This window comes from Streptomyces sp. NPDC048420 (assembly GCF_040651535.1).
Lineage (GTDB): Bacteria > Actinomycetota > Actinomycetes > Streptomycetales > Streptomycetaceae > Streptomyces.
In genome coordinates, this window is the sequence record NZ_JBEZKG010000029.1 from 1 (window position 1) to 105,856 (window position 105,856).

Genomic DNA, 105,856 nt, shown 5'->3' on the forward strand with positions numbered 1-105,856 from the left:
GGAGTCGACGCGGAGCGTCGGCGAGTGACGACAACGCGGCAGATGCGCGTGCCAGACCCCGCGCCGCCGGCATGATCCGCCGGACAGGCCCTAGAGCACCCCGGCGATGTCCCGCGCCGCGACATACCCGAACGTCATCGCCGGGCCGATCGTCGAGCCCGCGCCCGCGTAGCTGTGGCCCATGACGGCGGCGCTGGCGTTCCCGGCGGCGTACAGGCCGGGGATGACGGAGCCGTCGGGGCGTAGGACGCGGGCGCGGGCGTCGGTGACCAGGCCGCCCTTCGTTCCCAGGTCGCCGGGGACGATCTTCAGGGCGTAGTACGGGGGCAGCCAGAGGGGGGCGAGGCAGGAGTTGGGGAGGATGGCGGGGTCCGTGTAGTAGTGGTCGTAGGCGCTGTCCCCGCGGCCGAAGTCCGTGTCGTCGCCTTTCAGGGCAAGGGAGTTGAAGCGGTCCACGGTGGCGCGGAGGGCGGCGGCCGGGACGCCGATGGAACCGGCGAGGGCGTCGAGGGTCCAGGCCTTGTGGGCGGCGCCGGAGCTGTACCAGTCGTCGGGGAACACGAAGGTCGGCGCGATGTCCTTGAAGAGGTACCGGTTGCGGTAGTTCTGGTCGACGATCAGCCAGGACGGGATGTCGGGGTCGGTCGGGTTGCGGTCGTACATGGTGTGGACGACGTCGCTGTAGGGGGCGGCCTCGTTGACGAAGCGCCGGCCGGCCGCGTTGACGAGGAGTCCGCCGGGGAGGGTGCGTTCGGCGAGGCAGAAGTAAGGGTCGCCGGGGAGCGGGATGGCCGGTCCCCACCAGGCGTCGTCCATCAACGCGAGGGCACCGCCGGCCTGTTGGCCCGCCCGTATGCCGTCCCCGGTGTTCTCCTTCGCGCCGACGGTCCACTCCGTGCCGATGGGCTGGCGCTGGTACCGGGCGCGCATCGCCGCGTTGTGCTCGAAGCCGCCGGAGCCGACGATCACGCCCCGGCGGGCGCGGTAGAGGCCGCCGGGGGTCACCGCTCCGGCGACGGTGCCGTTCTCGACGTACAGCTCGGTGAGGGGGGTGTTGAGGCGGACGGGCACGTTCGCGTCCAGGAGGCCCTTCCTCAGGCCGGCCGCGAGCGACTGCCCCATGGTGAGCGGCTTCTGACCGAGTACGGCCGCCCTGGTGCCCCGCGCCAGGCATTCGGCGGCGACGGCGGCGCCCTTGGCGTTCACGGCGGACAGAGCGAGCCACTTGTAGTCGGCGCTGAACACGACCAGGCCGGCGGGGACTTCGAGGTACGGCGGGTTCAGGCGGGCGAGTTCGGCGCCGAGGAGGTTGCCGTCGAGCTGGTCGGGTTCGATGGAGCGGCCGTTGGGGAGGCCGCCGGTGAGCTCGGGGTAGTAGTCGCTGTAGCCCTCCATCCAGCGGAAGCGGAGGGGGCTGTTGGCCATGACGAAGGAGATCATGGCGGGGCCGTGGGCGAGGAAGGCCTGGCGGCGGCTCGCGGGAACGTCCGGGCCGACCACGGCGGCGAGGTAGGCGGCCGCCTTGGCCGGGGTGTCGGGCACACCGGCCGCGAGGACGACCGGGTTGTTGGGGATCCAGATCCCGGCGCCGGAGCGGGCGGCGGATCCGCCGAAGGTGGGTGCCTTCTCGAGTACGACGGCCGTGAGCCCCTGCTTCGCGGCGGTGAGTGCGGCGGTCATGCCTGCGGCGCCGGAGCCGATGACGACGACGTCGTACGTGCCGAGTGTGGGCAGGTCGGCGGCGCTCGCGCCCTGTTGCACACCGGCGGCGACGGCCGCCGCCCCGGCACCGGCGGCCAGCAGGTGTCTTCGGGTCACGCTCATGGTCGGGTCCCCCTGCGGTTGGTATGGACGAAGGGTCCGGAACGTCCTGCGGGGGTCTTGAGAAGTCAATAACCATGGCGGCTTGATCACTACTGCGGGAACGCGGCCACCACGCCCACCTCCTGGGCGCTGGTCGTCTTGATGCCGGAAGCCGTGCCGGGGAGCAGCACGGCCGGGTCGTAGTAGTTGCTCGACACCAGCAGGTCCTGGTCGCCGTCGCGGTCGATGTCGCGCAGGCGGACGAGGGAGCCGAAGTTCTCGTACTGCTCGGGGTTCCCGGGGACGCCCGCCGTCGCGCGCGAGAACCACTGGGAGTTCTTTCCGGTCAGGCCGGACCTGCCGCCGCGCAGGACGTGGACGCCGCCCGCGTCCTTCACCGAGTTGATCTCCTCGTAGGGCACGCCGACCGCCAGGTCCGGGTAGCCGTCGCCGTTGGTGTCCCCGGCGGAGAGTGCGGAGCCGAAGTAGTCGCGCGCCGTGGCGGCCGAAACCACGCCCGAAGTGGACTGCGTGAGCCGGTACTTCGTCGTCGGGCCGGTGCTGCCGCCGCGCCAGACGACCACCGAGCCGGCCTTGTTGTTGTACCGGGTGTCGCTGACCGCGAGGTCGCCGTAGCCGTCCTTGTTGAAGTCGGCGACGACACCGGTGGGGCCGTAGTCGGGGGTCGAGCCGTTGACGACGGTGGCCTTGCCGGGCTTGATGGTGGAGCCGCCCCGCAGGAACCACGCGTCCTGGGTCATCTTGTCACTGTGGTAGCCCTGGCCCAGGAGGTAGAGGTCGGTCGCCTTGTCCTTGGTGACCTTGCCGGCGACCAGGCCGGTGGTCTCGAAGGTGGCGTCGCGGGTGTGCTTGGTGACCTTGCCCGTCGTACCGGACTTGGCGAAGCCGCCGCGGTAGACGTAGACCGACTTGAAGGCGTCGGCGACGGCCAGGTCGGCCTTGCCGTCACCGTTGAAGTCACCGGTCTCTATCGCCTTCCCGAAGCCCTGGTCGGTACGGGCGGTGACCTTGAGACGGGTGGCGTCGCTGCCGGTGAGGCCGGTCCTCCTGCCCCACAAGATGGTCACCGCGCCGGAGCCCGCCTTGCCGCTCACCTTCTCGGAGCGGTCGGCGACGGCGAGGTCGGCGTATCCGTCGCGGTTGAGGTCGGCGGTGGCGATGTCCTCGCCGAACGCGTCCGCGTAACCGCCCGCGTCACCGACGGTTCCCGGGATACCCGCGCTGGACTGGGTGAACGTCTTCTTGGTGGTACCGACGCCGGTGGCCGTCCCGTACGTCACCGTGACGTCCCCGCCGAGGCCGGCGACGGCATAGTCGCGGTAGCCGTCCCCGTTGAAGTCGTCGGCGTACTTCGCCGGGGTGGCCGCACTCGCGGCGCCCACCGAGAGGCTGAGCAGCCCGCCGGTCAGGGACACGGCGGTGGCTGTGGCGAGCGCCAGGCGGAGGCTGGTGCGCGTGGACATGTGTCTCCTGCGGTGGTCGTGATCATGGGCTGGCCAGGAGAAGACTCGCCGCGGCGGGTAATGGTTGTACCAAGTCACCGTCCGCCCAGGCCGATCTCGGCCCACACCGTCTTGCCGACGTCCCGCTCGGTGACACCCCAGGTGTCGGCGAGGAGGGTGACGAGGATCAGGCCGCGGCCGTGTTCGCCGTCCGGCTCGCCGGTGACGAAGCGGAGTCGGCGGTCGCCTCTCGGGTCGCTCACCTCGATACGGAGGGTGCTGCCGGGGAGGCGCAGGAGGCGCAGCTCGAAGTCCCTTCCGGGCACGCGTCCATGGGTTACGGCATTGGCGGCGAGCTCCGCGACCAGGTGCTGGGCGGTGTCGTTCGCCTCGCTGTCGTGGGGGTGGCCCCACACCGTGAGCTGGGTGGCGGTGAGCCTGCGGGCCAGGCGGGCGCCTCGTGGGGTGGCGCTCAGACGCTGGGTCAGTTCGTCGGTGGCGGTGGAGATTTCGGCGTTCACGTGACTCAGCGTGCTGGGTTGAATCTACGCTGACCAGGAGCGACTTGGCGACGCTGGGTAGTTGTACGGGTGCGGTGGGTTCGGTGTACGGGGTGTCGGGCGGGAGGGGTGGGGCGAGTGGGTGAGCGGAGGCCGGAGACGCCTGCGGAGGCGGACGGTACGGCGGGGCTCTTTGTCGCGCTGGGCAAGATGGTGAAGTTCCTGCGGGAGCGGAAGGGGCTTACACAGAAGGAGTTCGGGGAGCTGGTGGGGTACGGCCCGGACGCCATCTCCGCCATGGAGCGGGGGGTGCGGACGCTGCGCCCCGAGGTGCTCATCAAGGCGGATGAACTGCTCGATGCCGGGGGCCTGTTGAAAGAGGTCGTCCCGGAGGTCGAGGAGGCGGGGGCGAGGGTTCGGACACGGCATCCGGAGTGGTATCGCAGTTACGCCGGGTTGGAGGCGGAGGCGGTTGAGCTGCACTTCTATGCCAACAGCGGGGTGCCGGGTCTGTTGCAGACGGAGGACCACGCACGGGTCGTGTTCGCGAAAAGGCGACCGTTCCTGAGCGAGGAGACGATTGAGAAGCGGGTCGCCGACCGGCTGTCCCGGCAGCAGGTCTTCGAGCGCTGGCCGGCGCCGATCGTGAGCTACATCCTCGAAGAGGTCCTGCTCGACCGGCCGATCGGCGGGCGAAGCGTGCACACGGACCAGCTTCGGCGCCTACTGCACGTCGGACGCATGCAGAACGTCGAGATCCAGGTGATGCCGACCCAGGTGGAGGAACACCCCAACCTGGACAGCGCGTTCAACCTTCTGGTCCCCAAGGGACACGGGCAGGTTGCGTACACGGAGACCCAGGGGTACCCCCGGCTGATCACCGATTCGGAAGAGGTCCGGAAGATCGCCGACCGCTATGGGATCATGCGGGCGATGGCACTATCTCCGTCGGAATCACGGAAGTTGATCGAGCGGAAGCTGGAGGAGCTATGAACATCGAGCAGCTCGCCTGGTTCAAGTCCAGCTACAGCGACGGGGAAGGCGGCGAATGCCTCGAAGTCGCCTACACCTGGCGCAAGTCCAGCTACAGCAGTGGCGAGGGCGGCGAATGCCTCGAAGTCGCCGTCACCCCCACCACCGTCCACCTCCGCGACTCCAAGCACCCCACCGGCCCGAACGTCACCCTCTCCCCCACCGCCTGGTCCGTCTTCGTCAGGCGGACGGCGCGCCCGTGAGGACCTCCACCCGGCCCGTGTCCAGGGAGTAGTACGCGCTGACCACGGCCAGGTCGCCCTTCTTCACCATCGGCCCGAGGTCGCTGTTGGTCCGCAGGGCGGCGGAGGTCTGCTTGGTGTGGATGCGGATCATGGCGTCGACCGGGTCGGCGTACTCGCCCTTGGCCGTCTGCTCGTACGCCGGCCTCAGGGCCTCGGCGATGGTCTGGAGGGTGCCCGGCAGCGGCTTGTCGTCCTTGAGCGCCTTGTACGCCGCCTTGATGGCGCCGCAGTTCTGATGCCCCAGCACGACGATCAGCGGGGTCCCCGACGTCATCGGCCCGTACTCGACGGAGCCGGTGACGACCGGTGCCACCACCTGTCCGCCGGTGCGCAGCACGAACAGGTCGCCGAGCCCGGTGTCGAAGAGCAGCTCCGGCGGCACCCGGGAGTCGATGCAGGAGAGGATCACGCCGTAGGGGTCCTGCTCGGCGGCGACGTACGCGCGGCGCGCGGGGTCCCGGTCGGGGTGCTGGAGCGTACCGTCCACCCAGCGCTTGTTGCCCTCCATGAGGCGCGCGAAGGCCGACCAGGGAGAGTCAGGACGGACGGTCGGGGTCGCGGAGGCCCCCGTGGCCGCCACCTCTGCCGCCGTAGTCGGCGCCTTGGAGTCGGCCGCCTTCGACGAGCATCCGGTGATCAGCGCGGCGGAGGCCACGAGGCCACCGGTGAGTATGGCCCTGCGCTGCGGATGCCTGGCACCAACCATGATCGATCTCCTTGGGAACTCGCGGAGGTTGCGGATTACTTGAAACCTCTAGCTTTTCGGCCGCAAAGTACCAGACACGTATGGGGCTCCTGTGTGGCGCTCGACACGAGTTCCTCGCATCGCCGGTCCAGGCGCGACCGTGCACTTTTCCCCTCCGGAATTGGTCAAGACCTCTCCAAGTCCCCTTGGCCGCGGTCGTGTTCCGTGTGTTCACTGCGCCCTATGAGACCCAAGAGATCCCCGATACGTCCGGGCAGGACACTGGCCACGCTGACCGGCGCACTCGCCGCTCTCGCCCTGTCGATGGGCACGGCGTCCGCCACCACGGTCCCCGTCGAGTTCGGGACCGACTACCACGACCCCGTCACCGCCGCCCCACCGATCAGCACCCCGCACACCAAAGCGTGCGAAGTCACCGTCGCCGAGGCGCAGTTCAAGGACTTCACGCCCTACACGGGGACGTACACGCCACCGACCGGATGCGGGACGCCGGGGCGGTGGTCGAAGGTCGTGCTGCGAATGGACGGGCACGTGAAGGGGCGGCAGTACGACCGGCTCGGGTATCTGGACATCGGTGGGGTGCAGGTCTTCCGGACGTCGACGCCCGAGCCCTCGCAGGACGGGATCAACTGGTCCGTCGAGAAGGACGTCACCGAGTACGAGAAGACGCTGAGCAGCGCGCAGAACGTCGACATGCTCATCGGCAACGTTGTCAACGACACCTACACCGGCATTCTCGACGTCAAGGTGACGCTCACCTTCTACGCGCCCGAGCGGCACGGCAGCAGCACGGACACTCCCGACCAGGTCATCCCCCTCAGCGACGGCGACAGTGTCACCACCGGCGCCTCCCTCACCACCCCGCGCAACTCCGAGCGCATCCTCGCCGAGGTGTACGCCACCGGATCGGGCGGCGGCTGCGAGGAGTTCTGGTACTCGGCCACGACCCCGAACGCGTCGTACTCCTGCCAGGGCGGGGACGACGGGCCGTACCGTGAGGTGCAGGTGAGTGTCGACGGGAAGGTCGCCGGGATCGCGTCTCCGTATCCGAACGTGTGGACCGGGGGCTGGTCGCCCTATCTGTGGTCGGTGATTCCCTCCCCCACCGCCTTCGACGTACGTCCGCTCACCTTCGACCTGACCCCGTTCGCCGGTCTCCTCAACGACGGCAGGGCGCACACCGTGGACGTGAAGGTGGTCGGAGTGCCGGCCGGGCAGAGCGGGTGGAGTGCGCCGACCAACGTCCTGGTGTGGCAGGACGCCCACAGGTCGGTGGTGACGGGGGCTGTCACGTCGTACGAGAAGACCGACCCGGCCGTCGGCAACACCTTCACCGACGGCTCGCTCCGGCATCTGGTCACCGACGGCAAGGACCGGCTCAAGGTGACCGGATACCTCGACACCTCCCACGGCCGGGTCACCACGACCGTCGAGCGGACGCTGACCACGGCCATCGACCACCAGTGGACGCCCGACGAGAACACCGACGACCTGACCGGCACGTGGACCGACCACCAAGTCGTCGCCCGTAACGGGCACTTGTCCCGGACGGATCGCGACTACGCCCTGGACGGCCGCGCCACCATCGACAGCGCGAACCGTCTACGGGTCGTCATGTCCGTCGCCGACCGCGCCCGCCTCGACGCCACCCGCGTCGACGACACCTACAACGGCGACGCCACCTTCACGCTCGGCGTGGCCCGCGAGGACCGGCACGCGGTAGCCACGACGAGCGAGCGGTACCGGCTGAGCGGGCCCGGCGGCGAGCACTACGACCATCTGCTCGCTACCCAGCAGGGGGTGTTGACGAAGGACGTCCTGCGCTGAGGAGGGCCCCTGCGACCCCTGCGTCTGCCTGGGCTGGTGAAGAAACGCTCAGCGCTCGTACAAGCCCTCGATCTCCTTCGCGAAGTCCCGCATCACGGCCTCGCGCCGGAGCTTCATCGACGGGGTCAGATGGCCGTCCATTTCGGTGAGGTCGGTCGGCAGGATGGTGAAGCGGCGGATCGACTCGGGGCGTGAGACCAGCTTGTTCGCCTCGTCCACGGCTCGCTGCAGGATGTGGCGCAACTCCTCGTCGCCGACCAGGAGTTCGGCCGGGACGGGGTGCTTGCCGTTCATCTGGCGCCAGTGGTTGACGCCGTCCATGTCGAGGGTGATCAGGGCGGAGATGTAGGGGCGGCGGTCGCCGAGCACCATGCACTGGGAGATCAGCGGGTGGGAGCGGAGCCAGTTCTCCAGCGGCGCCGGGGCCACGTTCTTGCCGCCCGCCGTGATCAGGATCTCCTTCTTGCGGCCGGTGATCGTCAGATAGCCCTCGTCGTCCAGCTGTCCGATGTCGCCCGTCGGGAACCAGCCGTCGGCGGAGGCGGGGGCCACTCCCTCGCCGAACGGGTCCCAGTAACCGCGGAAGACCTGGCCGCCGTTGAGCAGGATCTCGCCGTCCGCCGCGATCCGCACGCGGGTGCCGGGCAGCGGCCAGCCGACCGTGCCGAGGCGGGGTTTCAGCGGGGGCGTGACCGTGGCCGCGCCCGTGGACTCCGTCAGGCCGTAGCCCTCGTAGATCTCCATGCCCGCGCCCGCGTAGAAGGCGGCGAGGCGGCGGCCGAGCGGGGAACCGCCGGAGATGATGTGGCGGATCCGGCCGCCCATGGCGTTGCGGATACGGCGGTAGACCAGCGGGTCGTAGAAGGTGCGGGCCGTCTTCAGGGCCGCGTTCGGTCCCGAGCCGGTGCCCGCGTGGCGGGACTCCATGGCCTCGCCGTAGCGGACGGCGACGCTCGCCGCGCGGTCGAACGCGGCGACCCGGCCGCCGCTCTCCGCCTTCGCGCGGGCGTTGTTGAAGACCTTCTCCAGCATGTAGGGGATGACGAGGAGGAAGGTCGGCTTGAAGGTGCCGAGGTCCTCCAGCAGGTCCTCCGCCTGGAGGCTCGGCGCGTGCCCGAGCCGTACCCGGGCGCGGACGCAGGCGATGGCGACCATCCGGCCGAAGACGTGCGAGATGGGCAGGAAGAGGAGCGTGGCCGGGTTCTCGTCCGACTTCCCCTTGAAGACCGGGTAGAGGAGCTCGACCGCGTTGTCGACCTCGGTGAGGAAGTTGCCGTGGCTGAGGACACAGCCCTTGGGGCGGCCGGTGGTGCCGGAGGTGTAGACGACGGTGGCGACCGTGGCCGGGCCGAGCATCCCGCGTCGTACGCCGATCTCCTGCTCGGGAACGGACTGGCCGAGTTCGCCCAGCCGCTCCACATGCCCCTTCTCCATGATCCACATGTGGCGGAGGTCGGGCAGGCGGCTCAGTTCGGGGCCTAGGGCGGAGGCCTGGCCCGCGGTCTCCGTGACCAGGGCGACCGCGCCGGAGTCCTGGAGGATGAAGCGGGTCTGGTAGACCGAGGAGGTGGGGTAGACCGGGACGGTGACCAGGCCGGCGGCCCAGGCGGCGAAGTCGAGGAGCGTCCACTCGTACGTCGTGCGCGCCATGATCGCGATACGGTCGCCCGGCATCAGACCCTCGGAGATCAGGCCCTTGGCCACCGCCAGCACCTGCTGCGCGAACTCGGCCGCCGTCAGGTCGATCCAGCCGCCGGCCTCCGTACGGCGGCTCATCACCCGCTGGTCCGGAGCCGCCTCGGCGTTGTCGAACGGCAGGTCGGCGAGCGAACCGTGGGTCACCGGCGGGGCGAGCGGCGGGACCGACACCTCGCGGACCTCTCCGTCCAGTCGCACGATCTCGGGCGCGACGAGCACCGGTTCGCCGTCGTAATCGGTACCGGACGTGTAGGAGAGGGACATGAGCGACTCCTGGGGCGTGCAGCTGGATTCCGCACTTACTGCAGGTTGTACGTGCGATGTGTGCCTGGGCGTTCACAGGGGGTGTACGGCCCCGGGGGTTACCGCCGGTTAACATGGCGATCCTAGGGTGCCCTCATGGGGGGTCCGTGCGGATTCCGCGGTGTTTCGGGGCCGGGCCTGTGCAGTATCGACCCGGAAGTGAACGTCTGTCAGCTCCTGTGTCGGTCTTTGTGATCTGGGGTCAGCTCCCGGCCCGAGCCGAGTGAACCGGGACCAGAAACCCCGTTCCCCTTGCGGGCCGGCGGGTCAGCTCCCGACCCCAGCCCTTCGGGCCGAGAGGCAGATCCCGGCCCGACCCAGGTGGGCCGGAGGCCACCCCCCCCGGCCCTTGTAAGCCGAGGTCAGCTCCCAGCCCCAGACCAGCGGACCGGAGACAGGAACCAGCCCAACCCTCGGAAACCGCAGGCAGCTCCCGGCCCGAGCCCAGCGAGCCCAGGGGCAGAAAACCCGGCCCCCCTTGTAGGCCGAGGGGCAGCTCCCGACCCCAGCCCTTCGGGCCGAGGCGCAGGTACCGGCCCGACCCATGTGGGCCGGGGACAGCTCCCCCAGGCCTTGTGAGCCGAGGTCGGCTCCCGGTTTCAGCCCGCCGTGTCGGAGTCAGCCGCCCCGCCGTCTCGTCGGGCCGAAGGCCGGTCCCGTGTACAGGTCCTCGATCCACTGCGCGAACTCCTCGGCGACGACGTCCCTCTTGAGCTTCATCGACGGGGTCAGGTGGCCCGCCTCCTCCGTGAGGTCCACGGGCAGCACGGTGAAGCGGCGGATGGACTCGGGGCGGGAGACCAGCTTGTTCGCCTCGTCCACCGCGCGTTGCAGAACCGCCCTCAATTCGTCGTCGTCCAGGAGGAGTTCGGCGGGGACCGGGTGTTTGCCGTTCATCCGGCGCCAATGGCCGACCCCCTCCATGTCGAGGGTGATCAGCGCCGAGATGTAGGGGCGGCCGTCGCCGACGACCATGGCCTGGGAGATCAGGGGGTGGGCCCGGAGCCAGTTCTCCAGCGGGGCCGGGGCGACACTCTTGCCGCCCGCGGTGATCAGCATCTCCTTCTTGCGGCCCGTGATGTACAGGTACCCGTCCGCGTCCAGGTGGCCGAGGTCGCCGGTGGGCAGCCAGCCGTCGCCGGTCGCGGGGGCGAGTCCGTCGCCGTACGGGTCCCAGTAGCCGCGCAGGACATGGTCGCCGGCCAGCAGGATCTCGCCGTCCGCCGCGATCCGGACCCGGGTGCCGGGCAGGGGCCAACCCACGGACCCCATACGGGGTTTGAGCGGCGGTGTCACCGTGGCCGCGCCGGTCGTCTCCGTCAGGCCGTAGCCCTCGTAGATCTCGATCCCCGCGCCCGCATAGAACGAGGACAGCCGTCGGCCCAGCGGGGAGCCGCCGCAGATCATGTAACGGACCCTGCCGCCCATGGCGTTGCGGATCCGGCGGTAGACCAGCGGGTCGTAGAAGGTGCGGGCCGCCTTCAGCGCGGCGCCCGGCCCCGGGCCGGTGCCCGCGTGGCGGGCCTCCAGCGCCTCGCCGTAGCGGTGGGCCACACCCACCGCACGGTCGAAGGCGGTCACCCGGCCGCCCGTCTCGGCCCGGGCGCGGGCCACGTTGAACACCTTCTCCAGCATGTACGGGATGGTGATCAGGCAGGTCGGCCGGAAGCTCGCCAGGTCGGGCAGGAGCTCCTCCGACTTCAGGCTCGGCGCGTGCCCAAGGCGTACCCGGGCGCGGATGCAGGCGACCGCGACCATGCGCCCGAAGATGTGCGACATCGGCAGGAAGTGCAGGATCGCCGCCTCCTCGCTGGTCCGCGACCGGAAGACCGGGTAGAGGAGCTCGATCGCGTTGTCGACCTCGGAGAGGAAGTTGCCGTGGGTGAGCGCGCAGCCCTTGGGACGGCCGGTGGTGCCCGAGGTGTAGACGACGGTGGCCAGCGTGTCGGGGCTCAACATGCCCCGCCGTACGGCGACTTCCTGGTCCGGCACCTCGGTGCCGCGCTCCGCGAGCCGCTCCACATGACCGCGCCCGATGACCCACATGTGCCGCAGGTCGGGCAACTGGCTGAGCTCCGGGCCGAGGGCGGAGGCCTGCTCGGCGGTCTCGGTGACGAGAGCGACCGCGCCGGAGTTCTGGAGGATCCAACGGGCCTGGAAGACCGAGGAGGTGGGGTAGATCGGGACGGTGACCAGGCCCGCGGCCCAGGCGGCGAAGTCGAGGACCGTCCACTCGTAGACGGTCCGCGCCATCACGGCGAGCCGGTCGCCGGGCGCGAGGCCCTCCGCGATCAGGCCCTTGGCGACCGCCTGGACCTCCTCGGCGAACCGGGCCGCGGTCACGTCCGCCCAACGGCCGTTCTCGGTACGGCGGCTGAGGATCCGGTCGTCCGGGGCGACGCGGGCGTTGTCGAAGGGCAGTTCGGCGAGCGAGCCGTGTGTCGTCGACGGGACGAACGGCGGCACGGAGACCTCGCGGACCGCGCCGTCCCAGCTCTGGATCTCCGGCTCCACGAGGACCGGTGCGCCGTCGTACGTCGTGGCGTGGACCGCCGTCGCAGCGGGCTGGTGCGCGGGGGGCACGGGCGGCTCCAGAGCTTCAACACAGGCTCCCTGCGGGGGAGTTGCGCAGGTCGGGGAGGTGAGCGTACGGCTCCGCGGTGACGAGTTCGTGAGGATCCCGAGATGGTCCGGCGTCGGGGATGTGCAGTGTCGTGGCTTTTCCGGCCGCTGGGGCGCTACTGAGCGGTATGGTGAACCTTTTTCACTTTCCGGCCCACCCTCTCCAGGCCTTACCTCGGGTAACCTGACTCCGGAGTAAGCAACTCGCCGCACGGGGAGACGGGGACATGGCCGACCGCTATCTGACCTTCACCGCTACCGCGCCCGGTCGGTTCCTCACCCGTCGGCTGGGGCTTCCACAGCCCGCTTCGCTGCGGCGGTGGTCGGCGGAGGCTCCCGGGTTCGGTGGCGGGGTGCTGCACCTCACCGCTGGCAAGTCGCGGCTCTCCGGGCTGGAGTTCCCAGCTCCCTCGGACGCACCCGCCGCGGTCGTCCTGGACGCCACCGGGGTGCAGGACGTCGAAGGGCTCGCGGAGGTGCACTCGGCTCTGCACCCTGTCGTCCGGTCGGTCGCCGAGAGCGGACGGGTCGTCGTCCTGGGGGCGCCGCTCGATCCCCTCGACCATCACCAGGCCGCCGTCCAGCAGGCGTTGGAGGGGTTCACCCGGTCGCTCGGCAAGGAGATCGGGCGGGGCAGGACGGTCAACCTGGTACGGCTGACCTCCGCGGTCGCCGCCGAGTCGACCCTGCGGTTCCTCCTCTCGCCGAAGTCCGCGTACGTCAGCGGGCAGGTGATCGAGGTCGGCGAAGCCCAGGAGGTCACCGACGCCCAGGAGGTCACCCACGTAGACGGGGAGCTTCCCCTCACCGGGCGGACGGCTCTGGTGACCGGCGGTGCGCGCGGTATCGGTGCGGCCGTCGCCGAGACCCTGGCGAGGGAGGGGGCGCGGGTCGTCGTACTCGATGTGCCGGGGGCGTCGGCGGATGCCGAGCGGCTGGCCGGGCGGCTCGGTGGGCGTGCCCTCGCGCTGGACATCACGGCGGCCGACGCGGGCGTACGGATCGCGCGGGCGCTGCCCGACGGGCTGGACGTACTCGTCCACAACGCGGGGATCACCCGCGACCGGCGGCTGGTCAACATGCCCGCGGAACGCTGGAGTTCGGTGCTCGACGTCAACCTGGCGAGCGTGCTGCGCACGACGGACGCGCTGTTGGGGACGGGTGCGCTGCGGCCCGGTGGGCGGATCGTCGCGACCGCCTCCATCGCGGGGCTCGCCGGGAACGCCGGGCAGACGAACTACGGCGCCAGCAAGGCCGGCGTGGTTGGGCTGGTGCGTTCCCTGGCACCCCGGGCGCTGGCCGAGCACGGGGTCACCGTCAACGCGGTCGCCCCCGGGTTCATCGAGACCAGGATGACGGCGGCGGTCCCGCTGTTCATCCGGGAGGCCGGGCGGCGAATGAACTCCCTTGCGCAGGGCGGCCTTCCGGCCGACGTGGCCGAGACGACGGCGTGGCTGGCGCATCCGGCGTCCGGTGCGGTGAACGGGCAGGTCGTGCGGGTGTGCGGCCAGAGTCTGCTGGGGGCGTAGTGGGCGGGTACTCCGACAGCGACGGGGCCATGGCGAGCGGCGGCGGCTCCGACGGCAGCGCCGCCGAGCACACGTCGGTTGTCACCCGGCCCCCCGCCCTCGGTCCCCTTTTCGCCGCCGGCGCCCTGCGCTCCCCCTTCAAACGGCCCGCTCCGGACGCGGAGTTCCCCCGGACCCGGCTGGTACTGCCCCGCCTGCGCGTCGACCTCGCACGCCTCGCGGCGTACGAGCGGGTGTGCGGGTTCCCCACCGGGGAGGACGCGCTGCCGGTGACGTACCCGCATGTGCTCGGCTTTCCGCTGGCCATGCGGCTGATGAGCGGGCGGGACTTCCCGCTGCCGCTGCTCGGACTCGTGCACACGTCGATCGAGATCACCCGCTACCAGGCGCCGGCGGCCTCCGGAGAGTACGAACTCACCGTGTACGTCGACGGGTTGGCACCGCACCGACGCGGTACGGAGGCGGCGGTCGTCACCGAGCTCAGGGTGGGCGAGGACGTCGTATGGGAGTCGGTGAGCACCTATCTGGCACGGCACCGCACGGCGGGCCCTGCTCGTGGGGAACAGGAGCGGGAGCCGGAGCGGCACGAGCCGTTGCCCGCACTCGCCGAGTGGCGGCTGGCCGGGGACATCGGACGGCGGTACGGCGCCGCGTCCGGCGACCGCAACCCCATCCACCTGCACCCCCTCACCGCCCGCCTCTTCGGCTTCCCGAGGGCGATCGCACACGGCATGTGGACGGTGGCCCGCTGTCTCGCCGCGCACGGCACGCCCCAGGCGGTGCTGGTGCGGGCGGAGTTCAGGGCGCCGGTGCTGCTGCCGGGGACGGTGACGTACGCGGCGGACGGCGAGCGGTTCGAGCTGTGCGGCGGGGAGCGGGTGCATGTGTCCGGCTCGGTGGTACCGCTCGCTTCCTGAGCCCGGCCCCTACTGGACGGCGACCGGCGCCTGCCAGGGCCGGCCCTCCATGAGGTTGCCCAGGCCCGCCCAGGCGAAGTTCATCAGGGTGACCGTCGCCTGGCGGGCGCCGACGTCGGGGGTGGTGTTGGCCCAGGCGGCGAGGGACTCGGCGGCGCCGACGAGGGCCTCGGCGAGACCGGCGACCTCGCGCTCGGGCATCTCGGGGTCGCGGTGCGCCTCGCGGGCCGCGACCAGGATCAGATGCGTCACGAACGCGACGATCTCCTCACGCATCGCGGCGACCTCGGCGGCGAACGCCTCGCCGTGGATACGCGCCTGGAGATGCAGCACGGACCAGCCGTGCGGGTTGCCCGCGGTGTGCGTGAAGAACGCCAGCAGTCCGTCCCAGAGTTGGCGGTCGGCGGGCAGTTCGGTACCGACGCCGCCGCGCACGGCCGCGGTGAGCGCGGCGGCCTCCCGGCGGATGCACGCCGTGAACAGGTCTTCCTTGGAGTTCAGGTACAGATAGACCAACGGCTTGGACACACCGGCGAGTTCGGCGATCTCGTCCATCGAGGCCGCCATGTACCCGCGCCGGCCGAAGATCTCCACGGCGGCGTCCAGCATCTGCTGCTCACGCACGGCACGCGGCATCCGCTTGCTCTTCAGGGCACCCATGCGGAAAGAGTACGGTCACCCGGCCACGGCGGCGCGGGCGTTGCGCTCAGGAAGTCTGCGGGGCCTGGCCCTGGGAGCGGCCCGCCTCGTCGACGGCTTCGTCCTCCTGGCTGCGGTTGGCGTCCAGGTTGGCCTTCATCCGGTCGACCCGCTGCACGACCTGGATCGAGGCGCGGTCGCGCTCCTTGCGCAGGACCACGAAGCTGATGGGGGCCGAGAGCAGCAGGGAGAGCAGGACGATCCACATGCCGTTGGAGTCGCCCAGGCCGCGCGGGGCGAGGCCGGAGTAGACGAGGCCCCAGACGACCACGAGGCAGCCCACGAAGATCCCGAGGCGCATCAGCGTGTAGCGGAGCATGTCAATCCACTCTTCCGGTTCAAAAACGGGGCACCGTCCAGTGAAGCACGCCGGGCACCCGATCTTCGAAGGGGGTCAGCCGAGCGGCAGCAGCATGATGATGTCGTCGCGGTCGTCACCGGGTGCGACCCGGATCGCGCCGGGTATGCGGCCGACCTCCTTGTAGCCGCAGGAGCCGTAGAAACGCTCCAGGCCGAGGCCGCCGCGGCAGGTCAGCCGTATCGCCTCGATGCCGTCGAAGGTGCGGGCCGCGTCCGCGGTGGCGGCGAGCAGCTCACGGCCGTACCCCTTGCCCTGGTGCCGCGGGTGGACCATCACGGTGTACGCCCAGACCCAGTGGGTCATCAGCCGGTGCGTGTTGAAGGTCAGGAAGGCGGTCGCGGCCACCCGGCCGTCCTCGTCGTGCCCCACGAGCAGCCGGGTGCGCCCCTCGGCCATCGCGGCGAAGTGCTTCACCAGCTCGGGCCGGATCGTCTGCGGGTCCACCGGTGCGACGAAACCGACGGCGCCGCCCGCGTTGGACACATCCGCCCACAGATCGAGCAGGCCGTCCCGCAGGTCGGGCGTCACGGCCGGGTCCAGGGTGAAGGTAAGGGGCATGTGGCGAGGCTAGCCATTACCCGAACTGTGCCTCAAGCGCGTTCCGACGTCACCTTCGTCACGCCAGCACCCTCGCCGCCACCTCCAGATCAGCCACCAGTCCCCGGTAGGCGCCCTCCCTGTCCTCGGCCCGCAACACCGCCGACGGATGCACGGTCGGCACCAGCCGCTCCCGCCGCCCGTGGATCTCCTCCTCCAGCACGCTCCCCCGCACCTGCGTCACCCGGAACGACGACCCCAGCAGCGCCTTGCCCGCGGTGGCCCCGAGCACGACGATCAACTCCGGTTCGACGATCTCCAGCTCCTTGGCGAGCCAGGGGCCGCAGGCGGTCATCTCCCGGAGGGTGGGCGCCTTGTGAATCCGCCGCTTCCGGGGCTCGGCCTGCGTGAACTTGAAGTGCTTCACGGCATTGGTGACGTAGGTGTCCGCCGGCTCGATACCGGCTTCCGCGAGGGCCCGGTCGAGCAGCTTCCCGGCGGGGCCCACGAAGGGCTTCCCCTGCCGGTCCTCCTGATCACCGGGTTGCTCCCCTACGAGCATCACGCGCGCGTGGGGGTCTCCGGTGCCGAAGACGGTCTGGGTGGCGTCCCGGTGGAGGGGGCAACCGTGGCAGTCGGCGGCGGCGCGGCGTAGGGCTGGGAGGCCACCGCGGTCCGGGAGGAACGGTTCAGCGGTGTAGGCATCTTCGGGCGCCTTGGCAACCATGCGGCCCGAGTACCCACCCCAGGGGCGCGGGACTGCATCCATTTGCGGCTCCGCCGCGTGGGCGCGACCAGCCCCCCACGACCCGCAGCCAACAAACGACCTCAGACCCGCATAGGCTGAGGAGACTCCCGACGCCCCGCGTCAGGCCCTTCGTACTCGCGAATGATCTCGTACCGAGTATTCCGCTCCACCGGCCGGAACCCCGCGTCCCGAATGAGATCCAGCAGATCCTCACGGGTCAGCTTGTTCGGCGTCCCGTAGTTGTCGGCGTCGTGGGTGATCTTGTACTCGACGACCGACCCGTCCATGTCGTCCGCCCCGTGCTGAAGGGCCAGCTGGGCGGTCTGGACGCCGTGCATGACCCAGAAGACCTTGACGTGCGGGACGTTGTCGAACAGCAGCCGCGACACCGCGAAGGTCTTCAACGCCTCCGCACCGGTCGCCATCTGCGTCCGCGCCTGCAACCTGTTGCGAACCTTGCCGTCCTTCACGTCCACGAAGTCGTGCTGGTAGCGCAGCGGGATGAAGACCTGGAAACCGCCGGTCTCGTCCTGGAGCTCGCGCAGCCGCAGGACGTGGTCCACCCGGTGGCGCGGCTCCTCGATGTGGCCGTACAGCATGGTGCTGGGGGTCTTCAGACCCTTCTCGTGCGCCAGGCGGTGGATCCGGGACCAGTCCTCCCAGTGGGTGCGGTGGTCCACGATGTGCTGCCGGACCTCCCAGTCGAAGATCTCCGCGCCGCCGCCGGTGAGGGACTCAAGACCCGCGTCGATCAGCTCGTCGAGGATCTCGGAGGCCGAAAGGCCGGAGATCGTCTCGAAGTGGTGGATCTCCGTGGCCGTGAAGGCCTTCAGCGAGACGTCCGGCAGGGCGGCCTTCAACTCCCGCAGCGAGCGCGGGTAGTAGCGCCAGGGGAGGCTCGGGTGCAGCCCGTTGACGATGTGGAGCTCGGTGAGGTTCTCGCCCTCCATCGCCTTCGCGAGCTTCACCGCCTCCTCGATGCGCATCGTGTACGCGTCCTTCTCCCCCGGCTTGCGCTGGAAGGAGCAGTAGGCGCAGGACGCCGTGCACACGTTGGTCATGTTGAGGTGGCGGTTGACGTTGAAGTGGACGACGTCGCCGTTCTTGCGCGTCCGCACCTCGTGCGCCAGTCCGCCCAGCCATGCCAGATCGTCCGACTCGTACAGCGCGATGCCGTCCTCGCGGGTCAGCCGCTCACCGGCCGCGACCTTCTGCTCCAGCTCGCGCTTGAGCCCGACGTCCATACCCACACCTTTCTCCGAAGACCTGTCCAACCGTACGTCTACGCCTCTTCGGGCAGTTCTCCGACCCGGTTCTCCCACTTCGTGGAGAGCACGATGGTGGTACGGGTGCGGGAGACACCCTTGGTACCGCTGAGCCGCCGGATGATCTTCTCCAGGCCGTCCACGTTGTCCGCCCGCACCTTGAGCATGTACGAGTCGTCGCCCGCGATGAACCAGCAGTCCTCGATCTCCCCGAGGTCCCGCATCCGGGCCGCCACGTCCTCGTGGTCCGCCGCGTCGGAGAGCGAGATGCCGATCAGCGCGGTGACGCCGAGGCCGAGCGAGGCGGCGTCGACGGTGGCGCGGTAACCGGTGATGACACCGGCCGCCTCCAGCCGGTTGATGCGGTCGGTGACACTGGGTCCCGACAGGCCGACGAGGCGTCCCAGCTCCGCGTAGGAGGCCCGGCCGTTCTCCCTCAAAGCCTGGATGAGCTGCCTGTCCACCGCGTCCATGGGATCGAAGCCTTCCGCTGAAAGTTCCTGAAGTGATGAGAGGTACTGCGACTTGCCTTACTGACCCGACGTGCCGCCGCCCAGTTCGCCCTGCCAGCGCCGGTACAGGTCGTGTCCGACACCCGCCGCGTCCAGCACCCGCCCGGCGACGAAGTCCACCAGGTCCTGGATGTGGGTGGCGCCCGCGTAGAAGGCCGGCGAGGCCGGGACCACGCGCGCGCCGGCGTCGTCGAGGGTGACGAGGTGCCGGAGGGTCTGGCCGTTCAGGGGCGTCTCCCGTACAGCCACGACCAACGGCCGCCGCTCCTTCAGCGTCACGCTCGCGGCCCGCTGCAGCAGGTCCTTGGAGAGACCGAGGGCGACTCCGGCGACACAGGCGGTGGAGGCGGGGACGATCAGCATCCCCTTGCTCGGATACGACCCCGAGGACGGCCCCGCGGCCAGGTCCCCGGCGCTCCAGTACCGCACGGCATCGATGTCGACGTCGAACGTCGCGGGCTTGCCGTCGGCCCCCCGGCCCAGCCATTCCCGCAGGTCCTCCTGCCAGTGGGCGTCCCGGAAGGAGACACCGGTCTCGTCGAGGAGTGTCAGCCTGGAAGCCCGGGACACGACCAGGTCCACGGCCTCACCCGCCCCGAGGAGCGCACGCAGCACCGACGCGGCATACGGGGTGCCGGAGGCGCCGGACACCCCTACGATCCAAGGCGTACGCCGCGTCTCTCCTGGCTTGACTGGGTTCACACCCCCGAGCCTATCCGGCGGTGCGGGGTGGGAACCGGCCAAGGGGGTTCCCGGCGGATCAGGCAGGCCAGGGGGCATGGCGTTTGTTGACCCGGGGTCCGCCTTTCGGAGGACGCGCGCCGGTCCCGCGGCGCCGGACTGATCCGCCGGGAACCGCCCCGGGGGTCCGGGCGTTCCTCTGAAGGGGATGGGGGTTGTCATGGTGGGCAGGGAATTGACGGGCAGGGAACTCGAGTGGTCGCGCGGTGATCGTGCGAAGGCCGCGGCCAAGCTGATGGTGGCCTGGATCGCGCTGCTGTGGCTCCTCGAAGTGGTGGACGTGGCGAGCGGTCACGTGCTGGACGGTCTCGGCATCACGCCACGCACCCCGTCCGAGCTGGTCGACGTCGTCCCGGCCGCCTTCATCCACTTCGGCTTCGCCCACGTCGCCGCGAACAGCGTCCCGCTGCTGGTCATGGGCTTCCTAGCGGCCCTCGGCGGCATCCGCCGCTTCGCGATGATCTGCGCGGCGATCATCGTGGCCGACGGCCTCGGCGTCTGGCTCATCGCCCCGGCCCACACCAACACGGCGGGCGCGTCGGGCCTGATATTCGGCCTGTTCGGCTACCTGCTGGTCACCGGCTTCGTGGAGCGCCGTCCGCTGGGCGTCCTGGTGGGCCTCCTGATAGCGGCGATCTGGGGCACATCGATATTGGTCGGCCTGGCGCCGACACAGACGGGGGTCAGCTGGCAGGGGCACCTGCTGGGCCTGGTGGCCGGGGTGGCGGCTGCGTTCATGTTCAAACGCCGGTCGGTCTGACCCGCCCCGGGGCGCGAGGCTGTATCAATTGCGGCCCCGCCGCGTGAGCACGACCAAGCCGCAACATCCAGGCGCCGACCAGCCTGACCCACCCAGGGGCGCGGGGAACTGCGCGAGCAACCCCCACCACCCGCAGCCCGCAACGAACCCGCGGACCCCCCACAATCCCGCCTCAGACCGTCAACCCCCGCATCAACAAATCCAACAGCGCACACACGAACAGGGCAATCCCGATAAACCCGTTCACACTGAAGAACGCCCGGTTCAGCCGCGACAGATCACGAGGCCGCACGATCGAGTGCTCATACACGAACGCACCCGCGACGATCATCAGCCCCACCCAGAAGAACCCACCCGCCTCCGTGGCGACGGCGTACCAGACGAGGAGGGACATCGTCAGGAAGTGACAGACCCGCGCCCCCCAGATCGCCGCCGGGATGCCGAAGCGGGCCGGGACCGACATGACACCGATCTCGCGGTCCGTCTCCACGTCCTGGCAGGCGTAGATGAGGTCGAAGCCGCCGATCCAGATGCCGACGGCGAGTCCCAGAATGACCGCGTCCCAGGACCAGGAGCCCGTGATCGCGAGCCAGCCGCCCACCGGCCCCATCGCCTGGGCGAGACCGAGGATGGCCTGGGGGAAGTTCGTGAACCGCTTGCCGTACGGGTAGACCACCATCGGGATGACGGCGACCGGGGCCAGCGCCAGGCACAGCGGGTTCAGCAGCGCCGCCGAACCCAGGAAGACGACGACCGCGACCAGGGCGCCCGTCCACGCGTGCTTCACGGACATCGCCCCGGTGACGAGCTCCCGCTGCGCCGTCCGGGGGTTCCGCGCGTCGATCTCCCGGTCGATGATCCGGTTGACCGCCATCGCGAAGGTCCGCAGGCCGACCATGCAGATCGTCACCAGGAGCAGCCGCCCCCAGTGGATGTTCCGGTCCCACTCGAACATCGCGGTCAGCGCGGCGATGTACGCGAAGGGCAGCGCGAAGACCGAGTGCTCGATCATCACCAGCCGCAGGAATGCCTTCGTGCGTCCCGGTTGCGGAAGTGCCGCGGAAGCGCTGCTCACAGGCCGTACTCCTTCCACCGGCGGTCGACCTTCGCCGCCGTCTCCGGGTCGGACAGGACCATCTCGGGCCAGCCGCCGTCCCGTGTGTAGCCCTCCTCGGGCCACTTCTTCGTCGCGTCGATGCCCGCCTTGCCTCCCCAGAACTGCTGGTAGGAGGCGTGGTCGAGGTGGTCGACGGGTCCTTCGACGACCGAGAGGTCACGGGCGTAGTCCGTGTTGCCGAGGGCCCGCCAGGCGACCTCGTGCAGATCGTGGACGTCGCAGTCGGAGTCGACGACCACGATCAGCTTGGTCAGGGACATCATGTGGGCCCCCCAGACCGCGTGCATCACCTTCTGCGCGTGCTTCGGGTACTTCTTGTCGATCGACACGATCGCGCAGTTGTGGAAGCCGCCCGCCTCGGGCAGGTGGTAGTCCACGATGTCCGGCACGATGATCTTCAGCAGGGGGAGGAAGAAGCGTTCCGTGGCGCGACCCAGCGGTCCGTCCTCCGTCGGGGGACGGCCTACGACGATCGACTGCAGCAGGGGCCGACGGCGCATGGTGACGCAGTCGATCTTCAGCGCCGGGAACGGCTCCTGCGGGGTGTAGAACCCGGTGTGGTCGCCGAAGGGCCCCTCCGGCAGCATCTCCCCCGGCTCCAGCCAGCCCTCGATGACGACCTCGGCCTGAGCGGGGACCTGGAGCGGGACCGTCTTGCAGTCCACCATCTCGATCCGCTTGCCCGCGATGAAGCCCGCGAACAGGTACTCGTCGATGTCACCGGGGAGGGGCGCGGTGGAGGCGTACGTCACCGCGGGCGGGCACCCGAAGGCGATCGCGACCGGGAGACGCTCACCCCTCCTCGCCGCGACCTGGTAGTGGTTGCGGCTGTCCTTGTGGATCTGCCAGTGCATGCCGATGGTGCGCTTGTCGTGGCGCTGGAGACGGTAGAGCCCGAGGTTGCGGATCCCGCTCTCCGGGTCCTTGGTGTGGGTGAGCCCCAGGTTGAAGAAGGAACCGCCGTCCTGCGGCCAGGTGAACAGGGCCGGGAGCTGGTCGAGATCGACGTCGTCCCCGGTGAGGACGGTCTCCTGGACCGGGGCGCCCGCGGACTTCACCTTCTTCGGCGGGACGTGCGCCATCGCCCCGAGCTTCCCGAACGCCTCGCGCACACCCACGAAGCCCTGCGGCAGCTCGGGACGCAGCAGCCCGCCGATCTTGTCGGAGATGTCGCCGTACGACTTCAGGCCCAGGGCCTTGAGCAGCCGCCGGTCGGTCCCGAAGACGTTCATGGCGAGCGGCATCGCGGAGCCGCGCACGTTCTCGAAGAGCAGCGCGGGGCCGCCCGCCTTCTGCACCCGGTCGACGATCTCCCCGACCTCCAGATACGGGTCGACCTCGGCCTTGATCCGCTTGAGGTCTCCCTCGCGTTCCAGTGCCCTGAGCAGGGAGCGAAGATCGTCGTAAGCCATGGGGTCAAGTATCCCCGAGCCGCTACCCTGACCCCCTCAGGGGCCTGTCACAGGCTCCACACAACGTTCCCTGGGGGCCAAAAGCACATGTTCCGGCTGCTGATGTACCTGATCCCGCTGGCGCTGACGATCTACGCGTTCATCGACTGCCTCAACACCCCCGAGGACGAGGCCAAGCACCTGCCCAAGATCGCCTGGGTCTTCATCATCCTGCTGTTCTGGATCGTCGGCCCGATCGCCTGGCTCGCCGCGGGCAAACTGCGCACCCCGCCGGCGGGCGGCCGCACCCCCTCCGAGTGGCACCGCAACCACCGCGTGGAGTACGTCGCCCCCGACGACAACCCCGAGTTCCTGAACTCCCTCAAGGCGGAGGCTGCATCTTCTAAAGATGTAAAGGACGAGGCGCTGCTGAAGGACTGGGAGGCCGACCTGCGCCGCCGCGAGGAGGAGCTGAAGCGCCGGGAGCAGGGCGAGGACCCGAGGGCCGACTGACAAGCTGTACGTGGGCGAGCCTCCCGAAGCGGACATCGCGCCCCTGGGCGGGGCCCGGCGGGAGCCGGACACTTACCTCGCATGACGACAGCTCCCGCCGACTCCGCCGGCACTCTCGCCCCCGCCTACGGTGACAAGGTCATCGCCGTCGAGTCGGCCGGCTCGGAACCCATTCCCGAGTCCGAACGCCACGGCGGCCCGCTCCAGCTGCTGTGGACGTGGGCGTCCCCGAACATCGAGTTCGCGACCGTCTTCATCGGTGTGATCGCGGTCCTCTTCTTCGGCCTGAGCTTCTGGCAGGCCACGGCCGCCATCGTGCTCGGCACCGCGCTCGGCGCACTGACCCAGGGCGTGCTGTCCCTGGACGGGCCGCGGTTCGGGGTCCCGCAGATGGTGATCGGCCGGCTCTCCTTCGGCCACCGCGGCAACATCCTGCCCGCCGCGGCCAACGGCCTGGTGGCGGGCGTCGGCTGGTTCGCGGTGAACAGCGTGAGTGCGGCCTTCGCCCTCAACACCCTCACCGGCCTACGGCCGTTGCCCTCGCTGCTCCTCGTGGTGGCCGCCGAGATCCTGATCGGCTTCATCGGCCACAACTTCGTCCACGTCTTCGAGAAGTACGCCTTCCCCGCCCTCGCGGTGATCTTCCTGCTGGCCGGGGTGTGGACCTTCAAGGACGCTGACCTGGGGGCTTCCGGAGCGGGTGGCGGCATCGGCGGCTTCCTGCTGGCGTTCAGCGCGGCCTGGGGCTACGCGGCGGGCTGGAACCCGTACGCCTCGGACTACTCGCGCTATCTCCCCCGTACGGCGAACAAGGCCAGGACGGTCCTGTACCCCGCCCTCGGCCTGTTCCTGTCCGTCTCGGTGGTGGCCGTGATCGGCGCGGCCTCGGCGACGATCGTCTCCCCGAAGGACGCCACCCCGACGGCGGCCTTCACCGGCCATCTCCCGGGCTGGCTCGGCGACCTGGTCCTGATCGCGATCATCCTGGGCGCGGTCTCGGCGAACGCCCTCAACGTGTACTCCGGCGCGATCTCGATCGCCTCCTTCGGCCTGGACCTCCCCGCGTGGCTGAGCCGCAGCGTGCTGGTGGTGGTGTCCGGGGTGGCCGGTACGGCGGCGGCGTGGGCGTCGCTCTCGGACGCGGGGGCGGCGTACGAGGCGTTCCTGTTGGTGATCGCGTACTGGGTGGCGCCCTGGCTGGGAGTCGTCCTGGTGGAACGTCTCCTCCGCTCCCGCACCCCCGACGACGTCCTCGCCGCCCGCCTGACCGACCGCACTTTCACCAACTGGCCCGGACTCGCGGCCCTGTTGATCGGCGTGGCGGTCTCGGTCCCGCTCTTCTCCAACCAGGAGGACTACGTCGGCTACGTACCGGAGCACTGGCCGTCGTTCGGGGACATCACCCCGGTGGTCGGCTTCGTGGTGAGCGCGGTGCTGTACGCGGCGCTGCGGAGGCGGTCGCCGGTGCGGTGACGGCTCACCCCTCCTTCGCCGGGTCGCTCCCGTACAGGTCGGAGGCGGTGACCGCCTGTTGGGCGTCGCAGGTCCTCTGTTCGGCGGCCGGGGCGGTCCACAGGGGGATCAGGTCGGCGTCGGAGGACATGCGCAGGTAGTGGCAGACGCCGTTGAGGCGCAGGGCGGCGGCGTAGACGTCGTCGGCGGCGGCCTTGCCGGAGAGCGCGGTCACGGTGTCCCTGGCGGAGACCAGCCCCTTGCCCTTCAGGAACTCCGTGGCGCCCTTGGGGGTGTGGTCGTAGCCGACGGCTGACACCTTGCGGTAGTCGCTCGCGGTGTCGGGCTGTCGCGCAAGGAGCCCGCCCAACTGGGCGGCGACGCTGCCGGGTTGGCCGTCGGGTCGGGTGGCCGGGCAGGCGATGGTGGTCCGCTGCACGCTGTAGGCGCCGCGGGCGAAGGCGATGCGGTAGCAGCGGACCGGGTAGGCGTCGGCGTCGACGGTGGTCCCGCTGGGCGGTACGAGGCCCAGCATCACCTCGGCCGTATGGGTCGGGCCGGCGGACCGGACGCTCAGCAGCGCCCCGCCGTGCGCCTCGACCTGGGCGACCAGCGTGCCCTCGGTGAACTGCCCGCCGTAGGTGCCGCCGCCCGAGTGGAAACCGACGTTGAGATCCTGGCGCAGGTCCTGGGCGATCGCGGCGGCCTGCGCGTCTACGGCCGAGGTGTCCGGGGCGGTGACCCGCTGGTATCCCAGGGTGCCGCCCGCTCCCACGGCCCCGGCGACCAGGGCGGTCACCGCGTACGACAGGCCCCGTAGGACGGTGCTCTTTCCCATGTGACTCCCCCAGCGCCCACAGCTCTACCGCCGCGGAAACGGCGGTCGAACTGTATCCCCTGTGGCCGGAGGGGCCCACGGGGCCCAGTACCCCCCTCAGTCGACCGTGATCGAGTCGAGCTTCGCCCGCAGGTACACATGGGAGTCGACGGGTTCGTGCGCCACGCGGCCGACCGGTGCCGGGACGGACTCGACGGTCGTGCCCGGGGTGCACTCGCCGAAGTAGACCAGGGACATCAGCTCCTCGGCGGGCGCGTCCGCCGGTGGCGGCAGCACCCGGTGGCGTCCGGACCGCCAGCGGTCTCCCGTCCAACGGGCCATCAGGTCACCGATGTTGATGGTGAAGGCGTCGGGGTCGAAGGGCGCGTCCTCCCAGCCGCCCTCGTCGGTGAAGACCTGGAGCCCGCCCTTGCCGGCCTGCCGGTCGAGGATCGTGACGGTCCCGAAGTCGGTGTGCGGGCCGATGCGGAACTGACCGGGCTGGGGCTCCCCGATGACCTCGGTGCCCGGATACCAGTTGATATTGAAGCCGTACGTCGGATGGTCCATGTGCCGGGAGAAGAAGTCGGGTTCGAGCCCGAGCGCCTCGCCGAGCAGGGAGAGCAACTGCTTCTCCAGCTCGCCCATCCGCTCCAGGTACTCCTCACAGAGCGTCCTCAGCTCCGGCACCTCCTCCGGCCAGACGTTCGGCGCGTACCACTCCGCGTTGACGACCGGGTCCTCGAAGGGCTCGTGGGTGGCGAAGGTCAGCGACTCCTTGAGGTCCGGGGGTGTCTCGGTGCCCTCCGAGTAGCCGTTGGCCTCGGCGCCGGGTCCGAGCCAGCCGCGGCCGCCGACCTTCGCCTCGTACGCCTGCTTCGTCTCCGTCGGCATCCGGAAGAAGGTCCGCGCCGCCTCCCGGATGCCCGAGCGCAGGCCGGGATCGACGCCGTGCCCGGTGACCAGCAGGAATCCGGCGGTCTGGAGCGCCTCGTCGACGGTCTTGGCGATCGCGGCGCGTGCCTCGGCGTCGCCGGCCATCCAGGGGCGCAGATCGATGGTGGGGATGCGGGGCTTACTCACCAATGTCCTCATTCCACAGTGCCGGGTTCTTCTCGATGAAGTCGGTCATCATCCGGACGCACTCGGGATCGTCGAGGAGCACGATCTCCACCCCGTGCTCGGCCAGCCAGTCGTGCCCGCCGTGAAAGGTGGCGGCCTCCCCGATCACCACGCGCGAGATACCGAACTGGCGGACCATGCCTGAGCAGTACCAGCACGGGGAGAGCGTGGTCACCATGGTCGTGCCACGGTACGACCGCTGCCGTCCCGCCGCCCGGAAGGCGTCCGTCTCGCCGTGCACCGAGGGGTCGCCGTCCTGGACGCGCCGGTTGTGGCCGCGCCCGAGAAGGGTGCCGTCGGCGCCGTAGAGCGCGGCCCCGATCGGGATGCCGCCCTCGGCGAGCCCGGCGCGGGCCTCCTCGACGGCGGTGGCGAGCCACGTGCGTGCCGTCACCTGATCCAAGGGGTCCAAGGGTTCCAGAGGGTCCATGTCCTCACTCTCCTGTGGCCGAAACACGAGGGCAACGTGCGGAAAGTACTCTCCCGGCAGCCCACATCCGGACGAACTGTCGGGAGGCGCGCATGCCCGCACTCACCCTTCGCGAGATCCTCGCCCTCGATCCGGTCCGCGCCGCCGAACCCGAACTGCTGGCCGGACACACCTCGCTGGACCGCCCGGTGCGCTGGGTGCACTCCAGCGAGGTGTACGAGGGCGCCAACTTCCTGGACGGCGGCGAGCTGCTGCTCACCAACGGTTTCGGGCTGACCGATCCCGACGAGGAGACCCGCCGCCGGTACGTCCGCGAGCTGGCCGCCCGGGGTGCCGCCGGGCTCGCCGTGGAGGTCGGCCGCTCCCTGCCGGTCATGCCGGCCGAGGTGGTCGACGAGGCCCGCCGCCGTGAGCTGCCCCTGCTGGCGATGCACCGGGTGGTGCCCTTCGTACGGATCACGGAGGCCGCCAACCGGGCGATCGTGGCCCGCGGTCTGTCGGGCCGTGCGGTCGTACGGCCGTGGGGCGACGACCATACGGCGGCCCTGCTCGCCGACCTCGCCGACCGGGCGGCGCTGAACCAGCCGGAGGTGGAGGCGCGGGCCGCGCTCGCCGGCTTCCACCCCGGCCCCGGCGCCCGTCTGCTCGGGGTGTCCCTGCACGGCGCACGGGAGGTCGGCACGGTCGACCGGGCGGTGCGGCTCCTCGGCGGCGCGGGGGTGCTGCGGGCCGCGTTCCCGGGGGACGTCCTGGCCCTGCTGTCCCTGCCGGGAGCGCGCCCCGGGGACCCGGTGAAGGCGGTGCAGGACGCTTTCCGCGCGGCCGCCGCCCCCGGCCTCACGGTGGCGGTGGGCCACGCTGTCTCCGCCACGGACGGCGGCTGGCTGCGCTGGAGCGACACCCTGCGGGCGGCCCGTACGACCCTGGAGCTGGCGCTGACCGTGCCGCCCGCGGAGCCGGGAGTGCCGGACGGCCCGCTGGTGACCTCGTCGAGGGCGCTGGCCCTGGAGCGGGAGCTGACGCGGGGCGGGGTGGACGCCAACCGCGACCGCCTGGCAGCCGTGGTCCAGCACGCGCTGGGCCCCCTCCTCGCCTGGGAGGCGGCCCACCCGAGCGACCTCGTACGCACCCTGGAGGTCCACCTCCGCAACGGCTGCTCCCCGACCCGCACAGCGGCTCTCCTCCACATCGGCCGCCAGTCCCTCTACCAGCGCCTGGAGCGCATCGAGACGTTGCTGGGCCTGGAGATAGACGACCCCGACCTGTTGGGAGAACTCCTCACGGCGACCTGCGCACACCGGGTGGTCCGGGGGACGGGAGCCGTCGTGCGGGGCGGGCTGCGGACGGTGGCCTAGGGTCCGTCCGGCGGATCAGGCCGGCTAGCGAGGAACGGTACTTCGGCAGCCCGCATGAGCGGGGTCATGGGCCCGTCCCGCGCGCGGTTGTTCGCGCGTGGGGGAGTCGGTGACCGACGACTGCGGCTGGGGCCCCCTCTGAGGGAGTGCGTGCCAGACCCCGCGACGCCGGCATGATCCGCCGGACAGGCCCTAGCGCAGGGTGACGAGGCTCGTCCCGTTGAACGGCGCGTAACACGTGACCGTCTCCGGCGTCCGCAACACGTCGTCCTCGGCGAACAGCTTCCGCACGGCCTCGAAGGACACCTCCCCGCTCACCACGGATGCGACCCGGTCGTAGAACTCCCGTGCCCGTTCCGGCAACGGCGTCCCCGGCTCCCCCTCGTCCTCACCCCAGACATCCCACAGCAGCGTCTCCACCTTGTTCAGCGCGGCGAGGTCGAGCCGCATGTTGCCCGACACGAACCGCTCCCCGAAGAACGGGCCCTCCGTCGGCGGATGCAGCCCGAAGGTCTTCTCGTCCGCCCCGCCCTCCCGGATCGCCCGCCACGCTTCGCCTGCGACCAGGAACCGCGACCGGGGTACGTCCATCGGGTCGAAGTCCACCGGCCAGTTGGCGGTGATCTCGGGGTCGGTCAACTGCGCGTCCGCCAGCAGCCACCCCCGCTCCTCGTCCCAGTACTCGGTGACCATGTGGTCGAAGTGGAAGCCGGCCGAACCGAAGTACTCGCCGAACCCCGACCGCACCCGGGCCGGGACACCGACGTGCCGCAGGAGCGAGACGTGCAGCAGCGCGAAGTCGCGGCAGGTTCCGACAAACCGGTCGCCCGGCTCGCGCCGCACGGTCAGCGGGGCGGTGTTCCGCTCGACGATGATCCGCAGGATGTCGTCGATGTAGCGGGACTCCGCGTCGTTGTGGAGGCGGTCGGTCGGATGGGTGTGGCCGAAGATCTCCCCCTCGACCCGATGGATCATCACATCCCGTACGACACGGGCCAGTCGGGCGGGATCGCGGGGCAGGTCACCGTACAGACCTGCGAGTTCGCCGGGGTCGGAGAAGGTGCTCTGGTCGGCGTAGAAGGAGCGGGACACGACGGGGCCTCCCGAAAGGCGTCATCGGCCACGTGTTCGATTACGGGCCGGCGCGCTCCACCGTGTCAAAATTCCCCGCCAAATGTCCAGAAGCTGGTCCAGGGGCCACGTGGTCGAGCGATCCCGTGTCGACAACTTCGTAACCCAACGGACATCACGCGATCTAGTCCGAACCACCTCCCCCTCCCTACCCTGGGATTGACAGACAGCGCGCATGGGGGGAATGCGGGTGCACAGACAGCTGCACGGGCGCGGGGCGCTGTTCGACACGGATCCGGCGGGGCTCGCACCACGGCTCGTGGGACTGCGGCCGCACCAGCACCGGGCGACCGCGTTCGAGCATCCGCAGGAACCGCCCTTCGTCGTGCTCACCGGCAGCCGCGGCCGGGGCAAGAGCGCGGTGCTCGGCGAGTTGCGGGAGGCCTACAAGGGGCACACCCCGGTCGCCCTGATCGACTGCGAGGCCGCCGAGTTCGCGGCGCCGCCCGCGGGCCGGGACGCCGAGGCCTGGTCCCCGGTGTCGCAGGCACTGCTGGTGATCGCCGAGCAGCTCGCGGAGCCGGTGACCGGCGCGGGCCGGATCATCTTCCCGCGGCTGATGTCGGGCCTGGTCGCGGTCGCCGCCGGCGGCTGGCGGGACGCCGACTCGGAGCGCATCCGGCGCGAGGTGGAGCGGATCCTGCTGCTCAACGAGAGCGGGTCGTGGATCGCCGGGTTCGCGGGGCGCTGGGCCGGGCGGGTCGCCGCCAACGTGGCGGCGGCGGCGACCGGGACCGGGCCGCTGCTCTCCTCCGCCATCGAGGCGACCCTGGAGTCCATCTCCGACAGCTTCGTGCACCGGCGCCAGCAGCGGGCGGCCACCTGGTGGCGGGACTACCCCAACGCCAGCCGCAACGCCCGGCGCGGACTCATGCTGCTGTCCGGGCACTTCAGGGCCGGCGGCACCTCCCGCGAGCACGCCGAGCGCCATCTGGTGCGCGCCCTGCTCGCCGACCTCACCGACGCCTACACCGGCATGCTGCCGCGCATGCAGCGCATCGGCCGCCCGCTCGTCCTCGTCGACAACGCGCAGTCCGCGCCAGGGCCCGGCCTCACCGACCCGGTCCTGCGCGACCGCTCCGAGGGCATCGCCGACCAGGTCGTCTTCATCACCGCGCTGCGCGGCGACAGCCGGCCCGCCCTGCGCAACGCCGTACGGCACACCCTCCCCGAGGTCGCCCGGCGCACCCAGTGGACGCCCGACCCCGCCTCCCCGTCCTCCCGGGCCCTGCTGGTCTCCCTGCCGCCGCTGAGCGCCGACGACACCCTGCACATCGTCGACGAGCACCCGGTGCCGCCCCAACTCCCGCACGCAATCCACCGGTTGACCGGCGGCAACCCACTGGGCATCGTGCTGCTCACCGAGTCCGCCGCGCAGCACAGCACCGCGTCCCTCGGGGAGTTGCTCACCGCGGACGTACGGCTGCACGAGGACCGCGACGGCCGGCCCGCCTACGTCGAACTCCTCGACCGGCTGGTGCCCGCCGACCGCCTCGAAGAACTCACCGTGCTGGCCGCCGCCCACGACCACGACTCCGCCACCGCGCTCGCCGAGGCGCTGCTGCCCGACGACTTCGGCCCGGCGGACGTACGGGCCCTGCAGACCCGGCTGGTCCAGGAGGGACTGCCGGAGGTACCGGGCCGGTTCGTCGGCGACCCCTTCGTACGGACCCTGCTGCTGCTCCGGCTGCACCACCGCTCCGCCGACCACGGCCGCTGGCGGGAGGCGCACGAGACGCTGATCGCGCACTACGCGCCCCCGGACGCCTCGGACGATTCGGGCGCCCGCTACCGCCTGCACCACGAACTCGCCCTCGGCACCACCGAGTCGGCCGTCGCCCACCTGCGCGACACCTTCACCACCCTGGACACCCGCAGCTGGCTGCGCACCCTGCGGTTCGTCGCCTCGGCGCCCTATTTCCACGCGCACGACGCCGAGGGCCACGACTTCGACGCCCGCGACGACCGGCGCGCGGCGATCGCGCTCGGCCACACCGACGCCGTACAGCGGGTGCCGGACCAGGTGGACCCCGTACTGCATCTGCGGGTACGACGGCTGCTGCACGCCGTGTGGCAGCTGACCGACCCGCTCGCGCTGCCCGACCCGAAGGTGTGCGACCGGCTGCGCTTCGAGCTGGAGCAGCTGTCCAACCTGCGCCCGGCCGGCAACGCGCTGCTGTGGCGGGCCTCCCGGGACTGGCCCGAGGACGCGCTCGCGGGGCGGCCCCTGCGCATCCCGGACGACGAGGACGACGGCGAGGGGGAGGCGTGATGGCCGGCAGAGGCTTCGGAACGTGGCTGCGGGAGGGCGTGTGGGAGATCCCGCTGCGCCGGTACCTCGCGATCGTGCTCGGCGTGGCGGTGACGGCGGGCCTGGTCCTCGCCGTGCGCACCCTCGCCCACGACGACCGCTCCTGCGCGCCCGGGGTGGTCAAACCCGAGGACAGCGACGAGTGCGTGGGCGTCTCGGCGACCGCCTACGACTGGGGCCGGGCCCCGCTCAAGCAGGTGGCCCGGGCGATCGACCGCGAGAACAGGTCCATCAAGGGCCCCTACGTCACCGTCGCGCTCCTGGAGCCCTTCACCGCGACCGACGCCGACAACCTCGGTGACGTCCTGCACGAGATGCAGGGCGCCTATCTCGCCCAGTACCAGGCCAACCACCGGTCCAACGGGACCGTCCCGGCGATCCGGCTGGTGCTCGCCAACCCCGGTGCCACCGGCGCCCATTGGAAGCACACCGTGGACCAGCTGGCGGGCATGACCGGGGAGAAGGACAGGCTGCGGGCGGTCGCCGGGGTCGGGCTGAGCACCGCCAACAACAAGCGGGCCGTCGCCGAACTCACCGCGCGCGGCATCGCGGTCATCGGCACCTCCATCACCGCCGACAACCTCGCCAACGGGCAGAACGGCAAGGACCCCTTCCCCGGGCTCGCCAGGGTCGCGCCGACCAACACCGACGAGGCCCGCGCGCTCACCTCCTTCGCCCAGGTCGCGGCCGACAAGGCGGTCCTGGTCTACGACCAGAAGGCGGACGACCCCGACGACGGCGACCCCTACTCCCTGACCCTCCAGCGCTCCTTCGCGAAGCTGCTCAAGGGATCGCCGTACGCCCCCTGGTCGTTCAACCCGCCCGACGACCGCAGCCTGGAGGGCTCCACCGCCAACGACTTCGAGCAGATCACCCATCTGGTCTGCGACACGGACGCCGGCACCGACACCATCCTGTTCGCCGGACGCCACACCCAGCTGCGCCAGTTCATCAACGCGCTCGGCGAACGCGGCTGCCAGAAACGCAGGTTCACCCTGCTCACCGGTGACGAGGCGTCCTACCTGACCGGCGACAAGGACCTGAACCGGGACGCCCTGAACCGCAACCTCACCGTCCGCTACACCGCCCTCGCCCACCCGGACGCGTGGATCAAGTCCCCGCCCGCGACCGGGGGTTCGACGGCGGACGCGAAGGTCCTCCAGGAACTGGTACTGGCGGGCCAGGGCGACAAGGTGGGCCCGATCGGCGACGTCGACCTGGAGGACGGCCAGCTGATCGTCGCCTACGACGCGATGCGGCTGACGTACCAGGGCATCCGGTTCGCCAAGGGCAGCAAGGACATCCCGACCCTCGAAGAGGTCCGCAACGAGTGGCGGCTCATCAAGGGCACCCAGCAGCGCGTCAACGGCGCGAGCGGCTGGATCTGCCTCGACAACCACGGCAACCCGTACGACAAGGCCGTACCGATCGTGGAACTGACCCCGCAGGGCACCGCCCGGTTCGTGAAGATCGCCTGGCCGGAGGGGAAGCCACCCGCGAAGGAGTGCCTGCCGCCGTCGTAGCGCGTCGTACCGGCCGGTCACCCACCGTGACTGCCAGGATCCCGCTCATGAACAGCAAGACCTTCACCAGGCTGGCCCTCGGCGCGGTGTGCGCCCTTGCGATGGCGATCGCGGGGGCGCCGGCCGCCTCCGCCGGGGCCAACGGCTGCAACCACCGCACCTGCATCAGCGTCGACGGCAGCGGACTGCGTGTAGACGATCGGCGCGTCGACCACCTGGGGCGGTGACTTCACCGGCCACTTCCACATCTGGGGCGGCGGGATCGACACCAACAGCACGACCCGGTTCTGGGGCTACCACCAGAAGTTCACCGTGCCGGTCCACCGTGACCTGCCCAATGGCGCGGTGCTGTGCGCGGAGGGCTGGGAGCACACGAGCAGTGGTCTTCAGTCACGCGGGCGGGCGTGCGCGGAGGTGCACTTCTAGGACTCCCACTGCTAGGACTCCCACTGCGCGACCAGCCGCTCGAACCGGGCCCGCCACGCGGGCTCGGTCTCCCCTTCCCCCTCGTACTCGTGCGTGAAGCGCAGTACGGCCCCGTCGTCGCCGTCCCGCTCCAGATGGAACCGGACCCGGCCGCCCCGCTCCAGCGTGTACTCGGCGACCCGGTCCACGTCCCACGCGGTGACCTGCCCCTCCCCCAGCCCCGGCAGCACGACCGCGCCGCCGAGCCGGGGTTCGAGCGTCTCCACCCCGGTCCACCAGGCCGCGAGCCCCTCCGCGGTGGCCACCGCAGGCCAGACCGTCTCCATGGGCACCGGCAGCCGCACCAGGAAGTGCAGGATGCGGGTGCTGCCGTGGGTCTGGCTGCTGCCCTGCTCGACGGAACCGCTCATGACTCCAGGGTGGCCCTTCTAGGGCTCAGACGCCTGCGTAGGAGTGCTTGCCTGTGACGAAGATGTTGACGCCGTAGTAGTTGAACAGCCAGCAGCCGAAGGCGAGCATCGCCAGGTAGGCGGCCTTGCGGCCCTTCCAGCCGGCGGTGGCGCGGGCGTGCAGGTAGCAGGCGTAGGCGACCCAGGTGATGAAGGACCAGGTCTCCTTGGGGTCCCAGCCCCAGTAGCGGCCCCAGGCGTCGCCCGCCCAGATCGCGCCCGCGATGATCGTGAACGTCCACAGCGGGAAGACGGCCGCGTTGACGCGGTAGGCGAACTTGTCGAGGCTCGCGGAGGCGGGCAGCCGGTCGAGGACGGAGTTCGCGAACCGGCCGGGGGTGCCGCCGGACGCGATCTTGTTCTCGTAGCTGTCCTTGAAGAGGTACAGGATCGTGGCGACCGCGCCGACGTAGAACACCGCGCCGCAGAAGATCGCGGTGGAGACGTGGATGTACAGCCAGTACGAGTGGAGGGCGGGAACCAACTGGTCGCTGGCGGTGTACAAGACAGTGACGGCGAGGCCGAGATCGAGGAGGACCGTGGTGATCAGGAACAGCCCGAGCCAGCGCACGTTCTTCTTCAGGGCCAGCAGCCCCAGGTACACGGCGACGGCCACTGTGGAGAAGGTGATGTTGAACTCGTACATGTTGCCCCAGGGCGCCCGCTCCACCGAGGCCGCGCGGGCGATGACCCCGGCGAGCTCGACGAGGAAGGCGAGCACCGTCAGGGAGATGGCGATACGCCCGTAGAGGTCGCCCTGCTCGTCCCCGCCGTGCGCCCCCGGCCCGTCGGGCACGTCCCGCGAACCGGCCGCCGACCGCACCACGACCTGCGGCCGCTCCAGTACGGCGGTGCTGCCGCCCTTGTTCACGGTGACGGCCGGTGCGGTCGCCTTCTTGGCGTCGGTGGTGAGCGCGGCGGCTGTGCGGCCGACCTTGCTGCGGCTGCCGAGGAGCCATTCGGCGATGTACGCGAAGAAGGCCAGGGTGTAGACGGCCATCGCGGAGTAGATCAGCGTGTTGCTGATGTTGGCGAGGTGCTCGTTGGTGGCGGTGGCGAGAGTCACTTTTCAGACCCTTCAGAGGGTGCTTCTTGGGGTTCGGGGGTGGATTGCTCGGTCTTCGGCTGCGGGTCTGTGGGGGCTGGTCGCGCAGTTGCCCGCGCCCCTGAGTGGCTTGCAGTACTCGGTGTTTGGTCGTACAGGACGCCCGCCAGCTCGCCCAGCTCCTCCGGCACCTTCGCCGACTCGCTGCGGCCCAGGCCCGCCATCTCCACGACCGTCACCCCGTCGGCGCCGCGCACTGCCCGTACCCACACCCGGCGGCGCTGGATGAACAGGGACGCGGCGAGGCCGAAGATCGCGGTGAGGGCGCCGGCGAGGGCCCAGCCGCTGGCGGGCTGCTGGACGACCTGGAAGTTGGCCCACTGCTTGGTGCCGTCGTAGGTGACGGAACCGGCGCCGTTCGGGAGCTGCATGGTCTCGCCGGGCTTCAGGTTCTCCCTGAGCTGCGCGCCCTTGGAGTCCTTGAACTCCTTCACATGCGACTTGTCGAGCTGGTACACGCTCTGCGGGATGCCGGAGTCGACGCCCAGGTCACCGTGGTACGGCGTGAGGTTGAGCACCGGGTTGTTCAGCGCGGGGAAGGTGGAGGCGGTCTCGCTGCCGGTGGTGTAGGTCGGCAGGAAGAACGCCGAGATGCCCAGCTGCTCGCTGACGCCCTTGGCGTTCTTGTAGCCGTCGAGGACCTTGATGACACCGGTGGAGGTGACGTTGGAGTCGAGGGGCAGCATCGCGACGGCGTCGTGGAAGACGACGTTGCCCTTGCCGTCCCGGACCGTGATCTCGGGCGCGTAGCCGTGGGCGGTGAGGTAGACCTTCGCGTCGCCGATCTCCAGCGGCTCGTTGACCTTGACGAGGGTCTTGTGGTCCTTGCCGTAGGCGCCCTCGCTGTAGGTGATGGCGGCCTGGTAGAGGCGCGGGGTGCCCTTGTTGGGGCCGGTGGTCTCGTAGGTGCCGGTGAACTTGTTCAGGGTGAAGCTGAGCGGCACCAGATCGCCGGTGTCGAAGAGGTTCCCGGACTTGAAGTCGTCGTACTGGGTGAGGGTGTTGGAGAAGCCGTCGCCCTCGACGACCAGCTTGTTGCCCTCGGACTTGAAGAGCTGGCCCCAGGCGAAGGCGGTCAGCATCACGATCAGCGCGATGTGGAAGGCGAGGTTGCCGACCTCGCGGAGGTAGCCCTTCTCGCCGGCGACGTTGTCACCGGTCAGGTGGGCACGGAAGCGCTTCTTCTTCAGCAGGGCGAGGGCGGCCTCGCGGACCTGCTCGGGCTCGGCGTCGGTGCGCCAGGTGGTGTAGGCGGGCAGCCGGGTCAGCCGCTTCGGGGCGCCCGGCGGCCTGCTGCGCAACTGCCCGACGAACTGCCAGGTGCGGGGCACGATGCAGCCGATGAGGGAGACGAACAGCAGGATGTAGATCGCGGAGAACCACACCGAGCTGTAGACGTGGAAGAGGCCGAGCTTGTCGTAGACGTCCCCGAGGGTGGGGTTGTTCTTGACGAAGTCCGCGACCTTCGTGGCGTCGGTGCCGGTCTGCGGGATCAGCGAGCCGGGGATCGCGCCGAGCGCCACCAGCAGGAGGAGGAGCAGCGCGACCCGCATGGAGGTCAGCTGGCGCCAGAACCAGCGGGCCCAGCCGATCACCCCCAGGGTGGGCATGCTCAGGGTCTCCGCGGGCGCCGTGGACAGCTGGGAGCCGGCGGCGCCGAGGTCCTGGTCACCTGCGGGAGCGTCGGGCGCCTCGGGCGCGTCCGAGGTGGCGGGCGTGGTCTTGCTCATGGATCAGATCCCCACAGTGAAGCCGGCGGACCAGGACTGGATGTCCTGCACAAGGCGGTCCCACGCGCCGGTCAGCAGCAGCAGTCCGGTCACGATCATCATGGTGCCGCCGATGCGCATGACCCAGACGTAGTGGCGCTTGACCCAGCCGAAGGCGCCGAGCGCCTTGCGGAAGGCGACCGCGGCGAGCACGAAGGGCACGCCGAGGCCGAGGCAGTAGGCGACGGTCAGTATGGCACCGCGGCCCGCGCTGCCCTGCTGGGAGGACAGGGCGATCACCGAGGCGAGGGTCGGGCCGATGCAGGGGGTCCAGCCGATGCCGAACAGCGCACCGAGCAGCGGGGCGCCGACCAGGCCCATCGTGGGCTTGTTGTGGAAGCGGAACTCCCGCTGGGTCATCCAGGGCATCAGGCCCATGAAGAAGACACCCATGAGGATCATGAGCACGCCCAGCACCTTGGACAGCACGCTCTGGTTCTCCTGGAGCGTCTGGCCGAAGTAGCCGAACAGTGCCCCGCTGGAGACGAACACCGCGGTGAAGCCGAGCACGAACAAGGAGGCGCCCGCGACCATCCGGCCGCGCCGCGCCTCGGCCAGCTCGGTGCCGGTGACGCCGGTGACGTACGACAGATAGCCGGGGACCAGCGGCAGGACGCACGGGGAGAAGAAGGAGACGAGGCCGCCGAGGACCGCGATGGGCAGCGCGAGGAGCATGGCGCCGTTGAGGACGGTGCCGTTGTAGCCGGTGTCGGCGGCGAGCGTGACGACTGCGCTCACGTCACTTCTCCGCGAGGACCGGGTCGATCATCTTGCGCAGCTTGCTCTCGCTGAGCGCGGCCAGCGAGCGCGCGGCGATCTTGCCGTCCCGGTCGATGACCAGCGTGGAGGGCACGGCCTGCGGGTTGAGGGTGCCCTTCTGGAAGCGGAGCATCAGCTTGCCCGTCGGGTCGTACAGGCTGGGGAAGGTGATGCCCATGTCCTTCTCGAAGGCACGCGCGTTCTGGACGCTGGTGTCGCGGGTGTTGACGCCGACGAACTGCACGTCCTTGCCCTTGAGGTCCTTGTAGACCGCTTCCAGGTTGGGGGCCTCGGCCCGGCAGGGGGCGCACCAGGAGCCCCACATGTTCAGGACGACGACCTTGCCCTTGTAGTCGGCGACGTCGAGCTGTCCCCCGTCGACGGTCTTGCCGGACAGGTCGGGGGCGGTGCCCCGGTCGCCCTGCTTGGCCGTGGAGATGCCGTCCGCGCCCATGATGAAGTTGGTGTCGCCGCCCCCGCCCGAGGTGCCGCCCGAGCTGCAGGCGGACAGGGTCAGCGCTGCGGCTGCGGCACCCGCGCTGAGCAGGGTGGTACGGACTCGGGAGCGGCTACGACTGGCGGCACTCATGTGAAAAGTTTCGCATGCCCGTTCTGGGGATCTTGCGCACCCCCCTTGCGGGCGGAAACCCGCATTTCAGGCAGCGTTTGAGGAGGGTGCCGAGGGCGGCGTCGAGGAGGCTGTCGAGGTCCCCTTGAGGAATGTGTTCCAGCCACCGGCCGGCTCCTGGCCGACATCGAGCGTGCGGAGCTCGGCGAGCACCTCCGGCTTCTGCACGTCCATCCAGTCGACGAACTGCCGGAAGGAGACCATGCGCACGTCCGCGCCCTTGTCCCTCTCCCGCGCGATGTACTTGAAGGCCTCTTCGACGGCGTCCATGTAGATGCCGCCGTTCCAGTGCTCGAAGTGGTTGCCGACGAAGAAGGGGGCGCGGTTGGTCTCGTAGGCCCGCTTGAAGCCGGAGATGTAGGCGCCGGCCGCCTGCTCGCGCCAGGCCGGGTAGTTGTGGGCGGGCGCGTTGGTCGAGTTGATCGACTGGTTGGCGAGCATGTTGTAGTCCATGGACAGGACCTCGAAGGAGCGCCCGGGGAAAGGTATCGCCTGGAGCGGCAGATCCCAGATGCCGTTCTTCCTCTCCGGCCAGACCTGGCGGCCGCCGGGCGAGGAGGCGTCGTAGCGCCAGCCGAGCTCGCGGGCGGTGGGCAGCAGGTTGTCCTGGCCGAGGAGGCAAGGGGTGCGGCCGCCGACGAGTTCCTTGTCGTAGTCGAAGGGGAGAGCAGGCAGATCGGTCCACCCCGTGTTGGTCCGCCACTCCTTGACGAAGGCCTTCGCCTGCTGGATCTCCGAGCGCCACTGCGCCGGCGTCCAGTTGCCGACGGTGCCGTAGCCGCCGCAGAAGTGGCCGTTGAAGTGGGTGCCGATCTCGTGCCCTTCGAGCCAGGCGCGGCGGACGTTGGCCAGCGTCGCCTTGACGTGCTCGTCGGTGAGGTAGCCGATGTCGGAGGCGCCGCGTGGGTTGTTCGGGGGGTCGTAGAGCCGCTTCTTCGACTCGGGCAGCAGATACAGACCGGAGAGGAAGAAGGTCATGTGCGCGCCGTGCTGCTCGGCCAGGTCGAGGAAGCGCGGGAAGAGGCCGTTGCCGACCTCGCCGGCCCCGTCCCAGGAGAAGATCACGAACTGCGGCGGGGTCTGCCCGGGCTCCAGCGGCACGGACTTGCCGGGCTGGAACGGCTGCTTGCCGGTGAAGGAGGTCGAGCCGTCGCCGATGGGGCGGACGGTGACCGGCTTCTTGCCGGGCGTGGAAGCCGAGGCGTGGGTCACCCCGTCCGACCCGGTGAGGGTTCCGCACCCGGAGAGCCCCAGGGCCGCCGCGGCGCCCGCGCCGAGACCTATTGCTCCCCTTCGGGTGAGAGAGTGCATGCTTCCCCGATTCGTCACGTTCTCTGGTGGTCACCCAGTCAGAGGAGGCGACGAGAGGGGAGGTTCCGACGCTATTTCCGGATTCAGTAACAGAAGCGCGCCCCTTCAGGGGCGCGGGGCCGTATCAATATGCGGCCCCGCCGCGTGCGCGCGACCAGCCACAACGGCCCCGCAGTCCCCCACGAACCACTACGCCCCGAAAGCCTTGGACTTGCCCTTCACCGGCTTGGCCCCAGCCCGAAGATGAACCGGCACAAGATCGATCGCAGGCTCGGAGTACCCCACGGACACGATCTTGTCGCCCCGATACGTGAAGGACGTCAGCGAGGCGAGCGTGCACTGCCGCTTACGCGGGTCATGCCACAACCGCCGCTTCTCGACCCAGGACCGCACGATCCAGATGGGCAACTGGTGGCTGACAAGAACCGCCTCATGCCCCCGGGCCCGGTCCCGCGCAGCGTCCAGCGCACCCTTCATCCGCACGACCTGGTCGACATACGGCTCGCCCCACGACGGCTTGAACGGGTTGACGAGGTGCTTCCAGTTTTCCGGGTTCTTCAGCGCCCCGTCGCCGACGCCGAAAGTCTTGCCCTGGAAGATGTTCTCGGCCTCGATGAGCCGCTCGTCGGTCGCGATGTCGAGGCCGTGCGCCTTGGCGATCGGCGTGGCGGTCTCCTGCGCCCGCTCCAGCGGGGAGGCGCAGACGTGGGTGATGTCCCGGGCGGCGAGGTGCTCGGCGACCCGGTCGGCCATCTGCCGCCCGAGCTCGGAGAGGTGATAGCCCGCGAGACGGCCGTAGAGGACCCCGTCCGGGTTGGCCACCTCACCGTGCCGCATCAGGTGGACGACGGTGATGTCGCCGTTCTGGGAAGTGCTGGTCATGCTGCCGAGGCCTCCGCCGCCGCTCGGGCCGCCGCCGGAAGGGCGTCGGCGATCCGCTGAACCGCCTGCTCGTCGTGGGCCGTGGACACGAACCACGACTCGAAGGAGGACGGCGGCAGGTAGACGCCGTTCTCCAGAAGGGAGTGGAAGAACGCCGTGAACCGGAACGACTCCTGCGCCTTGGCGTCCTCGTAGGTGCGCACCGGCCGGTCGGTGAAGAACACGGAGAACATGTTTGAGGCGTTCTGCACGGTGTGCGCGACGCCTTCCTTGCTCAGCGCGTCCCCGACGAGGGCCTGGATCTGCTCGGAGACGGCGTTGACCTTGCCGTAGGCCGCGTCGTCGAGCAGCCGCAGCTGGGCGAGCCCGGCGGCGGTGGCGACGGGGTTCCCGGAGAGGGTGCCGGCCTGGTAGACGGGCCCGACGGGCGCGAGGTGCGCCATGACGTCCGCGCGACCACCGAAGGCGGCGGCGGGGAACCCACCACCCATGACCTTCCCGAAGGTCATGAGATCGGGGCGGACCCCGTCGATGCCGAACCAACCACTCCTGCTGGTCCTGAACCCGGTCATGACCTCGTCGGAGATGTAGAGGGCGCCGTTCTGCGCGCAGGCGTCCTTGAGCCCCTGGTTGAACCCGGGAAGAGGCGGCACAACGCCCATGTTCCCCGGCGAGGCCTCGGTGATCACACAGGCGATCTCGCCGGGGTGCCGGTGGAAGGCCTCGTGGACGGCTTCGAGGTCGTTGTACGGCAGCACGATCGTGTCGCCGGCCTGGGCACCGGTGACGCCCGGGGTGTCGGGCAGCGCGAAGGTGGCCACACCACTGCCCGCCGCGGCGAGCAGCGAGTCGACGTGACCGTGGTAGCACCCGGCGAACTTGATGACCTTGGTGCGCCGGGTGAAGCCGCGGGCGAGGCGGATGGCGGACATGGTGGCCTCGGTCCCGCTGGAGACGAGCCGCACCTGGTCGACGGGCTCGACACGCCGGACGATCTCCTCGGCGAGCGCGACCTCGCCCTCGCCGGGGGTGCCGAAGGAGGTGCCCTTGGACACCGCCTCCTGGACGGCGGCGATCACCTCGGGGTGCGAGTGCCCGAGGATCATGGGGCCCCAGGAGCAGACGAGGTCGACGTACTCGCGCCCGTCGGCGTCCGTCAGGTACGGGCCGGTGCCGGACACCATGAAGCGGGGGGTGCCGCCCACGGCACGGAAGGCGCGCACCGGGGAGTTCACGCCGCCGGGCGTGACGGCCGAGGCGCGGTCGAACAGGGCCTGCGAGACAGGCGCGTCGTACGAATAGGGCAATTCACTCATGTCCTGCGACTTCTCCGACCTTCTGCGACGTTCTCGGACTTCGTTGCCTGTGACTACCTCAGGGTAGGCCAGGCCTCGGAACGCCCCGGTGCCCCGACGATCTGCGAAACTGGATGCAGATACACACAGCTCACGGAGACGATGGCACGGAGCCGTTTGTCCAGGGGCTGCGAAGATCCTGCGGACAGGTGTTTCAGCGCACGTTTCGGCGGGCGGCCGTGGGGGAGGTCACTGACACGATGATCGGGTTGCGCGGCGGGGGCCACGCGTCCTAGAAAAGCAGTCGGGTGGAGATATGCATCGCGGTGGCGGACTGGGCGAGGGGACTGATGACCTGGGTCCTCGACGTGCCCGGCGGGGGAAGCACCGGCGCGAGGCGGAGGAAGCCAACGAGACGCGTCAGGGACATGGTGTGTCCGGTGTCTCGGGCGCAACCGGTGAGTCGGAACGGGACGAGCGACGTATCGAACGTCGAATCGATCCGTTGAGGGCGGGAAGCAGGAATGGTGGTCGGGTGGGGGTGACGTACAAGTACTTCGGCGCGCCCGACGGCGCGACCGCGGCCCGCGTCCCGATCTCGATGCGCCCCGAGGAACTCGGCGGCGACGAGCTCGGCATGAACGGCATGTTCACGAAGATCAAGCCGGAGACCATGGCGGCGATGGTCCTCACCGGCATAGAGGGCGTCCCGCTCCACAAGGTCCCCCCGCTCGAACTGGTCGTCCTCCACCCCGACTACGCAGTGGTCAAGCTCCCCATGACGGTCGTCGACCCCCTGCGCGGCATCGGCGAGGAAGCGGTCGGCGCGGCGGCCTTCATCTGGTCGACGGTCCCGGACCGGGGCGGGCCGCGGGACGCGTTCAATGTGTACCAACTGCTGCATGAGTGGCAGGACTTCTCGCATCGGCTGCATGAGGCGGGGCATCAGCCGTACTGCCTGGTGTGGCCGTGAGCTGAGGCCTTGCGTCGTTCAGGTGCTCACGAGGACCACGCCGCGAGGAGGTCTGCCGGGCCGTATGCCGCATCGAGTCCCGCACAGTCGGTTCCGCTGCGCGAGACGGCGATCACCGGTACGGGAGCAGGTGTGAGAGCGGCGCGGTGCCGGTGCAGCGCCGCGAGATCGTGGCGGTCGAACGGGGAGTTCTCCAGCCACTTCACCGAGCCGACGAACAACAGGTCCTTGGCGATCGGTGCGCGGTCCGCCCCTACGATGTCGATCTCCACGTCGTTGGTACGGGTCCAGTAGCCACCGATGGCGGGGGCAGCGGGGAGACCCGCGTCGGGCAGCAACCGCGTCAGCGCCTCGCGTACGAGAGGTTCGACGGCCCTGCCGCGCCAACTGGTCCAGTTCTCGCGGATGCGCCGCAGCGTCAGGTCACCCCGGCCCCGCTCGATCTCCTCCATCGCCGGGCCCAGGAGTTTCAGCCAGAAGCGGAGGTAGGGATCCGTGACCCGGTAGCGGCGATCCTTCGAAGGACGCGTCGACACGGGGAGCTCCGCCGAGACCATCCGTTTCTCGGCGAGGATGCCCAGCGACCGCTGGAGAGGGGTCGCCCCGATCCCGCCGGCCGCGCGGGCGATGTTGGAAAACGTCCGCTCACCGCTGCCGATCGCCGAGAGAACGGTGCGGGCCTGCGCCTGCTGGGGGAACTCGGCGGCCAGTGAGCGCTCCGCCGAGACCAGCAGGGCCGAGACCGGATCGCTGAGTGCTTCCCCGAGGAACTCCCACGTCCCGGCGCCGTGCGGCCACTCGGCACAGATCAAGGGCAGCCCACCGGTGATCAAGGCCGCATCGATGGCGGAGGCGGCGTCGAGGCCGAGCATCTCGCCCACCTCCGCCGGGTTGAGCGGACCCAGCACCATCTCCCGCCCGCGCTGATGAAACGGGCGTCCGTAGCTGTTCAGCGCCTCCATCATCGACAGGTCGGAACCGATGAGGATCAGCAGCACCGGCTTGGTCTCCAGCGCTCGGTCCCAGGCCCGCTGAAGCACGCCCTCGAACGCGCCCTCCTCGTCCATCAGGTAGGGCACCTCGTCCATGATCACGACGCTCGCCCGGTCGTGCGGCAGTGCCGCCGCCAGTACGTCGAAGGCGGCGTCCCAGTTCGCCGGGCGAGCCGCGGACAGGAGACTGGCCAGCGGAATGCTGGAGGACTGAGCATCCCTGCCGAGCCGCTCCAGGTCGGCCGTCGGCGACGCCCCGGTGGCGGCGTAGAAGAGGAACGGCGCACCGGACTTCTCGGCGAAGCGCTCCACCAGGCGCGACTTGCCGACCCGGCGGCGGCCCCTGAGCATCACGCAGCGCCCTGGCCGCTCCCCACCGATACCGACCGTCACCTTGCCCAGCTCGCGATTCAGCGTGGCGAGCTCGTGCCGCCTGCCGACGAAATCCGCCATACCTGCCCTCCCGACCGAGCGCCCCTCCGACACTAACATCAATGTTAGTAACATTGAGGTTACCAGGACAGAGGCAGGCGATGTCACATCGCGCCGTCACCTACCTGACCACCGCGCCGGCCGTGTCGAGTACCGGGTCCACGCCGTCGCCAGCAGCATCGCGCCCCCATGAACGCCGGCAGCACCGGCAGCGCGGACATCGTGTCGTCCTAGATCACGGACACGTACCGGATGTCCGTAAGGAACCACAGGGCGACGATGTCAGGCGCACCGCGCGGGGCGCCCCGTCGGCCACGGCGAGGCACCCGGCGACCACCAGCAGCGCCACACCGGTGCTGCCGAGGACGGAGAAGGTCGTCTGCGGGGCGGCCACCAGCAGACCGGACCTCGCGTTCGGGGCGCCGTAGCGAGGCGAGCGCGGTCAGCGTGGCGACGATCCGGCGCCGGTCGTCCACCCGCCCGGCGATCTCCTCCGCGTGGTCGGCGACCTCCACGACACCCGCCCCGGCCACCGCGCTCACCGCGGCCCGGTAGCGCCGGTTGCCGCGGCCGTGGGAGCGGGAGACGTTGGTGGCGATGCCGAGCAGCCAGGGCCGCAGCGAACCGCCCTCGGCCTCGATCGAGTCCCGGCGCCGCCAGGCCTCCATGAAGGTCGCCGACATGACGTCCTCGGCCACGGACCAGTCGGCGGTCAGCCGGAAGGCGTGGTTGTACACCGAGCGGGCGCACTCGTCGTAGAGCTCCGCGAAGGCGTCCGGATCCCCGGCCCGCATCCGGGTTCGCATATCCGTGGTCACGCACTCAACTGCCCGACGGGATCACCAAGTTCCCATGACCCCTGTCACATCCCTGTCAATCCTGTCAATGTTGTGCACTTTCTTGACGGCAGTCACCAGAGAGCCTAATTTCGCGGTGTCCTTCCCCCGCTCAAGGGAGAGCGCGATGCCCCCGTCCCCCACCGCATCCGACCGCACCCGCCAACTCCGCCGAGTCGCCCTCTCCGGCCTGCTCGGCACCGCCGTCGAGTTCTACGACTTCCTCGTCTACGGCACCGTCGCCGCACTCGTCTTCGGTGAACTGTTCTTCCCCGGCGCCGACCCCGCCGTGGGCACGATCGCCGCGTTCGGCACCTTCGCCGCCGGATACGTGGCCCGCCCGATCGGCGGCATCGTCTTCGGGCACTTCGGCGACCGCCTCGGCCGCAAGAACATGCTGCTGCTCACCATGGGCCTGATGGGCGGCGCCAGTTTCCTCATCGGCCTGCTGCCCACGTACGACACCATCGGCGTCTGGGCGCCGGTCCTGCTGATCACCCTGCGGGTACTGCAGGGCATCGCCATCGGCGGTGAGTGGGGCGGCGCCACGCTCATGGTCGTCGAGCACGCGGGCGAGAAGCGGCGCGGCCTGTGGTCCAGCTTCACCCAGATGGGAGCCCCGCTCGGCTCCCTGATCTCCGCCGCCGTGGTCGCGATGGTCTCCACCCTCCCCAAGGACCAGTTCGCGGCCTGGGGCTGGCGCGTGCCGTTCCTGCTGAGCGTGCTGCTGCTCGGCGTCGGTCTGTTCGTCCGCCTCCAGGTGGTCGAGAGCCCGCTGTTCGCCGAGGTGAAGAAGGACCGCGCAGAGTCGAGGCTCCCCATCCTCGACGTCCTGCGCCGCCCGAAGCCCGTGCTGCTGGCCTGCTGCGTCGGCATCGGCGCCTTCACCACCCAGTCCCTGCTGACCAGTTACCTGATCTCGTACGCCACCGGCATCGGCTATCCCCGCCCGCAGGTGCTCACCGCGCTCACCGTCTCGGCCGCGGTCGCCCTGGTCGTGCTGCCCTGCGCCTCCGCGCTCTCCGACCGGATCGGCCGCCGCCCGGTCGTCCTCACCGGCGCGATCCTGTCCGCCGCCACCGCCTTCCCGGTCCTCGCGCTGGTCGACTCCAAGTCGTCGGGGGCCCTGATCCTGGCCGTCGTCATCGGCCACGGCATCTCGCAGTCGCTGATGTACGGCCCGCTCGGCGCCCTGTTCAGCGAGATGTTCGGCACCAAGGTCCGCTACACCGGCGCCTCCCTCGGCTACCAGGGCGCGACCCTGGTCGGCGCCGGGTTCTCCCCGATGATCGCCGGCAGCCTGGTCGCGAGCAGCGGCAACGGCACCCCCGTCGCCCTCCTCCTCTGCGGAGGCTCACTGATCACCGCGCTGACGGTGTGGTTCGTCCGCGAGACCAGCCGGGCGTCGCTCGGCGAGGACCCCGCTTCCCCACTCCCCACCACCCCCCACACTGAGGAGATCACCGCATGAGGCACAGCACCCGCATCGCCTGCACCGCGGCCTTCCTGCTCACCCTCACCGCCGCACCCGCCGCCACAGCGGCGACCACCACGGACCCGACCCACGTGGACGGCCAACTCCCCTCCGGCGCCACGTACATGATGGACGTCCCCACCACCTGGAACGGCACCGTCCTCCTCTTCAGCCACGGCTACAACGCAGGCCCGGCCAACCCCGCCCAGGACGCCCCGGACGCCACCACCAAGGCGCTTCTCCTCCAACAGGGTTACGCCCTCATCGGCTCCTCGTACGCCAGCACCGGCTGGGCGGTGACGGACGCGGTCCCCGACCAGATGGCCACCCTGACCGCCTTCACCGACCGCTTCGGCCAGGCCTCCCGCACCATCGCCTGGGGACGGTCGTACGGCGGTCTGGTCACCACCGCGATCGCCGAGCGCCACCCGGACGAGATCGACGGCTCGCTCTCCATGTGCGGCCTGGTCCACGGCGGCGTGGCCAACTGGAACAACACCCTCGACCCGGTCTTCGCCCTCAAGACGCTCCTGGGCTCCGACGTCCCCCTGGTCGACCTCCCGACGCAGCAGGCCGCCACCGACGCGGCGAACACCCTGACCGCCAAGGTCGACTCCGCCCAGACGACGGCCGAGGGCCGGGCCCGGATCGCCCTGGCCGCCGCGCTCCACAACATCCCGGTCTGGAACGCGCCCACCCAGACCCGCCCCGCCGCCACCGACTGGGACGCCCAGCAGGCCAACCAGTACGACGCCGTCAAGGGCCTGCTGAAGATCGCCGCCTTCAACCGGCGCCAGGAGGCCGAGGTCCGGGCGGGCGGCAACATGTCCTGGAACACCGGCGTCGACTACACCCGCCTGCTCGCCGAGTCCTCCGTCCGCAAGGAGGTCACCGAGCTCTACAAGAAGGCCGGTCTGTCGCTGAAGAAGGACCTCGCCGCCCTCAACCGGGCCCCGCGCATCAAGGCGGACCAGAAGGCCGTGACGTGGATGAGCAGCACGAGCTCCTTCACCGGCCGCCTCGCCAAGCCCCAGCTCTCCATCCACACCATCGGCGACCCCCTGGTCCCGGTCCAGACGGAGAGCGCGCTGAAGCGGGCGGTCACGGCGGCCGGTTCCGCTCCCCTGCTCCGCCAGGCGTACGTCGACAACGCCGGCCACTGCACCTTCAGCACCGCCGAACAACTGGCCGCCCTCCACACCCTGGAGGACCGCCTGGACACCGGCAGCTGGCAGGGCACCGACCCGGCGTCCCTCAACGCACGCGCCACCGCGGCCGACCCCACCACCCCCACCCGCTATGTCTCGTACCGCCCCACCCCCTACCTGCGCCCGTACGACCTTGCCCACCCCGCCGACCGCCGTTGACCTCGTACGACCGCCTGCCGCACGGTCGGCGGGCGGTCGTACTCTTGCCCCCGTGGAGGACGACGACATCCTGGACACAGCGGACGGGCCGCAGCCACGCCCGCAGTCGCTCATGCTCACCTTCTTCGGCAACCACGTCCTGGAGGAGGGGGACCTGGGCGTCTACTCGGGCAGCATCATCGACGTCCTGGGCCGGGTGGGCGTGGGCGAACAGGCCGTCCGCTCGACCCTCACCCGCATGGTGAACCGGGGTCTGCTCCAGCGGCAGCGCGAGGGCCGCAAGATGTTCTTCGGACTGACCCCGCAGGCGACCCGGGTCCTGGTCGACGGACGTACCCGCATCTGGAAGCAGGGCGCGGTCAACGACGACTGGGACGGCTCCTGGACCCTGCTCGGCTTCTCCCTGCCCGACTCCTGGAAACGCCAGCGCCACGACCTGCGCTCCCGGCTGACCTGGTCGGGGTTCGGGGCCCTGTACAGCGGTCTGTGGATCGCCCCCGGTCAGGTGGACGTCTCCGCGGTGGTCGCCGAACTCGGCCTCACCGCGCACGTCAAGATCTTCCACGCCCGGGCCGCCGAGGTGACCGACATCGAGCAGATGATCCGCGACACCTGGGACCTGGAGTCCATCGCCGCTCGCTACGTCACCTTCGACAAGCGCTGGACCGCCCACCTCGGCAACGGCTCCGACGACGACCCGATCGGCACCCGCCTGCGCCTGGTCAGCGAGTGGCTGTGGACCATCCGCACCGACCCCCGCCTCCCGGCCCGCCACCTGCCCCCGGCCTGGCCGGCCCGCACCGCCCAGGAGACCTTCCACCGGGTCGCGGAACAGACCCACCCGGCGCTGACGGCGGCACGGGAGGCGCTGGAGACGACACCTCTGCGTGGGCAGCCCGCCTGAGACCTGCCCGGCGGATCACGTCGGCGTCGCGGACCCCGGCACGCACTCCCCCAGCGACAGCGCCTGGAGCGGGTGCACGCGCCGGACCCCGCTCGTAGCCGACCTGCCCCGCCGGACCAGCCCTGGAGCGCACCTCGCCGTCCGCGCGATCGCCGGAGATCCCGACCTCGACGGCCGGATCACGCCCGTAGGTGACGAGCGCGCTGCTGTCGGCGCGGGGCCCCCGCACGCGGGAGCGTCCGCCCCCTGTCGCCCTTGACCCTGGCCAGCCCTCCCCGAGGCCGGACCGCCGCCCGGCGGTCATCCGTCGTTCACGTCCTGCGCAAACGATGCGCGCATGAGACGTATCACCCCCGCCCTGGCCACCGCAGGGCTCGCCGCCCTCCTCGCGACCACCGCGTTCCCCGCGCAGGCCGTGTCCGAGCACCGGAGCGACAGCGACAGCTACGGAACGAAGGCTCCCTACGAGCCCCAGCAGAGCCCCCGCACCTACCAGAAGGCGCCGGCCGGTTTCGTGCCCGTCTTCACGGAGAACGTCTCCCGGCACGGCTCCCGCGCCGCGACCGACAGCGAGGACGGCGACCTGGTTCTCGCGCTCGTGGAGAAGGCGGAGGCGGCGAACGGACTCACCGCGAAGGGCCGGGCGTTCGGCCCGAAGATCAAGGCGCTCCAGGCCGCCATGAGCGGTGTCGGCTACGGCGACCTCAGCGGCCGCGGCAAGCAGGAACTCCAGGCCACGGCCACCCGCCTCGCGCAGCGGCTGCCGAGCCTGTTCGCCACGATCGCGAAGAAGAAGGAGAAGATCGACGTCGTCAGCTCGGGCCAGGGCCGGGCCGTGGACAGCGCGAACATCTACGCCGGAACCCTCGCCGAGAAGGACCCCGGGCTCAAGCCGCTCATCGGGCCCACCCGCACGGACGTCGACCTGCTCTACTTCCACAAGGCCGCCGGCGGCAAGGCGTACCGCGACTACATCGCGAACGACCAGCGCCTCGCGGACACCCTGAAGAGCATCACCGACCAGCCGAGGACCCACAGCGCCGCCCGCAGCGTACTGAAGAAGCTCTTCCGGACGTCCTTCGTCGACACGCTCTCCGCCGACGACCAGGTGGCCGCGGCCCAGGCGGTCTACAACCTGTACGCCATGGCCCCCGCCATGCGCGAGGAGAGCCCCGGCGGCAAGGGCTGGGGCCTGGAGAAGTTCATCGCCGAGCGGGACGCCGACTGGTTCGGCTACCTCAGCGACGCCGAGGACTTCTACGAGAAGGGCCCCGGCTTCGCCGACAGCGACATCACGTACAAGATGGCGGACGTCGTGCTCGACGACTTCTTCCAGCAGGTCGAGGCCAAGCGCGCCGGCACCAGCGACCTCGGCGCCGAACTCCGTTTCACGCACGCCGAGGAGATCATCCCGCTGGCCGCGCTGATGGGCCTGCCGGGCAGCACTCAGGGCGTCACCACGGCCACGCCGTACACGTACGCCACCAACGCCTGGCGCGGCGCCGCCGTGGCCCCCCTCGGCTCGAACATCCAGTGGGACGTGTACCGCAAGGGCGGCACCTACCTGGTCCGCATGCTCTACAACGAGAAGGAGACCGCCTTCAAGGCAGGCTGCGTGCCGGTCTCCAAGGGCAGCAAGTTCTACGACCTGAACGAGTTGGAGCGCTGCTTCGGCAGGACGGCGAACTAGCCACTCCAAGCCCTACTTGGTCCCCACGGTCCGCAGCACCGTCACCGCCAGAGCCCGCGCCACATCCACCACTTCCCGCACGGACACGTGCTCCCGAGCGCTGTGCGCCACCTGGATGTCACCCGGCCCGTACTGCAGAGTCGGGATGCCGGCCCCGGCGTACAACCGCAGATCACTGCCGTACGGCGCCCCGCGCTCCCGTACCGCCGGGCCGCCCACCGCATCCGCGTGGGCGGCCCGGATCGTGTCCGGCAGCGGATGCCCCTGCGGCAGCCGTCCGCTCGCGAACTGCCCGCCAGGCCAGCTCACGGCCACGGGATGGTCCCGCAGCCAGGGGTCACCGGCGCACACCTCGGCCACGCACCGCTCGAACTCCGCCCGCGCCGCCGCCGGTTCCTCCCCCAGCCGCACCCCGAGGCGCCCCTCCGCGACCAGCAGGTCGGGCACGCTGCTGGACCAGTCGCCGGAGCGCAGGATGCCGACGGAGAGGGCGTACGGGATCGGGTACTCGGCCATCAGGAGATGCGGGTCCCGGTTACGGTCGCTCTCCAGCCGCGCCAGCGCCCGGTGCAACGGCAGGTAGGCGTCGACGGCACTGACCCCTTCCGCCCGCGAACTGGCGTGCGCCGCCTTGCCGTTGACCGCGATCCTGAAGGTCAGCGCGCCGGCGTTGGCGGTGATGAGGGTCCCGGCCGTCGGCTCCCCTATGACGCACACGTCACCGCCGTGCCCCCGTTGCAGGGTCCCGAAGGCGCCGAGCCCGCCGTCCTCCTCGCCCACCACGAAGTGCGCGGCGACCCGCCCGCGCAGCCGAACCCCGCTGTCCCGGATCGCCGCGAGCACGGCCAGCTGCGCCGCGAGCCCGGCCTTCATGTCACAGGCGCCCCGCCCGTGCACGACGTCCCCCGTCACCCTGGGCACGAACGGATCCCCGTCCCAGGCGGCGAGATCCCCCGGCGGTACGACGTCCACATGCCCCTGCAACACGAACTCCGGCCCGTCGCCGCCGTCCGGGGTCCTTCCGGCCAGTCCCCAGGCCTCGTCCCGCGCGGCCTCCGACCCCGGGAACCCGGGGTGCGCGAGCAGCGCGGGCAGATCCATGGACCACAGATCGACATCGAGCCCGAGCCGCTCCAGCCGCCCGGCGAGATGATGCTGGATCTCGGCCTCGGCGGGACTCCCGCTGACGCTGGGTATAGCCACCAACTCCAGCAGGGTTCGGGCAAGTTCGGCCTCATCGATGGCCGCGAGAACAGCGGCTTCCTGGTCACTGAGCAAGTCGATGCCCCTCTCTCACGGACAGCTCTGCTCATTCTGAGGCCTGCTGCAACCCACCCAGGGGCGCGGGGCTGTATCTATATGCGGCTCCGCCGCGTGGGCGCGACCAGCCCCCACCGGCCCGCAGCCAACAGTCAACCCCCGTACGCGTCCCCACCCACCGTGAACCCGATCACCGTGCCACCCCCGTCCCTCGGGAAAGCGAACGGCGCCCCCCCGTGCGACAGCGCAACCTCCCGCACAATCGACAACCCGAGCCCCGACCCCGGCAGGGACCGCGCATCGGCGGCCCGATAGAAGCGGTCGAACACCCGCACAAGATCCGCGTCAGCGATCCCCGGCCCCCGGTCCAGAACCTCCACCCGCACCGGCCCGGCCAGCGTGAACCCGGACACCGAGATCTCGATCGGAGCAGTACCGTCCCGGTCGAACTTCGCCGCGTTCTCGACGAGGTTGGAGATCGCCCGTTGCAGCATCCCGGGCCGCCCGTCGGTGACGGTGGCGCCGTCCGCGTGCACCACGATCTCCCGTCCGGTCCGCCGCCGGGCCTGCCCCGCCACCTCCTCGGCGACGTCCGCGAGGTCGACCCGCTGCGGCGGCTCGTTGTCCGACTGTCCCGCCGCGAGGTCGACCAGCTCGTTGACCAGGTCGGTCAGCTCGCGGGCCTCCTGGGTGAGGTCGGCGACCAGTTCGTCACGGGTGGCGGGCGGCAGCTCGTCGATCCGCCGCAGCAGTGAGATGTTCGTCCGAAGCGACGTCAGCGGTGTCCGCAGCTCGTGCCCCGCGTCCTGCGCCAGGCGCCGCTGGTCCTCCTCGGACTGCGCGAGCCGCCCCAGCATCCGGTCGAAGGCCCGGCCGAGCCGCCCCACCTCGTCGTAGCCGGTGACCGGCACCTCGATCTCCAGCCGCCTGGTGCGCGCCACGTCCTCCGCGGCGGAGGTGAGGATGACCAGCCGCCGGGTGATCCGCCGGGCCAGCCACCACCCGAACAACCCGGCCCCGATGACCACCGCGGACATGAGGATCAACGTCCGCTGCTGCAGCGCCCGCAACAGGTCCTCGGTGTCACTGAACTCCTGGGCGACCTGCACGGCCCCCCGCCCCCCGCCGAGCGAGACGGTGGCGATCCGGTACACGTCGTTCCCGACCGAGACCTCCTTGTGCAGGACGATCCGCCCGGCGGCACCGGCACCCGCGATCGTCCGGTCCCCGGAGACCACCGGCAGCCCGGGACGCCCGGGGTCGGCGACCGCCCCGGTGGGCCCGAGCACCTGCACATCCGTACGGGCGGGCCGTACGAGGTCGTGGCCCGGCGCCGAGGACGAGAAGTCCTCCGGCGTCATCCGGTGCTGGCTCACCTCGTCCCGCAGATCCTGTACGACCTCGTCGAACACGGTCTCCTGGTCCACCCGCACCAGACGGGCGGCGGCGTTGTAGGACAGCACGCCGACCAGCACGGTCACCGCGGCCGTCACCGCGGCGAAGGACACCGCGAACGTGGTCCGCAGGGACAGCAGCCGGGGCCGCGGCCGGGCCCACATGCGGGCCAGCCGGCCCACTCAGTCCTCCCGGAGCACGTAACCCACGCCGCGCACCGTGTGGATCAGCTGGGGGGCGCCCGGGGCGTCGAGCTTGCGGCGCAGATAGCCGACGTAGACGGCGAGGTTCTTGGAGCCGGGCCCGAAGTCGTAGCCCCAGATCCGGTCGTAGATGGTCGAGTGGTCGAGCACGATGCCCGCGTTGCGCACGAGCAGTTCCAGCAGCTCGAACTCGGTACGGGTCAGCTCCAGCTCGCGCGTCCCGCGCCAGGCCCGGCGTGCCTGGATGTCCATGCGCAGCCCGGCGGCCTCGATCCGGCCCTGGGGGAGGTCGGGCGCGGGAGGTGCCTTGGGTGCCCCAGGGGCCGGAGCCATGCCATCAGGACTCGTCCGCCGCAGCAGCGCACGGAGCCGGGCGAAGACCTCCTCCACGTCGAAGGGCTTCACCACGTAGTCGTCGGCGCCCGCGTCCAGGCCGGCGATCCGGTCCTGGGTCTCCACGAGCGCCGTCAGCATCAGGATCGGCGTCCGGTCGCCCTCGGCGCGCAGCACCCGGCAGACCTGGAGTCCGTCGATCCCGGGCATCATCACATCGAGGACGAGCACGTCCGGCGGCGTCTTGTGGGCCTGCGCCAGCGCCTCGACCCCGTCGGCGACCGCGGTGACCTGGTAGCCCTCCAGGATCAGGGCGCGCTCCAGGGCGTGACGGATGGCGCGGTCGTCTTCGGCGAGCAGCACATTTTGGGGCACACCCTCAGTGTGCCGTCCCGCCGAGTCGTACGACGTGATGAGCTGCTCACCTGGTGCCCTTCTTACTGCCCTCTCACCCCGGGGGACGCAACGCGGCGAGCTGCTGCTCGAACGGCACCACCGCCGAGAACGAGTCGGCCCGGGCCGCACGCGGCCCGCGCCCGGCCGACAGTCCCGCCATCAGCGCGGCCAGTTCCCCGGCCGCCCGCTCGATCCGCCCGTCCAGCCCCTCGCCACCCCAGTCCTCCGACGCGGCGTAGACCCCGGTCGGTACGACTACGGCCTTCAGGTAGGCGAAGAGCGGCCGCAGTGCGTGCTCCAGGACCAGCGAGTGCCGGGCGGAACCCCCGGTCGCCGCGATCAGCACCGGCTTGCCGTCCAGTGCCTCCGGCTCCAGCACGTCGAAGAACGACTTGAACAGCCCGCTGTACGACGCCGAGAACACTGGGGTCACCACGATCAGTCCGTCGGCCCCGGTCACCGCCTCCTGCGCGGCGGCCAGCGCCCTGCCCGGGAACCCGTTGGTGAAGTTGTGTGCGATCTCCACGGCGAGCTCCCGCAGCTCGACCACCTGGACGTCGACCGGGCCCCGCCGGCCGACCGCCGCGGCCAGCCGGTCACCAAGCAGCCGCGTGGACGACGGCACGCTCAGCCCCGCCGAGACGACGACGAGCCTCATGCGACGACCTCCTCGCGCGCGGCGGCGAGCAGCGACGCATGCGTGGGGGCCTCCGGCACGTCCGCCGGCCGCCCCTTCGCGAACTCCTCACGCAGCACCGGTACGACCTCCTCGCCGAGCATGTCGAGCTGCTCGAGGACGGTCTTCAGCGGCAGCCCGGCGTGGTCCACGAGGAACAGCTGGCGCTGGTAGTCCCCGGCGTACTCCCGGAACTTCAGCGTCTTCTCGATGACCTGCTCCGGCGAACCCACGGTCAGCGGCGTCTGGTCGGTGAAGTCCTCCAGGGAGGGCCCGTGCCCGTACACCGGCGCGACGTCGAAGTACGGCCGGAACTCCTTGACCGCGTCCTGCGAGTTGCGCCGCATGAACACGTGCCCGCCCAGCCCCACGATCGCCTGTTCGGCCGTCCCGTGCCCGTAGTGGGCGTACCGGCTCCGGTACAGCTCGACCATCCGCTTGGTGTGGTCGGCCGGCCAGAAGATGTTGTTGTGGAAGAACCCGTCGCCGTAGTACGCGGCCTGCTCGGCGATCTCGGGCGAGCGGATGGACCCGTGCCAGACGAACGGCGCGACCCCGTCCAGCGGCCGCGGCGTGGAGGTGAACCCCTGCAGCGGCGTCCGGAACTTCCCCTCCCAGTTCACGACGTCCTCACGCCACAGCCGGCGCAGCAGCGCGTAGTTCTCGATGGCGAGGTTGATGCCCTCCCGGATGTCCTGCCCGAACCAGGGGTAGACAGGGCCGGTGTTGCCGCGCCCCATCATCAGGTCCACCCGCCCGTCGGCCAGGTGCTGGAGCATCGCGAAGTCCTCGGCGATCTTCACCGGGTCGTTCGTGGTGATCAGCGTGGTGGAGGTGGAGAGGATGAGCTTCTCGGTCTGCGCCGCGATGTACCCGAGCATGGTGGTCGGCGACGACGGCACGAACGGCGGGTTGTGGTGCTCACCGGTGGCGAAGACGTCGAGCCCGACCTCCTCGGCCTTCAGCGCGATGGCGACCATGGCCTTGATCCGCTCACGCTCGGTCGGCGTACGTCCGGTGGTCGGGTCCGGCGTGACATCACCGACGCTGAAGATCCCGAACTGCATGGTCGCTCACCCTCCAGTTGGTTGACGGTTCAACTATAACCGCGCGCCTGGGAGAACGAGGACTTACTTGCGCCTATTCCCGCCGGCCCAGATGACCCCGTCAGGGGCGCGGGGCTGTGTCGATTTGCGGCTCCGCCGCGTGGGCGCGACCAGCCCCCACGCACCCGCAGCCGAACACCAACCGAACCCACCCTCACCCCCACCCCGGATCCCTCCCAGTCCGCCCCAACAACCGCTCGAACGCCGACGCCCCCTCCCCCACCCCCACCGGCTCCCCGAACACCCCCATCTTCCGAGCCGTGGGCTCCAACTCAGCCACCGCACCCGCAAGCTCCGCCACCACCGCCCCCTCGACCTCCCCGTACTCCTGACCAGTCGCCCGCGCCAGATCCCACACATGCACGGTCAGATCAAGCAGCGCCATCCCCCCGACCAACCGCGCCGGCATCCCCATCGCCCCGGTCACCCCCTCCTCCGCCCCGGGCACGGACCACGCCGCCACCAGCCGCCCCGTCTCGGCCACCAGCCGCTCCCGCCAGTCCGCCCCCTCGGCCACCCGGTCGGGAGCCGCCGCCCCGAACTCCGACGGCTCCTTCGCCGCCAGCCGCTGGAACTGCACGACCACCTGGAAGACATGGTTGACCAACGCCTTCACGTCGTACTCCGCACAGGGCGTGGCAGCCCCGAGAGCGGAGTCCGGAATCCCCCGGACCACCGGAACCGCCCGTTCCCGGGCCATCCCCAGCAGCTCGCCGATGCCGTACGTCTTCTTCGTCTCGTTCGTGTCCATGCTCCGACCGTACGAAGACCTCGGCCGCCCTTCTTGAAGAAACGCGACGTGCCCGAACGCGACGCCCGCCCCGGACGTACGATCCCCTCATGGCCGAGGCCGAGCCCCGCCGCGACACCCGGGGGATCGTCGACCCCGCCGGACTGCTGGCAAGGGTGCGGTTCCGCCGCCACGAGCCCGCCGAGCCGCTGCGCCGGTACGTCGAGCACTACTGGTTCATCGACTGGGACCTGCCCGAGCCCTACGCCTCCCACGTCGTCCCGCACCCGTCCGTGCACCTCACCTTCCAGCAGGACAAGGGCCCGCCCTACGCCGAGCTGACCGGCATCCCGGGCGGCCTCTACACCAGGAAGCTCACCGGCCGGGGACGGGTGTGCGGGGTGAAGTTCCGCCCCGGCGGCTTCCGGCCGTACGCCCCCGAGCACCCGGTGTCGTACTGGACCGGCCGGACGCACCCCGCCGAGGCCGTCTTCCCGCAGGCGACCCGGGCCGCCGCCCGGACGATCGTGACCCCCACCTCCGACGAGTCCCGCATCGCCGCCCTCGACGCTTTCCTGCTCCCCCTCACCCCCACCCGCGACCCCCAGGCCGACCTGGCCATGTCCCTCGTCGACCGAGCCCGCACCGACCGCACCCTGCGCCGCGTCGACGACTTCGCCGAGGCGGCCGGAGTCTCGGTACGGGCGCTGCAACGGCTCTTCTCGGCATATGTCGGTGTCAGTCCGAAGTGGGTCATCCTCCGCTACCGCATCCACGAGGCCCTGGAACTCGCCGGCACCCGCGACGAAGTCGACTGGGCCGCCCTCGCCACCGACCTCGGCTACGCCGACCAGGCCCACCTCGTCAGGGACTTCACGGCGACGGTCGGGGCGCCGCCGACGGCGTACGCCCAGGCGGCACGGACCTGACGGTCACGGCACCAGCACGAGCCGCCCCCGCACCCCGCCCTCCTCCAGCCGGGCGTGCGCCTTGGCCACCGCGTCCAGGGTGTACGTCTCGGCCACCCTGAGCGTCAGCACCCCCTCGTCCACCAGCCCGGCCAGCTCGGCGAGCCGCGCCCCGTCCGCCTCCACCGACACGGACGCCGTCCGCACCCCGCGCACCGACCCGGGGTGCGCCCCCGGCCGTACCCCTACATAGGCCCCGCCGTCCCGCACCCACTCCAGCGCCGTCTCACCGAGCACCGCCGTGTCCAGTACGGCGTCGAAGCCCCGCGCGACGCCCGCGGTCGTGAACTCCGCGGCCCCCAGGGACCGTACGAACTCCTCGTCCCGCGCCCGGGCCAGCCCTGTCACCAACACTCCCCGGCTCGCGGCGAGTTGCACGGCGAAACCACCCACCGCACCCGCCGCCCCGGCGACGAGAAGCGACTGCCCCTCGGTCAACTCCAGCAGATCCAGAGCCTGCACGGCGGTCAGCGCGTTCAGCGGCAGGGTCGCCGCGTGGATCGCGTCGACCGTGGCCGGCGCCTTGGCGACCGCGTCCGTGTCGACGACGACGTACTCGGCGTGCGTGCCCAGGTCCTTCGTCAGCCCGTGGTACAGCGCCACCACCTGATCCCCCACGTTCCAGAGGCTTCCCGCCCCCACCGCGTCCACGGTCCCCGCGACATCCCAGCCGAGCCCTATGTCCTTGCCCGCCCCGCCGAAGAACCCGCCCCGGACGCCGAGGTCCACCGGATTCAGCGCGGCCGCGGCGACCTTGATCCGCACCCGCCGGGCTCCCGGCTCGGGCAGCTCGTGCTCCACCACTTCCACGGCCTCGGGCCCACCGAAGGTCCTCACCACAGCAACACGCATGACTGGGTACTCCCCATTGATCACTGTTCGCGCCGGTATCTCCGCCGCTGTCAGCAACCCTAGGAAGAGCTACTATCTATTGGTAAGTAGTTACCTGGAAGTGCGTAGATCCCCCGGAGGTGAGCCATGCCGACCACGACGGCGGCGCAGCGGCGCGAACAGGCACGTGTGGAGTACGACGCGTTCATCAAGGGCTGCCCCACCAACCAGCTCCTGGACCGCCTCAGCGACAAGTGGGTCAGCCTCGTCGTCGCCGCCCTCTCCACCGGCCCCATGCGCTACAGCGACCTCGGCCGCAAAATCGCCGGCGTCAGCCCCAAGATGCTCACCCAGACCCTGCGCACCCTGGAACGCGACGGCATCCTCACCCGCACGATCACACCGTCGGTACCGGTCAGGGTCGACTACGAACTCAGCGCACTGGGAAGCAGCCTGGCGGGCCTGCTGACAGCGGTGAAGGCCTGGGCGGAGACCCACATCGAAGAGGTCCACGAGGCACGAGAGCGCTACGACGCGACCACTGATTGATTTCGCCCAGGTGCCCCACCCAGGGGCGCGGGGAACTGCGCGACCAGCCACAACGGACCCGCACCCGAACGACAACCGCCCCCGGCCCCGTCAGAAGTAGTACTCGTCCCCACTGTCCAACACCAACACCCGCTGCCGATCGTTCTCCCCATTCCGATCCACCGTCCCCCCGTTCCACACCGTGTCGATCTCCAGCAGAACCTCCGACGGCACCCCCCGCACCCGCACCCGCATCTCCACCCGCTCCCCCACCCCGTCCGCCGCCAACGCCCCCACCCGGCACAACACCACCCGCTCCGAGAACCGCGCACACCCGCCCGGCAACACCTGCCGGTCCACCAGCGGCTCGGACCACCGCAACCGCACGGTCGCGTCCGGAACCTCGGCCGGCCCGTGATTGCGCGGCGTGAACCGCAAGTCCACCCACCCCCCGGCCATGGACGCGGCCCCGTGATAGGCCAGATCCGCCTCGGGCCCGCCGTCGGCGACCGCCGTACCCCCGCCCACCAGGACCGCAACCACCGCACCCCACACCGCAAGCACCCGCATGCCACCCACTCCTCGCTCCAGCCGCCCGAACCGCCGTGGTCGCAGGGATGTATCCCACGTACGGCGAACGACAGGCGCCCTCCATCAGGTGACGCAAGCCCCGACATCACGGCATGCGAAGCTGACCGACATGCTCGTTGCCCGCTCCGCTGCCCTCTTCGTCGTAGCCGCCCTCTTCGAGATCGGCGGCGCCTGGCTGGTCTGGCAGGGCGTACGAGAACACCGCGGCTGGATGTGGACCGTGGGCGGCGTCCTCGCCCTCGGCGCCTACGGCTTCGTCGCCACCTTCCAGCCCGACGCCCACTTCGGCCGCATCCTCGCCGCGTACGGCGGCATCTTCGTGGCCGGCTCGATCGTGTGGGGCATGGCGGCGGACGGCTACCGCCCCGACCGCTGGGACATCGCGGGCGCACTGGTCTGCCTCGCGGGCATGGCAGTGATCATGTACGCCCCGCGAGGCGACTAGGCAGCCGCCGCTACGGCGTCTCGTCGGGCAGCAGGCCCAACTGCCCCAGAAACTCCATCTCGTCGAAGTACAGCCGGTAGTCGGTGATCCGGCCGTCCTTCACCGTCGCGATGTCCACCCCGCGAATCCGGATCTCCTTCTGCGTCGCGGGAAGGGTCTCCCCGGTCGGCAGCTGGATCGGCCCGGTGTTGCGCCCGTGGTAGACACCCTCGTCGATGGCCGTGTCCCCGGCCTCGTAGGAGTGCAGCGACTCGAACGTGGCCTCCGGCACCGCCTCCGTCATCTGCCGCCAGTACTCGACGATGTTGTCGCGCCCGCGGATCTCCCCCTCGTCGGGGGTGACGGCGACCGCGTCCTCCGCGTACAGCTCGGCGATGACCTTCAGGTCCGGGTGCGTGGTGAGCGCATCGGTGAGCCGGTCCATGACCTCACGCGCTTCTCCCATGATCCACCTCCACGTGTCAGGGGATCACCCATCTCATCGTCTCACCGGACCGCGATCCGGACCGCCCGGAGCGGCGGACCGCACCGCGCCTATCCTGGCGGGGAGCCCGACATCCGTACGTCCGAGGAGCAGCCCATGGCCACCGCCGCCCCGTCCGCCGCGTCCCGCATCGCCGTCGTCACCGGTGCGAGCAGCGGAATCGGCGCAGCGACCGCACGGCAGCTCGCCGCGGCCGGCTACCGCGTCGTCCTGACCGCCCGCCGCAAGGACCGTATCGAGGCGCTCGCGGAGGAGATCAACGCGGCGGGCCACCAGGCGACGGCGTACCAGCTGGACGTGACGGACCGCGAGGCGGTCGACGAGTTCGCGACGGCCTTCAAGACGATCGGCGTCCTCGTGAACAACGCAGGCGGAGCCCTCGGTGCCGACCCGGTCGCCACCGGAGACCCCGCCGACTGGCGCACGATGTACGAGACGAACGTCATCGGCACCCTCAACCTCACCCAGGCCCTGCTCCCCAAGCTCGACGCGAGCGGCGACGGCACGATCGTCGTCGTCTCGTCCACGGCAGGCCACGGCACCTACGAGGGCGGCGCGGGCTATGTCGCCGCCAAGCACGGCGCCCACGTCCTGGCGGAGACCCTCCGCCTGGAGATCGTCGGGAGGCCGGTCCGCGTCATCGAGATCGCACCCGGCATGGTCAAGACCGACGAGTTCGCCCTGACCCGCTTCGCCGGCGACCAGGAGAAGGCCGAGAAGGTCTACGAGGGCGTCGCCGACCCCCTCACGGCCGACGACGTGGCGGACACCATCACCTGGGCGGTCACCCGCCCCAGCCACGTCAACGTCGACCTCCTGGTCCTGCGCCCCCGCGCCCAGGCCTCCAACACAAAGGTCCACAGGGACCTGTGAGCCGGGACGAGAAGGACAACAAAGACCCCCACGACGAACGCCAGATGTGGTGGTGGCTCGCCTACTTCCTCTTCGGCATCCACATCGTGGCGTTCGTCATGATCTACGCGGTGATGCACGCTCCGAAGTGAGCGCGGCAGATCACCCACAGGGATGAACCTCTTCGATCACCTGAACACCCCCTGAACTGGCGACCTAGGCTCACGCCACAACATCAACACGACGGCCCTCGACCGGGATGCCGCCCAGTCGAGGGCCTGTCCAGCAAGGAAGAGATGAGGCTTCCCTGTGGCTGAATGCGAGCCTAACGCCCACCAGTTCATGGACCTGACGGTCCCCGAGTACGCGTACATGTTCGGCTTCTTGCAGGCGGACGGACACCTACAGCAAGGGGTCGGCCAGAAAGGCAAGTTGGCCGTCGAGCTCAATGCCCGGGACATCGACCTCCTGCGCAAGTTCCAGAAGCTGACGCCGTACTACAGCAGCATCACCGAGCGCACTCGCTCAACCAACTTCGCCGAGACCCACAACTCGGCCACCTGGACACTGTGCTCCCTCGAAGCCAGAACCCTGCTGAACGGCCTCGGCCTGCCCTACGGCTGCAAGTCCAGAGAAATCGCCCCGCCTCGGAACCCGTTCTCAGCGTGCGACTACATCCGAGGTCTCATCGACGCCGACGGCTCGGTCGGCTACACGGGGCAAGGGTTCCCATTCGTCTCTCTCACCACACAGAGCACGGCCACTGGCGCTTACCTGTGTTCCTACGCCGAGAGCATCACGGGTGCCGAGCGCACTCTCAAGCGGAACGCCCGAGACGGCATTTACAACATCCTCTATGTGAAGGAGAACGCCCAGCAGTTGGCCGCTCACCTCTACTACCCGGGCTGCATTTCACTGGGCAGGAAGCAGAGCGCGGCCGATTCACTCGGGTCCTGGGTCCGACCTACGGACATGGAACGCCGGCCTCCCCGCATCCAGTGGACTGCTGAAATGGACCGGGTCCTGCTCGCAGCTCCCACCATCGCCCACGCCGCCGCGAAGCTTGGCTACTCCACGAGTCCCTGCCAAAACCGCCGATGGAAACTGCTGCATGGCGTAGTACCACTGCCGGACTGAGCACCGTTGTGTGGGGCGCGGCACTCAATCGCCGCGCCCCAGATAACTCCTAGCCCTTCACGCAGATGAACTGCTTCAGCTTCGCCACGACCTCGACAAGATCGCGCTGCTGCTCCATCACCTGGTCGATGTTCTTGTAGGCGCCCGGGATCTCGTCCACGACACCGGAGTCCTTACGGCACTCCACGCCCCGCGTCTGCTCCTCCAGGTCCCGCGTCGAGAACCGCCGCTTGGCCGCGTTCCGGCTCATGCGCCGACCCGCACCGTGCGAGGCCGAGTTGAAGGCCTTCTCGTTGCCGAGCCCTTTCACGATGTACGAGCTGGTGCCCATGGAACCGGGAATGATCCCGTACTCACCCGAGCCTGCGCGAATCGCCCCCTTACGAGTGACCAGAAGGTCCATGCCCTCGTAGCGCTCCTCCATCACATAGTTGTGGTGGCAGGAGATCTCCGTCTCGAACGTCGGCTTCGCCTTCTTGAACTCCTTGCGGACCACGTCCTTCAAGAGCGCCATCATGATCGCGCGGTTGTACTTGGCGTACTCCTGGGCCCAGTACAGATCATTTCGGTACGCCGCCATTTGAGGAGTGTCCGAGACGAAGACGGCGAGATCGCGGTCGACCAACCCCTGGTTGTGCGGCAGCTTCTGTGCGACCCCAATGTGATACTCCGCCAGCTCCTTGCCGATGTTCCGGGAGCCGGAGTGCAGCGTGAGCCATACCGAACCCTCAGAATCAAACAGGAGTTCGACATAGTGATTCCCCCCGCCAAGCGTCCCCATCTGCTTGGCCGCCCGCTCCTCCCGGACCTTCACCGCATCCGCGACCCCGTCGAACCGCCCCCAGAAGTCGTCCCACCCTGCCGTACCGAACCCGTGCATCCGCCCGGGGTCAACGGGGCTGTCATGCATCCCCCGCCCCACCGGAATGGCCTGCTCGATCTTCGACCTGAGCCGGGACAGATCCCCCGGCAGGTCGTTCGCCGTCAGAGACGTCTTCACCGCCGACATCCCGCACCCGATGTCCACCCCCACCGCCGCAGGACACACCGCGCCCTGCATGGCGATGACGGACCCGACCGTCGCCCCCTTGCCGTAGTGGACGTCCGGCATGACCGCCAGCCCCTTGATCCACGGCAGGGTGGCCACGTTGCGCAGCTGCTGGAGCGCCACGTCCTCCACCGTCGCCGGGTCGGTCCACATACGGATCGGGACCTTCGCGCCCGGCATCTCCACGTACGACATATCGTCCTCATTCCCCCGGAAAGCAAACAGAAGTCTCAAATCGCAAAACCGGTGCCAAGGTCGACGAATGGGATGACGGACCGGCGTCCACGGCTGTGCGTGCGATACACATTGTCTCCAGGGATCACCCCCGTGCGGCAAGCGAATAACCTGCGGGGACACTGAGATCCCCACGAGTCGGAGACATTCCGAGAGGAGCCCCACCGTGCAGCGGAAGGCCTACGTACCCGGCGTCGCCGCCCTCCTCGCGGCGCTGTTGGCCGGCTGCACCGGCAGCTCCGGCGGCGACAGCCCGACGGACGACGCGAACCCCGGCGACGCCGGCACCGCCTCCGCCGTCGCCCAGCCCGGCAAGTACCGCACCCTGCCCGAGCCCTGTGGCGTGGTGAGCCAGAGCACTCTCGACGCACTGCTGCCCGGCATCCAGCAGATCACCGACGAGGACCAGCGCGCCAAGGCCTACGAGGGCGAGGCCACGCTCACCTACGACACGGACCGCAAGGTCGGCTGCCGTTGGAAGGTCGAGGCCACGGACGCCACCGAGTACCTGTCGGTCGACTTCGAGCGTGTGGTGTCGTACGACAACGCGGTCAGCGACGACAGCCAGGCGCAGCAGCTCTTCGCGCAGACGGAGGAGAAGGCGGACCTGCCGGTGACGGCGACGTCCAGCGCGACGTCCGACGTGGAGGAGAGTGGCACGGCCAGTCCTACGGCCACCTCCTCGCCCGCCGCCGGTGGTTCGGCCTCCTCCTCTCCCAGTGACTCGGCCTCCGCGACGCCGACCGATCTGCAGCCGCGTCTGCTGGACGATCTGGGTGACGAGGCGTTCCTGGACGACGTGTTGAGCAGCTCGGGTTCGACGGCCCAGCAGCGCAAGGTGACTGTGGCGTTCCGCACGTCCAACGTGATCGTGACGATCGAGTACGAGGAGCAGCCGACGTCGATCGGTGTGACGCCGGACAGCAAGGAAATGCAGGACAACGCGCGGAAACTGGCTTCTCAGCTGGACGGGTCACTGTCCGGTTGAGTGCTCTCCACACACCCCTCACGCACGCGCACGAAGCGTTCGAAGCTGGACCGCACAGCTTCCTCACCGCGTACCGTGGCCCCTCGGACCCGATCCGACGGCAGGAACCACAAGCGTCATGAGTGAAGGAACCATGCAGCGACGAGCAGAGCGTGACCAGGGTGGCCTGGGGGCCCCTCCCACGTCTTTCGGGCAGTGGGGGAGAGCGAAGCGTCTTCACCGCGTCCTTGTCTGCGCGGCCGCAGTCCCGGTGATGCTGATCGCCGCCGGCTGCTCCTCCGACTCCGGCAGTGACGGTGGCAGCTCCTCCGACGGCGCCAAGGGCGCGGACAGCGGTGCCTCGGCGTCGGCTTCGGCGAGCGCGGCACCGACCGTGCAGGCGGCGGCGTACAAGTCGCTGCCCGAGTCGTGCAAGGTGCTGTCGTCGAAGACGCTGAAGTCGCTGGTCCCGGAGGCCCCGAAGGCGGGCAAGAAGGGCACGTCGGAGGCGGGCACGCGCGGGAGCTGCTCCTGGAGCAGCCTCGACAACAACGGTGTGAAGGGGTCCCAGTTCCGCTGGCTGAACGTCTCGCTGCTGCGTTTCGAGTCGGACACCTCTCGCGGTACGGGTGAGGCGCAGGCGCAGAAGTACTACGAGCAGCAGATCCAGGACGCCGAGTCGGTGGCCGGTGCGAAGAACACCAAGTCGCAGGCGGTCTCGGGTACGGGTGACGTGGCGACGCTGGTGCGTTACGACCTGAAGAAGAAGGAAGGCGCCTTCAAGCAGCAGACCGTCGTCACGCGCGTGGAGAACGTCGTGGTGACAGTCGACTACAACGGCGCCGGTCTGGCGGGGGACAAGACGCCGAGCGCGGACGGTCTTTCGAAGCTCGCGGAGCAGGCCGCCAAGGAGGCGGTGTCGGCGGTGTCGGTGGCGAACGGCGAGGCCGCGGCGAGCCCGACCCCGTCGAAGTCGGCTTCTGGCTCGAAGTCGCCGTCTCCTTCCGCGTCCACGTCGAAGTCGGCTTCGAAGTCGGCATCTCCGTCCAAGTCGGCCGCGAAGACGAGCTGAAGCAGTACTGAGGGCCTGGACCGGCCACCCGTGCGCAGCACACATGTGCCACTCTGTTGCGCGCAACAACACGTACAGGGAGGGGAGTACGGGTGGCCGCGCCCATGCAGCTGACTCGAATGCACCGCGTGCTCATCGGCGTGGTCGTGTTCGGCGCCGTGATCATCGCCGGCATCGGCTTCGCGGGGTCCTATGCGGCCGTCCGTGAGCTCGCCGTTCAGAAGGGCTTCGGGAACTTCAGTTATGTCCTCCCGATCGGCATCGACGCGGGCATCTGCGTCCTGCTCGCCCTTGACCTGCTTCTGACGTGGATCCGCATCCCGTTCCCACTGCTGCGCCAGACGGCGTGGCTGCTGACGGTCGCCACGATCGCCTTCAACGGCGCGGCGGCCTGGCCGGATCCGCTGGGTGTGGGGATGCACGCGGTGATCCCGATCCTGTTCGTGGTGTCGGTGGAGGCGGCCCGGCACGCGATCGGCCGGATCGCGGACATCACGGCGGACAAGCACATGGAGGGGGTCCGCCTCACCCGCTGGCTCCTCTCCCCCGTCCCGACGTTCCTCCTCTGGCGCCGTATGAAGCTCTGGGAGCTCCGCTCCTACGAGCAGGTCATCAAGCTGGAGCAGGAACGCCTGGTCTACCGCGCCCGCCTCCACTCCCGCTTCGGCCGAGCCTGGCGCAGGAAGGCCCCGGTGGAGAGCCTGATGCCGCTGCGGCTGGCAAGGTACGGCGTCCCCCTGGCGGAAACGGCCCCGGCGGGCTTGGCAGCGGCGGGCATAGAACCGGCTCTGCTGCCCCCGGCGCCGCAGCAGCCTGAAATCCCCTCCGCCGCAGCTGCGGGCAATCGTGCCGCTGGGGCGGCTCCCGACCCAAGGAGAGCGGCACCCCTCAGCGGGCAGCGCCCCGAACTCGACAGCAACCCCCACCCAGAGCAACTGGACAACACGCCCGAACCTGACCAGAGCCCCTGGTTCGAAACCCCCAAGCAGGTCGAGTACCAGGGCGGCTACAACCCCGACTACGACCCCGCGGAGCAGTACAACCGCTGGTACGAGGAGCAACTGGAAGCCGAGCAGTACGAGCTCCAGCAGATCCAGTACGAGGAGCCTGTCCGGGAACCGTCGATGGAGGAGACCGGCAGCTTCCCCGTCCCGGTGGCCAACGGCCGCACCCGCGAGCTGGGAGAGGGCGGCGGCTCCCCGGAACCGACGGAGGAGGACTTCTACCAGGTCTTCAAGAAGTCGATAGACGGCAGCTACCCCTCCCCCGGCCAGCTCAGGGGTGACGTGGAGGCGACGCACGGCGTCGTGCTCTCACAGCGCGACGCCGAGCGCATGGTCAACCGCTTCACGAACCGCCACACGGCGGAGCTCCAGGAAGACCACATCGCCTGAGCCGCAAGGACATGAAGAAAGGGGCCCTCCACACCGGAGGGCCCCTCTCACATACCGCTCACTCCCCGAGCAGCGCCCGAACCCGCTCCTGCCCCACCGCAAGCAGCAGCGTGGGCAGCCGCGGCCCGGTGTCCCGCGAGACGAGCAGCTGGTACAGCAGGGCGAAGAACGTCCGCTGAGCCGTCTTGATCTCGGGCGGCAGCTCCTTGGGCGTGGCGTCCGCCGAGAACCCGGCCTGCACCTTGGGCACGCCGTACACGAGGTGGGTGAGCCCGTCGAGCGACCAGTGGTCGGAGAGACCGTCGAGCAGCAGCCGCAGGGACTGCTGGGAGGCCTCGTCGAGGGACTTCAGCAGCTCGGCGTCGGCCTCGTCGCGCACGATGGTCCGCTGGTCGGCGGGCACGTGCGTGTTGATCCAGGCCTCGGCCTTGTCGTACCGCGGCCGGACCTCGTCCAGCGCCCCCAGTGGATGAGACGGGTCCAGCTCGCTGAGAATCCGCAGCGCCTGGTCCGCGTGCCCGGCGGTGATGTCGGCGACCGAGGCCAGGGTGCGGTACGGCAGCGGTCGGGCCGTGGTCGGCAGCTCGCCGCCCGCGGTCCGCACGGCACGGGAGTGCGCGGCGACGTCGGCCGGAAGAGCGGCCCCCTCGGCGACCTTGGCGTCCAGCTTGTCCCACTCGTCGTAGAGCCGCTGGATCTCCTGGTCGAAGGCGATCTTGAAGGACTGGTTGGGCCTGCGGCGGGCGTAGAGCCAGCGCAGGAGCTGCGGCTCCATGATCTTCAGCGCGTCGCCGGGGGTAGGGACCCCGCCCCTGGACGACGACATCTTCGCCATCCCGGAGATGCCCACGAACGCGTACATCGGCCCGATGGGCTGCTTCCCGCCGAAGATCCCGACGATCTGGCCGCCCACCTGGAAGCTCGACCCCGGGGACGAGTGGTCGACACCGCTCGGCTCGAAGACGACACCCTCGTACGCCCACCGCATCGGCCAGTCGACCTTCCAGACCAGCTTGCCGCGGTTGAACTCGTTGAGCCGGACGGTCTCGGCGAAGCCGCAGGCGTTGCAGGTGTACGACAGCTCGGTCGTGGCGTCGTCGTAGGAGGTGACCGTGGTGAGGTCCTTCTCGCAGTTGCCGCAGTAGGGCTTGTACGGGAAGTACCCGGCGGATCCGGAGGACCCGTCGTCCTCGGCGGCCGCGCCGGACCCCTCGGCGGCCTCGACCTCGGCCTCGTCGAGAGGCTTCTGCTGCTTCTTGGCAGCAGCGGGGGCCTTCTTGGTGCGGTACTGGTCGAGGATCGCGTCGATGTCACCGCGGTGCGCCATGGCGTGCAGGATCTGCTCGCGGTAGACGCCGGAGGTGTACTGCGCGGTCTGGCTGATGCCGTCGAACTCGACGCCGAGCTCGGCGAGCGCGTCGACCATGGCGGCCTTGAAGTGCTCGGCCCAGTTCGGGTGCGACGACCCCTGCGGTGCGGGCACGGAGGTCAGGGGCTTGCCGATGTGCTCGGCCCACGACTCGTCGACGCCCGCGACACCGGCCGGGACCTTGCGGTAGCGGTCGTAGTCGTCCCAGGAGATGAGGTGCCGCACCTGGTGTCCACGGCGCCGGATCTCGTCGGCGACGAGGTGCGGGGTCATGACCTCGCGCAGGTTGCCCAGGTGAATCGGTCCGGACGGGGACAGTCCGGAGGCGACGACCACGGGTTTGCCGGGGGCCCGACGCTCCGACTCCTCGATGACCTCATCCGCGAAACGGGAGACCCAGTCGGTGGTCTCGGTGCTCTGACCCACGATCGGCACGTCCTTCTTTCTGAACGGGTGACGCTCCATTGTCACAGACCGCAATGCGGGCGCGAAAACCGCTTTACCCCCCATGGGATACTGACGGGGTCTATCTGATCCCACGAGGAGAACGGCACCCACTCCTATGGCCCCGGTCACGTCCCTCAGCGACGCCGTCAACCAGCAGCTCACCTCCGCGATCTCCGCAGCACTGCCGGAGACCTCCGCGGACCCCCTGCTGCGACGCAGTGACCGGGCCGACTTCCAGGCGAACGGCATCCTGGCGCTCGCGAAGAAGGCCAAGGCGAACCCGAGAGAGCTGGCGACGCAGGTCGTCGCCGGGATCACCACCGGCGAGGCGATCAAGGATGTCGAGGTCTCCGGCCCCGGCTTCCTGAACATCACGCTGACGGACCGGGCGATCACCGAGAACCTCGCGGCCCGGTACGCCGACACGGATCGTCTGGGCGTCCCCCTCGCGGAGCAGCCCGGCACCACGGTCGTCGACTACGCCCAGCCGAACGTGGCCAAGGAGATGCACGTAGGCCACCTGCGCTCCGCCGTCATCGGCGACGCGCTGCGCGCGATGCTCGACTTCACCGGCGAGAAGACGATCGGCCGGCACCACATCGGCGACTGGGGCACCCAGTTCGGCATGCTGATCCAGTACCTGTTCGAGAACCCCGGCGAGCTGGCCCCCGCGGACCAGGTCGACGGCGAGCAGGCCATGTCGAACCTGAACCGGGTGTACAAGGCGTCGCGTGCGGTCTTCGACGCGGACGAGGAGTTCAAGGAGCGGGCCCGGAAGCGGGTGGTCGCCCTCCAGTCCGGCGACAAGGAAACCCTGGAACTCTGGCAGCAGTTCGTGGACGAGTCGAAGGTCTACTTCTACTCGGTCTTCGAGAAGCTGGACATGGAGATCCGTGACGAGGAGATCGTCGGGGAGTCCGCGTACAACGAGGGCATGCCCGAGACCGCCCGTCTCCTGGAGGAGATGGGGGTGGCGGTCCGTTCCGACGGCGCGCTGGTCGTCTTCTTCGACGAGATCCGCGGCAAGGACGACCAGCCGGTCCCGCTGATCGTGCAGAAGGCGGACGGCGGCTTCGGCTACGCGGCGAGCGACCTGACGGCGATCCGCAACCGGGTCACCGACCTGCACGCGACGACACTCCTCTACGTCGTGGACGTACGCCAGTCCCTCCACTTCAAGATGGTCTTCGAGACCGCCCGCCGGGCGGGCTGGCTGACCGACGAGGTCACCGCGCACAACATGGGCTACGGCACGGTGCTGGGCGCGGACGGCAAGCCGTTCAAGACGCGTGAGGGCGAGACGGTCCGGCTGGAGGATCTGCTGGACGAGGCGGTGCAGCGGGCGGCGGAGGTCGTACGGGAGAAGGCGCTGGACCTCACCGAGGACGAGATCCAGGAGCGCGCGACGCAGGTGGGCATCGGCGCGGTGAAGTACGCCGACCTGTCCACGTCCCCCAGCCGCGACTACAAGTTCGACCTGGACCAGATGGTCTCGCTGAACGGCGACACGTCCGTGTACCTCCAGTACGCGTACGCCCGTATCCAGTCGATCCTGCGCAAGGCGGGAGAGGTACGGCCGGGCGCCCACCCGGAGCTCGAACTGGCCGAGGCGGAGCGGGCGTTGGGCCTGCATCTGGACGCGTTCGGCGACACCGTCTTCGAGGCGGCCGCGGAGTACGCCCCGCACAAGCTGGCGGCGTACCTCTACCAGCTGGCCTCCCTGTACACGTCCTTCTACGACAAGTGCCCGGTCCTGAAGGCCGACACCCCGGCCCAGGTGGAAAACCGCCTGTTCCTGTGCGACCTGACAGCCCGCACCCTGCACCAGGGGATGGCCCTGCTGGGCATCAGGACGCCCGAGAAGCTCTGACCTGTCGGCTGGCCTACGCGATGTGGTCCTCCTGCAACTCCGCCGTATGACGGTTGATGAAGCGGAGGACCATGCGGTGGGCGTCGTCCGGCGGGAGCGTGCGGCCGTACATCTCTTTCACGTTCTCCAGGAACAGGTCCTCGGTGGGATAGCTGCCGTCTATGGACAGCTTGAAGACCTTGTAGTAGTCCTCTTCGGTCACCGGCGCGGTGATCGTCTCGATCTCCGCGTCGATGTACTCGGTGCGCCGTATGAGGCTCTCCAGCTCGCGCCTGACCGCCTCGACAGTGCGCTTGGCTCCGTGGGTCGCCGCGGTCTTGATCTCCTCGGCCTGCGCGACGATGAGCGCGGCCTCCTCCTGGGCCTCCGCCAGCAGGTGGTCCGCCTGCCTCCGCGCCGTTCTCACGAACTGCCCAACGAGGGGGGCGCTGTGACCGAGCTGCGCGATGCCCACGGTGTCGCCGCCGGGTGAGGCAAGGGCATGGTTCACCAGGATCGCCACCAGGGTCTCGTGAACGGCCGCAGCGTCGAAGGGCCGGTCCTCGGGGCACTTTTCGAGCAGGCTCATGATGAGGCCGTTCAGGGCCGCCGGAAGGCCTGTGGCAATCCTGCTCGGGGGCGTGGGAGTGTCCTGCTGCTGTCTGAGGACGATGGACCATGGGCTGGCCCCACCGAAGGGCGGGCTCCCTGTCACCGCGTGATACAGGAGACAGCCCAGGGAGTAGAGGTCGCTGCGGCGGTCGATCCCCCCGCTGGCTTCGATCTGCTCCGGGGACATGTAGGCCGGGGTACCGAGCAGGGCGCCCGGGGCGGTCAGCTTACGGGCGCCGACAGTGTCGCCGAGGAACTTCGCGATCCCGAAATCCAGCACCTTCAACGTCCCGTCGGGCGTGAGCAGCACGTTCGCCGGCTTGATGTCTCGGTGGATGACGTTCTGGCGATGCGCGGCATGCAGCGCTTGGGCGATCTGTGCGGCCCATCCGGCGGCAAGCGGCCAGGGCGTGCGGGTGGACTTCTTGAACTCCTTGTCCAGGGAGATCCCCTGAACCAGCTCCATCACGAGGTACAGGGTCTGACGGCCGCCGACAGAGACCTCTCCCCAGTCATGGACGGTCACGATGTTCTGATGGGTCAGACGCGCAGCCAGCTGCACCTCGCGCTCGAACCTGTCCCGCGCCTCGGTCTCACCCGCGCCGTACTGCGGATGCACGACCTTGACCGCGACATCCCGACGCATCCGCTCGTCCTCGGCCGCCCAGACCTGCCCCATACCGCCGGAGCCCAGCAGAGCAGTGATCCTGAACCGCCCGGCGAGCACTTCGTTCAGCACCGGTGTCCTCCCCCGTCGGCGTCGGCGGTCCGACCCACAACTTGCTTACGAGTATGGCGCCTTCAGGGCCCTCCCGACTCACCTGAGCTGCCGTACGACCCGCCCGCCGAGCGCCGCAGTCGCCGTTCCTCCTCCTCCACGCGGCCGGCCACTTCTCCGATGCCCGTGCTTTCCTCCAGGCCACTGGCACGAAGTTGGGCCGCGAGGCCATTGAAGTAGTGGGCGGTGGTGAGGAGGTAGTCGTCCACGTCGACGCCGACGGACGCGGCGGCCCCGGGAGGGATGCGGTTGACCTCGCCCAGTACGCGGCTGACCTGGAGCGTGATCTCGTCCCGGACGTCCCTCGTCAGCCCCACCGCCCGCCCCACCTGCGCGAGGATCGAGTGGCAGGAGCGCCCGAGCTGCATCAGCAGCCGGTCGTCGCGGTTGAGGGAGGACGAACCTGACCCGGCGGGACCGAAGTTGCCCGACGACACGCGCGCGTCCGCCAACTGGGGCTCATAGCGCCGCAGGTCGAAGGCGGTCGTCGCGCCCAGCGCCGCCCGGAAGCACGGATGGACCTGGAACTCCGTCTCGTGCGGCTGGACCGGCAGCCCGTCGTCACCCGCGTACACCACGTCGTTGCCGCGCCGCACCCCGAGGAACCCGGCCCCGTGGAGCACGTCGATGACGCCGGGCAGCGTCAACGCGTTGGCGTACGCGGGGAAGTCGTGGTGGAGCGTCTCGGCGGCCGCCTCGAAACGGCGGGTGAGCGCGGCCCGCGTGACGACGTATCCGGTGTTCTGGAAGAGCGGGAAGAGGTTACGGAGAAACGGGTGCGCGACCAGGTACTCCGAGGTCAGATCCTTGAGCTTCCACTCCGAGAACTGCCGGCCCGCCTGCGCCACGTCCGCCTCGGTGATCCGGTCCCGCTCATGGTCCAGCCATGCTTTCTCCTGGCACAGGTTGAGGAACTGGATGGCGTCCCGGGGCCTCGGCAGACAGCGGCCGAAGAGATGGCCGGTGATCTCCTCCCCGTCCACCGTCTCGGGGAACAGTTCCTTCCACAGCCGCTCCTCGGTCAGCTCCTCCCCGACAGAGGCCCGCGCCCGCGCCAGCGCAAGGTCCCGCAGGGCCTGCTCGGTCCACGCGATCCTCAGCTCGTCCCCGTGGAACTTGTCGCCCTCCCCGAAGGACAGCGAGTCGTAGATGTCGGCGCGCAGGAACAGCAGGAACCGCACCGAACGCCCGTACAGGCTCGCCGCGTGCTTGGCCGCCAGCAGCAGCCCGATCACCATGGAGTTGCTGTCCGGTTCGGCGGACCACACCTGTTCCAGCTGGTCGACCATCAGCAGCAGCGGCGGATGTACGACGCCGTCGCACCCCAGGTCGGTGAAGGCCCGCGCCACCCCTTGCTCGACGATCTCCAACTGCCGTGCCGCGCGGGCCCCTTCGGACGGCGACTGGGCGAGATCCACGCTCGCCTTGACCCCGAAGGCCTCCAGTGACAGCGAGGTCTGCAGCCCCCGCGCCCCCTGCGCCAGCCGCTCCACCAGCCGGCCGCCCCCGCCCGCCGCCTCGCCGTTCTGCTTGAGGAACCGTCCGAGCGCCTTCACCGAGTCGGTCTTGTGGCCGCCCTCATGCGCACCCTTGGCGTGGTCGACGAGGTGCCGAGCAGCGTGTACGGCGAACACGTACCGCCAGATCAGCGCCTTGGCCGAATCCCCGGGCAGCCCCTGCAACTCGAACCGCCGGATCTCCTCCCCCGCGGCCTCGTCAGGCGTGACCAGCACCTTCCCGCCCGCATGCCCGGCGTCCGACATCAACCGCATACAGATGGCGCTCTTGCCTGACCCCTTGCGCCCGATGATCAGCATCTTGCGCCCGCTGAGCGCGCCCCGGTACGCGGCGTTCGGCAGAAAGCCACCGCGCAGCAACAGCCCCTCGGTCACGTCCCGTTCGGCGTCCTCACGTCCGAAGTGCAACTGCGCGAGCACCGGCTGGTCGGCCATCTCGTCCCCCTAGGTCGTACTGATCCCCAAGATATCGGGACCCACTGACACCAGAGCCGAAACGCCGTCAAAGGCTCAGTACCGCCCGCAGTGCGATGTCGATGCGTTCCATCTGCTCACCGGGAACATCACCGTGGTACGTGCCCTGTTCGAAGCGGGTGAGCCGGTAGTTGTGGAGGTCGGGTGCCAGAACCATGCCCTGAAGCGGCACGGTGATGCGCACGGTGACCAGGGACTCCCCGCGCTCCCCGGAGGTGTCGACCAGGACGCACAGGACAGCGTCCTGGTGCAGATCGGCGACGTGGTCGTTCTGGACGACGACCACCGTACGGTCCCGCCCCACCGTGGGCACGGTCCAGATCTGCCCGCGCTTCAGTTCTTGCACAGGTCGTCCACGTCCATGGCGTCCCTCGGTCGCTGCTCTCCTATGACACGGTCACCGTGAGCCTACTGGTCGGCCCAGCGCCTTCGAGACCCACCCGAACTCGCACCACACCGCCTTCCCCGGCTCCCGCTCCCGCACCCCCCACTTGTCGCTCAGCGCGGCGACCAGCAGCAGCCCCCGGCCGCCCTCATCGCCGTCGTGGACCACATGGGGCGTCCCACCCCCGCTGTCATGGACCTCGACGACCAGCATTCGCCCCTCACGCCGCAGAAGCAGCCTCAACTGCCGCCCGGGCGGCACCCCGTGGATCACCGCGTTGGTCACCAGCTCGCTCACACACAGCAGTACGTCGTCGGCGAGTTCCGTTCCGCCGAGGCCCCATCCGGTGAGGACCTCGGCGGTGAAACGGCGTGCGGCCTGCGCGGATCGGCGTTCGCGGCGGAAGAACCTCTCGCGCAGGAGCGGTAGTCGGGTCGTCTCGTTCACGGGACGAGAGTCGCGGAGAGTGACTACCGTTGATCACTCGGTGAACCTGTACAGATTTTTTGTACGGGCTCGCACCCGGTGACGTACGTGTCCCGAGGGGGATGGAGACCTGCATGAGCGCCAGGAAGCCGCCGCGGCCGAAGAACCTCACGTCCATGAAGATGCTGGGCAAGCAGCTGGGCACGGCCCGCCGCGCCGCGGGCCACACCCAGACCGCCCTCGGCGACCTCGTCCGCGTCGACGAGGAGACCATCGCGTCGATCGAACAGGGCAGACGGACCCTGAAGCCTGACCTGGCGGCCCTGCTGGACGAAGTCCTGGACACGAAGGGGATGTTGGCGGCGGGCGTGGCAAACCTGCCGGACATCGACCAGTTCCCGATGTGGGCCGAGCTGTACATGGAGCATGAGCGGGAGGCCATCTCCCTGTCCTGGTACGACAACGCGGTCCTGCCCGGCCTCCTCCAGACCGACCAGTACGTCCGGGCCGTACTCCGCAACCGCGTTCCCGCGTACGACGAGGACGAGATCGAGACGCGTACGGCGGCCCGCCTGGAGCGTCAGGAGATCCTGCACCGCAGGAACCCGCCGACGCTGAGTTTCATCGTGTGGGAGCCGGTGCTGCACATGAGGATCAGCGGAAAGGACCAGCTGCGCCATCTTCGGACGATCGCTGAACTGCCCTGTGTGTCCCTCCAGTTCCTGCCGCTTGATAGTCCCTGTCACGCCGGTCTGGACGGCCCCTTCATCCTCCTCGAAACACCGGACCACCAGCACTTGGCGTATACCGAATCGCAGCGCGGCAGCCAGTGGGTCTCCGATGCCGATGAGGTGTCCAAGCTGGCGCGTAAATATGCGATGCTGCGGACGCAGGCCCTGACCACACAGGACTCCAGGGATCTGCTCGACCGCCGGCTAGGAGAGCAATGAGCGCCGAAGCACTTCAGTGGTTCAAGTCGACGTACAGCGGCAGTGAAGGCGGCGCGTGCCTCGAAGTGGCCGTCCGCCCCCAAACCATCCACATCCGCGACTCCAAGAACCCCGCCCCCACCCTCCAGGTAACCCCCACCACCTGGACTGCCTTCACCACCGGTCTCAAGTAGCCCCGTCGGCCATTGTCAGTGGCGGCCCCTACAGTCACTGACATGGCGACTCTTCCCAACCCGCTCCCCACCCTCGCGGCAGACCCGAGCGGGCGTTCCCTCGGGCTCGGGCTCCCGCTCGGGAGACTGATCGACGCGACCGACGACGGCCCTTGGCACGAACCGCTGCTGTGGCATGCCGAGTACGCGGCGTCCTCCGGGGCGTGGACCGCCCTCGGGACCCCGGCCGCACGCTCCGGCCTGCTGCCGGTGCTGGTAGACGTCGGCGGTACGCAAGGCGGGCCCGAGGAGTGGGAGTTGATGCCCGGGGAGATGTCGTACCCCGGGGACCACGATCCGGAGGAGCTGCTGGCGGAGTACTGGGCGTACGCGGTCGAGGAGCCCGACGACCTCGACGAGACGATCGCCCCCTACGACGAGGCATGGCCCGGCGTGGCCCCGTCCCCCGAGTCCCTCCCCGCCGACCCCGACACCCGCGCCGCCGAGACCGCCGACGCGCTCCTCGACGAGGGCTCCTGGTTCAAGGACCCGCGCCTCGCCCTGGTCCCGGCCCGCCGCAGCGCGGACATCCCGGCGGCCATCGGCTGGACGGGACCGGTGAACTTCGAGGGTGACACGGCCCGGCTGTGCTCGATCCTCCGTTCCTGGGAGGACCGCTTCGGCATACGTGTCATCGCGCTCAGCTTCGACCAGTTGACCGTCTCCGTCGCCGCGCCGCCCACGACGACGGAGGAAGCGGAGGCCGTCGCCGCCGAGCACTTCGCGTTCTGCCCGGACAACATCACCCAGGGGGATCACGAGACCCTGACCGAGTACGCCGAACACGCGGTGCTGGGTCGGCGTGTCTGGTCCTTCTGGTGGGACTGATCCTGGGAGATCCCGTGAGCAGCGTCAAACCGTCGTGGTCCGAGCGTGAGCTGCCGGCCTTCTTCAAGAAGTGGCGGACCGAGTGGAAGAACGAGGATCTCGACCTGGACAACTACCTCGACTTCGAGGGCGGCCTTCGGTTCGTCCTGGCCGCGGCCTGGCTGTTCTGCCCCGAGACGGTTGAGTACCGCGGTGGTGTGTTCCTCAAGGAGCGCTTCCGGCAGAGCACTGTCGACGAGTGGTTCACGAAGCTGGGTGACGATCGACCTCGCATCGAAGTCGTCGTCAATCACGTCGAGTTGTGGGACACCTTCAACAACACCGCCCTGACGGACGACGACAGGCTCGGGGAGGAGCTGCCCCAACTCGCCCTGGCGCTCGGAGAGTGCTGGCAGGGGATCCTCTCCTCGCGCTACCCGGATCGCGAGATCCTCGTCGAGGTCAGCGACGAGGAGGACGGCTCCTACGGTCCGACCGTGACCTTCTGGACCTCGACAGGCGAGGACGGGTAAGGCCCCTCAGTCCCGCAGTCCCTCCCCCAGCCTCCGCAGCCCCTCCCCGATCTCCCCCGGCGTCTGCGTCACGAAGCACAGCCGCAGGGTCGACCGGTCGGGCTCACCGGCGTAGAAGGGCGCGCCAGGGACGTAGGCCACATCCCGCCGCACGACCTGCGGCAACAGCGCGGTCGTGTCGTACGACGACGGAAGCCGGGCCCAGAGGAACATGCCGCCCTCGGGCCGCGTCCAGGTCGACCCGTCGGGCAGGGCCTCGGCCAGCCCGGCGAGCATGGCGTCCCGCCGCTCCCGGTACACGTCCGCGACCCGCGCCACATGCGCGTCGAGGTCCCGGTCCGCCAAGTACCGTGCCGCGGCGAGCTGGTTGACGGTCGGGGTGTGCAGATCGGCGGCCTGCTTGGCGACCGCGCAGGCCCGCCGCAGCCCGCCGGGTGCCCGCAGCCAGCCGAGCCGCAGTCCCGGTGCCATGACCTTGGAGAAGGACCCGAGCAGCACGACCCGGTCGCGGACCTCCTCGTGGGCGGCGATCCACGGCACCCGCCCGCCCTCGAAGCGGAGTTCGCCGTACGGGTCGTCCTCGACGATCCACAGCCCGCACCGCGCGGCCACGGACGCGACGGCGGCCCGGCGCTCGGCGGACATGGTCCGCCCGGTCGGGTTCTGGAAGGTGGGCACGGTGTAGAGCAGCTTGGGCCGCTCCCGCAGCACGAGTTCCTCCAGCGCCACGGGATCGGGCCCCTCGTCGTCCCCCGGCACGGCCAGCACCCGGGCACTCGCGAACCCGAAGGCCTGAAGAGCGGCCAGATAACAGGGACTCTCGACGAGGACCGTGTCCCCGGGCTCGATCAGCGCGGTGGCGAGCAGCGACAGCGCCTGCTGCGAGCCGGTGGTGACGAGGACGTCGTCGGCGTCGGTGGCGAGCCCGCGCACCGACATCCGCTCGGCCAGGGCCGCCCGCAGCACGGGCTCGCCCTCGGTGGTCGAGTACTGGAGCGCCCGCTCGGGCACCTCCTCCAGCACCGCGCGATACGCGTCCGCGATGCCCTCGGCGTCGAAGAGTTCGGGCGCCGGCAGCCCGCCCGCGAAGTTGATCACCTCGGGGCGGGCGGTGACGGCGAGGATGTCCCGTACCGGCGACCCACCGACCGTCCGGGCCCGGGCGGCGAGCGGCGGCACGGAGGCGAGCGTGGGCACCGTCATGGATCGGCTCCTTCGACTGCGGACTGCGGCGACTGGTGCCGCGCAGCCTAAAGAACCGAGTGCCGCCTACACGTACCTTTCCGCGATACGGACGCCGGGCGCCCGCTCCTCAGCTCTTCGTGCCGGTGGCCGCGTAGACGTTGATGTCGTCGTCCGTGACGTCGTTGATGTCCCGGTAGCGGATCTTCTCGATGTCGTCGAGGGAGTCGAAGTCCTCCGCGTCGATCGCGGGCGGCGCGGGCGCGGGCCCGGGGTGCCACAGATGCGCGGGCACCACACCGGGCTCGTCCAGCGAGACCCCCGGCACCTCGGTGAAGAACCGCTCCACCTCCGCCTTGGACCGGAACACGAAGGTGAACCCGCGCTCGGTGTAGGTCCGCTGGACCGCGCGGGTGGGCTCGGGATGCATCTCGTCGGTCAGATGGCTGAGCACGATCCGGCTCCCCGCGGGCAGCGCCTCCACGAGCTCCCGCACGATCGGATAGGCCTCGTCGTCCTCCACGAAGTGCAGGATCGCGACCAGGCACAGTGCGATCGGCTGGTCGAAGTCCAGGGTCTTGGCGGCCTGTTCGAGGATCTGCGCGGGGCTCTTGAAGTCGGCGTCGATGTAGTCCGTACACCCCTCGGGCCCGCTGGTGAGCAGCGCACGGGCATGCGCCAGCACCACCGGATCGTTGTCGACGTATACGACCCGTGCGTCGGGCCGGATCCGCTGGGCGATCTGGTGGACGTTCTCGGCGGTGGGCAGCCCGGTGCCGATGTCGAGGAACTGCCGGATGCCGTCCCGCTCGGCCAGCCGGTCGACGGCCCGTCGCATGAAGTCGCGGTTGTGGCGTACGTCGAGGTAACCGCGCGGGTTGGCGGCGAGCGCGGCGGCGGCCGCCTCGCGGTCGGCGGGGTAGTTGTCCTTGCCGCCGAGGAAGACGTCGTAGACGCGGGCAGGATGTGCCTTGGTGGTGTCGATCCTCTTGGCCAGTTCGGCCGGGTCCTGGCTCAGCGCGTCACCGGACATGGGCGTCTCCCCTATGAGTCGGTCCTTCAACGGACAACCATCACGTTGGTCAAGAACCTAACTCGCGGCGGCAGTTGATGGTGCCCGGTGCCCGACATGCCCCGTCCCGCGTCCCGCGCGAGACACTCGGGACAGCACGTCCACGCAGGTCACAGCGGTCCCCGCCCAGAAGGCGTCCCGGATTCACAGCTGGCGCTGGCGAACACCCGTCCGCACCCGCAGCCTGTTCCCATGCCCACCCGCCACACACCCCGTACGACCGCCCTCGCCCTGCTCGCCGTCCTCACGCTCCCCGTCCTCGCGGGGTGCAACGACGGCCAGGGGGTACGCGACGAGGGCCCGGCCACGAACAGGGCGGCCCCCCTCGTCCCCGCGGAAAACCAGAAGGCCGCCCGGCACTGACCGGGCGGCCTCGAAGCGGAGTTACGGCGTCACACGTGCGCCGGGGCGAGCTTCGGGTTGGGGCCGTACTTGTTGTCACCGGGCTCGCTGTCCAGCACCGAGAAGACGAACAGGGTGATGCCGCCGACGAGCGGAACCAGGCCGAACAGGATCCACCAGCCGCTGCGGCCCGTGTCGTGCAGACGGCGAATCGTGACACCCAGGCTCGGCAGCAGGATCCCGACGTAGAAGATGATCGGCAGCCACGCCACCTTGGCCGCGATGCCGATACCCAGCAGCACGGCGTAGATGATCACGACGAACAGCATGTACATCCAGTACTCCTTGCGGCGAGCACGGCCGCTGAAGACTGCGTACTTCTTGAGTACCTCGATGAACCAGCTCATGGTGGTGTCCCCCCAGAGATCGCCGTTCGGAACCGTTCCGAATGGATCAGGCCAGGCGCAGAAGATATGGAGGATGTCGGGAACTCGTCAATTCGGCGGATGTAAGCGGTCCATCAAGCCGAAGGTTCGACGCGGCCCGACAAATCCACCACATCCGGTTGCGAATTACGGACAGAACACCAGAAGATCACCAGGCGAAGTAGGGGTTGTTATCCGGACGTTGGCCGGTTCGAGCTCGGGCCGTGTCCGGACCGAGCTCGAAACGTTGCCGCAACACGCCGTGCGGCGACTTCGTCAGCCGAGCTTCTGAGCCACTTCGGTCGCCCAGTAGGTGAGGATGTTCCGCGCCCCGGCCCGCTTGATCCCGGTCAGCGCCTCCAGGATCGCCCGGTCCCGGTCGATCCAGCCCTTCTCCGCGGCGGCCTCGATCATCGAGTACTCCCCGGAGATCTGATAGGCGGCGACGGGCACGTCCACCGCGTCGGCGACCCGCGCCAGGATGTCGAGATAGGGCCCGGCCGGCTTGACCATCACCATGTCGGCGCCCTCCTCCAGATCGAGGGCGAGCTCCCGCAGCGAGTCCCGCACGTTCGCGGGATCCTGCTGATAGGTCTTCCGGTCACCCTGCAGCGACGAGCCGACGGCCTCCCGGAAGGGACCGTAGAAGGCGGAGGCGTACTTGACGGTGTAGGCGAGGATGGCGACATCCTCCCGCCCGATCTGATCAAGGGCGTCCCGCACGACCCCGATCTGCCCGTCCATCATCCCGCTGGGCCCCACGACATGGGCGCCCGCGTCGGCCTGCACCTGGGCCATCTCGGCGTACCGCTCCAGGGTGGCGTCGTTGTCGACCCGCCCCTGGTCGTCCAGCACCCCGCAGTGCCCGTGGTCGGTGGTCTCGTCGAGACACAGGTCGGACATGACGAGCAGCTCGTCCCCCACCTCGGCCCGCACGTCCCTGATGGCGACCTGAAGAATCCCGTCCGGATCGGTCCCCGGCGTCCCCAGAGCGTCCTTCTTCGACTCCTCCGGCACCCCGAAGAGCATGATCCCGGAGACCCCGGCAGCCACGGCCTCCGCGGCCGCCTTCTTCAGACTGTCCCGCGTGTGCTGTACGACCCCGGGCATGGCCGCGATCGGCACGGGCTCACTGACGCCCTCCCGCACGAACGCCGGAAGGATGAAGTCAGCGGGGTGCAGCCGGGTCTCGGCGACCATCCGGCGCATGACGGGGGTGGTACGCAACCGCCGAGGACGCGTACCGGGGAAGGATCCGTACTTCGACATGCCGTCTACGCTACGCCCGCCCCGGGGACACCTTTGCCGACGTCCTGTCGCAACGGGTCCCGGGGCGGGCGGTGGTCGTGTCTACGACTGGTGGTAGGTGAAGGTACGGCCGTTCTTGGACTTCGGGACGTACACCTGGTGCCAGGTCCAGCCGCCCGGGGGACGGACGTAGTGGAACTCGACCGAGCTGTTCGCCTGCCACCAGTAGTTCCAGGCCGTTGTGCAGCCGTTGGCCGGGACGTCCCAGAACCGGGAGTTGACCGAGTCGCCGTGGTCGTTGTCGCCGACGAGGAAGAACTTCAGGGCGGAGCCGTTGTCGTTGCAGATCTTGATCTGCACGTTGGCGGTGGCGGCGCTGGCCGTCGCGGGCGCCGCGAGGACACCCGTGGCGGATGCAACTGCGAGCGCGGCGATGGTGAGCTTTCTGCGGAGGTTGCCCATGTCGGGGGTGCCTTTCGCTTTCGGGGAGGGTGGGGAGGGCTCAGCCGAGCAGGCCGTTGGACCGCAGCCATGTCCGAGCCGTGCCGGACGGGGAGGCCCCGCCGTCGACGTCGGCGGCCAGTGCGGCCAACTGAGTCGTGGTGAGCCGGGAGTTGAGGCTGGCCAGGGCTTTGCTTGCGGCCAGATCCGCATAGGGGGCGCCGATGAGCGGGAAGACGTGCTCGGGCGGCAGGGCGTTCTTCGGATCGGTCAGCACGACCAGGCCGTCCCGGGTGATGACGGGGTCGGTGCCGTGCAGGACCAGGACGTCGGCGGTGGCCGAGGTACCGGTCTCGGTGAGGTGGGTGCCGTAGACCTTTTGCAGCGAGGCGGCCGACGGGGCGTCCGGATCGCCGGAGGCGGGGCCGCCGAGGGTGAGGCGGCCGGCGTTCGCGAGGTCGGCGAGGGTGCGCAGGCCGTGCTTGTGGGCGGTGGCCCGGGTGACCGCGAGGACGACGCCGTTCTGGGCCCGTGCGGGGGGCAGGGCGTCGATGCCGGGGGGCAGGGCCATGCTGAGGGTGGCGGCCATGTTGCCGGGCAGGGTCTGAGCCGCGGGCAGGGCGCGCAGAGTCGAGGTCTCGTAGGCGGGCGCGAGACCGATCCGACCCTCCGCCACGGCACGCGTGGTGTCCGCGGGCGAGGAGTAACGGGTGTTCGCCATACGCACCTTCACGCCCGCGTCGGCGAGCAGTTCGCCGTACAGGGCCGCAACGACCCGGCTCTCGGCCGAACCGTCGGTGCCGATCACCGTCGGCCCCACCTCGTCCGCGTAGGCGGTCGCACTGTTTCCCTTCGCCGCGCCGCCGCAGCCCGCGAGGAACAGCAGCGAACAGAGGGCGGCCGCGACGGCGGCACGCGGACGAAGACGACTGTCTGGCATCACGGAACACCACTTCTCGGTGGGGGCGGGCGGCCCGGCGCGGTCCGTTGCCCGGCGCCGGCCGCCCGCTGTCCTACGGGACGGTTCAGCAGTGGTGCGCGGCGCGCTCGGCGGACGTCATGGGCCTGTCCTTCATGGTGACGTAGCCGTTGTTGGGGTGGTCGCCGTCCCAGGCCGCCGCCTGGTAGTTGTTGATGTACCAGATGTAGTGGCCGTAGTAGCGCTTGCCGAAGTGGAACTCGTACCAGCCCTTGGCCTTCTGCTTGGCGGTGCCGCGCTCGAGCCAGCCCTTGTATCCGGGGCGGATGTTGACCGTCTTGGTGTCGGTGTCGGTGTGCGAGGTCGTCCAGGAGTGGGAGTACGAGGCCTCGACGGAGACCTTGTAGACCTTCCAGAACTCCATGCTCGCCTCGATCGAGACGCCGACCGTGTTCGTGGCGGAGGTCGTGTCCGACCAGCTGACGGTGCTGGGGTTGATCTCGTGAGCGCAGTTGTACGCGGGGGTGCCGATCACGTGGGCCGGGCCGGTGTACGCGGTGTAGCTCTGCGGGTGGAACTTGCACACGTCGGCCGAGCCGCAGCGCTGGAGGAGCTCCGCGATGGTGGGGCTGTTGGCGGCGTACGACTGCGGGGCGGCCATGAGGGAGGCGCCCAGCGCGAGGGCGGCGACGGCACCGGCACTTCGGGCGAGGCGGCGGGTGGGGGTGGTGCGGAGCGCGAATCGCATCGAATACTCCAGGGGAAAGTCGGCTTTCCATGACGTGGGAAAGCTCGGCTGACGAAAATCCGGTAACTGCTCTGCGCATTTGGATTTGCCGGCCCTCGGGGTGTGAGGGCCGGCACGGTGACCGCGCCACCGCCGAACCGGGGGGGAGTCGGCGGTGGAGCGGGCCGTTCGACATCCACTTTCGGAGCCTCGGAGTTGTTGATCAATGCAGGTCAGGGGAGTAAACAACGCGATCGGCGACTTTGCCGCCGGGTATGAAACGGCTGTGTGACACCACCTTCACGGCGAGGTTGCGCGGACGTGTCAGTGGGCCCTGGTGGCTGATCGGTGCTACCGAGTGGGCCGGTGACCCGGTCCGTTCGTGTCTCCGTGCGAGGACCGGGACGTGTTCCGGAGCGCCGACGGATTTCCCTCGGTCCGCTTTTCTCCGGACGCCGGCATTTCCGCTTTCCGGTTATCGCCGTAAGCCGCCCGCTTCTCACCCGGACCGACCCGGTTCTCGTCCGGCCGGTGTTCCGCCCGTGCCCGGGGCCCGGGATCGGGGGAGGCCAGGGGTGTCCCGTCGGCGGCGTCCGGCAGCACGGCCGCCGCCGAGGGTGCGCGAGTGGGCTCGTCGAGGCCGGGGCCGGCCTCGACCTGCGCGGACCCGTCGTCCGGGCCCGGCCCGTCACAGACGCGCCGATAGGACACTCCGGGAAGGTAGCGCCGCCACTCGGCGACGGTCAGGGGCCGGCCCGCGCGGGCACAGAGCCGGGCGGCGACCTGTGCGGGGCCGACCGGGTAGGCGCGGACGGAGACGTGCGGGCCGGCGGCCCAGAGGTAGCCGTCGAGGCCGAAGGCCAGCGAGTCGATCGCGTCGCCCGAGCCGGCCGGGCTGCCGCCCAGGGGCCGGTTCAGGTCGAGGTCCCACAGAGTCAGTGCTCCCGAGCCGTAGGCGATGGCGAGGGTGGTGCCGTCGGGGCTGAAGGCCAGGGCGGTGACGCGTGCGCAGGCCGCGCAGTCGGCGTCGGCGGCGGGCGCGGGGATCACGGCCCGCGGGACTCGGGCCGTTCCGGTGTCCCACACGGTGACCGTGCCGAAGGCCCCGCCCGTGGCCGTGTGCGTACCGCCGGCGCTGACCGCGAGGGCGTACGCCTGTCTTCCGTCGACGAACGCGGGGTGCGGGTCGGGTCCGTCGGGCGACAGGGCCATCCGGCTGCTGAAGCCGGTGGCCATGGCCTCCTTGACCACGGCCGCCCGATCGTCCGAGCGCGCCCACGGAAGCCCGTCCGAGGTGTCCCAGACCTGACCGACGAGGGAGCCCGCGGGCGTGCTCCAGCCGACCAGCAGCTTCCGGCCGCGCGCGGTGAGGACGATGGTGCGGGCCGTGGACCCGGCCGGACCCGTCACGTCGAAGGTGGTGGCCTTCCGGCCGGTCTGCGAGACGTCGCGTATCGCGAACCGTGTGGTGTGCACGGGCCCGGACACCGCTGCGGTGCCGTAGGCGATGCTGCGGCTGTCCGGACTGAAGGCCAGCAGCGGCCGGGAGGCCCCGAGGGGTTCGCGGTCCCGGCGGGGGATGGCCAGTTCGGCGACGACACGGGCGGAACGGGTCTCCTGGAGCCGCATCCGGTAACCGGCCCCGATCCGTTGCGCGGTGGCCAGGAGGCGGCCGTCCGGACTGAGCAGTACGGCGTCCACGGGTCGCTCGCGCCAGGGCGCTGCCAGGCCCGCGGCGAGGTCGAGGGAGTGCACGGTGCTGCCCGTCAGATAGCGCAGAGTCCTGTCGGCGGGGTCCCAGGCGAGGGCGGTGACGGAGCTCTGGGGCACCGGCCGGCGCAGCACCGGCAGCCTGGGCGCCGCGATCCGCCAGACCGTGACGCCGTCGGTGCCGGACGCGGCCAGGAACGCTCCGTCCGGCGTGAAGGCGAGGTGCCCGGTGACCGCCGCCCCGGCGAGGTCGGCGAGTCGTCGCCCGGTGGCCGTGTCCCAGACGCGGACGCCGGTGTCCGTGACCATGGCGAGCCGTCCGCCGTCCGCGCCGAAGGCGACGGTCGCCGAGGAGCAGCCCACCGGCCGGAGGGTCTCCCAGTCGCCTGGCCTGGTCACACCGCGGGCGGTGTCCCACACCTGCGGCGGCCGGTCCGGCCGGCAGACGGCCACCAAGCGGTCATCGGGCGAGGGGACGGGATAGGCGTCGCCCGCCGCCTCGAACAACGTCCTGCCGCCGTCGACCGCACGCAGCCGCACCTCGGGGTCCGGCCCGGAGTCCCGTACGACATAGCTGTGCCCGTCGGCCCCGAAGCCGAACACCCGGCCACCCGTCACGGGACGACCGGTACCGGTCCCCGCGGTCAGGTGCCACAGGCGCCCACCGACGGTCAGAAGGGTCCGGCCCGCCGGGTCCGCCTCGGCCACCCGGCCGTCCGGCAGCGGACCCGATCCGGTGGGGCGGTGTGTGGCCACGTCCCAGGAGGACCAGGTACCGGTCCCCGCAACCAGCAGGGTGCGGCCGGAGTCGACGAGGAAGGCACGGTCGTGGTCACCGAGCACCGGCCCGGTCAGGATGTCGTCCTCGGGTTCGGCGAGTGTGCCGATCAGGGCCGCGCGGCTGACCGGGGAGGGGGCGAGCCGCCAGGCGGCGACGCTGAGCAGGGCGGCGGTACGGGGATCGACCGACTGGGTCTGGGCGGCGAGAGCGGCGGCTTCCAGGGCCGTGGCGCGGACGTTCTCCAGGTCGGCCGTGTGGCTGCGCTGCCAGGCGATCTGCGCGGCGAGAAGCGCGCCCACCACGACGGCGGTGCACCCTACCGCCAGTGACCGCATCCGCCGTCGTGTCCGCCTCGCCTTCCAGTGCTCCATGGAGTCGGCGACCCGAGAGGCACTGAGGAAGGCCCGCTCCCGCCCGGTGAGGTCCTGGTCGCTGGTTCCCCGGTCGAACAGCTGGTCGGCGATGGCGAGATGGGTTCCCCGGTAGAGGCTGCCGGGGTCGTGGTCGCGCTCCTTCCACAGCCGCGCGGCCTCGCTGAGTCGCCGGTGCTCGCGCAGCCGTTCCCGGTTCGTCTCGATCCACCCCTGGAGCCGCGGCCAGTGGGTGATCAGGGCCTCGTGGGTGAGTTCGACGTTTGCCTCGTCCAGGATGACCAGCCGGGCGCGGGCGAGCCGGTCGAGGACGACGGGCAGCTCGGGATCGGGCCACTCGCGCAGATCGTCGCGGCTGACCGGGCGACGGGTGTCGGCGCTGCCCTCGCCGGGGGTGATGAGCGCCAGCAACAGTCGACGGGCGGTGGCGGCCTGGACGGGCGAGAGACCGCCGTAGACCTCCTCGGTGGCCGCGGCGATCGCGCCGTGGATGCCGCCCGCCGCCTCGTACGCGGCCAGCGTCAGAACACCGCTGGTCCGTCTCCGCCAGGTCTCCCGCAGGGCCTGCGAGAGCATCGGCAGCGCGCCGGGCCGGTCCGTGGCCTCCTCGACGATCCGGGCGGTGAGCTCCCGCTCCACCCGCAGCCCCGCCGCCGTGGCCGGCCTGACCACCGCCTCCTGCAACTCCGCCCGGCTCATGGGGCGCACGGCCAGGGCGTTGTGTCGCAGTACGTCGGCCAGACCGTCGTGCTGCACGCACCGGGGGTGGAAGCTGCCGCCCACCGCGATCACCACGCGCAGCCGGCTCGCCGGGTCCCGGGCGGCCAGGAGGCGGTCCACGAACCGCCAGCGGTCGGCCCGGTCCCGGCACAGCGTGAAGATCTCCTCGAACTGGTCCACCACCACGAACCGTTCCGGCCCGTCCGGCGGCGGGTCGAGCAGCCGCTCGTGGGTGGCGGCGGGCCGGGGCCCCGGCGTGATCAGCCGGAGTTCCGTATCGCAGGCCCGCTCCCGCATCAGGTCTTCCAGACGCGGGAGCAACCCGGCCCGCAGAAGTGAGGACTTCCCGCTGCCCGAGATGCCGTGCAGCACCGCGAACCGGTGGTCCAGCACCAGCCGCAACGCGTCCTCGACCAACCGGTCCCGGCCGAAGAACAGGTCCCGGTCCCCCGGCTCGAACCTCGCCAGCCCCTGATAGGGCGAGTCCCCCTCGTCGCTCCCCTGCGGCGCCGCCTCCTCGGCGACGGCCTCCCGACGGCGCTCCCACTCGTCCGGATCCGCTCCACAGGCCTGTGCGTAAGCCCTCTCTGCGCAGCGACCGCAAGGCGCGCGCGAAGTTCTGCACGGGCCCGGCGTCGGGGTCGACCGGTCGTTCTGGACGGCCCAAGACGCCACCTCACCTCAGGGCACACACAGGCCCAGCAAGACTCAGCAAGCGATTTCCTTGCACTTTAAAGTATTGGGCCAAAGTATAGGCGGCGCCCGCGATGCCCTTGTCATCGCCGACGCCGCCCGGGTCCGCTGTGTCTCGAAGGTGGTCCTTGGCCCGACTCAGGTGGTACGACGCCGCCTGGCCCCCGGCCGCCGCTCACTCGGCCGCGTGACGGGATCCCCCGCCTCCAGCGCGGCAGCACGCCGCCGCAGCCCGAAGTCGGCCAGCGCCTCGGCCAGCTTGTGCACGGACGGCTCGGGAGCCATCACGTCCACCCGCAGCCCGTGCTCCTCGGCGGTCTTGGCCGTGGCGGGACCGATACACGCGATCACGGTCACGTTGTGCGGCTTCCCGGCGATACCCACCAGGTTCCGCACCGTCGACGACGACGTGAAGAGAACGGCGTCGAACCCGCCCCCCTTGATCGCCTCCCGCGTCTCCGCCGGCGGCGGCGAAGCACGCACGGTCCGGTAGGCGGTGACGTCGTCGACCTCCCACCCGAGCTCGATGAGCCCGGCGACCAGCGTCTCGGTGGCGATGTCGGCCCGCGGCAGGAACACCCGGTCGATCGGGTCGAAGACAGGGTCGTACGGCGGCCAGTCCTCGAGCAGGCCCGCGGCCGACTGCTCACCACTCGGCACCAGGTCGGGCTTCACACCGAACGCGATCAGCGCCTTGGCGGTCTGCTCACCCACCGCCGCGACCTTGATACCGGCGAAGGCCCGCGCGTCGAGCCCGTACTCCTCGAACTTCTCCCGAACAGCCTTGACGGCATTGACCGAGGTGAAGGCGATCCACTCGTAGCGCCCGGTGACCAGCCCCTTGACCGCCCGCTCCATCTGCTGGGGCGTTCTCGGCGGCTCGACGGCGATGGTCGGCACCTCGTGCGGCACGGCCCCGTAGGACCGCAGCTGGTCGGAGAGCGACGCCGCCTGCTCCTTCGTACGCGGCACGAGAACCTTCCAGCCGAACAGCGGCTTGTTCTCGAACCACGACAGCTGGTCGCGCTGCGCGGCGGCAGACCGCTCACCGACCACGGCTATCACCGACCGCCCGCCCTCGGGCGAGGGCAGCACCTTGGCCTGCTTGAGCGTCTGGGCGATGGTGCCCAGGGTCGCGGTCCAGGTGCGCTGGCGCGTGGTGGTACCGGCGAGGGTGACCGTCATCGGCGTATCGGGCTTGCGCCCGGCCGCGACGAACTCCCCGGCGGCGGCGCCCACGGAGTCCAGGGTCGTCGACACGACCACCGTCCCGTCCGACGCCCCCACCTCCGTCCAGCACCGGTCGGAGGCCGTGCGCGCGTCGACGAACCGCACGTCCGCGCCCTGCGCGTCCCGCAGCGGCACACCGGCGTAGGCGGGCACGCCTACGGCGGCGGCCACACCGGGCACGACCTCGAAGGGCACGCCCGCACGGACGCAGGCCAGCATCTCCTCGGCGGCGTACGCGTCGAGCCCGGGGTCCCCGGACACCGCACGCACGACCCGCCTGCCGCCCCGCGCGGCCTCCATGACAAGATGTGCCGCATCCCGTACAGCGGGGACAGGAGCGGTTGTTGACGTGCCGTCAACGACTGTCAGTTGGGGCGCGCCCGTGCCCGGAACCGGAGTCGAAGGCGACTCCGTGTCCGTGTTCACGACAGCGACGCCCGAACGAGCGTGGACGCGTACGACGTCGAGCACTTCATGCCCGGCGACGAGGACGTCCGCGTTCGTGAGCGCCTCCACGGCGCGCAGAGTCAGTAGTCCCGGATCTCCGGGTCCGGCACCGAGGAAGGTGACGTGCCCGTGTTCAGGACCGGCGGGAAGGGTGGTGGGGCTCACTGTGCTCGCTCCCCCATCAGACCGGCCGCGCCCTGGGCAAGCATGCCGGCCGCGAGTTCACGGCCGAGCGCCATTGCTTGGTCGTACGTCTCGGGCACGGGACCGGTGGTGGACAACTGCACCATGCGCGAGCCGTCGGTCGTGCCGACGACGCCCCGCAGGCGCATTTCCTTGACAATCTGCCCGTCGGCCAGCAGGTCGGCCAGCGCGCCCACAGGGGCGGAGCAGCCGGCCTCCAGGGCGGCGAGCAGTGACCGCTCGGCGGTCACGGCGACCCGCGTGAACGGGTCGTCGAGCTCGCCGAGCGCTGCGATCAGGTCCGCGTTGTCCGCGGTGCACTCGATCGCGAGTGCTCCCTGGCCGGGAGCGGGCAAAACCGTGTCGACCGACAGGAAGTCGGTCACTTCGTCGATACGGCCGATGCGCTGCAGCCCTGCCGCAGCCAGCACCACCGCGTCCACTTCACCATCGCGCACGAACCGCATCCGGGTGTCGATGTTCCCCCGGATCGCAACCGTCTCGATATCAAGTCCGTGCGCACGGGCGTACGCGTTCAACTGCGCTGCCCGACGGGGCGAACCGGTACCGATCCGGGCGCCGCGGGGCAGGTCGGTGAACTTCAGGGCGTCCCGGGCGACAAGGACGTCACGCGGGTCCTCACGCTCGGGTACGGCGGCCAGCGCCAGCTCGTCCGGCTGCCCGGTCGGCAGGTCCTTCAGCGAGTGCACCGCGAAGTCGACCTCCCCCTTGAGCAGGGCCTCCCGCAGCGCGGTCACGAACACACCCGTGCCGCCGATCTGCGCGAGCGCCTCCCTGGACACATCGCCGTACGTGGTGATCTCGACGAGCTCGACGGGCCGCCCGGTCACCTGGCTCACGGCGTCCGCCACCTGCCCGGACTGGGCCATGGCGAGCTTGCTCCGCCTGGTCCCGAGCCGTAGCGCCTTGGTACTCATGCCGACCCTCGGCCTTCCTCATCGGTGGTGCTGTCCTCGGCACGGGAGACGGCGGCCACCGTCTCGGGGTCGAGGTCGAACAGAGTCCGCAACGCATCGGCGTACCCGGCCCCGCCGGGCTCGGCCGCGAGCTGCTTGACCCGTACGGTCGGCGCGTGCAGCAGCTTGTCGACCACGCGCCGCACGGTCTGCGTGATCTCCCCGCGCTGCTTGTCGTCGAGCCCCGGCAGCCGCCCGTCGAGCCGGGCGATCTCACCGGCGACGACATCGGCGGCCATGGTCCGCAGGGCCACGACGGTGGGCGTGATGTGCGCCGCCCGAAGCGCGGCCCCGAAGGCGGCGACCTCATCGGCGACGATACGACGCACCTGGTCGACGTCGGCCGCCATGGGAGCGTCCGCCGAAGCCTCGGCCAGCGACTCGATGTCCACGAGCCGCACCCCGCCGAGCCGGTGCACGGCGGCGTCGATGTCCCGCGGCATGGCGAGATCGAGCAGGAAGAGCGAGGGCGTGGGCCGCGGAATCTCGGCGACAGGCTCCGGCTTACGCCGCTCGGGCACCCGCCCGATGACAGCGGCGGTGGCGGCGAGCGCGGCGATCGTGTCGGCTTCCTGGGCGGGATCGACGACAGCGACGGATCCCTGCGGCCGGGGCGCGTTGTCCACCCAGGCGGCATGCTGCTCCAGCTCGGAGGCGGCCATCCCGGCAACGGCGGCTTCCCCGAGCACGGAGAAACCGGCGGTGGCGGGCACGGGGGCGAGGTCGAGCGGACAGTTTTCTTCGGGCTCGGCCAGACCGCGGGCAGATGTGCCGCCTGGGGCGGCACGGGTGGGCGCGGGCGGCACCTCGCCAGCGCCGAGTTGCGCGTCCCACCCCCGCCCGGCCGCAACAGCCTCAGCAGTCAGAACAAGCCCAGTGGCCCCCGTACAAGACACCACAACATCGGCACGTGTCAGCTCGTCCGACACCGATTCCATCGGTACCGCACGGGCAACCACGTCCGTATCGGAGGCACCCTCGTTGAGGATCTCCACCAGCCGCGAGGCCCGCTCAGCGGTCCGGTTGGCGATCACGATCTCCGAGACACCCACCCGCGCCAGCGTCGCCGCCGCCAGCGAGGACATCGACCCGGCCCCGATGACCAGCGCCTTCTTACCGAGAGCCCAGTCCTGCACAGCCGTACCCGAAGCCAACTGCTCCAGCCCGAACGTCACCAGCGACTGCCCGGCCCGGTCGATCCCGGTCTCGGAGTGCGCCCGCTTCCCGACCCGCAACGCCTGCTGGAAGAGATCGTTCAGCAACCGCCCAGCAGTGTGCAGCTCCTGCGCCCGGGCAAGCGAGTCCTTGATCTGCCCGAGGATCTGCCCCTCCCCGACAACCATGGAGTCGAGCCCACAGGCCACGGAGAACAGATGGTGGACGGCCCGGTCCTCGTAATGCACGTACAGATAGGGAGTGAGCTCGTCCAGCCCCACCCCACTGTGCTGAGCGAGCAGCGTCGACAGCTCGGCCACCCCCGCGTGGAACTTGTCCACGTCGGCGTACAGCTCGATCCGGTTGCAGGTGGCCAGCACCGCGGCCTCCGCGGCCGGCTCCGCCGCGACCGTGTCCTGGAGCAACTTCACCCGCGCATCGACATGCAGCGCCGCCCGCTCCAGCACGCTGACCGGTGCGCTGCGGTGACTCAGCCCGACGACGAGGAGACTCATGCCGGCATCACGGCGGGTACGTCCCCGTCGGGCCCTTTGTCGGCGGAGGCGGAGTCACCACGGCCCGCGGCGACCGGACCGGCGCCGTCGGCACCGGCGGCGGCCTCCTCACCGGCCTTGCGCTGCTCGTGGAAGGCGAGGATCTGCAGCTCGATGGAGAGGTCGACCTTGCGCACGTCGACGCCGTCCGGCACGGACAGCACGGTCGGCGCGAAGTTCAGGATGGAGGTGACCCCGGCGGCCACGAGCCGGTCGCACACCGGCTGGGCGGCACCCGCGGGAGTCGCGATGACACCGATGGACACGCCGTTGTCCTCGATGATCTTTTCCAGGTCGTCCGAGTGCTGCACCGGAATCCCCGCGACGGGCTTGCCCGCCATCGCCGGATCGGCGTCGATCAGCGCGGCGACCCGGAATCCACGCGACGCGAACCCGCCGTAGTTGGCGAGAGCGGCGCCGAGGTTACCGATACCGACGATCACAACCGGCCAGTCCTGGGTGAGCCCCAGCTCACGCGAGATCTGGTAGACGAGATACTCGACGTCGTAGCCGACACCGCGCGTTCCGTAAGAACCCAGGTAGGAAAAATCCTTGCGCAGCTTGGCGGAGTTGACCCCCGCAGCGGCCGCGAGCTCCTCGGAGGAGACCGTGGGTACCGAGCGCTCCGACAGTGCGGTCAGCGCGCGGAGGTACAGCGGAAGCCTGGCGACGGTGGCCTCGGGAATTCCTCGGCTACGGGTCGCCGGTCGGTGAGTTCGGCCAGTTGCCACGGTGCTCCTGCGGGTAGAGCGGGGCTGTAGGCGGTCATGCGTCCCCAGACCGCCCCGTCGAATGCAGGCTATGTCTTTGTGAACGCGTGCACAAAGATGGTGTCCGATTTGCCCGGCCAACGTGACCGGGGTCACGCGCGTCTCTCCTGGAGGCAAAACCGCACACTTCCCTCAATAATCCCGCCCCCGAGACCAACTCGCCATCGATCCTAAGCGGTCAGGGCCCGGCGGAGGCGATCCTCGTTCACACGCCAGAAAGTGTGCTGCTCCCCGTCGACGAGCACCACCGGGATCTGCTCCCAGTACTGATCGTGGAGTTGAGGATCCTCCTCGATGCTCTTCTGCTCCCAGGGAACCCCGAGATCTCCACACACCTTCTCGATCACGGACTGTGCGTCATCACACAGATGACAGCCCGGCTTGCGGATCAGAGTGACGAGCCGTTCACCGGGAGACCTGGCCGCCCTGCGGCCGAATAGGGGACTCATGACGCCCATTCTCGCCCCTGTTTAACGGTGCGGTCGCGGAGTGTTCACACCCTTCAAACCTCGCGACTCCGGAACCACCGAACAGACTGGCTATGCTCACGCCATGGCCGCTCTCGGATGGCTCACTCCCCGTAGGCGCTCCGCCACGGCGCGAAGCGTGTTGGCAGGCGAAGCCTCGGCGGAGGCAGCCCGCAAGTCCTCCCAGGAGACCGAGGACACCTCCGGTGCGGAACCGGAGTCGCAGTTCCCGGTCCTGGGCGACGACAAGGCCGCCGCCTTCTTCGACCTGGACAACACCGTGATGCAGGGCGCCTCCCTCTTCCACTTCGGCCGCGGCCTGTACAAACGGAAGTTCTTCGAGACCCGCGACCTCGCCAAGTTCGCCTGGCAGCAGGCGTGGTTCCGGCTGGCCGGCTTCGAGGACCCCGAACACATGCAGGAGGCCCGCGACTCGGCCCTCTCCATCGTGAAGGGGCACCGCGTCGCCGAGCTCCAGTCGATCGGCGAGGAGATCTACGACGAGTACATGGCCGAGCGCATCTGGCCGGGCACCCGCGCGCTCGCCCAGGCCCACTTGGACGCGGGCCAGAAGGTGTGGTTGGTCACAGCGGCACCGGTGGAGATCGCCCAGGTGATCGCGCGACGGCTCGGCCTCACCGGCGCGTTGGGCACGGTGGCGGAGTCCGTGGACGGCGTCTACACCGGCAAGCTGGTCGGCGAACCGCTGCACGGCCCCGCGAAGGCGGAGGCGGTCCGCGCCCTGTCCGCGGCGGAGGGCCTCGACCTCTCCCGCTGCGCCGCGTACAGCGACAGCCACAACGACATCCCGATGCTCTCCCTGGTCGGCCACCCCTACGCGATCAACCCGGACACCAAGCTCCGCAAGCACGCACGGCAACTGGACTGGCGTCTACGTGATTACCGCACCGGCAGGAAGGCCGCGAAGGTCGGCATCCCCGCGGCGGCGGGCGTAGGAGCGGTGGCGGGCGGCACAGCGGCGGCGATCGCCCTGCACAAGCGCCGTCGGTAACCAGGCAAACACACCAATCCACGGGTTTTACCGGCGTAACCCCGTGTGCAGCGACATTGGCTGCACACGGCCACAACACGCCCTGTTCACTGACAGAACGCGACCGTTTTCGATCAACAACCGGTCACTCTGCGGTACTTGATGGGACCCCAATCGGTTACAGAAGCGACGTAATCGATGAATAGAGCAACTGGGTGTAGCAGGGCCTGCACTAAGCGTTATTCTCCTCAGACGCAATCCGGTACCCCTTCCGTCGCTACGACGGGTGAACGGTCCCGCACTGCACGTGATGGAAGCTCTGCCTCTGGGAGTCCCGTGTACCCACACGTCGGGGTTGACGCCTCGGGCCTGGCTACGCTGCGCGCAACGGTCCAAGACCTGTTGCGCGGCTTCGTCCCCACCGCGTACGCCGTCCCCGCCCTCGCCGTAGCCACGGCACCGATCGGCCCGTGCTACGCACTGGCCGAAGGTTCCGCGGCCGTCGGCAGACGACGGCGTCCGACCGGTGCCGCAACGGCCCGCCGTCCGGCCGCGGACAGCGACAGCGCCCGCATGATGGACCTGGTCGAACGCGCCCAGGCCGGCGAGGCCGACGCCTTCGGCCGCCTGTACGACCAGTACAGCGACACGGTGTACCGGTACATCTATTACCGGGTAGGAGGTAAGGCCACCGCCGAAGACCTGACGAGCGAGACGTTCTTGCGCGCGCTCAGGAGGATCGGCACGTTCACCTGGCAGGGCCGCGACTTCGGCGCCTGGCTCGTCACGATCGCGCGCAACCTCGTCGCCGACCACTTCAAGTCCAGCCGGTTCCGGCTCGAGGTCACCACCGGCGAGATGCTCGACGCCAACGAGGTCGAGCGTTCCCCGGAGGACTCCGTCCTGGAGTCCCTCTCCAACGCCGCGCTGCTCGACGCCGTCCGCCGGCTCAACCCGCAGCAGCAGGAGTGCGTGACCCTCCGTTTCCTCCAGGGCCTCTCGGTCGCCGAGACCGCCCGGGTGATGGGCAAGAACGAGGGCGCCATCAAGACCCTCCAGTACCGGGCCGTCCGCACCCTGGCCCGGCTCCTCCCGGACGACGCCCGCTGAGAGCGCACGCCCGGTAACCATCAACTCGCTCTCGGTGAAAGTCCGTTGACTCCCCGATCCGATCATCCGCAGTCCGTAACCCAAGTGCCGCGCCGCTCGTTGTGCGGGATGCAGGCTCCCTGTGGTCACTCCCTGGCCGACATCGATCACCCGATCGTGTGCTTGTGGTCAGGGCGTGCAACCCTCAGGACCCCCTGGGGAGTCGACCGTCATGACGAGAGGAGGTGCCGCCAGTGATCGCGAACGTATCGGCGCACCGGCGGGCGAACGCCTTCGCCCAGGCCCTGGAGGAGCAGTCCGACCGGGACGCGGCGGCCGAGCAGTCCGAAGGACACCCGCCGGCCGAGCAGTCCGAAGGACACCCGCCGGCCGCTGCGGAACACCCCGATCCGGACCGTCTGTTGGCCCTCGCGGAGTGTCTCGGCGAGCTGCCCAGGCCTGAGCTGGACCCCGAGGTCAAGGTCGTCCAGCGAGCCCAGCTGGTGGCCGCGATGGAGGCCATGCTGCTGGCAGGCGACGGGGCGGAACCCGCGGTCCCCGAGCAGCGCTCCCATCGGGCGGGGGGCGCCCACCGGGCGAGTCCGCTCGGGAAACTGCGACCGCGCTCCCGGCTCACCAAGGGGCTGGCCGCAGGCGGCCTGAGCGTGTCGGTCGCGGCCGGAGCGTTCGGCGGAGTCGCCGCGGCCAGCTCGGACGCCCTGCCCGGGGACTCCCTGTACGGCCTCAAGCGCGGCATCGAGGACTTCAAGCTCAACCACCTGTCCGACGGCGACGACGAGCGCGGTGTCGCCTACCTCGACCAGGCCTCCACCCGGCTGAGCGAGGCCAGGCGGCTGATGGAGCGCGGCCGGGGCGGTCACCTCGACCACGAGTCCGTGGGCGAGATCCGCCGCGCCCTGTCCGGTATGCAGCACGACGCCTCCGAGGGCCACCGCCTGCTGCACGAGTTGTACGAGCGCGATCCGAACTCCCTGGGCCCCATCCAGGCCCTCGACAGCTTCTCGCGCTCGCACCGCGAGGCCTGGGGCGCGCTGCGTGAGCGCCTGCCCGTGCAGCTCGGCGATGTCAGCGACCAGGTGACCGAGGTCTTCGACGCCATAGACGAAGAGGTCGCCCCGCTCCAGTCCCTGCTCCCCGAGCCCCCGGCTCAGAGCGGCAGCAAGGGCGGCGGTCAGCGGCAGGGCGGCTCCGGCTCGGCGTCCTCGGACACCTCGACCGGTTCCGGCCGCTCTTCAGCCCCGGGCACCGGCGGCTCCGCCGAGGACAACGGCGGCGGCAACCCCAGCAAGTCGGCCAGCTCCGACAGTACGGACGACGGCCTGCTCGGCGGCAACACCGGCGGCCTCCTCGACCCCCCGAAGGACACCGGCAGCACCACCCCGACCTCCCCGTCCCCCTCCGCCGACCCGGACGTCACGGTCCCACCCCTCCTCCCGGGCCTCCTCCCGGGCCTGGGCATCAACGCCGAGGACGCGAACTAGCCTTTCCAGTACGACGGTGGGGGCGCCCTTCCTGCGAAGGGCGCCCCCACCGTCGTACAACGAACAACCTCAGAAGAACACCGACCTCCGCTGCACCAAAAGCTTGGCCCCTCCTGTCTGCTGCCCTCGCACTGCTGCGCAGGCTTCGGACAACCGCGCCGGACTCCGTCCAGCGGCTCCACGGCCGGGGCGCTCTCACCGCCTGCCGGCCGGCAACCACCTCTGCCAGTCGGCTCAGAAGAACACCGACCGCCGCTGCACCAGCAACTTGTACAGCGTGTGCTGGATCTGTTCCCTCACCTGGTCGGTCAGGTTGAACATCAGCATCGGGTCCTCGGCGGCCTCCGGCGGATAGCCGTCCGTGGGGATCGGCTCGCCGAACTGGATGGTCCACTTCGTGGGGAGCGGGACCGCGCCCAGGGGGCCCAGCCACGGGAAGGTCGGCGTGAGCGGGAAGTACGGGAAGCCCAGGAGGCGGGCCAGCGTCTTCGCGTTGCCGATCATGGGGTAGATCTCCTCCGCGCCCACGATCGAGCACGGAATGATCGGCGTGCGTTGGCGCAGGGCCGTGGAGACGAAGCCGCCCCGGCCGAACCGCTGGAGTTTGTAGCGCTCGCTGAACGGCTTGCCGATGCCCTTGAAACCCTCCGGCATCACACCGACCAGTTCCCCGCGCCCCAGCAGCCGCTCGGCGTCCTCCGCGCAGGCGAGGGTGTGACCGGCCTTGCGGGCCAGCTCGTTGACCACCGGCAGCATGAACACCAGGTCCGCCGCGAGCAACCGTAGATGACGGTTCGCGGGGTGCTGGTCGTGGACGGCGACCTGCATCATCAGCCCGTCCAGCGGCAGCGTCCCGGAGTGGTTGGCGACGATCAGCGCGCCACCCTCCGCCGGGATGTTCTCGACGCCCTTCACCTCGACCCGGAAGTACTTCTCGTACACCGGCCGCAGCAGGGACATCAGGACCTGGTCGGTGAGTTCCTCGTCGTACCCGAAGTCGTCGACCTCGTAGTCCCCGGTGAGCCGGCGGCGCAGGAAGCTGAGACCCCCGGCGATCCGTCGCTCCAGACCGCCTTCGTCGTTCGCCTGCTGCGGCGGCTGTTCCTCACGCGTCACAGGAACATCATCCTGCGCGGAAGCCCTGCTGGGCAGGGGCTGGACCTCACGGACCAGCGCGGGCTCGGGGCCCTTGCGCCGGCTCCCCGCGTTCCGGCGCCGCTGCGGCCGCTGTACGGCACCCGCGCGGGACCGGTCGTCGTCGAACGGAATGACCTTGGCGTCCGCCATCGTTGATGCGCTCCTCAGTTGGCGCTCTGCGTCGGTGGGTGGCCGCCACCCACGAGGGGCAGCGCGGCGATCCGGTCGACGGCCCCCGCGAGGGCCTCCGGCGGCAGCAGCCCGGCACCCTGGCTGCGCGCGAAGTCCGCGAAGGTCTCCGCCGTCGTGTACTTCGGCCGGAATCCGAGCGTCTCGCGCATCTGGACCGTCGACACGACCCGGCCGTGGGTGAGCAGCCGGATCTGCTCGGGCGAGAAGTCCGTCATCCCCAGCGTACGGACCAGCGACCCGGCCCAGGTGACGGCCGGCAGCAGCAGGGGCACGGTGGGCCGCCCGAGCCGCCGGGAACACTGCGACAGCAACAGGACCCCGTCGCCCGCGATGTTGAAGGTGCCGCTGTTGAGCGTGCCCCGCTCCGGCTCGTGCGAGGCGATCCTGAGCACCTCGATCACGTCGTCCTCGTGCACGAACTGCAGCCGGGGGTCGTACCCGAACACGGTCGGCAGCACCGGCAGCGCGAAGTACGAGGCCAGCGGGGTGTCCGCCGTCGGCCCCAGGATGTTCGCGAACCTGAGCACACACACGGCCACGTCGGGGCGGCGCCGCGCGAACCCCCGCACATACCCCTCGACCTCGACCGCGTCCTTGGCGAAACCGCCGGAAGGCAGGGACTTGGGCGGAGTGGTCTCCGTGAACACGGCCGGATCACGGGGCGCCGAGCCGTACACGTTCGTACTGGACTTCACCAAGAGCCGCCTCACGTTCGGCGACTTCTGACACGCTCCGAGCAGCTGCATGGTGCCGATGACGTTGGTCTCCTTGACCGTGGTCCGGCTGCCACTGCCCAGCGCCATCGCCGTCACATCCAGGTGTACGACGGTGTCGGCGGCCGTCTCGGCCAGGACCCGTGCGATACCGGGCTGCCTGATGTCCGCCTGGACGAATTCGGCACCGCCCAGATGATGCTCGGGCGCGACCGCGTCCACGGCGATCACCCGGTCCACCTGCGGGTCACGCTGGATGCGTCGTACGAACCGGCCCCCCAGCTGTCGGGCCACCCCGGTCACGAGCACGACCTTTCCCAAGATCAGCGCCTTCCTTCCAGCCGTCGTCCCAGCCTGGTGCCGCCCTGATACAGCACTGGTCCTGTGCCGCGTTCCCCGTGTGCCGCCAACTTAGCGGGTCGATGTTGCGCTGTGATGACCGCCCACTGCACGAGGTGACGACATCCAGCCCACCGGCCCTGCCCTCCACACGCGTGTGGCCCCCCACCGGCTTTGGGTGGGGGGCCACAGACACGCTGCTTGCGCGGCGTCGCCTTACTTCTTGTTGCGACGCTGAACGCGCGTGCGCTTGAGCAGCTTGCGGTGCTTCTTCTTAGCCATCCGCTTGCGCCGCTTCTTGATAACAGAGCCCACGACTACCCTCGCTCACTTCTCATCACTCGGCGTTGGGCGCCATGGGCCCATACGACCTACGAGGGGCTAGCCTACCCGTCCGAGCGCTGAGGTCGTAATCGAGGTGAACCGGGGAGATCACACAGGGGGTCCGCGAGTGCCCTGAGGCCCCCTGTGAGCTCCCCGGAACCGTCGCCGTCAGGCTGTCTCCACCCCCACGTAGCTCTCGCGGAGGTACTCGTGAACCGCGTTCTCGGGGACGCGGAAGGACCGCCCCACCCTGATCGCGGGCAGATGACCGCTGTGCACCAGCCGGTACACGGTCATCTTCGACACTCGCATCACCGAGGCGACTTCCGCCACGGTAAGGAACTGAACCTCGCTCAGAGGCCTCTGTTCAGCAGCCATGACACACCTGAACCTTCCGCACTCGACGGCCACCGGCTTCCCCTTCCGGTGACTCTTCGTCGCTGCGTGCTCACTCCCCAATGTAGGGGCGGGTGATGCAAGTGGGGAAGAGGTGCACCCATCGGCGGCCTACTGTGACAGACACGCTCGATTGAGTACGTAGCGGGTCAGCGGCAGGTAGTAATCAGACCGCACAGCGTCATCAAGTGGAACGACGACGGACACGGCCCCCTCGGCCTCCCCCACAAAGAGCGCGGGGTCATCCGTATCCGCGAGCCCAATGGCCTCAAACCCCAGCTGACCTGCTCCGCAGACCCAGCCGTGATCCCCGACCACGAGTTCGGGAAGCGGCCCGCCGCTCTCCGCCGCGGCCGCCAGCACGGTACGAACCGGGAGCGGTGAATGCGTGTGCGCGCCGGTCTCACAACCGGAGCTCTCCGCGTCCGGCGCCCGCACGAGCGCGACTCCTCGTACGTAGTCAAGGTTGTACGTACGTAGACCGAACCGGGTCGTTATGTCGACACGGCGACCATGCGCAGGGGTGAGGACGGTACATCCCGCCGCCGAGAGCGCGTCCGCGAGGGCAGCGTAGAACCCGAGCAGTCGGTGCGGATGCCCGGTCCCGAGGAGCACGGCCCCGCTGCGCTGGGCAACTGCCGCGAGCCGTTCCGCGAAGGCGTCGAGCGCGACGAGCGTTCGTTCAGGATCGATCACATCCCGGCCAGTTGTAAGCCTTGGATCACCCGAAACCCCACACTTATCCGCCATCAGCCCGATCAAATCCCGCTCATTCCATACCCACTCGGGATCAATCCCGATCAGCACCCGAGGATCCCGAGCCGCGAACAACCGATAACTCCGCAGACTCTCCTCCCGCGAGGTGGCCACGGGCCCGGCGAGACGAGCGGCCAGCAGATGGGCGCGGAGGGCACCGGTGCTCAACACGGGAGTGATGGTGCCGGATGGGAGACGGGGGTGCGTGGGGAACAGAGATCTACCGCACAGTTGGAGTAACGCGGCCTGCATGCGCCCCAGGGGCGCGGGGAACTGCGCGACCAGCCACAACGCACCCGCAGCCGCCACACAACCCCACCCGGCACCCCGCAACGCGCTACGCCAACAACCCCCGCAACGGAAACACCGCCCGCCGAGTAGCCAACACAGCCTGATCCAGCCGATCCGCAGGGTCGTACCCCGCATCCCACTCCGCATAGGACACCGGCCACCGCCCATCAGTCATCCGCGCGGGCGCCAACTGCCGAGTCCGCGCGAACACCTCCTGCCGCCACCCCTCAGGAATCACCGCCTCCGGCTCAATCGCCCGCCCCGCCGCGATCGCCACCAGATGCGTCCAGGACCGCGGCACGACATCCACCACGGCATACCCCCCACCCCCGAGCGCGATCCACTTCCCCCCGGCATGGGAGTGCGCCAGCTCATGACAGGCCACCTGCACAGCCCGCTGAGCGTCCAACGACACCGCGAGATGAGCCAGCGGATCCTCGAAGTGCGTATCCGCCCCGTGCTGCGTCACCAACACATCCGGCTGGAAGTCGGCGATCAGCTCCGGCACCACCGCATGGAACGCCCGCAACCACCCCGCATCCCCCGTCCCCGCCGGCAACGCCACGTTCACGGCGCTGCCCTCGGCCGAGTCCGCTCCGGTCTCCTCGGGCCACCCGGTCTGCGGAAAAAGCGTCCGAGGATGCTCGTGCAACGAGATCGTCAGCACCCGGGGATCCTCCCAGAACGCCGCCTGCACCCCGTCCCCGTGATGCACGTCGACATCCACATAGGCGACCCGCGACGCCCCCAGCTCCAGCAACCGCGCGATGGCGAGCGAGGCGTCGTTGTAGATACAGAACCCGGACGCGCCCCCTGGCATCGCATGATGCAGCCCACCCGCGAAGTTCACCGCGTGCAGCGCGTCCCCGCGCCACACGGCCTCCGCGGCCCCGACCGACTGTCCGGCGATCAGCGCGGACACCTCGTGCATCCGCTGGAAGGCCGGATCGTCCACCGTCCCCAGGCCGTACGACTGGTCGGCCGCCCCGGGATCCACGGAAGCCGCCTTCACGGCCTCGACGTAGTCCTCCCGGTGCACGAGTCGCAGCGTCGACTCTCCGGCCGCCTTCGCCGCCACGACCTCCACGTCCCGGTCCAGCCCGAAGGCGTCCACCAGTCGCCGGGTCAGATCGAGCCGGACCGGATCCATCGGATGGTCCGGACCGAAGTCATAGCCCGTTACTGCCTCGTCCCACATCAGCTGTGCGCGGCCGCTCATGCCCGCCACCGTATCGGTCCGGTTGAGCGGCGAACGACTTGGCGTACAGAAGCGTCACCAGCACCAACACCATCGGCACGAGCATGGCCCCGCGATAGCTCCACGCGTCCCCCAAGGCCCCCACCAACGGCGAACCGACCAGAAACCCCACGTAGTTGAAGACATTGAGCCGAGCCACCGCCGCATCCGACGCCCCCGGGAACAGTCGCCCGGCCGCCGCGAAGGTCTGCGGCACCAGCACGCAGAGCCCCATCCCCAGCAGCGTGAACCCGAGCATCCCGACCCACGCCCCGGGCGCCACGGCCACCACCGCGAACCCCCCGGCCGCCACCAGCGCCCCCAGCCGTACGACCGTCGCCGCCCCGAACCGCCGTACCCCGAAGTCCCCGACGGCCCGCCCGATCAGCGTGGTCACCATGTACACGTTGTACGGCACGGTGGCGAGCTGCTCCGAGCTCCCGAGCACGTCCTGCAGATACTTGGCACTCCAGTTGGAGACGGTGGAGTCCCCGATGTACGCGAAGGTCATCACCAGACACAGCGGCAGCAGCAACTTGAAGACGATCGGCTCCCCACCCTCCGCCTTCTCCTCCACGGCGGTGCCGTCCCCGTCGACGTACCAGCGACTCCCCACCAGACACAGCGGCAGCAGCACCACCACGACCGGCAGATAGGACACCCACAACGACAGATGCCAGTGCGCCCCCACCCAGGCGAGCGAGGCCCCCACGATCCCGCCGAGGCTGAACACCGCGTGGAAGCTGAGCATGATGCTGCGCCCGTACGCCCGCTGGAGACTCACCCCGAGCATGTTCATCGACGCGTCGAGCATGCCGACAGCGAGCCCGAAGGCGGCGAGCGAGACCCCCAGCTCGACCGTCGAGTCCCCGGCCCCCACCCCGAGCAGCGCCAGGAGCACCACGGGCTGGGCGAACCGCAGCAACCGACTGGGCCGGATCCGCTTCACCAGCTGCTCGGTCGAGACGCTTCCGACCCCGGCGAGGATCGGCACGGCGGCCAGGAAGGCCGGCAGCAGCGCGTCGGAGACGCCGTACCGGTCCTGGATGGCGGGGATCCGCGTCACCAGCAGAGCAAAGGCGACACCTTGCGCGAAGAAGCTGAACGCCAGCGAGGCCCTACCGCGCCGCAGCACATCTGTCATGGCGGCGAGCGTAGGGCCCCAGCGTACTCGTGGGTAGATCCAGCCAAAGATGAATTTCCCTCAGCTTTAGCGGGCGAGGGCGACTTCGGGCCGCACAGGGGCGCCGGCCTTGGTCTCGGCCATCAGCATCGCGGCCATGGGTCCGGCACCGATGGCCCCGCTGACCAGGAACGCCACCGCCATCGACACCACCATGACCACGGACCCGAGCCACACCATCGTGTCCACGGGCAGGGTGTACGCCCCCACGACCCGCAGCACGCACTCCGCCAGCAGGACGACCCCCCACACCACGGAGAACCGCCGCTCGGCCCGCCGGAAGTCCGCCGACCCGTCCAGGAGCCGCGCCCAGGCAGCCTCCCGCTCCGCGATCCCCTTCACCAGCCAGGGCTTCATCCCCGCGGTCATCATCGGCTTCCCCAGCGCCACGGAGACAAGGACGCCGATCCCGATCACACTGCTGACCCCACTGTCCTTGGCGAGCATCAGCCGCGGATCACCGGCGACGAAGCTGAGCAGCAGCCCCACGACGTTGACGACGAGGATGAGGGCGGCGAGCCCGTTGACCGTCCGCTCCTTCACCACGCTCCACCCGGTCCGCACCGCGGGCACGACACTGCTGAGGCCCAGCGCCATCAGCGTGCTCATCCCGAGCCCGTCCTTGAGCAGGTAGTACGCCCCGATCGGCACTGCCACGTCCACGATCAGGGGAACCAGGTTCGCACGCTTCGAGTTCGTCTTCGTCGTCATGCCTTCAGCTTCTCGTCCGGCGAGTGGACGCCAGTAGAAACGATCGTCCAGACCTCGGCATGACAAATGTCAGACGATCAGATCCGCCAACTCACCCATGTCGGAGAAGAGTTGAGTGGCCCCCTTGAGCTTGTCGGCGGACGTCATGGCGGTGAACCCGTACACGTCCATCCCGGCCGCATTGGCCGCCTGGACCCCCAGCGGACTGTCCTCGACCACCACACACCGCCCGGGCTCGACTCCCATCCGCTCAGCGGCGTACAAGAACAGATCCGGAGCCGGCTTCCCTCGTCCCACATCCTCCGAACTGAATATCCGCCCGTCCTCGAACCACCGGTCCAACCCGGCCGCCCGATGCCCCACCCGGATCCGCTCATGACTTCCGGAGGACGCGACACAGTACGGCACCCCATCCGCGGCGAGCTTCTCCAGTACGCCGCTGACGCCGGCCACGGCCTTCAACTCCCGCTCGAACGCGGCGAAGACCCGCGCATGGAAGACGTCGTCGAAGTCCTCCGGCAGCCGCCGCCCGGTCCGCTCCAGGACGAGGTCATGGATCCGGTGCATGGCAGAGCCCATGTAGTCCCGGATGGAGTCCTCGTAGGAGGTCGGATGCCCGAGCTCCGTCAAATAGGCGGCCAGGTGCCGATTGGAGATCGGCTCACTGTCGACGAGGACACCGTCGTTGTCGAAGATGACGAGGTCATAGCGCATGGCATTGACCCTAAACGACCCTGAACGCAGAAAACCCCCGCGCCGAATGGCACGGGGGTTTTCTCAATAATTGTTCGGCGGTGTCCTACTCTCCCACAGGGTCCCCCCTGCAGTACCATCGGCGCTGTAAGGCTTA

At 69.9% G+C, this 105,856-nt stretch carries 101 protein-coding genes; 35 read left to right on the forward strand and 66 right to left on the reverse strand.

Annotation, left to right across the window (positions count from 1 at the left end):
* Window positions 1–90 precede the first annotated feature (90 nt).
* From kstD to AB0D34_RS38810, 3 genes are all read right to left on the reverse strand, one after another.
* Window positions 91–1,824 carry a 3-oxosteroid 1-dehydrogenase gene (kstD, locus tag AB0D34_RS38800; RefSeq protein ID WP_362670769.1) on the reverse strand — a complete coding sequence of 578 codons (1,734 nt, stop codon included), beginning with the start codon at window positions 1,822–1,824 and terminating at the stop codon, window positions 91–93.
* 89 nt (window positions 1,825–1,913) lie between these two features.
* On the reverse strand, window positions 1,914–3,287 hold the full coding sequence (locus AB0D34_RS38805) for an FG-GAP and VCBS repeat-containing protein (protein ID WP_362670771.1): 1,374 nt from the start codon (window positions 3,285–3,287) through the stop codon (window positions 1,914–1,916).
* A gap of 74 nt (window positions 3,288–3,361) precedes the next feature.
* Window positions 3,362–3,787: an ATP-binding protein gene (locus AB0D34_RS38810; protein ID WP_362670774.1), complete on the reverse strand. Its 426-nt coding sequence runs from the start codon at window positions 3,785–3,787 to the stop codon at window positions 3,362–3,364.
* Between the two features lie 117 nt (window positions 3,788–3,904).
* Between AB0D34_RS38810 and AB0D34_RS38815 the strand changes: the two genes are divergently transcribed.
* Together AB0D34_RS38815 and AB0D34_RS38820 are read left to right on the forward strand one after the other, a co-directional pair.
* On the forward strand, window positions 3,905–4,759 hold the full coding sequence (locus AB0D34_RS38815; RefSeq protein WP_362670776.1) for a helix-turn-helix transcriptional regulator: 855 nt from the start codon (window positions 3,905–3,907) through the stop codon (window positions 4,757–4,759).
* A complete protein-coding gene (locus AB0D34_RS38820) occupies window positions 4,756–5,001 on the forward strand; it encodes a DUF397 domain-containing protein (protein WP_362670779.1) in 246 nt (81 codons plus the stop codon). The genes AB0D34_RS38815 and AB0D34_RS38820 overlap by 4 nt, the downstream gene beginning before the upstream one ends.
* On the opposite strand, the gene AB0D34_RS38825 is transcribed toward AB0D34_RS38820, so the two are convergent.
* Window positions 4,979–5,749, reverse strand: a complete 771-nt coding sequence (locus tag AB0D34_RS38825; RefSeq protein ID WP_362670782.1) for a carbonic anhydrase — start codon at window positions 5,747–5,749, stop codon at window positions 4,979–4,981. The two genes, AB0D34_RS38820 and AB0D34_RS38825, sit on opposite strands and share 23 nt — an antisense overlap.
* Before the next feature lie 303 nt (window positions 5,750–6,052).
* On the opposite strand from AB0D34_RS38825, the gene AB0D34_RS38830 reads away from it, so the two are divergent.
* Window positions 6,053–7,576, forward strand: coding sequence for a peptide-N4-asparagine amidase (locus tag AB0D34_RS38830; protein ID WP_362670986.1), 1,524 nt, complete (start codon window positions 6,053–6,055; stop codon window positions 7,574–7,576).
* Between the two features lie 48 nt (window positions 7,577–7,624).
* On the opposite strand, the gene AB0D34_RS38835 is transcribed toward AB0D34_RS38830, so the two are convergent.
* Both AB0D34_RS38835 and AB0D34_RS38840 read right to left on the reverse strand, forming a co-directional pair.
* Complete coding sequence (locus AB0D34_RS38835; protein ID WP_362670784.1) at window positions 7,625–9,538, reverse strand: AMP-dependent synthetase/ligase; 1,914 nt, start codon at window positions 9,536–9,538, stop codon at window positions 7,625–7,627.
* A gap of 657 nt (window positions 9,539–10,195) precedes the next feature.
* Window positions 10,196–12,160, reverse strand: a complete 1,965-nt coding sequence (locus AB0D34_RS38840) for an AMP-binding protein (protein WP_362670786.1) — start codon at window positions 12,158–12,160, stop codon at window positions 10,196–10,198.
* 266 nt (window positions 12,161–12,426) lie between these two features.
* Here AB0D34_RS38840 and AB0D34_RS38845 point away from each other — a divergent pair, with 266 nt between their 5' ends.
* Both AB0D34_RS38845 and AB0D34_RS38850 read left to right on the forward strand, forming a co-directional pair.
* Complete coding sequence (locus AB0D34_RS38845; protein ID WP_362670788.1) at window positions 12,427–13,728, forward strand: 3-oxoacyl-ACP reductase; 1,302 nt, start codon at window positions 12,427–12,429, stop codon at window positions 13,726–13,728.
* 29 nt (window positions 13,729–13,757) lie between these two features.
* Window positions 13,758–14,645, forward strand: coding sequence for a MaoC/PaaZ C-terminal domain-containing protein (locus tag AB0D34_RS38850; protein ID WP_362670988.1), 888 nt, complete (start codon window positions 13,758–13,760; stop codon window positions 14,643–14,645).
* 9 nt (window positions 14,646–14,654) lie between these two features.
* Here AB0D34_RS38850 and AB0D34_RS38855 read toward each other — a convergent pair whose 3' ends face one another.
* The 7 genes from AB0D34_RS38855 to AB0D34_RS38885 form a co-directional block, all read right to left on the reverse strand.
* On the reverse strand, window positions 14,655–15,305 hold the full coding sequence (locus AB0D34_RS38855; RefSeq protein ID WP_362670791.1) for a TetR/AcrR family transcriptional regulator: 651 nt from the start codon (window positions 15,303–15,305) through the stop codon (window positions 14,655–14,657).
* Between the two features lie 46 nt (window positions 15,306–15,351).
* Entirely contained in the window at window positions 15,352–15,663 is a 312-nt protein-coding gene (locus AB0D34_RS38860) for a DUF4229 domain-containing protein (RefSeq protein ID WP_362670793.1), read from the reverse strand.
* 75 nt (window positions 15,664–15,738) lie between these two features.
* Window positions 15,739–16,263 carry a GNAT family N-acetyltransferase gene (locus AB0D34_RS38865; protein ID WP_362670796.1) on the reverse strand — a complete coding sequence of 175 codons (525 nt, stop codon included), beginning with the start codon at window positions 16,261–16,263 and terminating at the stop codon, window positions 15,739–15,741.
* Window positions 16,264–16,321: 58 nt separating this feature from the next.
* Window positions 16,322–16,969, reverse strand: coding sequence for a UdgX family uracil-DNA binding protein (locus AB0D34_RS38870; protein WP_362670990.1), 648 nt, complete (start codon window positions 16,967–16,969; stop codon window positions 16,322–16,324).
* A gap of 101 nt (window positions 16,970–17,070) precedes the next feature.
* On the reverse strand, window positions 17,071–18,234 hold the full coding sequence (gene mqnE / locus AB0D34_RS38875) for an aminofutalosine synthase MqnE (RefSeq protein WP_362670798.1): 1,164 nt from the start codon (window positions 18,232–18,234) through the stop codon (window positions 17,071–17,073).
* A 38-nt stretch (window positions 18,235–18,272) separates the two neighbouring features.
* Complete coding sequence (locus AB0D34_RS38880; protein WP_362670801.1) at window positions 18,273–18,728, reverse strand: Lrp/AsnC family transcriptional regulator; 456 nt, start codon at window positions 18,726–18,728, stop codon at window positions 18,273–18,275.
* Between the two features lie 57 nt (window positions 18,729–18,785).
* On the reverse strand, window positions 18,786–19,469 hold the full coding sequence (locus AB0D34_RS38885; protein ID WP_362670804.1) for a UbiX family flavin prenyltransferase: 684 nt from the start codon (window positions 19,467–19,469) through the stop codon (window positions 18,786–18,788).
* 214 nt (window positions 19,470–19,683) lie between these two features.
* On the opposite strand from AB0D34_RS38885, the gene AB0D34_RS38890 reads away from it, so the two are divergent.
* Window positions 19,684–20,268, forward strand: coding sequence for a rhomboid family intramembrane serine protease (locus tag AB0D34_RS38890; protein WP_362670992.1), 585 nt, complete (start codon window positions 19,684–19,686; stop codon window positions 20,266–20,268).
* A gap of 172 nt (window positions 20,269–20,440) precedes the next feature.
* Here the strand turns inward: AB0D34_RS38890 and mqnP are convergent, their stop codons facing one another.
* Window positions 20,441–21,343: a menaquinone biosynthesis prenyltransferase MqnP gene (mqnP, locus tag AB0D34_RS38895; protein WP_362670807.1), complete on the reverse strand. Its 903-nt coding sequence runs from the start codon at window positions 21,341–21,343 to the stop codon at window positions 20,441–20,443.
* Window positions 21,340–22,797, reverse strand: coding sequence for a menaquinone biosynthesis decarboxylase (locus tag AB0D34_RS38900; RefSeq protein WP_362670809.1), 1,458 nt, complete (start codon window positions 22,795–22,797; stop codon window positions 21,340–21,342). Before AB0D34_RS38900 ends, mqnP begins: the two co-directional genes overlap by 4 nt.
* Window positions 22,798–22,884: 87 nt before the next feature.
* Between AB0D34_RS38900 and AB0D34_RS38905 the strand changes: the two genes are divergently transcribed.
* Window positions 22,885–23,289 carry a PLD nuclease N-terminal domain-containing protein gene (locus AB0D34_RS38905; RefSeq protein ID WP_362670811.1) on the forward strand — a complete coding sequence of 135 codons (405 nt, stop codon included), beginning with the start codon at window positions 22,885–22,887 and terminating at the stop codon, window positions 23,287–23,289.
* 81 nt (window positions 23,290–23,370) lie between these two features.
* Window positions 23,371–24,762 (forward strand): cytosine permease, encoded by a 1,392-nt coding sequence (locus AB0D34_RS38910; protein WP_362670813.1) that lies wholly within the window; start codon window positions 23,371–23,373, stop codon window positions 24,760–24,762.
* Window positions 24,763–24,766: 4 nt separating this feature from the next.
* On the opposite strand, the gene AB0D34_RS38915 is transcribed toward AB0D34_RS38910, so the two are convergent.
* The 3 genes from AB0D34_RS38915 to AB0D34_RS38925 all read right to left on the reverse strand — a co-directional run bounded on the left by AB0D34_RS38915 (window position 24,767) and on the right by AB0D34_RS38925 (window position 27,110).
* The gene (locus tag AB0D34_RS38915; protein WP_362670816.1) at window positions 24,767–25,579 is read right to left on the reverse strand and encodes a hypothetical protein; all 813 of its coding nucleotides are present in this window, start codon (window positions 25,577–25,579) and stop codon (window positions 24,767–24,769) included.
* A 96-nt stretch (window positions 25,580–25,675) separates the two neighbouring features.
* Window positions 25,676–26,641 (reverse strand): 2-oxoglutarate and iron-dependent oxygenase domain-containing protein, encoded by a 966-nt coding sequence (locus tag AB0D34_RS38920; protein WP_362670818.1) that lies wholly within the window; start codon window positions 26,639–26,641, stop codon window positions 25,676–25,678.
* Entirely contained in the window at window positions 26,634–27,110 is a 477-nt protein-coding gene (locus tag AB0D34_RS38925) for a nucleoside deaminase (protein WP_362670820.1), read from the reverse strand. The genes AB0D34_RS38920 and AB0D34_RS38925 overlap by 8 nt, the downstream gene beginning before the upstream one ends.
* Before the next feature lie 92 nt (window positions 27,111–27,202).
* Between AB0D34_RS38925 and AB0D34_RS38930 the strand changes: the two genes are divergently transcribed.
* Window positions 27,203–28,465, forward strand: coding sequence for a PucR family transcriptional regulator (locus AB0D34_RS38930; protein WP_362670822.1), 1,263 nt, complete (start codon window positions 27,203–27,205; stop codon window positions 28,463–28,465).
* 192 nt (window positions 28,466–28,657) lie between these two features.
* On the opposite strand, the gene AB0D34_RS38935 is transcribed toward AB0D34_RS38930, so the two are convergent.
* Window positions 28,658–29,557: a transglutaminase domain-containing protein gene (locus AB0D34_RS38935; protein WP_362670825.1), complete on the reverse strand. Its 900-nt coding sequence runs from the start codon at window positions 29,555–29,557 to the stop codon at window positions 28,658–28,660.
* A 223-nt stretch (window positions 29,558–29,780) separates the two neighbouring features.
* On the opposite strand from AB0D34_RS38935, the gene AB0D34_RS38940 reads away from it, so the two are divergent.
* From AB0D34_RS38940 to AB0D34_RS38950, 3 genes are read left to right on the forward strand one after another with little or no spacing between them, the layout of a single operon-like run.
* Window positions 29,781–31,868 (forward strand): hypothetical protein, encoded by a 2,088-nt coding sequence (locus AB0D34_RS38940; RefSeq protein ID WP_362670995.1) that lies wholly within the window; start codon window positions 29,781–29,783, stop codon window positions 31,866–31,868.
* A complete protein-coding gene (locus tag AB0D34_RS38945) occupies window positions 31,868–33,430 on the forward strand; it encodes a hypothetical protein (protein WP_362670828.1) in 1,563 nt (520 codons plus the stop codon). Before AB0D34_RS38940 ends, AB0D34_RS38945 begins: the two co-directional genes overlap by 1 nt.
* A gap of 47 nt (window positions 33,431–33,477) precedes the next feature.
* The gene (locus AB0D34_RS38950) at window positions 33,478–33,657 is read left to right on the forward strand and encodes a hypothetical protein (RefSeq protein ID WP_362670831.1); all 180 of its coding nucleotides are present in this window, start codon (window positions 33,478–33,480) and stop codon (window positions 33,655–33,657) included.
* 210 nt (window positions 33,658–33,867) lie between these two features.
* On the opposite strand, the gene AB0D34_RS38955 is transcribed toward AB0D34_RS38950, so the two are convergent.
* The 8 genes from AB0D34_RS38955 to hemL all read right to left on the reverse strand — a co-directional run bounded on the left by AB0D34_RS38955 (window position 33,868) and on the right by hemL (window position 42,075).
* A complete protein-coding gene (locus tag AB0D34_RS38955) occupies window positions 33,868–34,266 on the reverse strand; it encodes an SRPBCC domain-containing protein (RefSeq protein WP_362670834.1) in 399 nt (132 codons plus the stop codon).
* A gap of 25 nt (window positions 34,267–34,291) precedes the next feature.
* Complete coding sequence (ccsB, locus tag AB0D34_RS38960) at window positions 34,292–35,371, reverse strand: c-type cytochrome biogenesis protein CcsB (RefSeq protein WP_362670836.1); 1,080 nt, start codon at window positions 35,369–35,371, stop codon at window positions 34,292–34,294.
* Window positions 35,368–37,140: a cytochrome c biogenesis protein ResB gene (locus AB0D34_RS38965; RefSeq protein ID WP_362670838.1), complete on the reverse strand. Its 1,773-nt coding sequence runs from the start codon at window positions 37,138–37,140 to the stop codon at window positions 35,368–35,370. Before AB0D34_RS38965 ends, ccsB begins: the two co-directional genes overlap by 4 nt.
* A gap of 3 nt (window positions 37,141–37,143) precedes the next feature.
* The gene (locus AB0D34_RS38970) at window positions 37,144–37,917 is read right to left on the reverse strand and encodes a cytochrome c biogenesis protein CcdA (RefSeq protein WP_362670840.1); all 774 of its coding nucleotides are present in this window, start codon (window positions 37,915–37,917) and stop codon (window positions 37,144–37,146) included.
* A gap of 1 nt (window position 37,918) precedes the next feature.
* Window positions 37,919–38,527: a TlpA disulfide reductase family protein gene (locus AB0D34_RS38975; RefSeq protein ID WP_362670842.1), complete on the reverse strand. Its 609-nt coding sequence runs from the start codon at window positions 38,525–38,527 to the stop codon at window positions 37,919–37,921.
* A gap of 66 nt (window positions 38,528–38,593) precedes the next feature.
* Window positions 38,594–39,877, reverse strand: coding sequence for a hypothetical protein (locus tag AB0D34_RS38980; protein ID WP_362670844.1), 1,284 nt, complete (start codon window positions 39,875–39,877; stop codon window positions 38,594–38,596).
* A gap of 189 nt (window positions 39,878–40,066) precedes the next feature.
* Window positions 40,067–40,759 (reverse strand): histidine phosphatase family protein, encoded by a 693-nt coding sequence (locus AB0D34_RS38985; protein WP_362670846.1) that lies wholly within the window; start codon window positions 40,757–40,759, stop codon window positions 40,067–40,069.
* Complete coding sequence (hemL, locus tag AB0D34_RS38990; RefSeq protein WP_362670847.1) at window positions 40,756–42,075, reverse strand: glutamate-1-semialdehyde 2,1-aminomutase; 1,320 nt, start codon at window positions 42,073–42,075, stop codon at window positions 40,756–40,758. Before hemL ends, AB0D34_RS38985 begins: the two co-directional genes overlap by 4 nt.
* A gap of 295 nt (window positions 42,076–42,370) precedes the next feature.
* Here hemL and AB0D34_RS38995 point away from each other — a divergent pair, with 295 nt between their 5' ends.
* Window positions 42,371–43,027 (forward strand): hypothetical protein, encoded by a 657-nt coding sequence (locus AB0D34_RS38995; protein WP_355747791.1) that lies wholly within the window; start codon window positions 42,371–42,373, stop codon window positions 43,025–43,027.
* A 26-nt stretch (window positions 43,028–43,053) separates the two neighbouring features.
* Here the strand turns inward: AB0D34_RS38995 and AB0D34_RS39000 are convergent, their stop codons facing one another.
* The gene (locus AB0D34_RS39000; RefSeq protein WP_362670849.1) at window positions 43,054–44,472 is read right to left on the reverse strand and encodes a DUF234 domain-containing protein; all 1,419 of its coding nucleotides are present in this window, start codon (window positions 44,470–44,472) and stop codon (window positions 43,054–43,056) included.
* A 209-nt stretch (window positions 44,473–44,681) separates the two neighbouring features.
* Window positions 44,682–45,269 (reverse strand): RNA polymerase sigma factor, encoded by a 588-nt coding sequence (locus AB0D34_RS39005; RefSeq protein ID WP_362670852.1) that lies wholly within the window; start codon window positions 45,267–45,269, stop codon window positions 44,682–44,684.
* 145 nt (window positions 45,270–45,414) lie between these two features.
* On the opposite strand from AB0D34_RS39005, the gene AB0D34_RS39010 reads away from it, so the two are divergent.
* From AB0D34_RS39010 to AB0D34_RS39025, 4 genes are all read left to right on the forward strand, one after another.
* A complete protein-coding gene (locus tag AB0D34_RS39010; RefSeq protein WP_362670855.1) occupies window positions 45,415–46,758 on the forward strand; it encodes an MFS transporter in 1,344 nt (447 codons plus the stop codon).
* On the forward strand, window positions 46,755–48,128 hold the full coding sequence (locus AB0D34_RS39015) for an alpha/beta fold hydrolase (RefSeq protein WP_362670857.1): 1,374 nt from the start codon (window positions 46,755–46,757) through the stop codon (window positions 48,126–48,128). The genes AB0D34_RS39010 and AB0D34_RS39015 overlap by 4 nt, the downstream gene beginning before the upstream one ends.
* A 52-nt stretch (window positions 48,129–48,180) precedes the next feature.
* Window positions 48,181–49,032 carry a PaaX family transcriptional regulator C-terminal domain-containing protein gene (locus AB0D34_RS39020; protein WP_362670859.1) on the forward strand — a complete coding sequence of 284 codons (852 nt, stop codon included), beginning with the start codon at window positions 48,181–48,183 and terminating at the stop codon, window positions 49,030–49,032.
* Between the two features lie 337 nt (window positions 49,033–49,369).
* Window positions 49,370–50,722 (forward strand): histidine-type phosphatase, encoded by a 1,353-nt coding sequence (locus AB0D34_RS39025; RefSeq protein WP_362670861.1) that lies wholly within the window; start codon window positions 49,370–49,372, stop codon window positions 50,720–50,722.
* A 12-nt stretch (window positions 50,723–50,734) separates the two neighbouring features.
* Here the strand turns inward: AB0D34_RS39025 and AB0D34_RS39030 are convergent, their stop codons facing one another.
* From AB0D34_RS39030 to AB0D34_RS39055, 6 genes are all read right to left on the reverse strand, one after another.
* Entirely contained in the window at window positions 50,735–52,000 is a 1,266-nt protein-coding gene (locus AB0D34_RS39030) for an ArgE/DapE family deacylase (protein WP_362670863.1), read from the reverse strand.
* A 134-nt stretch (window positions 52,001–52,134) separates the two neighbouring features.
* A complete protein-coding gene (locus AB0D34_RS39035; RefSeq protein WP_362670866.1) occupies window positions 52,135–53,559 on the reverse strand; it encodes a HAMP domain-containing sensor histidine kinase in 1,425 nt (474 codons plus the stop codon).
* Window positions 53,560–54,288: a response regulator transcription factor gene (locus AB0D34_RS39040; protein WP_362670868.1), complete on the reverse strand. Its 729-nt coding sequence runs from the start codon at window positions 54,286–54,288 to the stop codon at window positions 53,560–53,562.
* A 73-nt stretch (window positions 54,289–54,361) separates the two neighbouring features.
* Window positions 54,362–54,967, reverse strand: a complete 606-nt coding sequence (locus AB0D34_RS39045) for an FMN reductase (RefSeq protein ID WP_362670870.1) — start codon at window positions 54,965–54,967, stop codon at window positions 54,362–54,364.
* A complete protein-coding gene (locus tag AB0D34_RS39050) occupies window positions 54,964–56,052 on the reverse strand; it encodes an LLM class flavin-dependent oxidoreductase (RefSeq protein WP_362670872.1) in 1,089 nt (362 codons plus the stop codon). Before AB0D34_RS39050 ends, AB0D34_RS39045 begins: the two co-directional genes overlap by 4 nt.
* A gap of 193 nt (window positions 56,053–56,245) precedes the next feature.
* Entirely contained in the window at window positions 56,246–56,842 is a 597-nt protein-coding gene (locus AB0D34_RS39055; protein WP_362670874.1) for a TIGR03086 family metal-binding protein, read from the reverse strand.
* 89 nt (window positions 56,843–56,931) lie between these two features.
* Between AB0D34_RS39055 and AB0D34_RS39060 the strand changes: the two genes are divergently transcribed.
* Window positions 56,932–57,750: a helix-turn-helix domain-containing protein gene (locus AB0D34_RS39060; protein WP_362670876.1), complete on the forward strand. Its 819-nt coding sequence runs from the start codon at window positions 56,932–56,934 to the stop codon at window positions 57,748–57,750.
* 3 nt (window positions 57,751–57,753) lie between these two features.
* On the opposite strand, the gene AB0D34_RS39065 is transcribed toward AB0D34_RS39060, so the two are convergent.
* Window positions 57,754–58,641 (reverse strand): NADP-dependent oxidoreductase, encoded by an 888-nt coding sequence (locus AB0D34_RS39065; RefSeq protein WP_362670879.1) that lies wholly within the window; start codon window positions 58,639–58,641, stop codon window positions 57,754–57,756.
* A gap of 126 nt (window positions 58,642–58,767) precedes the next feature.
* Between AB0D34_RS39065 and AB0D34_RS39070 the strand changes: the two genes are divergently transcribed.
* Window positions 58,768–59,169, forward strand: a complete 402-nt coding sequence (locus AB0D34_RS39070; protein ID WP_362670881.1) for a helix-turn-helix domain-containing protein — start codon at window positions 58,768–58,770, stop codon at window positions 59,167–59,169.
* 90 nt (window positions 59,170–59,259) lie between these two features.
* On the opposite strand, the gene AB0D34_RS39075 is transcribed toward AB0D34_RS39070, so the two are convergent.
* Window positions 59,260–59,718: a hypothetical protein gene (locus tag AB0D34_RS39075; RefSeq protein ID WP_362670883.1), complete on the reverse strand. Its 459-nt coding sequence runs from the start codon at window positions 59,716–59,718 to the stop codon at window positions 59,260–59,262.
* A 130-nt stretch (window positions 59,719–59,848) separates the two neighbouring features.
* Between AB0D34_RS39075 and AB0D34_RS39080 the strand changes: the two genes are divergently transcribed.
* Window positions 59,849–60,184: a YnfA family protein gene (locus tag AB0D34_RS39080; protein ID WP_362670885.1), complete on the forward strand. Its 336-nt coding sequence runs from the start codon at window positions 59,849–59,851 to the stop codon at window positions 60,182–60,184.
* A gap of 10 nt (window positions 60,185–60,194) precedes the next feature.
* On the opposite strand, the gene AB0D34_RS39085 is transcribed toward AB0D34_RS39080, so the two are convergent.
* Window positions 60,195–60,629, reverse strand: coding sequence for a nuclear transport factor 2 family protein (locus AB0D34_RS39085; protein ID WP_362670887.1), 435 nt, complete (start codon window positions 60,627–60,629; stop codon window positions 60,195–60,197).
* Window positions 60,630–60,764: 135 nt separating this feature from the next.
* On the opposite strand from AB0D34_RS39085, the gene AB0D34_RS39090 reads away from it, so the two are divergent.
* From AB0D34_RS39090 to AB0D34_RS39100, 3 genes are all read left to right on the forward strand, one after another.
* Window positions 60,765–61,541, forward strand: coding sequence for an SDR family NAD(P)-dependent oxidoreductase (locus AB0D34_RS39090; protein ID WP_362670889.1), 777 nt, complete (start codon window positions 60,765–60,767; stop codon window positions 61,539–61,541).
* Window positions 61,538–61,672 (forward strand): hypothetical protein, encoded by a 135-nt coding sequence (locus AB0D34_RS39095; RefSeq protein WP_362670892.1) that lies wholly within the window; start codon window positions 61,538–61,540, stop codon window positions 61,670–61,672. Before AB0D34_RS39090 ends, AB0D34_RS39095 begins: the two co-directional genes overlap by 4 nt.
* 190 nt (window positions 61,673–61,862) lie before the next feature.
* Window positions 61,863–62,657, forward strand: a complete 795-nt coding sequence (locus AB0D34_RS39100) for a hypothetical protein (RefSeq protein ID WP_362670894.1) — start codon at window positions 61,863–61,865, stop codon at window positions 62,655–62,657.
* Window positions 62,658–62,706: 49 nt separating this feature from the next.
* Here AB0D34_RS39100 and AB0D34_RS39105 read toward each other — a convergent pair whose 3' ends face one another.
* The gene (locus AB0D34_RS39105; RefSeq protein ID WP_362670896.1) at window positions 62,707–63,900 is read right to left on the reverse strand and encodes an RtcB family protein; all 1,194 of its coding nucleotides are present in this window, start codon (window positions 63,898–63,900) and stop codon (window positions 62,707–62,709) included.
* 205 nt (window positions 63,901–64,105) lie between these two features.
* On the opposite strand from AB0D34_RS39105, the gene AB0D34_RS39110 reads away from it, so the two are divergent.
* From AB0D34_RS39110 to AB0D34_RS39120, 3 genes are all read left to right on the forward strand, one after another.
* On the forward strand, window positions 64,106–64,927 hold the full coding sequence (locus tag AB0D34_RS39110; protein WP_362670897.1) for a DUF3558 domain-containing protein: 822 nt from the start codon (window positions 64,106–64,108) through the stop codon (window positions 64,925–64,927).
* Window positions 64,928–65,180: 253 nt separating this feature from the next.
* Window positions 65,181–65,978 carry a DUF3558 family protein gene (locus tag AB0D34_RS39115; protein WP_362670900.1) on the forward strand — a complete coding sequence of 266 codons (798 nt, stop codon included), beginning with the start codon at window positions 65,181–65,183 and terminating at the stop codon, window positions 65,976–65,978.
* Window positions 65,979–66,082: 104 nt separating this feature from the next.
* Window positions 66,083–67,372 carry a DUF2637 domain-containing protein gene (locus AB0D34_RS39120; protein WP_362670902.1) on the forward strand — a complete coding sequence of 430 codons (1,290 nt, stop codon included), beginning with the start codon at window positions 66,083–66,085 and terminating at the stop codon, window positions 67,370–67,372.
* A gap of 58 nt (window positions 67,373–67,430) precedes the next feature.
* On the opposite strand, the gene lysS is transcribed toward AB0D34_RS39120, so the two are convergent.
* On the reverse strand, window positions 67,431–69,176 hold the full coding sequence (gene lysS, locus AB0D34_RS39125) for a lysine--tRNA ligase (protein WP_362670905.1): 1,746 nt from the start codon (window positions 69,174–69,176) through the stop codon (window positions 67,431–67,433).
* 127 nt (window positions 69,177–69,303) lie between these two features.
* Here lysS and argS point away from each other — a divergent pair, with 127 nt between their 5' ends.
* Window positions 69,304–71,058 carry an arginine--tRNA ligase gene (gene argS / locus AB0D34_RS39130; RefSeq protein WP_362670908.1) on the forward strand — a complete coding sequence of 585 codons (1,755 nt, stop codon included), beginning with the start codon at window positions 69,304–69,306 and terminating at the stop codon, window positions 71,056–71,058.
* A 13-nt stretch (window positions 71,059–71,071) separates the two neighbouring features.
* On the opposite strand, the gene AB0D34_RS39135 is transcribed toward argS, so the two are convergent.
* The 4 genes from AB0D34_RS39135 to AB0D34_RS39150 all read right to left on the reverse strand — a co-directional run bounded on the left by AB0D34_RS39135 (window position 71,072) and on the right by AB0D34_RS39150 (window position 75,250).
* On the reverse strand, window positions 71,072–72,388 hold the full coding sequence (locus AB0D34_RS39135) for a protein kinase (protein ID WP_362670911.1): 1,317 nt from the start codon (window positions 72,386–72,388) through the stop codon (window positions 71,072–71,074).
* Between the two features lie 62 nt (window positions 72,389–72,450).
* Window positions 72,451–74,379 carry a hypothetical protein gene (locus tag AB0D34_RS39140; RefSeq protein WP_362670914.1) on the reverse strand — a complete coding sequence of 643 codons (1,929 nt, stop codon included), beginning with the start codon at window positions 74,377–74,379 and terminating at the stop codon, window positions 72,451–72,453.
* Between the two features lie 67 nt (window positions 74,380–74,446).
* Window positions 74,447–74,764, reverse strand: a complete 318-nt coding sequence (locus AB0D34_RS39145) for a type II toxin-antitoxin system PemK/MazF family toxin (protein ID WP_362670917.1) — start codon at window positions 74,762–74,764, stop codon at window positions 74,447–74,449.
* Between the two features lie 51 nt (window positions 74,765–74,815).
* A complete protein-coding gene (locus tag AB0D34_RS39150) occupies window positions 74,816–75,250 on the reverse strand; it encodes an ATP-binding protein (RefSeq protein WP_362670919.1) in 435 nt (144 codons plus the stop codon).
* A 113-nt stretch (window positions 75,251–75,363) separates the two neighbouring features.
* On the opposite strand from AB0D34_RS39150, the gene AB0D34_RS39155 reads away from it, so the two are divergent.
* The 4 genes from AB0D34_RS39155 to AB0D34_RS39170 are packed head-to-tail and all read left to right on the forward strand — an operon-like array spanning window position 75,364 to window position 77,731.
* Entirely contained in the window at window positions 75,364–76,179 is an 816-nt protein-coding gene (locus AB0D34_RS39155) for a helix-turn-helix transcriptional regulator (protein WP_362670922.1), read from the forward strand.
* Window positions 76,176–76,352, forward strand: coding sequence for a DUF397 domain-containing protein (locus tag AB0D34_RS39160; RefSeq protein ID WP_362670924.1), 177 nt, complete (start codon window positions 76,176–76,178; stop codon window positions 76,350–76,352). The genes AB0D34_RS39155 and AB0D34_RS39160 overlap by 4 nt, the downstream gene beginning before the upstream one ends.
* 42 nt (window positions 76,353–76,394) lie before the next feature.
* Window positions 76,395–77,219: a DUF4253 domain-containing protein gene (locus AB0D34_RS39165; RefSeq protein WP_362670926.1), complete on the forward strand. Its 825-nt coding sequence runs from the start codon at window positions 76,395–76,397 to the stop codon at window positions 77,217–77,219.
* A 14-nt stretch (window positions 77,220–77,233) separates the two neighbouring features.
* A complete protein-coding gene (locus tag AB0D34_RS39170; RefSeq protein ID WP_362670928.1) occupies window positions 77,234–77,731 on the forward strand; it encodes a hypothetical protein in 498 nt (165 codons plus the stop codon).
* 6 nt (window positions 77,732–77,737) lie between these two features.
* Here the strand turns inward: AB0D34_RS39170 and AB0D34_RS39175 are convergent, their stop codons facing one another.
* Window positions 77,738–78,934, reverse strand: coding sequence for a PLP-dependent aminotransferase family protein (locus tag AB0D34_RS39175; RefSeq protein ID WP_362670931.1), 1,197 nt, complete (start codon window positions 78,932–78,934; stop codon window positions 77,738–77,740).
* A 109-nt stretch (window positions 78,935–79,043) separates the two neighbouring features.
* Entirely contained in the window at window positions 79,044–79,946 is a 903-nt protein-coding gene (locus tag AB0D34_RS39180; RefSeq protein WP_362670933.1) for an SAM-dependent methyltransferase, read from the reverse strand.
* A gap of 231 nt (window positions 79,947–80,177) precedes the next feature.
* Here AB0D34_RS39180 and AB0D34_RS39185 point away from each other — a divergent pair, with 231 nt between their 5' ends.
* A complete protein-coding gene (locus AB0D34_RS39185) occupies window positions 80,178–80,348 on the forward strand; it encodes a hypothetical protein (protein WP_362670935.1) in 171 nt (56 codons plus the stop codon).
* Window positions 80,349–80,377: 29 nt separating this feature from the next.
* Here AB0D34_RS39185 and AB0D34_RS39190 read toward each other — a convergent pair whose 3' ends face one another.
* The 11 genes from AB0D34_RS39190 to AB0D34_RS39240 form a co-directional block, all read right to left on the reverse strand.
* Entirely contained in the window at window positions 80,378–80,734 is a 357-nt protein-coding gene (locus AB0D34_RS39190; protein WP_362670937.1) for a DUF805 domain-containing protein, read from the reverse strand.
* Between the two features lie 294 nt (window positions 80,735–81,028).
* Window positions 81,029–82,021, reverse strand: a complete 993-nt coding sequence (gene hemB, locus AB0D34_RS39195) for a porphobilinogen synthase (protein ID WP_362670939.1) — start codon at window positions 82,019–82,021, stop codon at window positions 81,029–81,031.
* Between the two features lie 81 nt (window positions 82,022–82,102).
* A complete protein-coding gene (locus tag AB0D34_RS39200; RefSeq protein WP_362670941.1) occupies window positions 82,103–82,462 on the reverse strand; it encodes a hypothetical protein in 360 nt (119 codons plus the stop codon).
* A gap of 40 nt (window positions 82,463–82,502) precedes the next feature.
* A complete protein-coding gene (locus AB0D34_RS39205; protein WP_362670943.1) occupies window positions 82,503–83,381 on the reverse strand; it encodes a glycine betaine ABC transporter substrate-binding protein in 879 nt (292 codons plus the stop codon).
* 85 nt (window positions 83,382–83,466) lie between these two features.
* On the reverse strand, window positions 83,467–84,108 hold the full coding sequence (locus AB0D34_RS39210; protein ID WP_362670946.1) for a hypothetical protein: 642 nt from the start codon (window positions 84,106–84,108) through the stop codon (window positions 83,467–83,469).
* A 330-nt stretch (window positions 84,109–84,438) separates the two neighbouring features.
* Window positions 84,439–88,344, reverse strand: a complete 3,906-nt coding sequence (locus AB0D34_RS39215; protein ID WP_362670948.1) for a WD40 repeat domain-containing protein — start codon at window positions 88,342–88,344, stop codon at window positions 84,439–84,441.
* A 156-nt stretch (window positions 88,345–88,500) separates the two neighbouring features.
* Entirely contained in the window at window positions 88,501–90,204 is a 1,704-nt protein-coding gene (locus AB0D34_RS39220) for a uroporphyrinogen-III synthase (protein WP_362670951.1), read from the reverse strand.
* Complete coding sequence (hemC, locus tag AB0D34_RS39225; RefSeq protein ID WP_362670954.1) at window positions 90,201–91,160, reverse strand: hydroxymethylbilane synthase; 960 nt, start codon at window positions 91,158–91,160, stop codon at window positions 90,201–90,203. The genes AB0D34_RS39220 and hemC overlap by 4 nt, the downstream gene beginning before the upstream one ends.
* Complete coding sequence (locus tag AB0D34_RS39230; protein ID WP_362670955.1) at window positions 91,157–92,869, reverse strand: glutamyl-tRNA reductase; 1,713 nt, start codon at window positions 92,867–92,869, stop codon at window positions 91,157–91,159. The genes hemC and AB0D34_RS39230 overlap by 4 nt, the downstream gene beginning before the upstream one ends.
* Window positions 92,866–93,639, reverse strand: coding sequence for a redox-sensing transcriptional repressor Rex (locus tag AB0D34_RS39235; protein ID WP_362670957.1), 774 nt, complete (start codon window positions 93,637–93,639; stop codon window positions 92,866–92,868). Before AB0D34_RS39235 ends, AB0D34_RS39230 begins: the two co-directional genes overlap by 4 nt.
* A 209-nt stretch (window positions 93,640–93,848) precedes the next feature.
* Entirely contained in the window at window positions 93,849–94,136 is a 288-nt protein-coding gene (locus tag AB0D34_RS39240) for a glutaredoxin family protein (protein WP_362670960.1), read from the reverse strand.
* Window positions 94,137–94,230: 94 nt separating this feature from the next.
* On the opposite strand from AB0D34_RS39240, the gene AB0D34_RS39245 reads away from it, so the two are divergent.
* The 3 genes from AB0D34_RS39245 to AB0D34_RS39255 all read left to right on the forward strand — a co-directional run bounded on the left by AB0D34_RS39245 (window position 94,231) and on the right by AB0D34_RS39255 (window position 97,727).
* The gene (locus AB0D34_RS39245; RefSeq protein WP_362670963.1) at window positions 94,231–95,157 is read left to right on the forward strand and encodes an HAD-IB family hydrolase; all 927 of its coding nucleotides are present in this window, start codon (window positions 94,231–94,233) and stop codon (window positions 95,155–95,157) included.
* Between the two features lie 315 nt (window positions 95,158–95,472).
* Window positions 95,473–96,246, forward strand: a complete 774-nt coding sequence (locus AB0D34_RS39250) for an ECF subfamily RNA polymerase sigma factor, BldN family (RefSeq protein WP_362670965.1) — start codon at window positions 95,473–95,475, stop codon at window positions 96,244–96,246.
* 233 nt (window positions 96,247–96,479) lie between these two features.
* Window positions 96,480–97,727 carry a DUF5667 domain-containing protein gene (locus AB0D34_RS39255; RefSeq protein ID WP_362670968.1) on the forward strand — a complete coding sequence of 416 codons (1,248 nt, stop codon included), beginning with the start codon at window positions 96,480–96,482 and terminating at the stop codon, window positions 97,725–97,727.
* Window positions 97,728–97,961: 234 nt separating this feature from the next.
* Here the strand turns inward: AB0D34_RS39255 and AB0D34_RS39260 are convergent, their stop codons facing one another.
* The 9 genes from AB0D34_RS39260 to AB0D34_RS39300 all read right to left on the reverse strand — a co-directional run bounded on the left by AB0D34_RS39260 (window position 97,962) and on the right by AB0D34_RS39300 (window position 105,720).
* Complete coding sequence (locus AB0D34_RS39260; RefSeq protein WP_362670971.1) at window positions 97,962–99,014, reverse strand: lysophospholipid acyltransferase family protein; 1,053 nt, start codon at window positions 99,012–99,014, stop codon at window positions 97,962–97,964.
* A 14-nt stretch (window positions 99,015–99,028) separates the two neighbouring features.
* Window positions 99,029–100,090 (reverse strand): NAD-dependent epimerase/dehydratase family protein, encoded by a 1,062-nt coding sequence (locus AB0D34_RS39265; protein ID WP_362670973.1) that lies wholly within the window; start codon window positions 100,088–100,090, stop codon window positions 99,029–99,031.
* 234 nt (window positions 100,091–100,324) lie between these two features.
* Entirely contained in the window at window positions 100,325–100,423 is a 99-nt protein-coding gene (locus tag AB0D34_RS39270; protein ID WP_003948845.1) for an AURKAIP1/COX24 domain-containing protein, read from the reverse strand.
* Window positions 100,424–100,600: 177 nt separating this feature from the next.
* Window positions 100,601–100,810, reverse strand: a complete 210-nt coding sequence (locus tag AB0D34_RS39275) for a helix-turn-helix domain-containing protein (protein WP_016437488.1) — start codon at window positions 100,808–100,810, stop codon at window positions 100,601–100,603.
* Window positions 100,811–100,939: 129 nt separating this feature from the next.
* Entirely contained in the window at window positions 100,940–101,755 is an 816-nt protein-coding gene (locus tag AB0D34_RS39280; protein WP_362670976.1) for a phosphatase, read from the reverse strand.
* A 166-nt stretch (window positions 101,756–101,921) separates the two neighbouring features.
* Window positions 101,922–103,094 carry an acetoin utilization protein AcuC gene (locus tag AB0D34_RS39285; protein ID WP_362670978.1) on the reverse strand — a complete coding sequence of 391 codons (1,173 nt, stop codon included), beginning with the start codon at window positions 103,092–103,094 and terminating at the stop codon, window positions 101,922–101,924.
* Window positions 103,045–104,256 (reverse strand): MFS transporter, encoded by a 1,212-nt coding sequence (locus AB0D34_RS39290; RefSeq protein ID WP_362670980.1) that lies wholly within the window; start codon window positions 104,254–104,256, stop codon window positions 103,045–103,047. The genes AB0D34_RS39285 and AB0D34_RS39290 overlap by 50 nt, the downstream gene beginning before the upstream one ends.
* A 66-nt stretch (window positions 104,257–104,322) precedes the next feature.
* Complete coding sequence (locus AB0D34_RS39295) at window positions 104,323–105,006, reverse strand: VC0807 family protein (protein WP_362670982.1); 684 nt, start codon at window positions 105,004–105,006, stop codon at window positions 104,323–104,325.
* Window positions 105,007–105,075: 69 nt separating this feature from the next.
* Entirely contained in the window at window positions 105,076–105,720 is a 645-nt protein-coding gene (locus AB0D34_RS39300) for an HAD family hydrolase (RefSeq protein ID WP_362670984.1), read from the reverse strand.
* Window positions 105,721–105,856: the final 136 nt, after the last annotated feature.

Coding starts and splice junctions, on each gene's coding strand:
- kstD (WP_362670769.1), bottom strand. CDS start 1,824: ATGAGCGTGACCCGAAGACACCTGCTGGCCGCCGGTGCCGGGGCGGCG.
- AB0D34_RS38805 (WP_362670771.1), bottom strand. CDS start 3,287: ATGTCCACGCGCACCAGCCTCCGCCTGGCGCTCGCCACAGCCACCGCC.
- AB0D34_RS38820 (WP_362670779.1), top strand. CDS start 4,756: ATGAACATCGAGCAGCTCGCCTGGTTCAAGTCCAGCTACAGCGACGGG.
- AB0D34_RS38825 (WP_362670782.1), bottom strand. CDS start 5,749: ATGGTTGGTGCCAGGCATCCGCAGCGCAGGGCCATACTCACCGGTGGC.
- AB0D34_RS38830 (WP_362670986.1), top strand. CDS start 6,053: ATGGGCACGGCGTCCGCCACCACGGTCCCCGTCGAGTTCGGGACCGAC.
- AB0D34_RS38835 (WP_362670784.1), bottom strand. CDS start 9,538: ATGTCCCTCTCCTACACGTCCGGTACCGATTACGACGGCGAACCGGTG.
- AB0D34_RS38845 (WP_362670788.1), top strand. CDS start 12,427: ATGGCCGACCGCTATCTGACCTTCACCGCTACCGCGCCCGGTCGGTTC.
- AB0D34_RS38850 (WP_362670988.1), top strand. CDS start 13,758: ATGGCGAGCGGCGGCGGCTCCGACGGCAGCGCCGCCGAGCACACGTCG.
- AB0D34_RS38855 (WP_362670791.1), bottom strand. CDS start 15,305: ATGGGTGCCCTGAAGAGCAAGCGGATGCCGCGTGCCGTGCGTGAGCAG.
- AB0D34_RS38860 (WP_362670793.1), bottom strand. CDS start 15,663: ATGCTCCGCTACACGCTGATGCGCCTCGGGATCTTCGTGGGCTGCCTC.
- AB0D34_RS38865 (WP_362670796.1), bottom strand. CDS start 16,263: ATGCCCCTTACCTTCACCCTGGACCCGGCCGTGACGCCCGACCTGCGG.
- AB0D34_RS38870 (WP_362670990.1), bottom strand. CDS start 16,969: ATGGTTGCCAAGGCGCCCGAAGATGCCTACACCGCTGAACCGTTCCTC.
- mqnE (WP_362670798.1), bottom strand. CDS start 18,234: ATGGACGTCGGGCTCAAGCGCGAGCTGGAGCAGAAGGTCGCGGCCGGT.
- AB0D34_RS38880 (WP_362670801.1), bottom strand. CDS start 18,728: ATGGACGCGGTGGACAGGCAGCTCATCCAGGCTTTGAGGGAGAACGGC.
- AB0D34_RS38900 (WP_362670809.1), bottom strand. CDS start 22,797: ATGGCTTACGACGATCTTCGCTCCCTGCTCAGGGCACTGGAACGCGAG.
- AB0D34_RS38905 (WP_362670811.1), top strand. CDS start 22,885: ATGTTCCGGCTGCTGATGTACCTGATCCCGCTGGCGCTGACGATCTAC.
- AB0D34_RS38910 (WP_362670813.1), top strand. CDS start 23,371: ATGACGACAGCTCCCGCCGACTCCGCCGGCACTCTCGCCCCCGCCTAC.
- AB0D34_RS38915 (WP_362670816.1), bottom strand. CDS start 25,579: ATGGGAAAGAGCACCGTCCTACGGGGCCTGTCGTACGCGGTGACCGCC.
- AB0D34_RS38925 (WP_362670820.1), bottom strand. CDS start 27,110: ATGGACCCTCTGGAACCCTTGGACCCCTTGGATCAGGTGACGGCACGC.
- AB0D34_RS38930 (WP_362670822.1), top strand. CDS start 27,203: ATGCCCGCACTCACCCTTCGCGAGATCCTCGCCCTCGATCCGGTCCGC.
- AB0D34_RS38940 (WP_362670995.1), top strand. CDS start 29,781: ATGCGGGTGCACAGACAGCTGCACGGGCGCGGGGCGCTGTTCGACACG.
- AB0D34_RS38945 (WP_362670828.1), top strand. CDS start 31,868: ATGGCCGGCAGAGGCTTCGGAACGTGGCTGCGGGAGGGCGTGTGGGAG.
- AB0D34_RS38950 (WP_362670831.1), top strand. CDS start 33,478: ATGAACAGCAAGACCTTCACCAGGCTGGCCCTCGGCGCGGTGTGCGCC.
- AB0D34_RS38955 (WP_362670834.1), bottom strand. CDS start 34,266: ATGAGCGGTTCCGTCGAGCAGGGCAGCAGCCAGACCCACGGCAGCACC.
- AB0D34_RS38965 (WP_362670838.1), bottom strand. CDS start 37,140: ATGAGCAAGACCACGCCCGCCACCTCGGACGCGCCCGAGGCGCCCGAC.
- AB0D34_RS38975 (WP_362670842.1), bottom strand. CDS start 38,527: ATGAGTGCCGCCAGTCGTAGCCGCTCCCGAGTCCGTACCACCCTGCTC.
- AB0D34_RS38980 (WP_362670844.1), bottom strand. CDS start 39,877: ATGCACTCTCTCACCCGAAGGGGAGCAATAGGTCTCGGCGCGGGCGCC.
- AB0D34_RS38985 (WP_362670846.1), bottom strand. CDS start 40,759: ATGACCAGCACTTCCCAGAACGGCGACATCACCGTCGTCCACCTGATG.
- hemL (WP_362670847.1), bottom strand. CDS start 42,075: ATGAGTGAATTGCCCTATTCGTACGACGCGCCTGTCTCGCAGGCCCTG.
- AB0D34_RS38995 (WP_355747791.1), top strand. CDS start 42,371: ATGCATCGCGGTGGCGGACTGGGCGAGGGGACTGATGACCTGGGTCCT.
- AB0D34_RS39000 (WP_362670849.1), bottom strand. CDS start 44,472: ATGGCGGATTTCGTCGGCAGGCGGCACGAGCTCGCCACGCTGAATCGC.
- AB0D34_RS39010 (WP_362670855.1), top strand. CDS start 45,415: ATGCCCCCGTCCCCCACCGCATCCGACCGCACCCGCCAACTCCGCCGA.
- AB0D34_RS39015 (WP_362670857.1), top strand. CDS start 46,755: ATGAGGCACAGCACCCGCATCGCCTGCACCGCGGCCTTCCTGCTCACC.
- AB0D34_RS39025 (WP_362670861.1), top strand. CDS start 49,370: ATGAGACGTATCACCCCCGCCCTGGCCACCGCAGGGCTCGCCGCCCTC.
- AB0D34_RS39045 (WP_362670870.1), bottom strand. CDS start 54,967: ATGAGGCTCGTCGTCGTCTCGGCGGGGCTGAGCGTGCCGTCGTCCACG.
- AB0D34_RS39050 (WP_362670872.1), bottom strand. CDS start 56,052: ATGCAGTTCGGGATCTTCAGCGTCGGTGATGTCACGCCGGACCCGACC.
- AB0D34_RS39055 (WP_362670874.1), bottom strand. CDS start 56,842: ATGGACACGAACGAGACGAAGAAGACGTACGGCATCGGCGAGCTGCTG.
- AB0D34_RS39060 (WP_362670876.1), top strand. CDS start 56,932: ATGGCCGAGGCCGAGCCCCGCCGCGACACCCGGGGGATCGTCGACCCC.
- AB0D34_RS39065 (WP_362670879.1), bottom strand. CDS start 58,641: ATGCGTGTTGCTGTGGTGAGGACCTTCGGTGGGCCCGAGGCCGTGGAA.
- AB0D34_RS39070 (WP_362670881.1), top strand. CDS start 58,768: ATGCCGACCACGACGGCGGCGCAGCGGCGCGAACAGGCACGTGTGGAG.
- AB0D34_RS39075 (WP_362670883.1), bottom strand. CDS start 59,718: ATGCGGGTGCTTGCGGTGTGGGGTGCGGTGGTTGCGGTCCTGGTGGGC.
- AB0D34_RS39080 (WP_362670885.1), top strand. CDS start 59,849: ATGCTCGTTGCCCGCTCCGCTGCCCTCTTCGTCGTAGCCGCCCTCTTC.
- AB0D34_RS39085 (WP_362670887.1), bottom strand. CDS start 60,629: ATGGGAGAAGCGCGTGAGGTCATGGACCGGCTCACCGATGCGCTCACC.
- AB0D34_RS39090 (WP_362670889.1), top strand. CDS start 60,765: ATGGCCACCGCCGCCCCGTCCGCCGCGTCCCGCATCGCCGTCGTCACC.
- AB0D34_RS39100 (WP_362670894.1), top strand. CDS start 61,863: ATGGACCTGACGGTCCCCGAGTACGCGTACATGTTCGGCTTCTTGCAG.
- AB0D34_RS39105 (WP_362670896.1), bottom strand. CDS start 63,900: ATGTCGTACGTGGAGATGCCGGGCGCGAAGGTCCCGATCCGTATGTGG.
- AB0D34_RS39115 (WP_362670900.1), top strand. CDS start 65,181: ATGCTGATCGCCGCCGGCTGCTCCTCCGACTCCGGCAGTGACGGTGGC.
- AB0D34_RS39120 (WP_362670902.1), top strand. CDS start 66,083: ATGCAGCTGACTCGAATGCACCGCGTGCTCATCGGCGTGGTCGTGTTC.
- argS (WP_362670908.1), top strand. CDS start 69,304: ATGGCCCCGGTCACGTCCCTCAGCGACGCCGTCAACCAGCAGCTCACC.
- AB0D34_RS39140 (WP_362670914.1), bottom strand. CDS start 74,379: ATGGCCGACCAGCCGGTGCTCGCGCAGTTGCACTTCGGACGTGAGGAC.
- AB0D34_RS39155 (WP_362670922.1), top strand. CDS start 75,364: ATGAGCGCCAGGAAGCCGCCGCGGCCGAAGAACCTCACGTCCATGAAG.
- AB0D34_RS39160 (WP_362670924.1), top strand. CDS start 76,176: ATGAGCGCCGAAGCACTTCAGTGGTTCAAGTCGACGTACAGCGGCAGT.
- AB0D34_RS39165 (WP_362670926.1), top strand. CDS start 76,395: ATGGCGACTCTTCCCAACCCGCTCCCCACCCTCGCGGCAGACCCGAGC.
- AB0D34_RS39175 (WP_362670931.1), bottom strand. CDS start 78,934: ATGACGGTGCCCACGCTCGCCTCCGTGCCGCCGCTCGCCGCCCGGGCC.
- AB0D34_RS39180 (WP_362670933.1), bottom strand. CDS start 79,946: ATGTCCGGTGACGCGCTGAGCCAGGACCCGGCCGAACTGGCCAAGAGG.
- AB0D34_RS39185 (WP_362670935.1), top strand. CDS start 80,178: ATGCCCACCCGCCACACACCCCGTACGACCGCCCTCGCCCTGCTCGCC.
- AB0D34_RS39190 (WP_362670937.1), bottom strand. CDS start 80,734: ATGAGCTGGTTCATCGAGGTACTCAAGAAGTACGCAGTCTTCAGCGGC.
- hemB (WP_362670939.1), bottom strand. CDS start 82,021: ATGTCGAAGTACGGATCCTTCCCCGGTACGCGTCCTCGGCGGTTGCGT.
- AB0D34_RS39200 (WP_362670941.1), bottom strand. CDS start 82,462: ATGGGCAACCTCCGCAGAAAGCTCACCATCGCCGCGCTCGCAGTTGCA.
- AB0D34_RS39205 (WP_362670943.1), bottom strand. CDS start 83,381: ATGCCAGACAGTCGTCTTCGTCCGCGTGCCGCCGTCGCGGCCGCCCTC.
- AB0D34_RS39210 (WP_362670946.1), bottom strand. CDS start 84,108: ATGCGATTCGCGCTCCGCACCACCCCCACCCGCCGCCTCGCCCGAAGT.
- hemC (WP_362670954.1), bottom strand. CDS start 91,160: ATGAGTACCAAGGCGCTACGGCTCGGGACCAGGCGGAGCAAGCTCGCC.
- AB0D34_RS39230 (WP_362670955.1), bottom strand. CDS start 92,869: ATGAGTCTCCTCGTCGTCGGGCTGAGTCACCGCAGCGCACCGGTCAGC.
- AB0D34_RS39240 (WP_362670960.1), bottom strand. CDS start 94,136: ATGGGCGTCATGAGTCCCCTATTCGGCCGCAGGGCGGCCAGGTCTCCC.
- AB0D34_RS39245 (WP_362670963.1), top strand. CDS start 94,231: ATGGCCGCTCTCGGATGGCTCACTCCCCGTAGGCGCTCCGCCACGGCG.
- AB0D34_RS39260 (WP_362670971.1), bottom strand. CDS start 99,014: ATGGCGGACGCCAAGGTCATTCCGTTCGACGACGACCGGTCCCGCGCG.
- AB0D34_RS39275 (WP_016437488.1), bottom strand. CDS start 100,810: ATGGCTGCTGAACAGAGGCCTCTGAGCGAGGTTCAGTTCCTTACCGTG.
- AB0D34_RS39285 (WP_362670978.1), bottom strand. CDS start 103,094: ATGAGCGGCCGCGCACAGCTGATGTGGGACGAGGCAGTAACGGGCTAT.
- AB0D34_RS39290 (WP_362670980.1), bottom strand. CDS start 104,256: ATGACAGATGTGCTGCGGCGCGGTAGGGCCTCGCTGGCGTTCAGCTTC.
- AB0D34_RS39295 (WP_362670982.1), bottom strand. CDS start 105,006: ATGACGACGAAGACGAACTCGAAGCGTGCGAACCTGGTTCCCCTGATC.
- AB0D34_RS39300 (WP_362670984.1), bottom strand. CDS start 105,720: ATGCGCTATGACCTCGTCATCTTCGACAACGACGGTGTCCTCGTCGAC.